Source organism: Pseudomonas helvetica, assembly GCF_039908645.1.
In the GTDB taxonomy this organism is placed as follows: domain Bacteria; phylum Pseudomonadota; class Gammaproteobacteria; order Pseudomonadales; family Pseudomonadaceae; genus Aquipseudomonas; species Aquipseudomonas helvetica.
On sequence record NZ_CP150917.1, the window covers coordinates 2,741,392 to 2,854,892 of the forward strand.

The 113,501-nt window shown below is 58.8% G+C and carries 102 protein-coding genes, 1 tRNA gene and 4 pseudogenes (2 of these 107 only partly in view); 65 read left to right on the plus strand and 42 right to left on the minus strand.

Features of this window, described 5'->3' with window-relative positions:
* The 12 genes from AABM55_RS12625 to nahK all read left to right on the plus strand — a co-directional run.
* Nucleotides 1-97 carry the 3' portion of a hydrolase gene (locus AABM55_RS12625; protein ID WP_054596913.1) on the plus strand. It extends 557 nt beyond the left edge of the window, so only the last 97 of its 654 coding nucleotides appear in the window; its start codon lies beyond the left edge, outside the window; its stop codon occupies nt 95-97.
* A gap of 83 nt (nt 98-180) precedes the next feature.
* Nucleotides 181-594 (plus strand): DoxX family protein, encoded by a 414-nt coding sequence (locus AABM55_RS12630; protein ID WP_054596914.1) that lies wholly within the window; start codon nt 181-183, stop codon nt 592-594.
* Nucleotides 595-982: 388 nt separating this feature from the next.
* Nucleotides 983-2,260 (plus strand): cystathionine gamma-synthase family protein, encoded by a 1,278-nt coding sequence (locus tag AABM55_RS12635; protein ID WP_347929745.1) that lies wholly within the window; start codon nt 983-985, stop codon nt 2,258-2,260.
* A 151-nt stretch (nt 2,261-2,411) separates the two neighbouring features.
* A complete protein-coding gene (locus tag AABM55_RS12640; RefSeq protein WP_103318041.1) occupies nt 2,412-3,842 on the plus strand; it encodes an amino acid permease in 1,431 nt (476 codons plus the stop codon).
* Between the two features lie 60 nt (nt 3,843-3,902).
* Entirely contained in the window at nt 3,903-4,793 is an 891-nt protein-coding gene (locus AABM55_RS12645; RefSeq protein ID WP_103318038.1) for a LysR substrate-binding domain-containing protein, read from the plus strand.
* Between the two features lie 16 nt (nt 4,794-4,809).
* Nucleotides 4,810-6,189, plus strand: coding sequence for a threonine synthase (gene thrC / locus AABM55_RS12650; RefSeq protein WP_347929746.1), 1,380 nt, complete (start codon nt 4,810-4,812; stop codon nt 6,187-6,189).
* Between the two features lie 21 nt (nt 6,190-6,210).
* The gene (locus tag AABM55_RS12655; RefSeq protein WP_347929747.1) at nt 6,211-6,648 is read left to right on the plus strand and encodes an Lrp/AsnC family transcriptional regulator; all 438 of its coding nucleotides are present in this window, start codon (nt 6,211-6,213) and stop codon (nt 6,646-6,648) included.
* Nucleotides 6,649-6,823: 175 nt separating this feature from the next.
* Nucleotides 6,824-7,867: a homoserine dehydrogenase gene (locus tag AABM55_RS12660; protein WP_347929748.1), complete on the plus strand. Its 1,044-nt coding sequence runs from the start codon at nt 6,824-6,826 to the stop codon at nt 7,865-7,867.
* A 10-nt stretch (nt 7,868-7,877) separates the two neighbouring features.
* Nucleotides 7,878-9,290 (plus strand): aldehyde dehydrogenase family protein, encoded by a 1,413-nt coding sequence (locus AABM55_RS12665; RefSeq protein ID WP_347929749.1) that lies wholly within the window; start codon nt 7,878-7,880, stop codon nt 9,288-9,290.
* 393 nt (nt 9,291-9,683) lie between these two features.
* Nucleotides 9,684-10,868, plus strand: a complete 1,185-nt coding sequence (locus AABM55_RS12670; RefSeq protein ID WP_347929750.1) for a porin — start codon at nt 9,684-9,686, stop codon at nt 10,866-10,868.
* Between the two features lie 255 nt (nt 10,869-11,123).
* Complete coding sequence (gene nosP, locus AABM55_RS12675) at nt 11,124-12,287, plus strand: nitric oxide-sensing protein NosP (RefSeq protein WP_347929751.1); 1,164 nt, start codon at nt 11,124-11,126, stop codon at nt 12,285-12,287.
* Nucleotides 12,217-14,850, plus strand: coding sequence for a hybrid sensor histidine kinase/response regulator NahK/ErcS' (gene nahK / locus AABM55_RS12680; RefSeq protein WP_347929753.1), 2,634 nt, complete (start codon nt 12,217-12,219; stop codon nt 14,848-14,850). The genes nosP and nahK overlap by 71 nt, the downstream gene beginning before the upstream one ends.
* Nucleotides 14,851-14,964: 114 nt before the next feature.
* Here the strand turns inward: nahK and AABM55_RS12685 are convergent, their stop codons facing one another.
* The 5 genes from AABM55_RS12685 to AABM55_RS12705 form a co-directional block, all read right to left on the minus strand.
* Entirely contained in the window at nt 14,965-15,630 is a 666-nt protein-coding gene (locus AABM55_RS12685) for a response regulator transcription factor (protein ID WP_054596923.1), read from the minus strand.
* A 196-nt stretch (nt 15,631-15,826) separates the two neighbouring features.
* Nucleotides 15,827-16,618: an ABC transporter permease gene (locus tag AABM55_RS12690; RefSeq protein ID WP_347929754.1), complete on the minus strand. Its 792-nt coding sequence runs from the start codon at nt 16,616-16,618 to the stop codon at nt 15,827-15,829.
* Entirely contained in the window at nt 16,615-17,370 is a 756-nt protein-coding gene (locus AABM55_RS12695; RefSeq protein WP_347929755.1) for an ABC transporter ATP-binding protein, read from the minus strand. Before AABM55_RS12695 ends, AABM55_RS12690 begins: the two co-directional genes overlap by 4 nt.
* Nucleotides 17,367-18,326, minus strand: coding sequence for a YVTN family beta-propeller repeat protein (locus AABM55_RS12700; RefSeq protein ID WP_054596926.1), 960 nt, complete (start codon nt 18,324-18,326; stop codon nt 17,367-17,369). The genes AABM55_RS12695 and AABM55_RS12700 overlap by 4 nt, the downstream gene beginning before the upstream one ends.
* Nucleotides 18,327-18,359: 33 nt before the next feature.
* On the minus strand, nt 18,360-19,544 hold the full coding sequence (locus AABM55_RS12705; protein ID WP_347929756.1) for an ABC transporter substrate-binding protein: 1,185 nt from the start codon (nt 19,542-19,544) through the stop codon (nt 18,360-18,362).
* A gap of 154 nt (nt 19,545-19,698) precedes the next feature.
* On the opposite strand from AABM55_RS12705, the gene AABM55_RS12710 reads away from it, so the two are divergent.
* From AABM55_RS12710 to AABM55_RS12765, 12 genes are all read left to right on the plus strand, one after another.
* Nucleotides 19,699-19,821 carry a hypothetical protein gene (locus AABM55_RS12710; RefSeq protein WP_256583907.1) on the plus strand — a complete coding sequence of 41 codons (123 nt, stop codon included), beginning with the start codon at nt 19,699-19,701 and terminating at the stop codon, nt 19,819-19,821.
* A gap of 160 nt (nt 19,822-19,981) precedes the next feature.
* Nucleotides 19,982-20,443 carry a cytochrome c-550 PedF gene (gene pedF, locus AABM55_RS12715; protein ID WP_054596928.1) on the plus strand — a complete coding sequence of 154 codons (462 nt, stop codon included), beginning with the start codon at nt 19,982-19,984 and terminating at the stop codon, nt 20,441-20,443.
* Nucleotides 20,444-20,446: 3 nt separating this feature from the next.
* A complete protein-coding gene (locus AABM55_RS12720) occupies nt 20,447-21,322 on the plus strand; it encodes a transporter substrate-binding domain-containing protein (protein ID WP_347929757.1) in 876 nt (291 codons plus the stop codon).
* 203 nt (nt 21,323-21,525) lie between these two features.
* The gene (locus AABM55_RS12725) at nt 21,526-23,301 is read left to right on the plus strand and encodes a PQQ-dependent methanol/ethanol family dehydrogenase (protein ID WP_347929758.1); all 1,776 of its coding nucleotides are present in this window, start codon (nt 21,526-21,528) and stop codon (nt 23,299-23,301) included.
* Nucleotides 23,302-23,456: 155 nt separating this feature from the next.
* Entirely contained in the window at nt 23,457-24,977 is a 1,521-nt protein-coding gene (locus AABM55_RS12730; protein WP_103318008.1) for an aldehyde dehydrogenase family protein, read from the plus strand.
* A gap of 276 nt (nt 24,978-25,253) precedes the next feature.
* A complete protein-coding gene (gene pqqA, locus AABM55_RS12735) occupies nt 25,254-25,325 on the plus strand; it encodes a pyrroloquinoline quinone precursor peptide PqqA (protein ID WP_003253598.1) in 72 nt (23 codons plus the stop codon).
* 54 nt (nt 25,326-25,379) lie between these two features.
* On the plus strand, nt 25,380-26,294 hold the full coding sequence (gene pqqB, locus AABM55_RS12740; protein WP_103318005.1) for a pyrroloquinoline quinone biosynthesis protein PqqB: 915 nt from the start codon (nt 25,380-25,382) through the stop codon (nt 26,292-26,294).
* A 35-nt stretch (nt 26,295-26,329) separates the two neighbouring features.
* Nucleotides 26,330-27,082 (plus strand): pyrroloquinoline-quinone synthase PqqC, encoded by a 753-nt coding sequence (gene pqqC / locus AABM55_RS12745; protein WP_347929759.1) that lies wholly within the window; start codon nt 26,330-26,332, stop codon nt 27,080-27,082.
* Entirely contained in the window at nt 27,079-27,351 is a 273-nt protein-coding gene (gene pqqD, locus AABM55_RS12750; RefSeq protein ID WP_054596934.1) for a pyrroloquinoline quinone biosynthesis peptide chaperone PqqD, read from the plus strand. The genes pqqC and pqqD overlap by 4 nt, the downstream gene beginning before the upstream one ends.
* On the plus strand, nt 27,329-28,471 hold the full coding sequence (gene pqqE / locus AABM55_RS12755) for a pyrroloquinoline quinone biosynthesis protein PqqE (RefSeq protein WP_347929760.1): 1,143 nt from the start codon (nt 27,329-27,331) through the stop codon (nt 28,469-28,471). The genes pqqD and pqqE overlap by 23 nt, the downstream gene beginning before the upstream one ends.
* A 90-nt stretch (nt 28,472-28,561) precedes the next feature.
* The gene (ercA, locus tag AABM55_RS12760) at nt 28,562-29,725 is read left to right on the plus strand and encodes an alcohol dehydrogenase-like regulatory protein ErcA (RefSeq protein WP_347929761.1); all 1,164 of its coding nucleotides are present in this window, start codon (nt 28,562-28,564) and stop codon (nt 29,723-29,725) included.
* On the plus strand, nt 29,709-31,436 hold the full coding sequence (locus tag AABM55_RS12765; RefSeq protein ID WP_347929762.1) for a NahK/ErcS family hybrid sensor histidine kinase/response regulator: 1,728 nt from the start codon (nt 29,709-29,711) through the stop codon (nt 31,434-31,436). The genes ercA and AABM55_RS12765 overlap by 17 nt, the downstream gene beginning before the upstream one ends.
* 197 nt (nt 31,437-31,633) lie before the next feature.
* Here AABM55_RS12765 and AABM55_RS12770 read toward each other — a convergent pair.
* Nucleotides 31,634-31,783, minus strand: a pseudogene (locus tag AABM55_RS12770) (HlyD family secretion protein); the annotation flags it as partial.
* A gap of 126 nt (nt 31,784-31,909) precedes the next feature.
* Between AABM55_RS12770 and AABM55_RS12775 the strand changes: the two are divergent.
* The 4 genes from AABM55_RS12775 (at nt 31,910) to AABM55_RS12790 (ending at nt 37,596) form a co-directional block, all read left to right on the plus strand.
* A complete protein-coding gene (locus AABM55_RS12775; RefSeq protein WP_347929763.1) occupies nt 31,910-33,697 on the plus strand; it encodes a type I secretion system permease/ATPase in 1,788 nt (595 codons plus the stop codon).
* On the plus strand, nt 33,666-34,991 hold the full coding sequence (locus tag AABM55_RS12780) for an HlyD family type I secretion periplasmic adaptor subunit (protein WP_347930022.1): 1,326 nt from the start codon (nt 33,666-33,668) through the stop codon (nt 34,989-34,991). Before AABM55_RS12775 ends, AABM55_RS12780 begins: the two co-directional genes overlap by 32 nt.
* Before the next feature lie 38 nt (nt 34,992-35,029).
* The gene (locus tag AABM55_RS12785) at nt 35,030-36,379 is read left to right on the plus strand and encodes a TolC family outer membrane protein (RefSeq protein ID WP_347929764.1); all 1,350 of its coding nucleotides are present in this window, start codon (nt 35,030-35,032) and stop codon (nt 36,377-36,379) included.
* Between the two features lie 500 nt (nt 36,380-36,879).
* Entirely contained in the window at nt 36,880-37,596 is a 717-nt protein-coding gene (locus AABM55_RS12790; RefSeq protein ID WP_347929765.1) for a response regulator transcription factor, read from the plus strand.
* 114 nt (nt 37,597-37,710) lie between these two features.
* On the opposite strand, the gene AABM55_RS12795 is transcribed toward AABM55_RS12790, so the two are convergent.
* Together AABM55_RS12795 and AABM55_RS12800 are read right to left on the minus strand one after the other, a co-directional pair.
* The gene (locus tag AABM55_RS12795; RefSeq protein WP_347929766.1) at nt 37,711-42,243 is read right to left on the minus strand and encodes a DUF5801 repeats-in-toxin domain-containing protein; all 4,533 of its coding nucleotides are present in this window, start codon (nt 42,241-42,243) and stop codon (nt 37,711-37,713) included.
* A 433-nt stretch (nt 42,244-42,676) separates the two neighbouring features.
* The gene (locus tag AABM55_RS12800) at nt 42,677-44,416 is read right to left on the minus strand and encodes a dipeptidase (RefSeq protein ID WP_347929767.1); all 1,740 of its coding nucleotides are present in this window, start codon (nt 44,414-44,416) and stop codon (nt 42,677-42,679) included.
* Nucleotides 44,417-44,805: 389 nt separating this feature from the next.
* On the opposite strand from AABM55_RS12800, the gene AABM55_RS12805 reads away from it, so the two are divergent.
* Nucleotides 44,806-45,681 carry a DNA/RNA non-specific endonuclease gene (locus AABM55_RS12805; RefSeq protein WP_054596941.1) on the plus strand — a complete coding sequence of 292 codons (876 nt, stop codon included), beginning with the start codon at nt 44,806-44,808 and terminating at the stop codon, nt 45,679-45,681.
* Between the two features lie 62 nt (nt 45,682-45,743).
* Here AABM55_RS12805 and AABM55_RS12810 read toward each other — a convergent pair whose 3' ends face one another.
* Together AABM55_RS12810 and AABM55_RS12815 are read right to left on the minus strand one after the other, a co-directional pair.
* Entirely contained in the window at nt 45,744-46,454 is a 711-nt protein-coding gene (locus AABM55_RS12810; protein WP_347929768.1) for a methyltransferase domain-containing protein, read from the minus strand.
* A gap of 143 nt (nt 46,455-46,597) precedes the next feature.
* Nucleotides 46,598-47,362: an ABC transporter substrate-binding protein gene (locus AABM55_RS12815; RefSeq protein WP_347929769.1), complete on the minus strand. Its 765-nt coding sequence runs from the start codon at nt 47,360-47,362 to the stop codon at nt 46,598-46,600.
* A 326-nt stretch (nt 47,363-47,688) separates the two neighbouring features.
* Here AABM55_RS12815 and AABM55_RS12820 point away from each other — a divergent pair, with 326 nt between their 5' ends.
* A complete protein-coding gene (locus AABM55_RS12820; protein WP_054596943.1) occupies nt 47,689-48,573 on the plus strand; it encodes an alpha/beta fold hydrolase in 885 nt (294 codons plus the stop codon).
* Nucleotide 48,574: 1 nt separating this feature from the next.
* On the opposite strand, the gene AABM55_RS12825 is transcribed toward AABM55_RS12820, so the two are convergent.
* Nucleotides 48,575-49,345, minus strand: coding sequence for a DeoR/GlpR family DNA-binding transcription regulator (locus tag AABM55_RS12825; RefSeq protein WP_054596944.1), 771 nt, complete (start codon nt 49,343-49,345; stop codon nt 48,575-48,577).
* A 266-nt stretch (nt 49,346-49,611) separates the two neighbouring features.
* Between AABM55_RS12825 and AABM55_RS12830 the strand changes: the two genes are divergently transcribed.
* The 3 genes from AABM55_RS12830 (at nt 49,612) to AABM55_RS12840 (ending at nt 52,197) form a co-directional block, all read left to right on the plus strand.
* Entirely contained in the window at nt 49,612-50,892 is a 1,281-nt protein-coding gene (locus AABM55_RS12830) for an HAD family hydrolase (protein ID WP_347929770.1), read from the plus strand.
* A gap of 137 nt (nt 50,893-51,029) precedes the next feature.
* Nucleotides 51,030-51,470: an anti-virulence regulator CigR family protein gene (locus tag AABM55_RS12835; RefSeq protein ID WP_347929771.1), complete on the plus strand. Its 441-nt coding sequence runs from the start codon at nt 51,030-51,032 to the stop codon at nt 51,468-51,470.
* Between the two features lie 187 nt (nt 51,471-51,657).
* Nucleotides 51,658-52,197, plus strand: coding sequence for a hypothetical protein (locus AABM55_RS12840; RefSeq protein ID WP_347929772.1), 540 nt, complete (start codon nt 51,658-51,660; stop codon nt 52,195-52,197).
* A gap of 541 nt (nt 52,198-52,738) precedes the next feature.
* Here the strand turns inward: AABM55_RS12840 and AABM55_RS12845 are convergent.
* A complete protein-coding gene (locus AABM55_RS12845; RefSeq protein WP_347929773.1) occupies nt 52,739-54,289 on the minus strand; it encodes a sensor domain-containing diguanylate cyclase in 1,551 nt (516 codons plus the stop codon).
* Between the two features lie 269 nt (nt 54,290-54,558).
* Between AABM55_RS12845 and AABM55_RS12850 the strand changes: the two genes are divergently transcribed.
* A complete protein-coding gene (locus AABM55_RS12850) occupies nt 54,559-54,753 on the plus strand; it encodes a hypothetical protein (protein WP_054596949.1) in 195 nt (64 codons plus the stop codon).
* A gap of 250 nt (nt 54,754-55,003) precedes the next feature.
* Here AABM55_RS12850 and AABM55_RS12855 read toward each other — a convergent pair whose 3' ends face one another.
* The 3 genes from AABM55_RS12855 to AABM55_RS12865 all read right to left on the minus strand — a co-directional run bounded on the left by AABM55_RS12855 (nt 55,004) and on the right by AABM55_RS12865 (nt 57,525).
* Nucleotides 55,004-55,360 (minus strand): hypothetical protein, encoded by a 357-nt coding sequence (locus AABM55_RS12855; RefSeq protein ID WP_347929774.1) that lies wholly within the window; start codon nt 55,358-55,360, stop codon nt 55,004-55,006.
* Between the two features lie 717 nt (nt 55,361-56,077).
* The gene (locus tag AABM55_RS12860) at nt 56,078-57,190 is read right to left on the minus strand and encodes a CapA family protein (RefSeq protein ID WP_054596952.1); all 1,113 of its coding nucleotides are present in this window, start codon (nt 57,188-57,190) and stop codon (nt 56,078-56,080) included.
* A 128-nt stretch (nt 57,191-57,318) separates the two neighbouring features.
* Nucleotides 57,319-57,525, minus strand: a complete 207-nt coding sequence (locus AABM55_RS12865) for a hypothetical protein (RefSeq protein WP_054596953.1) — start codon at nt 57,523-57,525, stop codon at nt 57,319-57,321.
* 277 nt (nt 57,526-57,802) lie between these two features.
* On the opposite strand from AABM55_RS12865, the gene AABM55_RS12870 reads away from it, so the two are divergent.
* On the plus strand, nt 57,803-58,066 hold the full coding sequence (locus AABM55_RS12870) for a hypothetical protein (RefSeq protein ID WP_054596954.1): 264 nt from the start codon (nt 57,803-57,805) through the stop codon (nt 58,064-58,066).
* Nucleotides 58,067-58,157: 91 nt separating this feature from the next.
* Here the strand turns inward: AABM55_RS12870 and AABM55_RS12875 are convergent, their stop codons facing one another.
* A complete protein-coding gene (locus tag AABM55_RS12875; protein WP_081013798.1) occupies nt 58,158-58,658 on the minus strand; it encodes a hypothetical protein in 501 nt (166 codons plus the stop codon).
* Nucleotides 58,659-58,836: 178 nt separating this feature from the next.
* Here AABM55_RS12875 and AABM55_RS12880 point away from each other — a divergent pair, with 178 nt between their 5' ends.
* Entirely contained in the window at nt 58,837-59,439 is a 603-nt protein-coding gene (locus AABM55_RS12880) for a GNAT family N-acetyltransferase (protein WP_054596956.1), read from the plus strand.
* Between the two features lie 170 nt (nt 59,440-59,609).
* Here the strand turns inward: AABM55_RS12880 and AABM55_RS12885 are convergent, their stop codons facing one another.
* The 3 genes from AABM55_RS12885 to AABM55_RS12895 form a co-directional block, all read right to left on the minus strand.
* Nucleotides 59,610-60,284: a DUF3313 domain-containing protein gene (locus AABM55_RS12885; RefSeq protein WP_347929775.1), complete on the minus strand. Its 675-nt coding sequence runs from the start codon at nt 60,282-60,284 to the stop codon at nt 59,610-59,612.
* 283 nt (nt 60,285-60,567) lie between these two features.
* Complete coding sequence (locus tag AABM55_RS12890) at nt 60,568-61,248, minus strand: phytanoyl-CoA dioxygenase family protein (protein WP_347929776.1); 681 nt, start codon at nt 61,246-61,248, stop codon at nt 60,568-60,570.
* Between the two features lie 337 nt (nt 61,249-61,585).
* Nucleotides 61,586-62,485 (minus strand): LysR family transcriptional regulator, encoded by a 900-nt coding sequence (locus tag AABM55_RS12895; protein WP_347929777.1) that lies wholly within the window; start codon nt 62,483-62,485, stop codon nt 61,586-61,588.
* 204 nt (nt 62,486-62,689) lie between these two features.
* Here AABM55_RS12895 and AABM55_RS12900 point away from each other — a divergent pair, with 204 nt between their 5' ends.
* A complete protein-coding gene (locus AABM55_RS12900) occupies nt 62,690-63,931 on the plus strand; it encodes an MFS transporter (RefSeq protein WP_054596960.1) in 1,242 nt (413 codons plus the stop codon).
* A 29-nt stretch (nt 63,932-63,960) separates the two neighbouring features.
* Here the strand turns inward: AABM55_RS12900 and AABM55_RS12905 are convergent, their stop codons facing one another.
* The 4 genes from AABM55_RS12905 to AABM55_RS12920 all read right to left on the minus strand — a co-directional run bounded on the left by AABM55_RS12905 (nt 63,961) and on the right by AABM55_RS12920 (nt 66,203).
* Nucleotides 63,961-64,305 (minus strand): hypothetical protein, encoded by a 345-nt coding sequence (locus AABM55_RS12905; RefSeq protein WP_347929778.1) that lies wholly within the window; start codon nt 64,303-64,305, stop codon nt 63,961-63,963.
* Between the two features lie 216 nt (nt 64,306-64,521).
* Nucleotides 64,522-65,199: an SOS response-associated peptidase family protein gene (locus AABM55_RS12910; RefSeq protein ID WP_347929779.1), complete on the minus strand. Its 678-nt coding sequence runs from the start codon at nt 65,197-65,199 to the stop codon at nt 64,522-64,524.
* Nucleotides 65,200-65,553: 354 nt separating this feature from the next.
* On the minus strand, nt 65,554-65,967 hold the full coding sequence (locus AABM55_RS12915) for a hypothetical protein (RefSeq protein WP_347929780.1): 414 nt from the start codon (nt 65,965-65,967) through the stop codon (nt 65,554-65,556).
* Nucleotides 65,964-66,203, minus strand: coding sequence for a hypothetical protein (locus tag AABM55_RS12920; protein WP_347929781.1), 240 nt, complete (start codon nt 66,201-66,203; stop codon nt 65,964-65,966). The genes AABM55_RS12915 and AABM55_RS12920 overlap by 4 nt, the downstream gene beginning before the upstream one ends.
* Before the next feature lie 10 nt (nt 66,204-66,213).
* Here AABM55_RS12920 and AABM55_RS12925 point away from each other — a divergent pair, with 10 nt between their 5' ends.
* Entirely contained in the window at nt 66,214-66,381 is a 168-nt protein-coding gene (locus tag AABM55_RS12925) for a DUF3088 family protein (protein WP_347929782.1), read from the plus strand.
* 775 nt (nt 66,382-67,156) lie between these two features.
* Nucleotides 67,157-67,477 carry a VOC family protein gene (locus AABM55_RS12930; RefSeq protein WP_306460896.1) on the plus strand — a complete coding sequence of 107 codons (321 nt, stop codon included), beginning with the start codon at nt 67,157-67,159 and terminating at the stop codon, nt 67,475-67,477.
* A gap of 45 nt (nt 67,478-67,522) precedes the next feature.
* Here the strand turns inward: AABM55_RS12930 and AABM55_RS12935 are convergent, their stop codons facing one another.
* Nucleotides 67,523-68,032, minus strand: a complete 510-nt coding sequence (locus AABM55_RS12935; RefSeq protein WP_054596965.1) for a helix-turn-helix domain-containing protein — start codon at nt 68,030-68,032, stop codon at nt 67,523-67,525.
* Nucleotides 68,033-68,145: 113 nt separating this feature from the next.
* Here AABM55_RS12935 and fabF point away from each other — a divergent pair, with 113 nt between their 5' ends.
* Entirely contained in the window at nt 68,146-69,414 is a 1,269-nt protein-coding gene (gene fabF / locus AABM55_RS12940; RefSeq protein WP_054596966.1) for a beta-ketoacyl-ACP synthase II, read from the plus strand.
* 85 nt (nt 69,415-69,499) lie between these two features.
* On the opposite strand, the gene AABM55_RS12945 is transcribed toward fabF, so the two are convergent.
* Complete coding sequence (locus AABM55_RS12945) at nt 69,500-69,631, minus strand: hypothetical protein (protein WP_256583881.1); 132 nt, start codon at nt 69,629-69,631, stop codon at nt 69,500-69,502.
* Between the two features lie 163 nt (nt 69,632-69,794).
* Here AABM55_RS12945 and AABM55_RS12950 point away from each other — a divergent pair, with 163 nt between their 5' ends.
* From AABM55_RS12950 to AABM55_RS12960, 3 genes are all read left to right on the plus strand, one after another.
* Nucleotides 69,795-70,346, plus strand: coding sequence for a papain-like cysteine protease family protein (locus AABM55_RS12950; protein ID WP_347929783.1), 552 nt, complete (start codon nt 69,795-69,797; stop codon nt 70,344-70,346).
* A 222-nt stretch (nt 70,347-70,568) separates the two neighbouring features.
* Nucleotides 70,569-70,802 (plus strand): hypothetical protein, encoded by a 234-nt coding sequence (locus tag AABM55_RS12955; RefSeq protein WP_054596968.1) that lies wholly within the window; start codon nt 70,569-70,571, stop codon nt 70,800-70,802.
* A gap of 59 nt (nt 70,803-70,861) precedes the next feature.
* A complete protein-coding gene (locus AABM55_RS12960) occupies nt 70,862-71,071 on the plus strand; it encodes a hypothetical protein (protein ID WP_054596969.1) in 210 nt (69 codons plus the stop codon).
* Between the two features lie 48 nt (nt 71,072-71,119).
* Here the strand turns inward: AABM55_RS12960 and AABM55_RS12965 are convergent, their stop codons facing one another.
* Nucleotides 71,120-71,581 carry a hypothetical protein gene (locus AABM55_RS12965; protein WP_054596970.1) on the minus strand — a complete coding sequence of 154 codons (462 nt, stop codon included), beginning with the start codon at nt 71,579-71,581 and terminating at the stop codon, nt 71,120-71,122.
* A gap of 382 nt (nt 71,582-71,963) precedes the next feature.
* Here AABM55_RS12965 and AABM55_RS12970 point away from each other — a divergent pair, with 382 nt between their 5' ends.
* The 3 genes and pseudogenes from AABM55_RS12970 (at nt 71,964) to AABM55_RS12980 (ending at nt 73,074) form a co-directional block, all read left to right on the plus strand.
* Nucleotides 71,964-72,203: a hypothetical protein gene (locus AABM55_RS12970; RefSeq protein WP_347930112.1), complete on the plus strand. Its 240-nt coding sequence runs from the start codon at nt 71,964-71,966 to the stop codon at nt 72,201-72,203.
* A gap of 12 nt (nt 72,204-72,215) precedes the next feature.
* Nucleotides 72,216-72,416 (plus strand): annotated as a pseudogene (locus tag AABM55_RS12975) (lysis protein); the annotation flags it as partial.
* A 127-nt stretch (nt 72,417-72,543) separates the two neighbouring features.
* Complete coding sequence (locus AABM55_RS12980) at nt 72,544-73,074, plus strand: GNAT family protein (protein ID WP_347929784.1); 531 nt, start codon at nt 72,544-72,546, stop codon at nt 73,072-73,074.
* Nucleotides 73,075-73,427: 353 nt separating this feature from the next.
* Here AABM55_RS12980 and AABM55_RS12985 read toward each other — a convergent pair whose 3' ends face one another.
* Nucleotides 73,428-74,261, minus strand: a complete 834-nt coding sequence (locus AABM55_RS12985; protein ID WP_347929785.1) for a WG repeat-containing protein — start codon at nt 74,259-74,261, stop codon at nt 73,428-73,430.
* A gap of 257 nt (nt 74,262-74,518) precedes the next feature.
* Nucleotides 74,519-75,254 (minus strand): annotated as a pseudogene (locus tag AABM55_RS12990) (SOS response-associated peptidase family protein).
* 224 nt (nt 75,255-75,478) lie between these two features.
* Between AABM55_RS12990 and AABM55_RS12995 the strand changes: the two are divergent.
* The 3 genes from AABM55_RS12995 to AABM55_RS13005 all read left to right on the plus strand — a co-directional run bounded on the left by AABM55_RS12995 (nt 75,479) and on the right by AABM55_RS13005 (nt 78,280).
* Nucleotides 75,479-76,060 carry a TetR/AcrR family transcriptional regulator gene (locus tag AABM55_RS12995; RefSeq protein ID WP_054596973.1) on the plus strand — a complete coding sequence of 194 codons (582 nt, stop codon included), beginning with the start codon at nt 75,479-75,481 and terminating at the stop codon, nt 76,058-76,060.
* 117 nt (nt 76,061-76,177) lie between these two features.
* Entirely contained in the window at nt 76,178-77,041 is an 864-nt protein-coding gene (locus AABM55_RS13000; RefSeq protein WP_347929786.1) for an NAD(P)-dependent oxidoreductase, read from the plus strand.
* Nucleotides 77,042-77,062: 21 nt separating this feature from the next.
* A complete protein-coding gene (locus AABM55_RS13005) occupies nt 77,063-78,280 on the plus strand; it encodes an MFS transporter (RefSeq protein ID WP_347929787.1) in 1,218 nt (405 codons plus the stop codon).
* A 248-nt stretch (nt 78,281-78,528) separates the two neighbouring features.
* On the opposite strand, the gene AABM55_RS13010 is transcribed toward AABM55_RS13005, so the two are convergent.
* Both AABM55_RS13010 and AABM55_RS13015 read right to left on the minus strand, forming a co-directional pair.
* Nucleotides 78,529-78,738, minus strand: coding sequence for a hypothetical protein (locus tag AABM55_RS13010; RefSeq protein ID WP_347929788.1), 210 nt, complete (start codon nt 78,736-78,738; stop codon nt 78,529-78,531).
* A 217-nt stretch (nt 78,739-78,955) separates the two neighbouring features.
* Nucleotides 78,956-79,043: transfer RNA gene (locus tag AABM55_RS13015), tRNA-Ser, on the minus strand.
* 124 nt (nt 79,044-79,167) lie between these two features.
* Here AABM55_RS13015 and AABM55_RS13020 point away from each other — a divergent pair.
* Complete coding sequence (locus tag AABM55_RS13020; protein ID WP_054596977.1) at nt 79,168-79,839, plus strand: Bax inhibitor-1/YccA family protein; 672 nt, start codon at nt 79,168-79,170, stop codon at nt 79,837-79,839.
* A gap of 64 nt (nt 79,840-79,903) precedes the next feature.
* On the opposite strand, the gene AABM55_RS13025 is transcribed toward AABM55_RS13020, so the two are convergent.
* Together AABM55_RS13025 and AABM55_RS13030 are read right to left on the minus strand one after the other, a co-directional pair.
* Entirely contained in the window at nt 79,904-80,233 is a 330-nt protein-coding gene (locus tag AABM55_RS13025; protein ID WP_347929789.1) for a YceK/YidQ family lipoprotein, read from the minus strand.
* Between the two features lie 57 nt (nt 80,234-80,290).
* Nucleotides 80,291-80,728, minus strand: coding sequence for an Lrp/AsnC family transcriptional regulator (locus tag AABM55_RS13030; protein ID WP_019690796.1), 438 nt, complete (start codon nt 80,726-80,728; stop codon nt 80,291-80,293).
* A 133-nt stretch (nt 80,729-80,861) separates the two neighbouring features.
* Here AABM55_RS13030 and AABM55_RS13035 point away from each other — a divergent pair, with 133 nt between their 5' ends.
* Nucleotides 80,862-81,755 (plus strand): DMT family transporter, encoded by an 894-nt coding sequence (locus AABM55_RS13035; protein WP_347929790.1) that lies wholly within the window; start codon nt 80,862-80,864, stop codon nt 81,753-81,755.
* 7 nt (nt 81,756-81,762) lie between these two features.
* Here the strand turns inward: AABM55_RS13035 and AABM55_RS13040 are convergent, their stop codons facing one another.
* On the minus strand, nt 81,763-82,842 hold the full coding sequence (locus AABM55_RS13040; protein WP_347929791.1) for an FUSC family protein: 1,080 nt from the start codon (nt 82,840-82,842) through the stop codon (nt 81,763-81,765).
* Nucleotides 82,843-82,872: 30 nt separating this feature from the next.
* The gene (locus AABM55_RS13045) at nt 82,873-84,498 is read right to left on the minus strand and encodes an NADP-dependent glyceraldehyde-3-phosphate dehydrogenase (RefSeq protein WP_347929792.1); all 1,626 of its coding nucleotides are present in this window, start codon (nt 84,496-84,498) and stop codon (nt 82,873-82,875) included.
* A gap of 319 nt (nt 84,499-84,817) precedes the next feature.
* Here AABM55_RS13045 and AABM55_RS13050 point away from each other — a divergent pair, with 319 nt between their 5' ends.
* Nucleotides 84,818-85,705, plus strand: coding sequence for a Dyp-type peroxidase (locus AABM55_RS13050; protein WP_054596982.1), 888 nt, complete (start codon nt 84,818-84,820; stop codon nt 85,703-85,705).
* A 122-nt stretch (nt 85,706-85,827) separates the two neighbouring features.
* Here the strand turns inward: AABM55_RS13050 and AABM55_RS13055 are convergent, their stop codons facing one another.
* Nucleotides 85,828-87,573, minus strand: a complete 1,746-nt coding sequence (locus AABM55_RS13055) for an amidohydrolase (RefSeq protein WP_347929793.1) — start codon at nt 87,571-87,573, stop codon at nt 85,828-85,830.
* A gap of 104 nt (nt 87,574-87,677) precedes the next feature.
* Here AABM55_RS13055 and AABM55_RS13060 point away from each other — a divergent pair, with 104 nt between their 5' ends.
* The 9 genes from AABM55_RS13060 to AABM55_RS13100 all read left to right on the plus strand — a co-directional run bounded on the left by AABM55_RS13060 (nt 87,678) and on the right by AABM55_RS13100 (nt 96,758).
* A complete protein-coding gene (locus tag AABM55_RS13060; RefSeq protein WP_347929794.1) occupies nt 87,678-88,595 on the plus strand; it encodes a LysR substrate-binding domain-containing protein in 918 nt (305 codons plus the stop codon).
* 47 nt (nt 88,596-88,642) lie between these two features.
* Nucleotides 88,643-89,260, plus strand: a complete 618-nt coding sequence (gene lexA, locus AABM55_RS13065) for a transcriptional repressor LexA (RefSeq protein WP_347929795.1) — start codon at nt 88,643-88,645, stop codon at nt 89,258-89,260.
* The gene (gene imuA, locus AABM55_RS13070; RefSeq protein ID WP_054596986.1) at nt 89,260-89,877 is read left to right on the plus strand and encodes a translesion DNA synthesis-associated protein ImuA; all 618 of its coding nucleotides are present in this window, start codon (nt 89,260-89,262) and stop codon (nt 89,875-89,877) included. Before lexA ends, imuA begins: the two co-directional genes overlap by 1 nt.
* Before the next feature lie 7 nt (nt 89,878-89,884).
* Nucleotides 89,885-91,300 (plus strand): DNA polymerase Y family protein, encoded by a 1,416-nt coding sequence (locus tag AABM55_RS13075; protein ID WP_347929796.1) that lies wholly within the window; start codon nt 89,885-89,887, stop codon nt 91,298-91,300.
* A complete protein-coding gene (locus AABM55_RS13080; RefSeq protein ID WP_347929797.1) occupies nt 91,276-94,374 on the plus strand; it encodes an error-prone DNA polymerase in 3,099 nt (1,032 codons plus the stop codon). Before AABM55_RS13075 ends, AABM55_RS13080 begins: the two co-directional genes overlap by 25 nt.
* Before the next feature lie 203 nt (nt 94,375-94,577).
* Nucleotides 94,578-95,252 (plus strand): CsgG/HfaB family protein, encoded by a 675-nt coding sequence (locus AABM55_RS13085; RefSeq protein ID WP_347929798.1) that lies wholly within the window; start codon nt 94,578-94,580, stop codon nt 95,250-95,252.
* 45 nt (nt 95,253-95,297) lie between these two features.
* A complete protein-coding gene (locus tag AABM55_RS13090) occupies nt 95,298-95,654 on the plus strand; it encodes a DUF4810 domain-containing protein (RefSeq protein ID WP_347930023.1) in 357 nt (118 codons plus the stop codon).
* Nucleotides 95,651-96,310 (plus strand): DUF799 domain-containing protein, encoded by a 660-nt coding sequence (locus AABM55_RS13095; RefSeq protein ID WP_054596991.1) that lies wholly within the window; start codon nt 95,651-95,653, stop codon nt 96,308-96,310. The genes AABM55_RS13090 and AABM55_RS13095 overlap by 4 nt, the downstream gene beginning before the upstream one ends.
* 208 nt (nt 96,311-96,518) lie before the next feature.
* On the plus strand, nt 96,519-96,758 hold the full coding sequence (locus AABM55_RS13100; protein ID WP_054596992.1) for a YdcH family protein: 240 nt from the start codon (nt 96,519-96,521) through the stop codon (nt 96,756-96,758).
* A gap of 78 nt (nt 96,759-96,836) precedes the next feature.
* On the opposite strand, the gene AABM55_RS13105 is transcribed toward AABM55_RS13100, so the two are convergent.
* A complete protein-coding gene (locus tag AABM55_RS13105) occupies nt 96,837-97,991 on the minus strand; it encodes an SRPBCC family protein (protein ID WP_347929799.1) in 1,155 nt (384 codons plus the stop codon).
* Nucleotides 97,992-98,103: 112 nt separating this feature from the next.
* On the minus strand, nt 98,104-98,967 hold the full coding sequence (locus tag AABM55_RS13110) for a LysR family transcriptional regulator (protein WP_054596993.1): 864 nt from the start codon (nt 98,965-98,967) through the stop codon (nt 98,104-98,106).
* Nucleotides 98,968-99,106: 139 nt separating this feature from the next.
* Between AABM55_RS13110 and AABM55_RS13115 the strand changes: the two genes are divergently transcribed.
* The gene (locus AABM55_RS13115; protein ID WP_347929800.1) at nt 99,107-101,731 is read left to right on the plus strand and encodes a glucosidase; all 2,625 of its coding nucleotides are present in this window, start codon (nt 99,107-99,109) and stop codon (nt 101,729-101,731) included.
* 174 nt (nt 101,732-101,905) lie between these two features.
* Here AABM55_RS13115 and AABM55_RS13120 read toward each other — a convergent pair whose 3' ends face one another.
* Both AABM55_RS13120 and AABM55_RS13125 read right to left on the minus strand, forming a co-directional pair.
* On the minus strand, nt 101,906-103,624 hold the full coding sequence (locus AABM55_RS13120; protein WP_347929801.1) for a hydrogenase maturation protein: 1,719 nt from the start codon (nt 103,622-103,624) through the stop codon (nt 101,906-101,908).
* A 341-nt stretch (nt 103,625-103,965) separates the two neighbouring features.
* The gene (locus tag AABM55_RS13125; protein WP_347929802.1) at nt 103,966-104,340 is read right to left on the minus strand and encodes a DUF6124 family protein; all 375 of its coding nucleotides are present in this window, start codon (nt 104,338-104,340) and stop codon (nt 103,966-103,968) included.
* A gap of 578 nt (nt 104,341-104,918) precedes the next feature.
* Here AABM55_RS13125 and AABM55_RS13130 point away from each other — a divergent pair.
* Nucleotides 104,919-105,128, plus strand: a pseudogene (locus AABM55_RS13130) (addiction module antidote protein); the annotation flags it as partial.
* Nucleotides 105,129-105,368: 240 nt separating this feature from the next.
* Here the strand turns inward: AABM55_RS13130 and AABM55_RS13135 are convergent.
* From AABM55_RS13135 to AABM55_RS13145, 3 genes are all read right to left on the minus strand, one after another.
* The gene (locus AABM55_RS13135; RefSeq protein ID WP_347930024.1) at nt 105,369-107,216 is read right to left on the minus strand and encodes an amidohydrolase; all 1,848 of its coding nucleotides are present in this window, start codon (nt 107,214-107,216) and stop codon (nt 105,369-105,371) included.
* A gap of 307 nt (nt 107,217-107,523) precedes the next feature.
* Nucleotides 107,524-107,838, minus strand: coding sequence for an SCP2 sterol-binding domain-containing protein (locus AABM55_RS13140; protein WP_019690779.1), 315 nt, complete (start codon nt 107,836-107,838; stop codon nt 107,524-107,526).
* A gap of 50 nt (nt 107,839-107,888) precedes the next feature.
* On the minus strand, nt 107,889-108,599 hold the full coding sequence (locus AABM55_RS13145; RefSeq protein ID WP_103319722.1) for a histidine phosphatase family protein: 711 nt from the start codon (nt 108,597-108,599) through the stop codon (nt 107,889-107,891).
* A 205-nt stretch (nt 108,600-108,804) separates the two neighbouring features.
* Between AABM55_RS13145 and sohB the strand changes: the two genes are divergently transcribed.
* Nucleotides 108,805-109,827: a protease SohB gene (sohB, locus tag AABM55_RS13150; RefSeq protein ID WP_103319724.1), complete on the plus strand. Its 1,023-nt coding sequence runs from the start codon at nt 108,805-108,807 to the stop codon at nt 109,825-109,827.
* Nucleotides 109,828-110,032: 205 nt separating this feature from the next.
* Nucleotides 110,033-113,501 carry the 5' portion of a DUF6543 domain-containing protein gene (locus AABM55_RS13155; protein WP_347929803.1) on the plus strand. 365 nt of this gene lie beyond the right edge of the window, so only the first 3,469 of its 3,834 coding nucleotides appear in the window; the start codon lies at nt 110,033-110,035; the stop codon falls past the right edge of the window.

A 113,501-nucleotide genomic window follows, 5' to 3' on the forward strand; every position in this document is an offset into this window, starting at 1 on the left:
TAACGAGACGGTGAAAACCTCTATCGCTCACGGCGGCGCTTATGGTCTTGGTTTGATTTATGCCAAAACCATGTTTAACGCATCGGAAGGTCACTGATCTGAATTGCGCCTCTTCCTTGATAGGGGAAGAGGCGCACTCAGGCGAGCGGTGGGGAGCAATGGAACATGTCCACATCTGATATGAATACGACGACTGCAGCGGATGTAGCGCTGTGTTGGCTACGCATCACCGGTGTACTGATGCTGTTGCTGGTGCACGGATTGCCTAAGCTGTTCAATTTTGAGCACGAACTGACGTTGATTGAAGACCCGTTTGGCATGGGGGCTCGGTTGACCTTGTCGCTGGCAATTTTCGCGGAAGTGTTTTGTCCGATATTCATCGCAGTGGGACTGCTGACGCGCCTTGCGACACTGCCTGTGCTCTTTTTGCTGGTTGTCTCGGTTATCCGGGTTCATCCCGAGTGGAGCCTGGCCGAGGGCCAGTTCGCCTGGCTGCTGCTGATCATCTTCTCGACGATTCTGGTCGGCGGGTCTGGGAAATTGGCAGTGGGTACGAGTCTGTCGCATCGCTGGCCACTCCTGAGCAAACTGTAGGGAGGAAAGTATTAATATTGGGTATCAGAACGCCGGTTTGTTAGATGTGTTTGCTCGCACGAACATCATCTATCAAATCGGCGTTCTGGTTTCTGTGTTTCCTGGTATTCCGTGAAGAGCCAGAAAATATGGTTTCCTTTCGACTGAACGTTAAGACGTAGCCTTCAACTGGTATATGAATGGGAGGTTTGGATAAGTCTCTGGAAAATGAGAGGCGTACGGTACAAGCGTTAGCTATTTCGATTTCCTCGCACATCAACAGCCATTAATAAAAGCGGCCCTTTGGCACTGATTACATCGTTTCTCGGGTGCAATCCTTTTGACTATATTGGCGACCAGACCCGGCGAATGACTCAACAGTCGCCACCCTTCAGTGCGAGTAGTCTCAATGAACAATAAACCTGACAGCGCAGGGCTTGATAACGCCGGAACGGGAACCCGAGCGGTCTGGGGCGGGGAGCAAGTCAGGCACCCCTATAACGCCACGCAAACACCTATCGTGGTCAGTGCCGCCTACGGTTACGACGACATTGACGTCTGGTACGACGTGGCTTTGGGCAAGGCTCCGGGATTTATCTACAGCCGCATGAGCAACCCGACGGTCGAGACCCTCGAAGCGAAAATTTGCGAGTTGGAAAAGGCCGAGTCCGCGGTGGCCTTCAGCAGCGGCATGGCGGCCATCAGCAGTGTGCTTTATACCTTCCTTGCCCACGGCAATCGGGTAGTTTCCACCAAGGACAGCTACGGCGGCACCAACAAGATTTTCGAAGAGTTCCTGCCGCGCATGGGGGTGGACGTGACCTTGTGCGAAACCTTCGATCATGACGAGATCGAGCGTGAAGTCGCCAAAGGCTGCCAGGTGCTCTACCTGGAAACTCCGACCAACCCGACTCTGAAAATACTCGATATCCAACGTCTGGTGAGTGCGGCCAAGCGCGTCGGCGCCGTGGTGGTGGCGGACAATACCTTCGCCACTCCGTTGAATCAGAATCCCCTGGCATTGGGCGTAGACGTAGTCATCCACAGCGCGACCAAGTTCCTCAGCGGCCATGGCGATGTGCTTGGCGGTCTGGTGTGCGGCGTTGAATCCTTGATGGCCAAGGTTCGTCATTACCGGGAAATCAACGGTGCGGCGCTTGATCCCTTCTCGGCCTATTTGATCATCCGGGGCATGAAAACCCTGGCACTGCGGATGCGTCAGCAACAACACAGTGCCCGTGCCCTGGCAGAGTTCCTGAGCAACGAGCCCCTTGTGGAATCGGTGAACTATCCCGGCTTGCCCGGTCATCCGAACCACGCTGTGGCGTGCGCGCAAATGCGCGGGTTCGGCGCCATCGTCAGTTTTGTCCTGGTCGGTGGCATGGACACCGTCAAAGTACTGTTACCACGCCTGCGCTTTGCCCATTGCGCGGGGAATCTGGGCGCGGTGGAAACCATCTACGGCCCGGCCAGGACCACCAGTCATGTGGAGAACACGCTGGAGGAGCGTTTGGCCTTGGGCATTTCCGAAGGGCTGGTGCGGGTTTCGGTCGGCATCGAAGACACCGACGATTTGCTCGACGATCTGAAGCAGGCATTCGCCTATGTCAGGCGCTCACGGCATGAACAGGTACAGGTAAAAACACAACCCTCAATCAATGAATCTTGCACCGAGGTACCCAACTAAAGTTTCAAAGTTAATGCCTCACGACAAGGCAGTCTATGAGGACTTCATGAAGAGGAATAATAATAAAACTTAGTGGCAACCTGTTTTTATTCTGCCCAGTAACTCATCGCAGAAGTGAATGCGTGCCCTAATAACTTTCATGAGAACAATCATGTCCATAAAAGAACAACAGCTCAACGCGCGTGCTGGTTTTAAACAGGAAATGCAGACCCGCCATATTGTCATGTTGGCATTGGGCGGTGTCATTGGTACCGGGCTTTTCCTCACGTCCGGATACACTGTCAACCAAGCCGGCCCCTTGGGGGCGGTTATCGCTTATATCATCGGCGCGCTCATGGTCTACATGGTCATGATGTGCCTGGGCGAGCTGGCAGTGCAGATGCCGGAAACCGGCTCGTTCAGCACCTACGCCACACGCTTTCTCGGCCCGGGGACCGGTTACACGGTGGCCTGGCTTTACTGGTTGACCTGGACCGTGGCTATTGGCTCGGAATTCACTGCCGCCGGTATCCTTATGGCGCGCTGGTTCCCACAGACTCCGGTATGGATCTGGAGTGCGCTGTTCGCTGGAGTGGTGTTTCTGACCAATGTGATTTCGGTGCGCTTGTTCGCCGAGACTGAGTTTTGGTTGTCTCTGGTCAAGGTGGTGACGGTGGTAGTGTTCCTGCTGATCGGCGGCGGGGCGATTCTCGGCCTGTTGCATATCGATCAGGCTCACAGTATTGGCCTGGGCAACTTCACCCGTGAGGGCTTGTTTCCCACTGGGTTCATGTCGATTGCCATGACCTTGCTCGCTGTGTCATTTGCCTTCTCTGGCACCGAGCTGATCGGTATCGCTGCCGGCGAAACCAAGGACCCGCAACGCAACGTGCCGCGAGCGATTCGCACCACGGTGCTGCGCCTGGCGATCTTCTTTGTCGGTACCATCTTCGTCCTGGCGACCTTGCTTCCCCGGGAACAGGCCGGGCTGGTGGAGAGTCCGTTCGTCACGGTGTTCACCTACATCGGTATTCCGTACTCCGCCGACATCATGAACTTCGTGATCATCAGCGCCTTGCTGTCCGCCGCCAACTCCGGACTTTACGCCGCCTCGCGGATGCTCTGGACCTTGAGCGACCAGGGTCACCTGCCCAAGCAGTTCTCGGTCCTGACCCGCATGGGCACGCCGTTGAATGCCATCGTGTTGAGCATGGTCGGTGGCGCGGCGTCGTTGCTCAGTAGTGTGTTTGCCGCCGACACCATCTACCTGGCGTTGGTGTCGATTTCCGGGTTGGCAGTGGTGGTGGTATGGATGAGCATTGCTGCGAGCCAGATCGCTTTCCGTCGACACTATGTGGCCAATGGCGGTGATATCCACGACCTGAAGTTCCGCGTGCGGGGTTACCCATGGGTGCCACTGGGGGCGCTGGCCAGCTGCAGCCTGGCCTGTGTCGGGATCGCCTTCGACCCTGAGCAGCGGGTGGCCCTGTACTTCGGTGTGCCGTTCATCGCCTGGTGCTACTTCGTGTATTACATTACCCGCAAAAGCCGCGAGCGCCGCTTGTCGCTTGCTCCCTTGGCACAACCGTCCGATGCGTTCTAGACATTGTCGACGAGGTGGGCAAACGTGCTCGGTGCGGGGGGCGTCAATGAGGTCCAGGCCATGAAGCAAAAGACGTTACCCCCATTGAACTGGCTGCGAGCATTTGAGGTGTCCGCTCGCTGTCTGAACTTCACCCACGCCGCCGAAGAGCTGTTTTTGACTCAAGGCGCAATCAGCCAGCAGATCCGCCAATTGGAAAGCCACCTTGGGGTGGCGCTGTTCAAGCGCTTGCCTCGTGGTCTGGGTTTGACCGAGGAAGGCCAAGCCTATCTGCCGGTGGTACAGGATGCGATTACCCGGTTGGCGGTGGGGACCAACGAGATTTTTGGTCAGCACAAGCGCCGGCCCATCAAGGTACGCGGCAGCCTGTCGTTTTTCGTGCACTGGCTGGCGCCCAAGCTGGTGGACTTTCGGCAGGCCCATCCGCATGTCGACATCCGTTACATCAGCAACATCTGGGTCAAGGAGCTCGATGGCGAAGACGACATGGAGATACGCTGGGGCCATGGACAATGGCCGGGGCTGGTGTCTCAGCGTCTGACCTGGGACACCTTGTTCCCGGTTTGCTCGCCGGCTCTGATGGCCCGCTCGCCGCTGAAGGTGCCAGAGGATGTGGTGCACCATCCACTGCTGCATGTCCTGGGTTACGAAGAAGGTTGGGGTTACTGGTTGAATATGGTCGGTGCGCACGCCGTCGACTCGTCCACCGGTATGCAGTTCGATACCCTGATTTCCACGTTACGCATGGCCGAGCTAGGGCAGGGCATTGCGCTGGCCCGCTCGTCCATGGTCGACGAAATGCTTGAGGACGGGCGTCTGGTCGAGCCCTTCGCGCAACGTATCGAGGCCAGCGAGTCGTTTTACCTGGTGCGGGGGGCCGAGGCCGATCAGCACCCTGACGCGGTGATGTTTTCCACCTGGCTGGTCGAGCAGGCACATCGTTATAAATGAATGGCCGGAGTCAACCATGCGCTATGTGAGTACACGAAGTTCGGCCGTACAGGCTGATTTCGAGAAGGTTGTGTTATCCGGCGTTGCCGACGACGGCGGGCTGTTCGTGCCTGTTGGCCTGCCGCTATTCGAGCCACAGGAAATCGCCAATTGGTCGACCTTGCCCTATGACGAACTGGCCTATCGGGTCATCAGTCCTTTTGTCGGCGATGCCATTCCCGAGGCGGATTTCAAACGCCTGCTGAAGGAGGCCTACAGTACCTTTAGCCATCGCTCCGTCGCGCCCTTGCACCAGGTCGACCGCAATGAATGGGTGCTGGAACTGTTCCATGGGCCGACCTGTTCCTCGAAAGACTTTGCCGCCCAGCTACAGGCGCGACTGGTGCAATACTTTCTGCGCAAACGCCAGCGCCGCGGAATCGTCCTGGGGGCCACCAACGGCGATACCGGGCTGGCCGCCATCGAGGCGTTCAAGCACTGCGACGATACGATGGTAGTGGTGATCTATCCGGAGTCCGGCATGCCGGAGCAGCAGTTACAGGATCTGCAGGCGGTGGCTCATCCCAGGGTCCACAGATTCGCGGTAAATGGCAGCTTCGACGAGTGCCAGACCATCGTCACCCGATTGTTCCGGCAATGGCCGTGCGCGCAATACGAGGCCATCAGTTTCAACTCGAACAACTGGGTCGGTGTGCTGGCGCAGCTAGTGTTTTATTTCCATGCCGTGCTGCAACTGGGGGGTGGACAGCGCCCCATCGGCTTCAGTGTGCCAGCGGCGAGTTTCGCTGAAGTCTACGCCGGCTATATTGCGCAAAAGATGGGCCTGCCTATTACCCAGATGATTGTCGCAACCAATCAAAACGACGCGCTGCATCAGTTGTTCCTGAAAAACCACTACTCCCGGTTGCGGGCCAACAAGACCTTGTCTCCGGCTATGGACTTGTCGATCTTTTCCAACCTCGAGCGCTTTCTCTGGGAACTCTATGGACACGACTATCAGGCGGTGAGCGCATTGATGGTCGAGTTCGAATCCAGCGGCGAGATGAGCATCGCCAACGAGTTCTGGCTACGGGCGCGGATGATCATCGATTCCTACTCGGTCAGTGATGAGCAGACCCTGAAGGAAATCACCTCGCTGTATCGCGATACCGGTTATGTCATCGACCCTCATGCCGCCACTGGTGTCCTCGCGGCCCGGTTGTACCGCCGAAGTCTTGTGGCGCCCATGGTCACCCTGGGCGAGATCTCACCGGCCAAGTCCGCGCTACTGCTCGGCGAACTGGGGATCACCGCGCCGGCTCGGCGCAGCCCGGTGCCGGGGCAAGGGCCGTCACAGGTTTACCGGATTCAGCCCGATGACCTCGAGATCATCCATCAACTGCTCGGCGCTCTGTGAAGACGCTGTAAAGGAGGCTAAGTGAAGCGAATTCTGGATCCTCTCGATGAGCGCATCATCGCCGAACTGCGGCTCAATGCCCGGGTCGCCCACGCCGAGTTGGCGGCCAGGGTCAACCTGTCGCGTAATGCCGTACGCCAGCGCATCGAACGGCTCGAGCGCGACGGGGCGATACAGGGCTACACGGTGCGTACGGGGGAGGGGCGGCAGACTTCTTCGAATATCAATGCGGTGATTTTCGTCTATCGCTACGATCGTATGCGTGGCGCGGAAGTGCTGCTGGCCCTGCGGCAGATTCCGGAAGTTATCCAGTGCGATGTCATGAGCGGCGAGTTCGATCTGATGCTGCGGGTCGGTGCCGCGAGCCCGGAGCGAGTGCATAAAGTCTGGAATGAAATATCCGCGTTGCCTGGGGTGGAAAACACCGTAACCTCATTCGTGCTTTCGTCTGTTGTCTAGCCGCTTTGCCCCGATAAAAAAGCCAACTCATGTTGGCTTTTTTTATGCCTGACGTTTTGCCCAGCCACTGGTCAAAACGCCCATGAAATAGAGCAAATAGCCATATTTCACTGCCTTGGCTGCCCGCCTAATCTAGTGCCCAGTAACCCATCATTCGGATCAAGGGCAATAAAAAATGACTGAATACAAACTGGCGCTGGTCGGCTTCGGTGGTGTCAACCGGGCATTGGCTCAACTGATTGCCGAGCGTAACGAAAGCTGGAAGAAAGAATTGGGGTTTACCCTGAAAATTGTCGGTGTCACCGACCTGTTCCTCGGCTGCGTGATTGGCTGCGAAGGACTGGATGCCGGTCAGCTGGCTAACTTGCCTGCGGTCAAGGGTGCTCTGGCGCAGTTGCCGGGAGGGGATGCCGAAGCCTTCAATGAAGCTGTGATCAAACACTCCGGTGCGGACATCGTTGTCGAAGCGACTTTCACCAACCCGGTCGACGGTGAGCCGGCCACCTCGTTCTGTCGCTGGGCGCTGGAAGGCAGCAAGCATGTGGTCACCACCAACAAGGGGCCGATTGCCTTGCACGCTGCAGAGCTCAAGGACCTCGCTCGACGCAATAACGTCGCCTTTGAATATGAAGGCTCGGTGATGAGCGGCACTCCGGTGATCCGCCTGGCCAAGCAGTCGTTGGCGGGCAGCTCGATACTCGGCTTCGAGGGGATTCTCAATGGCACCTCCAACTTTGTGTTGAGCAGCATGGAAGACGGGCTGGGGTTCGCCGAGGCGGTAAGCAAGGCTCAGGAACTGGGCTACGCCGAAGCCGACCCGACTGCGGATGTCGAGGGGCATGATGTACGCCTCAAAGTAGTGATCCTGGCCAATGAACTGCTGGACGCCAAACTGAACGTCAGCGATGTCAGCTGCAAGGGTATTTGCGGCCTCAACCTCAGTGATATCGAAAGAGCCCGTCAGGACGGTGCGCGCTGGAAGCTCATCGGCGCCGCCACACGGCATGCCGATGGTTCGGTCAGTGCCCATGTCGAACCCCGGCTGCTGAGCAACGATCACCCGCTGGCCGGTATCTGCGGTGCAACTAACGCGGTGTCATTCACTACCGGTTTGCTCGGCACGGTGACGGTCTCGGGGCCGGGGGCCGGGCGCACGGAAACCGCATTCGCACTGCTCTCGGACATCATCAATATCCATCAGTCCGTTGCACACAACTAGGAGAAGGCCTGTGAACCTATCGCGTCCGGCCCTGGCCATTGTGGAGAATCAAATTGATGTACTGAACCCCTTTGACGGCAGCGTCGTCGGGGCCGTAGCGGACGTCTGTATGACACAGGTTCCGCAGTTGCTGGAGCAAGGCCGCAAGGGAGCTCAGGCCAGCGCCGGGTTACCGCGTTATCTCCGGGCACGGATCCTTGAACAGGCGGCATTGAGTATAGAGCGCGATGCCCGCGCTTTTTCCCGGTTGATCGTCGACGAAGCCGGCAAGACCCTCAAGCAGGCAGAGAAAGAAGTCAAACGGTGTATCAACACCCTCAAGCTTTCCGCGCAAGAGGCCACGCGCAATGCTGGCGAAGTGTTGCCGTTCGACGCCTATGAAGGCTCCGAGTCGCGGCAGGGCTGGTTCTCCCGCGAACCACTGGGCTTGATTGTGGCGATCACCCCGTACAACGATCCGTTGAATCTGGTAGCACATAAGCTCGGCCCGGCGATTGCCGGCGGCAACGCGGTGATTCTCAAACCGTCCGAGCTGGCGCCGTTGTCGGCCATCAGGTTGGTGAGGTATCTGGTCGAGTCCGGGCTGCCGGAGTCAGTGGTCACGGTCGCCACCGGCGGGGCAGAGTTGGGCAGGGCCCTGGTAGCCGCCCGTGAGGTACGGATGATTTCCTTTACCGGTGGATTCGCTACGGGTGAGCAGATTGCCCGTATCGCTGGCCTGAAGAAATTGACCATGGACCTGGGCGGCAATGCGCCGGTGATCGTGATGGGCGACTGCGACCTTGACGCGGCCGTCGAGAGTTGCCTGTCCGGGGCCTTCTGGGCGGCGGGACAGAACTGCATCGGCACTCAGCGCCTGTTGGTCCAGGCCTCGATCTATGAGGCTTTCCGCGAGCGCTTCGTCAATCAGGCTCAGGCTCTGGTGGTTGGCGACCCGGCGCTGGCTGGCACCGACATCGGCCCAATGATTACCCCGCAGGCGGCGAAACAAGCTGAGCAAATGGTGAGCGAAGCCCTGCTGGAGGGCGCCAGGTTACTGTGCGGTAATCAGCGTCAGGGCGCATGCTACACAGCGACCGTGCTGGAAAATGTCGATCACGCCAGCCGGCTGTGGCGCAACGAAGTGTTTGCTCCGGTGGTGATGTTGCAGCCCTTCGAGACCTTCGATGAGGCTATCGCCCTGGCGAACGAACCGGAATACAGCCTGCATGCGGGGATCTTCACCAATAATCTGGCAACGGCCATGAGCGCTGCGCGCAGGATCGAAGCCGGGGGCGTGATGATCAACGACTCCTCCGACTATCGCTTCGATGCGATGCCATTTGGTGGCTTCAAGTACGGCAGCCTGGGGCGGGAAGGGGTGCGCTTCGCCTATGAGGAAATGACGCAACCCAAGGTGGTGTGTCTGAATATCCTTCGTTAGGTGATTCAAGGAAAAAAAGCCACTGCTTGTTTGGCATTGGGACGGTTTGGTCACCGTCCCAGTGCTTTGTTCGCGTTGTAGAACATCTCGATTTAATCGAAAACATCGCAACGGGCATCTTGCCGCGTGGTATGGATTTTTGGCGTGATCCGTTCCTGCTTTAGACGCTGAAAAAGCTCTCGGCTATGGCGTTGTCGTAGCCGTTCTGCAGCTGCTCACAAGGCTTGCACCTTAAGTAGTGCATCGTGGCGTGACCCGGTCAGGGTCCAAATCATCGCGCTATACCCACTGACCCAAAGCATCTGCCAACCCCTTCCAAGGCACCGTATAAGGCTGTTCGCCAGCTTTCGATAATCGCCTCCGACATTTCGTCCCCCGATTCCGGAGCGCGCCATGCACAACAACAATAAGAATTTGCCCCAGCTTCTGCCAGCGGTCATTGTCGGCCTGTCGATGCTTGGCCTGAGCACTATCGCCAAGGCCGATATCATGCTGTACGACAAGGACCAGACCACGTTCTCTACCGACGGCTACATCAATGCCTTTTACGTGAACAGCAAGGTTGATCGCGCCGGCGATCAGTTCGACCGCCGCCAGGCCCGGGTGAAGATGGGGTTTCTGCCCAACTATCTGGGCTTCAACATGGGCAAGCAGGTCGATGACCTGAAACTCGGGGCCCGGGCGTCCTTCTGGGTGACCATCAACGATAGCCAGACCAAGGGCACCGACACCGCCATCGACGTGCGCCAGTTCTATGGCACCGTGGCCAATCCGGAATGGGGCGAGGTGCTGATCGGTAAGGATTTCGGGCTGTTTGCGCGCTCCAACATCCTGCTCGATGAACTGCTCTCCGGGTATGGTCAGGTCAGCGATAGCCTGGGCTTGGTCGATGGCGGCGGGGTGTCGTTCGGCAATATCGGCAGCGGTTATCCGTACCCATTCCCCACCTCGCAGATCACCTACCGCACGCCGGTCATGGACGGCTTGCGAGTCGCGGTGGGCATCATGGATCCGGTGAGCACCAACGACAGCAGCCCGACCGGCAAGGCCTATCAGCAGAACCCTCGCACCGAGAGCGAGATCACTTACCAGTTCGATGTCGCGGGGGCGAAAATTTACAGTTGGGTCAACGGCAGCTACCAGACCTCGGACAACACCGACTCTACCGTCAACTCGGTCACCTCCAAAGGCGTCGGTTACGGTGTGCAGGCGAAGATGGGCGGCCTGTCGCTCACCGGTTCCGGCTTTCAGGCCAAGGGTATCAATCCGTTCTTTACCAACAACGCCGGCCAGCCGACCCTGAGAAATGTCGACAGCGATGGCTACTTGCTGCAGGGCTCCTACACGCTCGGCAAGAATCGCCTGGCGCTGTCTTATGGCAAAACCAAGGACGATGGTAATGGCGTAGTCGGCAGCGGGGCGGATTACCAAACCCGCGGTGTGGCACTGTTCCATGAGGTCAATGACAACCTCAAGCTGGTTGCCGAATACAACCAGTTTGAAATCAAAGGCCATCAAACCATTGCCCAGAACGAGAATACCGATACCTTCGCCGTCGGGGCCGTGCTGACCTGGTAACCCCCCGATCATCCGCCCGGCTGTCTTTGCAGGCGCGATCGCCAGGATCGCCGCCTGTTGCAGTGCCTGTTCAGATGGCTGCACACACACACATCCCATAGGCACCGCCGAAGACTGCGACCCTTCGGCGGCAACGCCTGATCGACTGGCCTTTTCATCCCATGGAAGCGGTTAACCCCTACCCAAGTAGCATTCGTGGCCCCCGGCAGACTTCGTACACTCAGGCCTCGTATTGCGCGCCGGCAGGAGGCGAAGATGCAGCAGGCCCAGAATGAGGGTGTCGTCAGTGCAATGTCCCAGGCGACCGATGCCCGGCTGGTGGCCCAGGAACTGGCGCGACAGCTGTTACACCCGCACTTGGGCTTCGTGCTGTTTTTCTGTTCCGCCGAATACGATTTGCAGGCCCTGGGCATAGCCCTGGAGCAGAGTTTCGGCGGTATCCGCCTGGTGGGTTGCACCAGCGCCGGCGAAATCACGCCCCTTGGCTATGGCCGCAATTGCGTGACAGCGGTCGGTTTCGATCATCGGCACTTTTCCATCGCCACCGAACGGATCGACGAAATGGAACGCTTCAGCCTGATCGACGCCCAGCGGATGGTCGAGAGGCTGGTCAGCGACTGTCGCAGCAACACCCTGGCGCCGATCAAGGGCAACAGCTTCGCCCTGACCCTGCTTGATGGCCTGTCCAGTCGTGAAGAGATGGTCCTGGCTGCCTTGAGCGCGGCACTGGGGGACATTCCGCATTTCGGTGGCTCTGCCGGCGACGACAATTACCTGACTCACACTCACGTCTATTTCGATGGTGAATTCCATTGCGGCGCGGCGGTGGTGGTGCTGGTCAATACCTGGCTGGATTTCGAAGTGTTCACCACCCATCACATCCTGCCCCGCGAAGAGAAGCTGGTGGTGACGGGTGCTGACAGTGCCCAGCGTCGGGTCTTCGAGCTTAACGCCGAGCCCGCCGCCGAAGAGTACGCGCGCCACATCGGTGTGCCGGTGGCCGAGCTCGATCACCGGGTATTCGCCGCCCACCCGCTGGCGGTGCGGATCCACGACCAGTATTACGTCCGGGCGATCCAGCAGGTTCATCCGGACCTGAGCCTGAGTTTTTATTGTGCGGTGGAGAACGGCATCGTGCTGACCGCCATGACCCCCGGGCCCATGCTGCCGAATCTGCAACATTTGTTCGACGGTTTGCAGGCGCGCCTCGGCGAGCTGCTGCTGACCATCGGTTGCGATTGTTTTCTCCGGCGCCTGGAGCTGGAAGACGGAGATGGCCTGGAACAGATCGGCGCGTTTTTGCGCGAGCAGCGGGTGATGGGTTTCAACACCTATGGAGAACAGTTCAATGGCATGCACATCAACCAAACCTTCACCGGAGTTGCCATTGCCCGGAACCGAACCCCTGTCAGTCGTTGAACTGCAACAGCAGGTCGCCCGACTGCAGCATGAGAACCGCAAGTTACAGCGCATCAATGACGCGCTGATCGAGCGGATCGAGTCCGGGGTGACGCGGGGCAACGACCCTTATTCGGCATTTCAGCATTCGGTGGTGCTGGCCGAGCAGGTCCGCGAGCGCACCGATGCATTGAACCAGGCCATGGCCGAACTCAAGGCCGGCAATCACTTGCTCAGCGAAGCCCGGCTACGGGCCGAAACCGCTCACCGGTATCTGATCGACGCGATCGAGAGCATCTCCGATGCCTTCGTGCTGTTCGACGAAGACCAGCGCATTGTGCTGTTCAATAGCCGATTCAAGGCATTCTGGGCCAACAGCCAGGTGCGGATCATTGCCGGTATGCGGCTGGCCGAGGTCAAGCGACTGATGACCGCCACCGGGCTGTTCAACGAAGAACCGCGAGGCCATGCCGACGAGCAACTGCTCTATCGGCTGCAGAGCGGTTGTTGGCTGCAAGTCAGCGAGCGCTCCACCCGGGAAGGTGGGCGGGTGATGCTGTTTACCGACATCACCGAGGTCAAGCTCAGCGAAACCGTGCGCCGCGAACAGGCTGTCGCGCAAAAATCCCGTCTGTTACAGCGAGCGGTGGACAACCTGTCCCAAGGGGTGGCCATGGTCAGCGCCGAGGGCATCCTGGAGTTGTGGAACCGGCGCTTCCTCGAACTCAGCGGCCTGGCGCCGGTGGCCGCTCACCGGCCCTTTGCCGAGGTGATCGGCGACAGTGAGTTGCGCCTGCTGACCCCGGACAGTCGCGACGATAACGGGAGGATCATCCACGAATGCGAGCAGCGCCTCTACGACGGGCGGGTACTGGAAATCCGCACCCATCCGCTGCCCACCGGCGGCTTCGTCAACACCTTCACCGACATCACTGAACGCTATCAGCATGCCGAGGCCCTCAGTGAGAGCGAGCGCTGGATTCGCCTGATCACCGACCATGTGCCGGCGCTGATCGCCTATCTGAATGCCGATCTGGTCTACGAGTTCACCAACAAGGTCTATGAAGAGTGGTATTGCTGGCCACGGGGCGTGATGCTCGGCCAGAGTCTGCGCGAGGTGCACAGCGAACAGCACTATCAGCGGCTGGAGAGCTATGTGGCGCGGGCCTTGGCGGGTGAAAGTGTAACTTTTGAAGTGGCCGAAACCAACATCAATAATCAGGAGCGCTACATGCTGCGCTCCTATGTCCCGAACCGCCTGGCCAGTGGTGAGGTGGTGGGGATTTTTGTGCTGATTCGCGACATCACCGAGCGTCGCAGAACGGCGCAGGCGCTGCACCAGGCCTATCAGAATCTGGAGCTACGGGTGCGCGAGCGCACAGCCGAACTGACCACCCTGAATGACCAGTTGCTGCGCGAGATCGACGAACGCAGCCGGGTCGAATCGCGCTTGCGCGAGGCCAAGCTGGAGGCCGAACAGGCCAACCTGTCGAAAACCAAATTCCTCGCTGCCGTCAGTCACGACCTGCTGCAACCGTTGAACGCGGCGCGGCTGTTTACCAGTGCACTGCTCGAGCGCCGCGAGCCGGTAGCCAATGCGACACTGGTGCGCAATGTCAGCAATTCCCTGGAGGATGTGGAGAATCTGCTGGGCACATTGGTGGATATTTCCAAGCTCGATGCCGGGGTGATCAAGGCCGATATCGCGCCGTTCGCCCTCAGCGAATTGATCGACAACCTGGCCACCGAATATGCCCAGATAGCGCGCAGCGAAGGGCTTGAGTTGCACTTCGTGGCCTGCTCGGCGCTGGTGCGCAGCGACATCCAGCTCTTGGCGCGGATCCTGCGTAACCTGTTGAGCAATGCGATTCGCTACACCCCTGGCGGCCGAGTAGTGCTGGGCTGCCGACGGCATCGTCGGCACCTGTCGATCGAAGTCTGGGACAGCGGCATCGGGATCGCCGAGGAGCGTCTGGAAGAGATTTTCCAGGAATTCAAACGCGGTGATGTGCAGCGCCCGAACCAGGACCGCGGATTGGGCCTCGGGTTGGCTATCGTCGAGAAGATATCCGGCATTCTCGGCCACCGGATTCGGGTGCGTTCGTGGCCGGGCAAGGGCTCGATGTTTGCCGTCGAAGTCCCTCTCAGCGCCACCGCGCCCAAGGCTCAGCCGAGCCCGGTGATCAGCGAGCCGATGCTCGAACGCCTGCGCGGTGCGCGGGTGTGGGTGCTGGACAACGATGCTGCGATTTGTGCCGGTATGCGGACCTTGCTGGAAGGCTGGGGCTGCCTGGTGGTCACTGCATTATCGGAAGAAGACCTGGCGCGTCAGGTGGACAATTACCATGCCGAAGCCGACCTGCTGATCGCCGACTACCACCTGGATAACGACTGCAACGGTGTCGATGCCGTGGCGCGGATCAACGCGCGTCGGGCCCTGCCGATACCGGCGATGATGATCACTGCCAACTACAGCAACGAACTCAAGCAACAGATCCGCGAACGCGGCCACACCCTGATGCACAAACCGGTGCGGCCGATGAAACTCAAGACTGCGATGAGCCATCTGCTCGGACAGCCTTGAGGCGCGATCGAAGAGCAAAAGATCGCAGCCTTCGGCAGCTCCTACAGGGACGGTATAGGTACAGGCGTAGGAGCTGGCGCAGCCTGCGATCTTTTGATCTTGCGCCAGAAGAACCTAGCGCCGCAGATAAGCGCCGAAGTCGATATCCCCGGCACTGAGGATCGCTTGCACCCGGTTGTGCACATTGAGCTTGCGCAGGATCGCCGAGACGTGGGCCTTGACCGTGGTTTCGGCGATGTCCAGGGTGTAGGCGATCTGCTTGTTCGATTCGCCCTTGGTCATGCGTTCGAGCACCAGCAGTTGCTTGCGGGTCAGGGCCTGGAGCAATTCGGGAGGAAAGCTCGGGGTTTCGCTCATGCGTCGAGTGAAGGCGCTTTTTTGCGTGCGAATGATGTCCGGCGGCAGGTAGACGTTGCCGTTGAGGATCTGCTCGATCGCCTCGGTCATTTGCGAGCGTGGCGAAGACTTGGTGATAAAACCCACGGCGCCATAGGTGATGGCTTGCAGCACCACCTGTTTGTCCTGCTCGGCAGAGACGATCACCACCGGAATGGTCGGCGCCTCGTTGCGCAGATTGATCAGGCCATTGAGGCCATGCATGCCGGGCATGTTCAAATCCAGCAGGATCAGGTCCAGGTCGTCGTGCTGCCGGGTCAGCGTCAGGGCGCTCTCGAGGTCGGCGGTCTCCATCACCTCGCTGCCCGGAAAGCCGTCGCTGATAACGTTGTGAATGGCTTCGCGAAACAGTGGGTGATCGTCGGCAATCAGAATTTTATACATGGCCTTTCACCTCGTTATTGTGATTAGGGTGGGGCAAGGGTTCTCAGGCTATGGCGTCAGGGAAAGGGGCTGCCGGCGACGCAAGGCACTCGGCACAGGCTCTCATCCTGTTTGTCATGGACCCATTACATGCCAGGGACGGTGCTTTGTGAATGCGACCATAGATAAGAAAACCAGTACTAAAGTAGGAGACGGGTTATCCGGCCTTGCGTAACGCCGCATGCTGGGGATTGAAGGTCAGCACTGCAAGCGCGCTGAACAGCAGGGTCAGCCCCAGGCACACCGCCAATGCCAACGGATTGAGGCGTTCGTACAGGGCAAAACGCACCAGCTCCACCGCATGGGTGAACGGGTTCAGGGCACAGAGCCAGTATAACCACTGACTGGCCTCGAGCATCTTCCACAACGGGTACAGGGCCGATGACAGGAAAAACAGCGGGAAGATCACGAAATTCATCACCCCGGCAAAGTTCTCCAACTGGCGAATCGCGTTGGACAGCAGCAGCCCCAAGGCACTGAGCATCAGGGCCACCAGCAGCAACACCGGTAACGCCAGCAGCAGTCCCGCCGCCGGTGGTTGCACGCCGTACAGCCAGGCGACGGCGAGGAAAGCATAAACCTGCAACAGGGAAATCAACGAGGTGGCCACTAGTTTGCTGCCCAGCAGAAAGGCTCGCGGCAGAGGGCTGGTCAGCAGCACCCGCATGCTGCCCATCTCCCGGTCGTAGACCATCGACAGCGAGCCCTGCATACCGTTGAACAGCAGGATCATGCAGGCCAGGCCCGGGATGATGTACACCTCATAGGGAATGTAGGTGTCGTAGGGTTCGATAATCGCGATACCCAGGGCGGCGCGAAAACCTGCGGCGAACACCAGCAGCCACAGTAGCGGGCGCACCAGGGCGCTGAGAAAGCGCGTGCGCTGCAACACGAAGCGCAGCCATTCGCGCAACACGATACCGCTGAAACACCGCCAGTATGCGTTCATCGGGTGCTGACTCCGGTAGCGGCCGCGAGGCCAGGTGAAGGGGTGAGGCGGGCGAACGCGGCATCAAGGTCGCCGCCGTGCTCCCGGCTCAGCGCGTCCGCCTGTCCGCTGGCGACCAGCCGGCCCTGATGGAGGATCAGCAGGTCATCGTCGGGATGCACTTCGTCCAGCAGGTGGGTGGTCCAGAGCGCACTGATCTGTTGTTCGTGACACAGCGTGCGAATGTGCCGATTGAGCGCCAGGCGGCTGGCCGGGTCGAGGCCGGCACTGGCTTCATCCAGTAGCAGCAAGCGTGGTTCGTGGAGCAGGGCGCGGGCAATTTCCACCCGCCGGCGATGCCCGCCATTGAGTTCACGAACCCGTTCGTGCCGTCGCTCGCTCAGGCCTTGGCGCGCCAGTTCGGCATCGATCCGCCGCTGGCTCTGGCCGCGCGACAAACCCTGCAACGCGGCGTGATAGCGCAGGTTCTGTTCAATGCTCAGGTCCAGGTCCAGAGTGCTTTGCTGGAACACCACCCCCAATTGACGCAAGGCCGGGCGCGCGGCGTTGCGCAACGAGCAACCGCCGACTCGAATGTCCCCGCGTTGCAGGTCATAGAGCCGGGTGAGCAGGGCGATCAGCGTTGACTTGCCCGCGCCGTTGGGCCCCAGCAATGCCGCGAAACGCCCCGGTGCCAGGCTGAAACTGACCTGTTTCAGTGCTTCGCGCGGGCCGTAGGCGAAGCTCACGTCGCAGACATCAAGGGCGTTCATGGCGTGACCACCACGCCCCATGGGTAGCGTCCGACCTTCACCGATTTGATGACCTTGAGGCTGTTGACATCGATCACTGATACATCGCCGCTGACCCCGTTGGTCGCCAGCAACTGGCTCTGATCCGGGGTGAACGACATTTGCCAGACACGTCGCCCGACCAACAGGTAGTCGAGGATTTCGAAGGTTTTTGCATCGATGACCGCCACATGGTTGGCCGGGCCCAGTGCGACGAAGGCGTACTTGCCGTCGGCGCTGAGCTTGACGCCCACCGGCTGTACTTTGTCCGGGTGCACGCCCTTGATCTGGAACTTCAGGGTCTTGAGGATCTTGCGGGTCGCCACATCGAGAATGGTTACGGTGCCGCCGATTTCGGCGGAAGCCCAGAGTTGCGAGCCATCCCGATTGAACTCGACGAAACGCGGCCGCTGATCCACCAGGGTGCTGTCGGTCAGGGTCTGGGTGCTGGTGTCGATCCAGTGCAGCATGTTCGTGGTTTCACTGGTGTTGACCGCCCACTTGCCGTCGGGGCTGACCGCCATGCCTTCGGGTTCGACGCCGACATTGACCTGGCCCAGGACCTTGGCGGTTTCGGTGTCGATCACCGTCACCAGTGCATCGTCCTCGTTGGAGACATACAGCCAGCGGTTGTTGGGGTGCAGGGCGAACTGCTCCGGGTCCTTGCCGGAGGGCAGCTCCTTGATGATCTTGCGGGTGGCCACATCCATCACCTGGACCCGGTCCGAGTCGCTGGCGCAGATGTACAGCAATTTGTTGTCGTGGGACAGCAACAGCCCGCGCGGACGCTGGCCTACGGGCAGGGTCTCGGTGACTTGCAGGGTCTGCATGTCGATCAGGCTCAGGCTGTTGTCTTTCTCGTTGGAGACCCAGGCGGTGCTCGCCACGGCTTGCCCGGCGGCGAGCAGGAGGGCGCAAGTGAGCAGGGTGCGGCGCATGGCGGATTCCTTATTGTTGTTGTGGTGGTTTGATCAGGGATAGCGGCAACTCACTTCAGGTTTGTCGAAACCCAGGCTGTCCATTTCATTGGTGGGGTGTAAAAAGCCGTCCTCGGGCGCGGTGCTGACCAGTGCTCGCGGCTGGACGATGGGGATCGGCTGGCGCAACTGGCCGTTCCATGGGCGATAGCTGAGTTTGCGGCCCTTGAAACCGTCCAGTGGCAACTGGTCACTGAGTTCCAGTTGGCGAATGGCCACCGGGTCGGTCTGGCGCAGTTTACTGACTGCGCTGGCGATGCTGCGCACGGCGACCCAGGCGGCGAAGTCGCGGTCGTTCATATAGCGTCCGGCCAAGGCTTCGAAGCGCTTCTGCAACTGGGCGGCCCCGTAGGTTTCCACGCTGTGGTGCCAGCCGGTTGGGGTCAGCCCCTGAGTGCCGGCCACGGGGCGCGGGTACCAGGTCTGGTAGGGGACGTATTCGCCGAAGTCGCCGCGCTCATCCGCCACCAGCACCACGTCGTATTCGGCGGTCTGGGTGAACAGGGGCATGTCGGCCTGGGCGCTGCGGCGCTGGTCGTTGTCGAACGTCCAGGGTTTCTCGGCGACGATCTTCAGCCCGAAGCGTTTCATGGCCCGTCGCAGAGCGGCGGCATAGGCCTGGTCTTCCGGCGTCTGACCGACGATCAGCAACGCCCGCTGCCATTTGCGCACCACCATGAACTGCACCAGTGCATCGGCCAGCATGGCCCGGCTGGGCAGACTGTGCAGCACGTTGACCAGGCAGTCGGTGCTGCGCAGGCTGTCATCGGCACTGCCGGCATTGAACAGCAGGCTGTCGGGCAGGGCGGCGCTGAGCTGGCGCAGACTGTCCAGCGGCACATTCACCACGAACAATCGCAGGCCTTGAGCGTGCTGGACTCTGGCGGCTTCGAGCAACGCTTCGGGACTGTCGACGACGGTGCTTTGCAGGTGATAGTCGTGTTTGAGAAAGCGCCCGGTGCTGTTGCTGTCGATGATTGCCAACTCGGCACCTCGCAGCCCCGCATCAGTGGGTTCGGGGATGACAGTGGAGAGCAATGGTCCGGGATCGGGGCGATAACCCAGGTAACCGATGCGCACTTGCAACGGGTCGTCGTCCGCCTGGCTCTGGGTGGCCAGCAACGCGGAGCAGGCAATCGCCAACCAATAGAACAGGGCGTAACCAATAAGCTGGCGCATAGGGCACTCCACTTCGTATGGCGCCAGCATAGGAAGTCCGGGAGGGCAGCGAAATATGCAGAAAGTACCAGTGAGCCAGTACCAAGGTCGTAACTTGCCGCGTGCGGCGCGGTTTTAGCATGGGTAACAGCCACCCATCCAGAGCACAACGATCATGCGAATTCTTAAAGCATTGCTCCTGCCGTTGCTGCTGATCCTGAGCCTGATCGGCGTCGACAAACTGCACGGAGCCCGCCCTGTCTCCGTGCCGGTGGTCCCCGTGACCCCAGGGAATTAGGTGCGCACGCCGCCGATCGCCCAGCGCTTCGCCACAAGCCCTACTACCAAGGGATGAGCGGGCGACCACCAAAGCAGCATTCGGATCGTGCCGCGCTGTTCCTAAGATGAGTCCGTAGCCTCTGTAGAGAGGTATTGCGTGCAATCTTGAGGGCAAAACAATGACAACAAAACGCAACGCCTTGCTGGTTGCCGGGCTGCTGACCGGCCTGTTCGGTGCCGGTGCAACCTGGGCTCATGGCAATGTGGTCCCCCAGGCAGTGGAAACCAAGGGCCTGACCCCGATCAAGGATGCCGGCGTGCAGGTCGATGCCGATGGCTGGGCTGCGGCGAATCCCTATCGGTCCTCCCCTGAACATGACAAGGCTCTGGAAATCGGCTCTTCGGCCTACAACCAGAACTGCGCCGCCTGCCATGGCCTGGAAGCCAAGTCCGGCGGTATTGCCCCTGACCTGCGCCTGCTGGATGTCGGCGAAGCGGGTGATGAATGGTTCGTCCAGCGTGTCCGTAATGGCGCGGTGCGCGACGGTCGGGTCTACATGCCGAAGATGGCCGACTACCTGAGCCAGGAAGCGCTGTGGGCGGTGCGCACCTACCTCGACAGCGTGCATGTCGAGCAATGACCCATGCGCCTGCTCGCGGTGTTCATCAGTGCAGTGTTGTTGTGTTGCCAGGCGGTGCAGGCGCAAGTCCGCACCTTTGACCAAATGATCGCCGAAGGGGAGCTGAAGGTCGCGGTCTACAAGGATTTCGCTCCCTACAGCTTCGAAGATGCGGGCACGCCACGCGGGGTTGATGTTGAACTGGCCCGGGCCCTGGCCAAGGCGCTCGGTGTCCGTCTCACGCTGATCTGGGCGCCGCCGGGAGAAAAGCTCGACGACGATTTGCGCGACTACATCTGGCGCGGCAGCCAACTGCGCAACCAGCAGTTGGCCGACCTGATGATGCGCGTACCTTACGACCGCGACTACTCACAAAAGCGCAACGAGCTCGGTGAACTGGAGAACGGCCACGTAGTGATGTTCGGGCCTTACCAGAACGAGCAATGGCAGGTCGCTTACGACCGTCGTCGACTGGAGTCGGTAGGCAGCGTTGCGGTGTTCGAACATCACCCCATCGGGGTTGAGGTCGACAGTGTGCCGTCGTTCTACCTGACCTCGGTGTTCAACGGCATGCTCAGGGCCAGTACTCACCACTATCCGGGCGTACCCCAGGCCTTTGCTGCCATGAAGGCCGGCGAGGTCGATGCGGTGATGGCGATGCGCGGCGAGATCGACTGGCAGGTGCACGAGGCGGCCGATCCGCAATTGGCGCTGGCAGAAAACGCCTACCCGAACATGGGCAAGCAGCTCTGGGAGATCGGCATGGCGGTGCATGAAAGCAACCGTCAGCTGGCCTATGCGGTAGAGGAAGCGCTGGAAGGCTTGATCCGCGACGGCACGCTCAAGGCGATCTATGCCAGCTATGGCCTGCGCTATGACGTGCCCGACATGTACCAATAACCAATAGGCGTCATTGTGTCGGCTGTTGCGCTGCGGGCGAGCGCTGGCAGTACCGGCACTGATGCTCCCCTCATCCTCGATATGTACTAAGGAACTAGCAATCTCCGCACTGCGGGCAATTGTTGCGTCGGCGGCGGCGCCCAAGAATCTGCGTCAGACCGGAGAAATTTCCGGGTACAACAATAACCGCAGAGGTAGCCGTCATGACCCACCCCGTACGTCGTCAACCCTTCGCCCTCAGTGTGCTGCTCAGTGCCATGTTGCTGTCCGGCTCGGCCCTGGCCGCCGTCACCGATCAGGACATTCTCCAGGATCCGAAAAACCCCGGGCAGGTCGTCACCAACGGCCTCGGCGTCCAGGGCCAGCGTTACAGTCCGCTGGACATCCTCAATGTCAATAACGTGAAGGAACTGCGCCCGGTCTGGGCCTTTTCGTTCGGCGGTGAAAAGCAGCGCGGTCAGCAGGCGCAGCCGATGGTCAAGGATGGCGTGATGTACATGACCGGATCCTACTCGCGGGTGTTTGCGGTGGATGCCCACACCGGCAAGAAACTCTGGCAGTACGATGCACGCCTGCCGGACGATATCCGGCCGTGCTGCGACGTGATCAACCGTGGTGTGGCGCTGTACGACGACCTGGTGATTTTCGGCACCCTGGACGCCAAGCTCGTGGCCTTGAACAAAGACACCGGCAAAGTGGTCTGGAGCAAGAAAGTGGCCGACCACAAGGAAGGCTACTCCATCAGCGCCGCGCCTCTGGTGATCAACGGCAAGCTGATCACCGGCGTGGCCGGCGGCGAGTTCGGGGTGGTGGGCAAGATCGAAGCCTACAACCCGAAAAACGGTGACCTGCTGTGGACCCGGCCAACGGTCGAAGGGCACATGGGGTACGTCTACAAGGACGGCAAGGCCATCGAGAACGGCATCTCTGGAGGAGAGGCCGGCAAGACCTGGCCGGGTGACCTCTGGAAAACCGGCGGTGCCGCGCCCTGGCTCGGCGGCTACTACGATCCGGAAACCAATCTGCTGTTGTTCGGTACCGGCAACCCGGCACCGTGGAACTCCCACCTGCGCCCTGGCGACAACCTCTATTCCTCATCGCGTCTGGCGCTGAACCCGGACGACGGCACCATCAAGTGGCACTTCCAGAGCACTCCGCACGATGGCTGGGACTTTGACGGCGTCAACGAGCTGATCTCGTTCAACTACAAGGACGGCGGCAAAGAGATCAAGGCTGCGGCCACCGCTGACCGCAACGGCTTCTTCTACGTGCTGGACCGCACCAACGGCAAGTTCATCCGTGGCTTCCCGTTTGTCGACAAGATCACCTGGGCCAGCGGCCTCGATAAGGACGGCCGGCCTATTTACAACGAAGCCAGCCGCCCGGGCGCGCCGGGCACTGAAGAAAAAGGCAGTTCGGTGTTTGTCGCACCGGCATTCCTCGGTGCGAAAAACTGGATGCCCATGGCCTACAACCAGGACACCGGACTGTTCTACGTACCGTCCAACGAATGGGGCATGGACATCTGGAACGAAGGCATCGCCTACAAGAAAGGCGCGGCGTTCCTGGGCGCCGGCTTCACCATCAAGCCGTTGAACGAAGACTACATCGGCGTGCTGCGCGCCATTGACCCGAAAACCGGCAAGGAAGTCTGGCGGCACAAGAACTACGCGCCACTCTGGGGCGGGGTGCTGACCACCAAGGGCAATCTGGTGTTTACCGGTACGCCGGAAGGCTTCCTGCAGGCCTTCAACGCCAAGACCGGGGAAAAGGTCTGGGAGTTCCAGACCGGCTCCGGCGTGCTCGGCTCGCCGATTACCTGGGAGATGGATGGCGAGCAGTACGTCTCGGTGCTGTCCGGCTGGGGCGGTGCTGTCCCGTTGTGGGGGGGCGAAGTGGCCAAGCGGGTCAAGGACTTCAACCAGGGCGGCATGCTCTGGACCTTCAAACTGCCCAAGGACCTGGTGGCCAAGCATTGATCTGAGCCTGGAGGGGCCTGAATACCCTCAAGGCAAAACTACGACCAAATGACGAGAGTCCCCCTGCCAACGGCGCATTCGTCCGGGCTGTGGGGCTCTCTACTATCGGTCTATCGCCTGTTGACCGACAGGCCTCGACCCAGCAGAGGTTCATCATGATCTACGCTCAACCCGGAACACCCGGCGCCGTCGTTTCCTTCAAGGCACGCTACGGCAATTTCATCGGCGGTGAGTTTGTCGCCCCGGTCAAAGGCCAGTACTTCACCACGACTTCACCGGTCAACGGCCAGCCGATCGCCGAGTTCCCGCGCTCCACCGCCGAAGACATCGACAAGGCCCTGGACGCCGCCCATGCAGCGGCCGATGCCTGGGGCAAGACCTCGGCTCAGGATCGCTCGCTGGTGCTGCTGAAAATCGCCGACCGCATCGAACAGAACCTCGAAGTGCTTGCGGTGACCGAAACCTGGGACAACGGCAAGGCTGTGCGCGAAACCCTCAACGCCGATGTACCGCTGGCGGCAGACCATTTTCGCTACTTCGCTGGCTGCATTCGTGCCCAGGAAGGTGGTGCTGCCGAGATCAACGAACTGACCACCGCCTACCATTTCCACGAACCGCTGGGCGTGGTCGGGCAGATCATCCCGTGGAACTTCCCGCTGCTGATGGCCGCCTGGAAGCTCGCTCCGGCCCTGGCCGCCGGTAACTGCATCGTCCTCAAACCGGCCGAGCAGACGCCGCTGTCGATCATGGTCTTCGCCGAGTTGATCGCTGACTTGCTGCCGCCGGGCGTGCTGAACATCGTCCAGGGCTTTGGTCGCGAAGCCGGCGAGGCCCTGGCCACCAGTAAGCGTATCGCCAAGATTGCCTTCACCGGTTCCACCCCGGTCGGTTCGCACATCATGAAATGCGCCGCCGAGAACATCATCCCGTCGACCGTGGAGCTGGGCGGCAAGTCGCCGAACATTTTCTTCGCCGACATCATGCAGGCAGAGCCCCAGTTCATCGAAAAAGCCGCTGAAGGCCTGGTGCTGGCGTTCTTCAACCAGGGCGAAGTCTGCACTTGCCCGTCCCGCGCGCTGGTGCAGGAGTCGATCTACGAACCGTTCATGGCCGAGGTCATGAAGAAGATCGTCAAGATCAAACGTGGCAACCCGCTGGACACCGAGACCATGGTCGGCGCCCAGGCGTCCGAGCAGCAATACGACAAGATCCTCTCGTACTTGAAAATCGCTCAGGAGGAGGGCGCCGAGCTGCTCACCGGCGGTGCGGCTGAACGTCTTGAAGGCGACCTGTCGAGCGGCTATTACATCCAACCGACCCTGCTCAAGGGCCACAACAAAATGCGCGTGTTCCAGGAAGAAATCTTTGGTCCGGTGGTGGGTGTCACCACCTTCAAGGACGAAGCCGAAGCCCTGGCGATTGCCAACGACAGCGAGTTCGGCCTCGGTGCCGGTCTGTGGACCCGCGACATCAACCGTGCCTATCGCATGGGCCGGGCGATCAAGGCCGGTCGTGTCTGGACCAACTGCTACCACCTGTACCCGGCGCACGCGGCGTTCGGTGGTTACAAGAAGTCCGGCGTTGGCCGTGAGACCCACAAAATGATGCTCGACCACTACCAGCAAACCAAAAACCTGCTGGTGAGCTACGACATCAACCCGCTGGGTTTCTTCTGACCTGCAACGTTAACCGCTCGTAGACGCTGCCACAGGTTCGGGCCAAAAGATCGCAGCCTTGCGGCAGCTCCTAAGGACTCGGGATGTACTCCCGCGATGTAGGAGCTGGCGCAGCCTGCGATCTTTTGATTTTCGCGTTTAACCGTCTCGGCCCTGCCTCGTGTACCCCCTACCAAGGCACCCCGCCACCTCCTTCGAAAGTAGCATTCGGGCGTCAGTCCTCGCGTGTATTAATGCCTCTACCGGAATGCACCGGCACAAGAAGAGGATTGACCCATGTGGACTAAACCCGCGTTTACCGACCTGCGTATTGGCTTCGAAGTGACGATGTATTTCGCCAATCGTTGATGTTCCGTCCGGCCATCTGCACGGTGGCCGGGCCTCTTGTCGGGAGCACTGTCCATGCATATCCGTATTCTTGGTTCCGCCGCTGGCGGTGGTTTTCCGCAATGGAACTGCAATTGTCGCCAGTGCAGCGGCGTGCGTAATGGCCGCCTGAGGGCGCAGCGTCGTACCCAGTCATCGATTGCCTTGAGTGACAATGGCGTGGACTGGGTCTTGTGCAATGCTTCACCGGACATCCGCACCCAACTCGAGAGCTTCGCCCCCCTGCAACCGGCGCGTCGCTTGCGTGATACGGCGATTGCCGGAGTCGTGCTGCTGGACAGCCAGATCGACCATTGCACCGGTCTGCTCAGTCTGCGCGAAGGCTGCCCGCATCAGGTCTGGTGCACCGAGCGGGTCCATCAGGACCTGAGCAGCGGCTTCCCTTTGTTCAACATGCTCAGCCACTGGAACGGTGGTTTGCAGTGGCAGCCCATCGGGCTGGACAGTCAGCCATTCCCTATCGCGGCTTGCGCGCACCTGCAATGGCGGGCGATCCCGTTGCGCAGCAACGCGCCACCGTATTCACCCAATCGCGGCAACCCGCAACCGGGCGACACCATCGGCCTGTTCATCGAGGACCTGCGCAGCGGCGCGAGCCTGTTCTATGCCCCCGGCCTGGGCGAGGTCGATGCCGAGGTGCTGGGCTGGATGCAGCGCGCCGACTGCCTGCTGCTCGACGGCACGCTGTGGCGCGACGATGAAATGCGCCTGTGCGAAGTCGGCCAGAGTCTGGGCAGCGAGATGGGCCACCTGGCGCAAAGCGGCCCCGGCGGCATGCTCGACGTGCTGGAGGGATTTCCCCGTCAACGCAAGATTCTCATCCACATCAATAACACCAACCCGATCCTCGACGAAGACTCGGCCGAACGCGCCGAACTGGCACGGCGCAACGTTGAAGTGGCCTATGACGGCATGAGCATCGAGCTGTGAACGCGTTGCCCGCAGCGTTCCACCGGAGAACCGAGATGACTGACACACCACTGGCTCCCGCCGAGTTCGAACAGGCACTGCGTGCCAAGGGCGCCTATTACCACATTCACCATCCGTTCCATCAGGCGATGTACGCTGGGCGCGCCACGCGTGAACAGATCCAGGGCTGGGTCGCCAATCGTTTCTATTATCAGCTGAACATCCCGCTCAAGGACGCGGCTATTCTGGCCAACTGCCCGGATCGCGAGGTGCGTCGGGAGTGGCTGCAACGCCTTGTCGATCACGATGGCGTGCCCGGCAGCGAGGGCGGGATCGAGGCCTGGCTGCGGCTGGGGGAGGCGGTGGGCGTTGAGCGTGAGCGGATGCTCTCTCAGGAAATGGTCCTGCCGGGGGTGCGCTTTGCGGTGGATGCCTACGTCAACTTCGCCCGCCGCGCCTGTTGGCAGGAGGCCGCCAGCAGTTCGCTCACTGAACTCTTTGCACCGCAGATCCATCAATCCCGACTCGACGCCTGGCCGCAGCACTACCCGTGGATCGACCCTGCCGGCTACGAGTATTTCCGTACACGCCTGAGTCAGGCGCGGCGTGATGTCGAACATGGCTTGCACATTACCCTGGCGCATTACGTCACGCGCGAGGGGCAGCTGCGGATGCTGGAGATTCTGCAATTCAAGCTCGACGTACTGTGGAGCATGCTTGATGCCATGAGCATGGCCTATGAACTGGAACGTCCGCCGTACCACAGCGTCACCCGCGAGGCAGTCTGGCATCGGGGGATTGTCCTGTGAGCGGCATCGAACGTCACCTGCAACCGGCACTGCGTCGCGGCTTTCGCCTGCAGTGGGAAGCACGTCAGGATTGCCATGTGCTGCTCTACCCGGAAGGCATGATCAAACTCAATCGCAGTGCTGGCGAGATCCTCAGCCTGGTGGACGGTCAGCGCAATGTGGCGTCGATCATCGAGCTGCTGTCGGCGCGTTTCCCCGAGGTGCCGGGGATCGATGAAGATGTGCTGGCGTTCCTGGAGGTGGCCCATGCTCAATACTGGATCGAATGACCCGCGTCCGGGCCCGCCGTTGTGGCTGCTGGCGGAACTGACTTATCGCTGCCCGTTGCAGTGCCCGTATTGCTCCAATCCCCTGGACTTCGCCCTGCACGGTGAGGAATTGAGCACCGCCGAGTGGATCCGCGTGTTCCGCGAGGCACGGGACATGGGCGCTGCGCAACTGGGGTTTTCCGGTGGCGAACCGCTGGTACGCCAGGACCTGGCCGAGCTGATCAAGGCCGCCCGGGACATGGGCTACTACACCAACCTCATCACCTCGGGGATCGGCCTGACCACGCGCAAGGTCCGGCAGTTCAAGGAGGCTGGACTGGACCATATCCAGATCAGCTTCCAGGCCGCCGACGAGGCGGTCAACAACATGCTCGCCGGCTCGCGCAAGGCATTCGCCCAGAAGCTGGCGATGGCCCGGGCGGTGAAGGCCCAGGGCTATCCGATGGTGCTGAACTTCGTCACCCATCGGCACAACATCGACCAGATCGGACAGATCATCGAGCTGTGCCTGGAGCTGGAGGCGGATTTCGTCGAGTTGGCCACCTGCCAGTTCTACGGTTGGGCCGAACTCAACCGCGTCGGCCTGTTGCCGACCCGTGAGCAGTTGCAGCGTGCCGAACGCATTACCAATGAGTATCGCCAGCGTCTGGAGCAGCAGGGTCACCCCTGCAAGCTGATCTTCGTCACCCCGGATTACTATGAAGAACGCCCCAAGACCTGCATGAACGGCTGGGCCAACCTGTTTCTCGATATCACCCCGGACGGCACCGCGTTGCCGTGCCACAGCGCCCGGCAGTTGCCGGTGCAGTTTCCCAATGTGCGTGACCACAGCATCGAGCACATCTGGAACGACTCCTTCGGTTTCAATCGCTTTCGCGGCGATGAGTGGATGACCGAGCCCTGTCGTTCCTGCGATGAAAAACACCAGGACCTGGGTGGCTGCCGTTGCCAGGCGTTCATGCTCACCGGCGATGCCGCCAATGCGGACCCGGTGTGCAGCAAGTCACCGCACCATGGCAAGATCCTCGAGGCCCGCCGGCAAGCCGAAGCGCCGGGGCAGGGGATCGAGCAGCTGACCTTGCGCAACGAGAAGGCGTCGCAGTTGATCTTTCGCGGCTGAAACGCAGGCTACCCTTTGGTCTGATTGCATTCGCAGCGGGATGCTTTAGGCTGGCTATTACCTTCCAAAACAATAAAAACAGGCTTTCCAATGAGCCAGAATCTTAGCCAGCTGCGTAAATTCGTTTCGCCTGAAATCATCTTCGGTGCCGGCTGCCGGCATAACGTCGGCAACTATGCCAAGACCTTCGGCGCGCGCAAGGTGTTGGTGGTCAGCGACCCCGGCGTGATCGCTGCCGGTTGGGTCGCCGATGTCGAGGCCAGCCTGCAGGCCCTCGGCATCGACTATTGCCTGTACAGCGCCGTGTCGCCCAACCCGCGGGTCGAAGAAGTCATGCTGGGGGCCGAAATCTACCGTGAAAACCACTGCGATGTGATCGTCGCCGTAGGCGGCGGCAGCCCCATGGACTGTGGCAAGGGCATCGGCATCGTCGTTGCCCACGGTCGCAGCATTCTCGAGTTCGAGGGCGTGGACATGATCCGCGTACCGAGCCCGCCGCTGATCCTGATCCCCACCACCGCCGGCACCTCGGCGGATGTTTCGCAGTTCGTGATCATCTCCAACCAGCAGGAGCGGATGAAGTTCTCCATCGTCAGCAAGGCGGTGGTGCCGGACGTGTCGCTGATTGACCCGGAAACCACCCTGAGCATGGACCCGTTTCTGTCGGCCTGTACCGGCATCGATGCCCTGGTGCACGCTATCGAGGCATTCGTCTCCACCGGTCACGGCCCGTTGACCGACCCGCATGCGCTTGAGGCCATGCGGCTGATCAACGGCAATCTGGTACAGATGATCGCCAACCCGACAGATATCGCCCTGCGCGAAAAGATCATGCTGGGCAGCATGCAGGCCGGCCTGGCGTTCTCCAACGCGATTCTCGGTGCGGTGCACGCCATGTCGCACAGCCTGGGCGGTTTCCTCGACCTGCCTCATGGCTTGTGCAACGCGGTACTGGTGGAACATGTCGTGGCGTTCAATTTCAGCTCGGCACCGGAGCGTTTCAAAGTGATTGCCGAGACCTTCGGCATCGACTGCCGCGGCCTCAATCATCGACAGATCTGTGGGCGCCTGGTGGAGCACCTGATCGCGCTGAAGCACGCCATTGGCTTCCACGAAACCCTGGGACTGCACGGAGTCGGCACGTCTGACATTCCGTTCCTGTCCCAGCATGCGATGGATGACCCGTGCATTCTCACCAACCCCCGCGAGTCCAGCCAGCGTGATGTCGAGGTCGTCTATGGCGAAGCCCTCTGACGAGCAACAACGGGCGCTGACCGGATTGCTGGGGCTGGGCAATCATTCTGCGCGCAAGAGTCATTACCCGGAGCTGGCGGCCCGTCTCGACGAGCTGGAAGCCGAACGCAACCGCTACAAATGGTTGTTCGAAAACGCTGTCCACGGAATTTTCCAGGCCAGCCTGCAACAGGGCATGCTCGCCGCCAACCCGGCGCTGGCGCACATGCTGGGTTACGAGACGCCTCAGGAAGTGCTGTTCTCCCGAGCCGATCTGGCAAGCCAGTTGTTCGTCGGCGATGCGCAGGAAGTGCAGGACATCGCTGAGACCCTGCAAGCTCAACGCAGCCTGCTGGGTTATGAAACCCAGCTGCGACGCAAGGACGGCAGCCACATCGATGTGTTGATGAACCTGCTGCTCAAGCCGGATCAGGAGGGCCTGGTGGAAGGTTTTGTCGCCGATATCACCGAGCGCAAATTGGCCCAGCAACGCTTGCAGACGCTCAACGATGAGCTGGAACAACGGGTCACTGCGCGCACCGATGAATTGCTCGAAGCCAACCGTAACCTGCAACAGCAGATTGCCCAGCGTGAGCAGGTCGAACAGGCCTTGCGCGATGCCCGGGATGCAGCGCAGGCAGCCAACAACAGCAAGGACAAATATCTCGCCGCCGCCAGCCACGACTTGCTGCAACCGCTGAATGCGGCGCGCTTGCTGATCTCCACTTTACGCGAACGCCCGTTGCCCAGTGTTGAACAGGTGTTGGTCGAACGCACCCACCAGGCGCTGGAAGGTGCCGAAGACCTGCTCACCGATCTGTTGGATATTTCCCGTCTCGATCAGGCCGCGGTCAAGCCGGACATCGCCCTGTATCGCCTCGATGAACTGCTGGGCCCGTTGGTCTCGGAGTTCCAGTCGGTGGCCGGAGCGGCCGGGTTGAACCTGCGGGTACACATGGGCAATTTCGCCATCCACACCGACCTGCGGCTGATGTCGCGGATCATCCGTAACTTGCTCAGCAATGCCTGTCGCTATACCGAGCAGGGCAGCATCCTGCTGGGCGCCCGGCGACGTGGCAAGAACCTGCGCCTGGAAGTCTGGGACACTGGTCGCGGTATTCCGGCCGACCGCCTGGACTCGATCTTCCTGGAGTTCAACCAGTTGGACGTCGGACGTGCCGCCGACCGTAAGGGCGTGGGACTGGGACTGGCTATCGTCGAGCGTATCGCGAGAATTCTCGAGCACAAGGTCGAGGTCCGCTCGTTGCCGGGGCGCGGTTCGATGTTCAGCATTCAGGTGCCGATCGGCGAGCAAGTGCCGCTGCCCATCCATCAGGCGGCGCCGCAGCCGAGTACCGGCAACCCTCTGCCGGGCCGTCGTTTGCTGGTGCTGGATAACGAAGTGAGCATCCTCGAGAGCATGAGCGCATTGCTCGGCCAGTGGGGCTGCGAGGTGGTGACAGCAACCGACGAGAGCGGTGCGCTGCTGGCCTTGCAGGGGCGGGCGCCGGAATTGATTCTGGCGGATTTCCATCTGGACCATGGGGTCATCGGCTGCGACGTGATTCGCCACCTGCGCGAGCATTTCGCCGCCGCCATTCCTGCCGTGATCATCACCGCAGACCGCAGTGACCAATGTCGCCGCGCCTTGCAACGACTCGGCGCGCCGCTGCTGAACAAACCGGTCAAACCCGGAAAGCTGCGAGCGGCGTTGAGTCAGTTGCTTGGGTAGCGCCCGATCCGAGCTCTGCTTTCGATCAAGCGATCAAGCCGGCCCGATAGAAATCTTCAGAGGTCGTTAAGCGCGATCGCCAGCGTCTCTTGGCCATTTGATGACGTCATTGATCGATACGGATTTTCGGTGTGACGGACATACCGACTCGCAGCTTCACCGCAGTGGGCTGATCGGGATCGATGCGAATGCGCACAGGCAAGCGCTGCCCTGGCTTTTTCCAGATCAGCTTTCAGAACGTCCACTTGCTGCCGGGCAGCCTGTTGCTGCGCTTGCACAGTTCCCGACCCGTCAGTAGCCAGATTGCGATAACGCACATGATTGACTCCGGTCAGCTTGTAGCTTGAACTCTTCACCGACGGGGCTTGGCAGGGATAGTTCTGGTTGCCTGAGGCGATATCGCCAATTGCTACGCACAGTCGTTTGGCATGATCTAATCTCCACGAAAGATGACTTTTCTATCAGGAGTTTCAATGCGAAGCCCACCTGAAAATAGTCTGCAAAATGCGTTGAAAGCCTGTAGGAGCAGCTTTGTTTCCGTTGGTTTTTTCAGCTTATTCATTAACGCATTAATGCTTGTTCCTACTTTCTATATGCTTCAGGTGTATGGGCGAGTGATAACCAGCGGAAGTCTGACCACCCTGGCAATGCTGACGCTGATCATGACCGGACTGGTGGTCACGCTCGGCTCCCTGGAGTGGGTTCGTTCGCGCATCATGGTTCGGGTCAGTACACGGCTGGATGTGTTGCTGAGCCGCCAAGTCTATAAGGCCAGTTTCAAACGGGCTCTGGAAAGTGGCGGCATGGATGCTTCGGCCCAGTCGCTCAACGACTTGACGGGCTTGAGACAGTTTCTCACCGGTAATGGATTGTTCGCCTTTTTCGATGCGCCCTGGTTGCCTATCTATATCGCTGTGATGTTCCTGTTTCATCCCTGGTTTGGCTGGGTAGCGATAGGCAGTGCGCTGTTGTTGTTACTGCTTGCGTTTATCAATGAGAAATTGACAGGGCCGGCGCTCGCTCAGGCTAACAAGGAACATATAAGCGCGACGCTCCATACCACTAAAAATCTGCGTAATGCTGAAGTCATCGAGTCCATGGGCATGCTTGAAACCCTTATGGACCGTTGGGCGCGCCGGCAAAGAAACGTCCTTTTTCTGCAGGCCTGGGCGAGCGATCGGGGTGCCATAGTCAGCACACTTTCCAGGTCCTTCCGGATCCTGGTGCAATCATTGATCCTTGGCTTGGGGGCGTACCTGGCCGTGGATCATCAGGTGGGGGCCGGCATGGTGTTTGCCGGGTCCGTACTGCTAGGGCGCGCATTGGCCCCCATCGATTTGATCATCGGCAGCTGGAAGGGCTTTATTGCCGCCCGCTCGCAGTACGGTCGTCTCAACGACATCCTCGGCAAACAACAGGCTCAGCCCGAACGTATGTCGTTGCCTGCGCCTCAGGGGCACGTGCAAGTAGAAAATTTAATCGTCGCGGCACCCGGCTCGAAAACCCCGATCATCAAAAACATGAGTTTCAGCGTACCTGCCGGTTGTGTTGTCGGAATCATCGGTCCAAGTGCCGCGGGCAAGTCCACCCTGGCCAGGGCATTGATGGGGGTCTGGGTGCCGCTGCATGGTGTGGTTCGGCTCGATGGTGCGGACATCAGCGCGTGGGACAAACATGAGCTTGGGCCGTATATAGGCTACTTGCCCCAAGACATTGAATTATTCGAAGGCAGCATCAGCGAGAACATTGCCCGCTTCGCCGAGGTCGATTCCGAGAAGGTCGTTCTGGCTGCCAGGTCGGCTGGCGTTCACGAAATGATTTTGATGTTGCCGGATGGCTATGACACCGTCATTGGCAGCGATGGCGTCATGCTTTCGGCAGGGCAGCGCCAACGCGTAGGCCTGGCCCGTGCCCTGTATGGCAACCCGCGACTGATTATCCTCGATGAGCCCAACTCCAATCTCGACGATGTCGGTGATCGCGCCCTGGCGGCGGCCATCCAGCAGCTCAAGCTGACAGGCGCAACCGTTTTTGTGATTACCCACCGAACCAACATCGTGTCCCAACTTGACCGGCTCATGGTGATGAACGGTGGAGCTATCAGTCTCTATGGGCCACGCAAGAACGTGCTGGACGAACTAAACGCGCAGCAGCAGCAGGCGCAAAAGCATGCCGCGCAAGCAGCCGTCGCAAGTACGGCTTCGGTTGCTACCGGTAAGGGCGATGTCGATGAATCGTACGATTCCCAGTCATCAAATTGATAGCTTCGCTGACCTGGCGGTATCTGACCGGAAAGTACGTCGCCTGGGTTTTGGCATTGTATTGGTCACTTTCGGACTGTTCGGCACCTGGGCGGCGCTCGCACCACTCGATGGCGCTGCCTACGCGCCTGGCGTGGTCACCGTGCAGGCTTACCGAAAAACGGTTCAACACCTCGAAGGTGGCATCGTCAAAGAGGTGTTGGCCCATGACGGTGACATCGTCAAGCGTGATGACCCGCTGATTATTCTCGATGATGCCCAGTTGCGATTCGAATACGAGACGACCCGAAGTCAGCTCGTTGCAGCCAGTGCCATGCAGGCAAGACTCAGAGCTGAGCGGGACAATCTGTCGGTAATCGGCTTTGGCACCATGCCCGATCCCGACAGTCTGCGAGGTGCCGAAGCGCGCCAGAGCGAGACACAGGTATTCAACGCACGACGGGGATCACGGCTGGGCCAGATATCGGTGCTGCAAGAGCGTATTGGTCAGTTGAATCAACATATCAAAGGGATGGAGGCGATGATCGGTGCCAAGGGGCATCTGGATAAATCCTACAGCGGTGAAATAGTTGAATTGAGTGACCTGTTGTCCCAAGGGTTCGTTGACAAACAACGTCTGCTTGAGCAGCAGCGCAAGCTCGAAATGCTCAGGACCGAAATGGTCGATCACCGTTCCACCATTACCAAGACTCGCCTGCAGATCAACGAAACACAGCTGCAGATTCTACAAATCGATAAAGACTTCAATGCCGACGTCACCAAACAATTGGCCGAGGTTCAGACCAGGATTTACGACCTGCAAGAGAAAGCTTCCGCATTGGAGGACCGGCTCAGCCATATCATCATCCGCGCACCCGATCCAGGTATGGTGATTGGCATGACGGTGCATACGATCGGGGGCATCGTGCGCCCGGCGACACCGCTGCTGGATATTGTTCCCTCGGTTTCAGAGCTGGTCATAGAGGCCCAGGTAGCGCCCGTCGATATCGATCGCATCGCCATCGGCAAGCGTGCCGATATCCGTTTCGGCGCGTTCAATAGCTATACGACGCCGGTGATCGAAGGCGTGGTCAGCAGTGTCTCGGCAGACCGGCTGGTCAATGAAAAGACCGGGACTCCCTATTACCTGGCCCGGGTCCGGGTCACCGAAGCCGGTGCGCGCGCCTTGGGTGAGCGCAAATTACTGCCGGGAATGCCAGCGGATGTGTTGATCATCACGGGGCAACGCACGCTGTTGCACTACCTGATGCAGCCGGCCCGTAACGCCTTCTCTCAGTCGATGATCGAGGAATGACCGTGCGAGTGCTTGCAGCTCTGCCAGGCGGTCTGCTCATGCTTGCACTGGGAATCGATATTGCCTTGGCGCAATCCGCTGCGTCGGCGTCGAACGGGGTCAGTGCCTCGGCGTTCTCCACCGATCTGATGCAGCTGTATCGCGAGGCCCGGCTGGAGGACCCGCGGATATTGGCCTCGTATGCACGAGCGCAGGCGGGCAAGGAATACCAGAGGGAAGCGATGGGGACGCTGTTACCGCAAGTCTCGCTCAATGCAGGGGCGAATCGGATTCACCAGGAAAACGACCTGCTGCAGCGCAGTTTTGATAGCGAAAGCTACAGCTTGGTGTTGCGTCAGTACCTCTACAACAAGGCCGCGTGGGAGAACTACCAAAAACTCAAGAGTCTGGCCAGACAATCCGAGTCCGAAGCGCTGGAGGCTCAGGCCGAAGCTACGGTGGAACTGGCCCAGCGTTACTTCACTGCGTTGGCAGCCGAGGACGAACTGGAATTGACCCGGGCCGAACTTCGGACCACGCAAAAGAGTCTGGATCGAGTCAATGCATTGTACGAAAAGCAGTTGGCATTGATTACCGATCAGCTCGACCTCAAAGCGAGGGTCGATGGGCTGACTGCTCAGGAGCTGGATAACCAGAACCAGGTCAGCGTCAGCCGGGAGGCGCTGGCGGAGATCGTTGGTCGTCCCGTCAAGGAGAAACTCAGTCGCGTTCGCGACGATGTTCCATTACGAATATCAGCGCAGAGTCTTGAAACGTGGGTCCGCGAGGGGGTAGCGCAAAACCCGGCACTCAAGGCCAACGAAAGCAGCGTCGAAGCGGCGGGCGCTGCGTTGCGCAGCGGGAAAGGCGGGCACTATCCGACCCTGAGCCTGACTCTGAGCGCGCAGCGGACCAACGAGGGCTACAACAATGCCCTGGTGCCGCGCACCGACAGTTATGTTGCCGGTATTGGCTTGCAAGTGCCGCTTTACAGCGGCGGCTCAACCTCGGCGCGGGTGCGTGGGCTCTACCAGGATCAGATTTCGGCCGAGCAGCAACTGGAATCGGTCCGGCGCCGGGTGGTCAAGGAGATCACCAGCGCTTACCTGACCGCCAACTCGAGCGGAGAAAAGGTCAGCGCGAGCCGGCATGCCCTGGCTTCGGCACAGCTGTCCAGAGTGGCAGTAGAGAAAGCGCTCACTTACGGTATGGTCAATGCCGTCGATGTACTGACCAGCGTACGCAACGAGTTCCGGGCTCGTCGTGATCTGCTCAAGACGCAATACGATTTCGTCAGCAATGTCTTGACGCTCAATCGCTGGGCGGGAAAGCCGCCTGCCGAGAGTGTCGAGAATGTTAATGCCTGGTTGAGCCCCGGCAGCTCCAGCCAAAAACCCACATCTCCCTGATCCTGCAAGGCAAAAAACGCGGCGAGACTCACTTGCATGACTGGTGCGGGCGCCAGTTGCCATTTCGCACCAGCAGGGCGGTGAGGTCCGTGCTATTTGCTGATTTCGCCAAGGTTTGGCTCGTAGAGAAATATTGTCGCCGGGAAATTGACGATTGCGTTGCTGTTGCGCTTGGTTGCACACCACTCGTCGAGTAATTGACGACTCTGATCGAGACCAGACTTTGGTCGCAGGTCGCCCGTGACAATCCTAAGACCTTGATTTTCGAGGAGTGAGGGCAGACATCGGCCGGGCTATCCGCATGAGGCTAACGTTTACGCCTGGCGGATGGACGGCAGGCAGTATATTGGGCTGGCCTAGACTCAGTTGAGCGGCTCGAGGGAGAACTTCATCACCTGTCGGCGCTCGCACCTGTCCTTCAATCGCGTTGGTCAGGTGAGCGAGCTGTTGATCCAGGAAGGTCAGTGGGGGCCATAGTTCATTTTCAAGGGAATCGCGTAATGCCAGCCCACAGAAAACCGATACGCGTGATGCTGATCGATTGTCGTCCCCTCGTTCTCATGGGCCTTCACGACTTGATCAATGCCAAGAAGCCCCAGATGGAAGTGAGCGGCCAGGCCACCACCTATACCCATGCGCTGAATCTTGCTGATCAGTTGCGTCCCGATGTCATTTTTTTCAGTTTTTTTCCGGATGCACTGAACCCGCTGGCGGTCGTCGCGGGACTCGCTCGCAGTGCCGAAATGAAAGTGCTGGTGCTCAAGGGATTGTACGAATCCGTCCCCGTTGCCCAGGCGATAGAGGCGGGCGCACGCGGCATCGTGCTGGCGGAAGACCCGACGGAATCGATCACCCAAGCCATTATCAAGGTCTACCATAACGACATCGGACTGGACAGAGCCTGGGCTGGTGGGCTTTCCGGCTATGCCACAACCAGGTATGTCCCCCGCAGATGTAATCTGGAGCAGGCGAAACAGGCGCGGTTGACGTTGCGCGAGAGGGAACTGATTCGCGCCATCGTGGGGGACCCGTCCGCTAAATACACGTGCATTGCCGAGCGCCTGGGCATCAGCGAGCACACTGTGCACAACCACCTCAGCAACATCTATCAAAAGCTTGATCTCATCAACCGCATCGACTTGCTGATGTACGCGATGAAGCACGGGCTCACCAACAACGAAGAACCGCCCGAGTCTACTTGGGTGGAATTGGATTGAACTCCTCAAGCGTTCGCAGCGGATACGATCGTTCGGATTTCATATTAGAACGGCTGGAAGCAATGCGAGGGTGGCTCCTACGCCACCCTCGCATTTTTTCACGCGCGCGATGTATCAGGCGCCAAAAACAATGTCGCTAGCCTGAAGATCAATCCCGACCAAGGTGATGGTCGTTATTTGTCCGCCAGACTCGGCAACCGTCACGACGCTGTTTGCTCCTGTGTTGTCGATCGATTGGACAGTCGCGTTGTGGTCGCCGTTGAGCACCAGGGTGTCTCTCTGCCCTGGGTTCACATCGAACCCCGTGATCTGGTACTTGTTCTCAGTGGCTGCCAAATCGACGTTGAAGGCATCATTCACACCGGTCGTGCCAACCAGCGTGTAGTCGAAGGTTGCGTTGTGCGGGTCATTGGCGAACAGGTTGGCGTTAAACGTACTCGTCGCCGAGTCCCCATCCTTGTCCGTCAGCTTCGCGTTGAACGACAGTTTGACATCGCTGGCAAGGTTATCGGTTTGCTGAATGAACTGGATCACCGGGATCTTGACTGCGCCCCGGCCCATCGTGAGCTGGACTGCATCGATTAACGACGATCCCTGCTTCTCAACGAGGAAGGACACCTCTCCACCGGCCTCTGGCGTCAGGGTGTTCACCTTGGTGAGGTTCGAAAACGTGCCATCCTCGTAGTAGATCCTGTAGTACAGGTCCTCGGTCGCCGGGTCGTAACCCCCCACGGAGTTGTCGATAAAAACCTTCATTCCCGTCAGCAGGGTCTGGGGATTGATGACGAAACTTTCATCGGCAGCGCCGATAGCCACCAGGTTGTCTCCCTGGAGAAGGTTATTGCCGACGCCGATGCCGGACGTACTGACGTTCATGGCCGCCGGGTCGATGTACGACGGCAGGGGATTGGTCTGTAGCTGGGCCTCGGTGGGGTCGGGAGCTCCGAGCCCGATACCGGTCAGGATGTCCGAAGTCGATGCGAGCGCCTTCGCGGAAAAGAAGACAACATCCTCAGATCCCGAAGGATTCGTCGTCGGAATTACCAATGTGCGCACTGGATCCGGGCCGCCGGCAGAGAGCGAGCCGTCGGCACTGCTGAGCACGATTGTCGAACTGAAGCCTTGCACCAGATCCAGTGCATAGGTGCCATTCGCAAAAGCGGTCAGCGTGTAGTCGACGCTGGTGTTCGGTGTTGCGGCGTTGTTGTCGAAATCACCGGTCAACGTTCCTGCGAAATGGAACGCGCCATTGGCGTCCGGTGAGGACGCCTGCTCGGTGAGCGTGCCGGTCCCGGTCGTGGTCGTGTGGTCTGGCCTGACGAGGGTGAACTGGCCATTCACCAACGAAATATCCAGTCCGGTTGCACCTAGCCCGTCGGCTCCGGTTGAATGATCCCAGAACCCGTATTGCGCAAGGGTGCTACCGGTTCCGACCAGGTTGCCGTACGCCAGTGATGGGCCGTCGTCGTGGAATACCAGGTTCTGCCCGATGTTGAGGGTCGCATGGGCGCTGTCGCCGTCCTTGTCGGTCTTGGTCGCCGTCAACGTCACCAGATTGTCCGAACTCAGAGTTATCGAGTCATCGGGATTGGTGGCGTCGGGATGTATCAACGCCCGGATCTGGTCGAGGGTGACGTCGCCATTGGCAGCCACGCTGACCGTGAACACCAACAGGTTGGTCGTGGCCGTGCGGCCTTCCACCACGGTGCCGTTGAGCGACAGGTTCACCGCTTCACCGGTGGCCGTGTCCGTGAGCCCGGAGCCTCCGGCTACCACGCCCAGCGCATAGGTCAGTGTGCCGGCGCCGTCGGCGCCATACGCCGAACTGAAGTTGGCGGCAAAGTTCTGCGTGGCATTGATGGCCAGGTTTGTCTCGTCCACCGTCAGCGTTGGTTCGGTACCGGTGGTGCTGATGCTTGGTCCATCGTCCTTGAACACCAGGTTCTGTCCGATGTTGAGGGTCGCATGAGCGCTGTCGCCATCCTTGTCGGTCGTTGTCGCCGTCAGCGTGACCAGATTGTCCGAGCTCAGACTCTTCGAATCGTCAGGATTGGTGGTGTCGGGATGTACGATTGCGCGGAGCTGGTCGAGGGTGACGTCGCCATTGGCAGCCACGCTGACCGTGAACACCAGCAGGTTGGTCGTGGCCGTACGACCTTCCACCACGGTGCCGTTGAGCGACAGGTTCACCGCTTCACCGGTGGCCGTGTCCGTGAGCCCGGAGCCTCCGGCTACCACGCCCAGCGCATAGGTCAGTGTGCCGGCGCCGTCAGCGCCATACGCCGAGTTGAAGTTGGCGGCAAAGTTCTGCGTGGCGTTGATGGCCAGGTTTGTCTCGTCCACCGTCAGCGTCGGCTCGGTACCGGTGGTGCTGATGCTTGGCCCATCGTCCTTGAACACCAGGTTCTGTCCGATGTTGAGGGTGGCATGAGCGCTGTCGCCGTCCCCATCGGTCTTGGTCGCCGTCAGCGTGACCAGATTGTCCGAGCTCAGGCTCTTCGAATCGTCAGGATTGGTGGTGTCGGGATGCACGATTGCGCGGAGCTGGTCGAGGGTGACGTCGCCATTGGCGGCCACGCTGACCGTGAACACCAGCAGGTTGGTCGTGGCTGTGCGGCCTTCCACCACGGTGCCGTTGAGCGACAGGTTCACCGCTTCACCGGTGGCCGTGTCCGTGAGCCCGGAGGCCCCGGCTACCACGCCCAGTGCATAGGTCAGTGTGCCGGCGCCGTCAGCGCCATACGCCGAACTGAAGTTGGCGGCAAAGTTCTGCGTGGCATTGATGGCCAGGTTTGACTCGTCCACCGTCAGCGTCGGCTCGGTGCCGGTGGTGCTGATGCTCGGCCCGTCGTCTTCGAAGGCTATCTTGGAGCCGATTTCGGCAGTTGCCGCGCTGCTCTGCAGCACCTGGAAGCCGCCGATGTCGAAGTCGGCGTGCGTCTTGTCACCGTTCTTGTCGGTCAGCAATCCGGCGTTTTCGATCAGTACGCGGTTGTGGTCGGTCGACGTGCCGTAGGTGATCTGCGAGTCGGTCGGAACGCCGGTGACCAGCACTGTGCCGTCGGCGTTGTAGGTGATGACGGCGCTGCTGATGGTGACGCCGGCGAACGTCTTCACGGTGACGCTGCCGTTAGTGATCGCGACCTTTTCGGAGCTGTCGTCGGCGTAGCTGTTGATGAAGTTGACGCCGCTCTGTGACCCGTTGACGTTGTCGGCGTTCTTGAAGGCGGCGAGCAGTATTTTCGCGGTCGTGCCGCCCGTCTCCTGCACGATCTTGAAGGTCGCGGAGCGGGCACCGAAGTACTGGTTGAAGTCGATGTTCGCTTCGACACCTGCTTCGCCCGGGCTCAGGTTGGGGATCGTGAAGTCCGCCTTGGCACCGCTGACGAAGCTGAAGCGCAGGCCTTCCTGTTCGGTGATCGCCTGGTTGTTGGTGCCCAGGGTCGTACTGCCGCCGCCCTGGCTGCTGTTGACCGTGTCAGCACTGGTGATGGCAGCGCTGCTGGCCGACTGATCCAGTGGATCCTTGCCGGTGACGACGATCGATACACCAGGAATCCGGCCGTTCGCATCGGCCGTTGCGCCCGGGGTGGTGAACATCAGGAACAACTGCTGGCCCGACGGCGCCCCATCCAGGCTGAAATTCGAGTCTTGGCTGGCGCCGATGAAGACCTTGTTCAGCAGATTCACCGAATCGTCGGGGTTCGTAATATCCGGATGCTTGAGCGGTTGGAATTCCACGGTCCAGATCTTGCCGCCCGTGACCGGCGATCCGCTTTCTTCAATATAGGCAGCGAACACGATCGCGCCGGTTGGTCCCCCGGCTCGGCCCAAAACGATGTTGTTGTTCGTATCCGTGTAGAGAAGGATGCTGGTGCCATCGAGGGTACTCAGTCCGCTGTCCAGGCCATTAAGCGCCGCGCCAGAACTGTCGACGAAGCTGATGTCGGTAATGATTGCTCCGGGCGCAGCGGTGATGGTGAATGCATTGCTGCCCGTGTCGCCCGCGGCTCCGGTATAGCCACTCAAGGCCGCACCCATTGGGGCGCCTGCCCCAAGTGCGGTCAAACGGGTCGAGAAGGTCGAGGGCAGGGCCGTCACCAGAATGTCATTGTCATTAGCGTCTTCCGCAGGGCTTGGAGTGGCGGTGCTGTTCTGCAACCCGGCCGTTTCGTCCTGCGTAACGTTCACTCCAGTTGCGACAACGCTCAGAGAGCTGTCGGTAAACGACGTTGTCGCCACAGAGTCGTCACTGGTGCCGAACACACCATCGGCGCCCGCAGAGGTCGCGGTGAGCAGAAACGTCGCGCCTGCCGAGTCGTCGGGATTCACGTACCAGGAGGTCGTGATGCTGCCGTTGACTTTACCGTCGAGATCGCCGACGCCGCCGTCGGTCACGTACCAGGGGTCGTGCCCCTCGCCAGTGTCAGTATCGAGCACGTCATCGGGCGTGCCCCACACATTATCGGCGCCGGGGCCGGTGGCGTGCTCCACTTGAAATTCCACTGTGCTGCCGGGGGCGAAGCCGCTAGCCGTGACGGTTGCGGTACTGCCGGGCGCGTAGTCTTTCAGGTCGGAGGTGACGATTGGAGTGTATTGGGGGTCCGTATCGCTCGTTGGCGATGATGGATGCTCGCGATTAGCCATGACTCTCTCCTGAGCAATTGCGGTCATCGAGGCCTGACCGTTGACCTATAACCGCAACTATGGATAAGCGCCGGAGATTGCGCATCGGCCGAAACTCCCACGCGAGATAGGAGTTTCAGGCTACTTGGGAGGGGGAATCGGGATGAATAGGTGAAGGAGCGGCGCCGCATATTCCGTTTGTGAATGAGGGCCGGCCGCCGGTGCTCAAAGTCGCCCGGGATTTAACCGTCAACGCGTCGCGCTGAACCTGAGCGAGCTCAGGCAGCCGGGTGCGGGGGCAGTATTTCTACTGCGTTGCTGGTCGCCGAATAGACCGGAGCAGCGAAAGAGGCCCAGACAGCTGAAAGGCCCTTCTTTCGTTCCATAATCCTCTAAACGGATTCAAGACAATCAAGGAAATGGACCCGCCAGAATAGCGGGTCCGAAAGGCAGATCAGAGCTTCGGCAACTGCCCGACGCGCCCCAGCATCTCGGTCACGATCTGCAGGTCCAGCAGGAACTGGTCGACAGTCTTGAATTCATTGTCGGTGTGGCCGGTGTACTTGACCTCGGGCCTGGCCAGGCCGAACTGCACACCATTGGGCAGTTCATGGACCGAGGTGGCGCCGGCGGAGGTGCCGAACTTGTGTTCCATGCCAAGGTTTTCACTGGCCACGGCCAGCAGGGCCTTGACCCATTCACCCTCGGGGTTGCGGTGCATCGGCTCGGCGATCGAGTAGTTGAAGACCACGGCAATCTGGGTCTGCTTGCTCCAGGCGCCAAGCTTATCGGCGATTTCGGTTTTGAGCGTCTCCGGGGATTTACCGACCGGCACGCGCAGGTTGACCGCGAGTTTGAAGGCTTTGTCATCCATCCCGACATAGGTCAGGGAAGTGGTCAGCGGTCCCATGAAGGCATCGGTAAAACCGACCCCCAATTTGCCACCCAGGTAGTCCAGGCCCCAGTTGTCGGCGGCGTAGCGGGCGGCGTCGGTAATGTGGTTGTGCTTGAGCGCAACCTTACCGTCGAGGTTGTTGATCAAGCCCAGCATCCTTGCCACCGGGTTGACGCCTGACTCGGGCTCGGAGGAGTGGGCGGAAACGCCGGTGACCGTCAGCTTGACGTCCTTGCCGACGACCTTGGCGGTCACCTCGAAGTTGCCGCCATTGCGCTTGGCATAATCAGTGCCGGCCTTCTGCAAGCTGGCGGCCAATTCGGCAGGCTTGTCACCCACAACGGTGGCGACCGAGGTCGACGGAATCTGGTTGGTGGCCAGGCCGCCCGTCATGGACGTGATTTCGGCGCCTTTGCCCTCTGCTGCACGCCGGGCAAAACTGGCCATGACGGTGCCGTAGCCTTTCTCGGCAATCACCACTGGATAGCCGCCATCCAGCGCCAGGTTGTAGTCGGGTGTCGGGTTGTGCTCGAAGTAATAGGGGATGGCGTCGCCGGTGGTTTCCTCGGTGGTATCTACCAGCAGCTTGAAATTCCTCGCCAGCGGCAGCTTTTCTTCCTTGATGATCTTCATGGCATAGAGCGCCACCACGATGCCGTTCTTGTCATCCTCGGTGCCCCGGCCGTACATGCGGTCGCCGACCTGGGTGACCTTGAACGGATCGAGTCGGGTGCCGTCTTTCAGGACCCAGTTCTCTGGAGTCACGGGGACTACGTCGGCATGTGCGTGAATGCCCACGACTTCATCGCCAGCACCTTCGAGGGAGATTTCATAGACGCGGTTGTCGATGTTGCGAAAGTTCAGGTTGAAAGCCTCGGCCAGGCCCTTGAGCTTGTCGGCGATCTTGATGAATTCGGGATTATCGTGCTGGGCAACGCCCTCCACGCGGAAGGTCGGGATTGCCACCAGTTCGCGCAGAGTCTCGGTGGCAGCGTTACCGTATTTCACCCGTGCGTAGATGCCAAGCAGGCGATGGATCTCGTTCTGCTGTTCAGGAGAAAGGGGCTTGTTGCCCTGGAAAGCATTGATTGCCGGGCCGAAGTCGGCGGTTTTGGCGAGGTCGCTGTTGGCCAGGCTGCCCAGGAACTGCCTGAAGTCCGTGACCGATGCGTCACTGAAAGTCTTGAGGATAGTCGCGCTCTGTAGCGGTGTGATGTTGGCGTGAGCTGACGTGGTGAACGCCGAAAGGCTGGCCAGCATCAACGTTGTCGCGGCCAGGTGCTTGAGTGAGAAGTCCATTGCTGGTGGCATTCCTTTGCAGGTGGTTTGTGAGAAATTTCTGATCGATGAGACAGAAACATTTCCAAACTAACACCATGAGGAAGTGGTACGGGAGTCCCTTAAGTGAGATCTGTCGCACAGAAATGCAAAAGCGACGCAGAAACGAAAAAGTCCCGGGAGGGTTTCCCGAGCTTTTAGTGTCGTCGATCACGTCTTTGCGGATCATGCCCACTCTTGTTTTTGGAGTAAAAGAAACTCCTTTGATTTCAATAGGTCAGACGCTAGCTGCGAGTCTGGTTATTATGTTGTCCGCATTAAAAAAGAGGCATTGGCCTCTTTTTTCGTGCCGACGATTTCAGGGCTTTGCCGCCAGTATCCTCCCTTAATCCAATTCAAAGATTCCAAGCATGAACCTACGCAAAATAGCAGTGGGGCTGTCGGCCCTTGTTTTGTTCTCGACCGGTACGGCAGAAGCTCGCAACCTGCTGGATTTCCTCAAGCCGTCCAGCCAGCATGAGGAGCAGGGGCACCGTTCAGGCTCGATCAGCCAGAGCGCGGCGATCGAGCTGTATTCAAGCAAGCAGCAACAGGCATCGTTTGATGGGTGCGCAGACCTGTTCCCGGCAGCCAGGCCGATCAGCATGGCCACTGTGCCTGCAACGATGAAGCCATTGGCCCTGTGTTCCGACAACTTCGCGGTGCTATATTCGCAAACCAGCAAGACGCCATTGGTTGTGGTTGAGCGTCTGAATTCAGCCCAGTTGGCGGATGCCAAGGGAGAGGAGCGAACCAATCAGTTCTATCCTGATCCGCGTATTCCCAAGGACGGGCGGGCAGAGTTGAGCGACTACCGCGGCCAGCATCCGGCCGTGGATCGTGGCCATCAGTCCCCGGCCGCCGATGCCCCGAATCCGCATGCAATGGCCCAGACCTTTGCACTGTCGAACATGGTGCCGCAAGACCCGACCAATAACCGCAAGATCTGGAGCAAGGTCGAGTCTGATGTCAGGAAGTTCGCGAAGCGCGCCGATGGCAATGTCTTTGTCTTCACCGGCCCGCTCTTTGATGCAGGTCATACCACCATTGGCGACAACAAGGTCTGGGTGCCAAACCGCCTGTTCAAACTGGTGTACGACGCTTCGTCCAAACGTGCCTGGGCTTATGTGCTACCTAACGCGGAAACCCGCATTGAGAAGCCGGTGGACTATGAGACTTTTGTGAAGATCACCGGACTCAACCTGCTCGGAAATCTGCCGGTCTCGGGTTCGGTGGGTCGCTCTTGATCTTCAAGGGACCACTTTGCTGAATGCCACGCCGTTGACCAACGCTGACTGTTCAGCTGAGGTCACGGCTTGCGAGCCAGACAAAACACGGTCAGACCGGCCAGACGGTTTACGCGCATGAACGGAAGTTCGAGGGTGCACAGCGTCTTCAGCAGGGTATTGACCAGCGGATGATGGCGCTTGAGTTGCGAGCGTGGCGGCGAAGGTTGTGCGCCTGTTGGCAGCAACCTCAGGGTCGCCGCAATCGGGAACACCAGGCCGAAGTAATAGACCCCTTGCATCACCGTCAAGCCGGCGTCCCTGGCCACCGTTTCCAGTTGCGGCAAGGTGTAGCGACGCTTGTGTTCGAGGAACTCGTCGTGCCCGCTCCAGAGAAACCGGAACGCCGGCACCGTCATCAGGAAACGGCTGCCGGACGGGACTTTATCGACATAGGCCTTGAGCAATCCGACATCGTCATCGACATGCTCCAGCACGTCCATCAACAGCACCAGATCAGTGTCCACCGAATCAATCGAACGACGGTAGTGCAGCGGTTTACCGGCGGTTGTGGTGTCCGAGTCCGCCTCATAGCTGATATCCACGCACCAGGCCTCGGTGGCGGTTGTCCGGGCCAGCAGATGCTGGGTGAAAAAGCCGGAGCCAGCGCCAATGTCGAGAATCCTTTTGACGGGGGTATCACCCAGCAGACAAGTCATCGCCGCAGCTTTTGAACAGTAATACCAATGCTGACCGATGCTTGAACCGAGAATGTCGATTTCCTTGAGATCCATGGTTCAGTCCTGGACGGTATAGACCCGGCGCAACCGACGCCGATCAGTTGCAGACCACCGGCAAAGGTGACGGCGACCATCAGCGAAGCGTAGTCCGGTACCGGAGAGACTCAAGACCGCGCTGCATGTATTTGAAACAGCGCTTATTGCGACAAATAGCCCTTATGTATTCGTGCCAGGGTGCCGTCACGGCGAAGCGTTTCAATCGCTTTGCGCAAGCTTTGTACCTGTTGAGGGGAACATTGTTTCGAGCAGGCCAGATAGAGATCTGTTCTGTTCATGACGGGACTCATCAGCAGCGTGCGTCGAGACACCTTCGGCCAAATGTATTGAGTCTCCGGGACACCGTTGAACCAGGCATCGATGCGTCCTCTCAAGAGCATTTGCGCGGGGTTGTCGCCAATGGTCAGCGGGTAGATCTGTCGGTTGTCGAAGCCCTGCGCGCGCAGGATTTCCTCTTGTGCGCTGCCCAGACCTACACCGATCACGCGGTAGGTTTTCCTGGCTTCAGCGAAGCTGCTCACTGGCCGGTCAAGACTGAAAAAGGCTCGCTCCATGGACATGATGGGAGCGATCCAGCTGAAGTGCTCCTCACGTTCTGGCGTACGTGACAACGGGGCTATCAGGATGTCCTGCTTCTCATTGACGTGTTTTTGCGCTCTGGCCCAAGGCAGCGCCTGTACATCAGCGGCATAGCCGGCGTTGGCAATGGCCATCAGGACCGCGTCTCCGACGATTCCGTGACCTTTGGGATCATCGACAAATGTCAAGGGGGGCGCATCGGGGATAAACAGTTCAACCGGTAATGGTGCACCGCACGCGTTATAGGTCATCAGCAGCGATACCGACAGACACAGCCTGCAAAGGGCCGTGGTCCAGGTGCTCGATACGCGTGTGGTCCGGTTCATGATCGATAGTTCAGGCATTGGAAGTAGAGGGTCGACTCAACTCATCGCCGACTCAAGGCGGCAAGCATCTTCCCATAGGTGCAGGTGTTAAGCGATGGCAGCGAACCCGGGGGAGGCCTCTACATCGGGTTTCAGAGCCCGGGACTGCGAGTCGGATCATCGTGTGCCACGGGGCAACGAAATAACTCGTTCGGGCTCTTGCAGACGGGAAAATCCCTGCTTAACTCTGAACCTCCGGTCAGTCAGTGACTTGTCAGTCACAAAGGCCGTCCGGGAAGTCGCTCACGCTGTGCGCTTAGTTAAATTTGTTCAGGGAAGAAAATGACATGATGCCGAAAACTGCCATCGTCGAGATTTGCAAGAAGTACAAGGTTTATACCGAGCACTATCTCAACGCCGCCGCTGACAAAACCATCATTCTGGTCAACGGCTCGCTGGCAACTACCGCATCCTTTGCTCAAACGGTGCGTTACCTGCAGCCGCGATTCAATGTGGTGCTGTACGACCAGCCTTACGCCGGTCAGTCGAGAGAGCACAACCTTCATGGCCAACCGATCCGAAAGGAAGACGAGGCGCAGATCCTGCTGGAATTGATCGAACACTTTTCCGTGCACCATGTGCTGTCCTTTTCCTGGGGCGGCGCGGCTACCTTGCTGGCGCTGGCCCAGCGGCCGCGTCGAATCGAGAAGGCGGTGATCAATTCATTTGCAGCGCGGATCAATACGCCGATGCGCGATTACCTGGAGAGCGGCCTGAACTTTCTCCAGGCCTGTGATCGGCCCAATGTCGGGCACTTGATCAACAGCACCATCGGCAAGCACCTGCCATCGTTGTTCAAGCGTTTCAATCACCGGCATGTCAGCAGCCTGGCCGAACACGAATACCGGCAGATGCATTTCCACGTCAACGAGATCCTGACCCAGGACATCCACTGCTACTCGGTCTGTGCCGACGCGATCGAAGTCCCGATGTTGTTCGTCAACGGCGAATGGGATGAATACACCTCGGTGGAGGACGCCCGGCTTTTTGCCGCTCATGCCCGTCAGTCCCGGTTCCACACCATCAAGAACGCCGGGCACTTCCTCGATATGGAACACCCGGCGGCCTGGCATGACACACGGCAGGCCTTACTCGGCTTTCTGCAGCCGGCTTGCGGGGCACCGAGCCAGGTCCGTCATCACGCTTACAGTAGAGAAGCCTCACTGATGTGAGCTACGCCAGGATGATGTGTTTCAGCTTGGCGTTCAATGCAGCGAACGCTGCTTCGGTGCTGGCCTTGTGGTTGGTGATGAGCACGTCGATGCGCTCTGGCGGACAAAAGGCTACACGGCTCTCCACGCCGATCTTGCTGTAGTCGGCGAGGATGACCACGCGCTCGGCATGCTCGGTCATGGCGCGGGCCACTTCGGCCTCACGGTGGTCGTAGTTGCTGGCACCGCGCTGGGCGTCGATGCCCACGGGCGACAACAGCGCGAGGTCGGCCCGATAGCGGCCAATCTCCGCCACCGTGGTGCCGCCAACCGTAGCGGGAGCACGGTCGTCGAGCGAACCGCCGAGCACGATCACCTCGTTGTGCTGGTCGCCCGAGGTGGCGGGATTACGCAGTTGCAGCGCCACGTTGAACGAGTTGGTGATCACGGTCAGCCCGCCCAGCTTGGCCAGCTCTTCGGCGAGAATGACAGTGGTGGTGCCCGCGTCGATAAACACGGTCTGTCCGTGCGACAGCAGGCCGACCGCTGCCCGCGCGAGGTCACGCTTGAATTTGACATTGCTGTGCGCCCGCTCGGCGATGGGCGCCTCGTCTTCGACGCGAATGGCGCCGCCGTGTATCCGCTTCAACTCCCCAAGGTCTTCCAGGGCGACCAGATCGCGCCGCACGGTCTCGCGTGAAACATTCAGCTCCGTGACGATGCGGTCGGTGGTGACGCGCTGCAAGGTCGATAGCAGTGCGCGGATTCGCTGGTAACGCTCTTCTTGCCACATGCCTGGTGTCCCTGCTGTTTGAGTCGCTTTCCGAGCATGCATTGTGGAGGGGCGTCGGTCACTGTCAAGTTCGCCCCGGCCTCCTTTAGCCTGGCTCGGGCGCGGTCTGCAAATCATCAAAATGTAATATTGTGGCAATATTGTGTTTTTGTGTATTTGAAGTTAGCCTCGTCGCGGGACGGTTTTTCCCCTCGTCCCTATTTTTCGAAACACGCTTTCGCCATCGCCTCGGTTGTAACCTATCGTCTAGAAGTAGGAGCTATACCATGCAGCGTCGCCAGTTTCTGAACACCCTCGCTACTGTTTCCGTCGTAACCCCGCTGTTGTTGTCCTCCCGTATAACGCAAGCCGCCACGCCCGCGGCCACACCGAGCGCGCTGGATCCGGCACGCTGGTCACCACTGAACACCCAGCGCCTGCAGGCGGTCATTGACCGGCACGGCGTCAAAAGCGCGTCTTACCGTCCTGACCAACGCCCGTACGCGGTGTTCGACTGGGACAACACCTGCATCATGAATGACTGTGAAGAAGCGCTGTTGGTCTATCAGATCAATCATTTGCAGTACAAGCTGACGCCCGATGAGTTCGCCGCCGTGCTGCGCCAGGACGTGCCGAATGGCGCGTTCATGAAGGACTACACCACGGTGGACGGTAAACCGGTCACCATGGAAGACATCTCCAGCGATGTGGAAGCTGACTACCGCTGGTTGCACGCCAACTACAAGGGACTTGCTGGCGACAAAAGCCTGGAAGAGATCCAGGCCAGCGAGCAGTACAAGGACTTTCTCGCCAAGCTCTACTTCATGTACGACGCGATCTGCGACAGCTACCCGGTGGAAATCGGCTACAAGTGGATTCTGTACTTCTACAAGAACATGACCACGGCCGAATTGCAGGCGATGGCCGAGGCCTCCAACAACTACGCCATGGGCGACGCGCTGCGCAAGGTCAAGTACGAGAGTTCACGTACGTTGCCGGGCAAGGTAGGGGTAGTGGCGGACACGCACTTCCATGGCATTCGCATCCATGAGGAAATCCGCGGCCTGATGCACACGTTGCGCGCCAACGGTATCGACGTCTACGTCAGCACCGCCTCGATCGACGACGTGGTGCGGGTGTTCGCCGGCCACCCCAACTACGGCTACGGCGTACCGCCCGAGAACGTGATCGGCCTGCGCATGGCGATGGAAAACGGCAAGTACACCAGTCGCTATCAACCGGACTGGCACTTCAATTACGGGCCGGGCAAGACCGTCGGCATCAAGAATGTACTGGTGAAACAGAAGGGCTACGGCCCGGTGCTGGTGGCCGGTGACAGCGACGGTGATGCATGGATGCTGCGCGACTTCAACGATACGGCGGTGGGCGTGATCGTCAACCGCATGAAGAAAGGCGAGATTGGTGCCGACAGCCAGCAGGCTGCCACCCAATTGGGTAAGCCGGACGCCCGTTTCATCCTGCAAGGACGCGACGAGCATACCGGTCTGATGATTCCGGACGAAAAATCGCTCAAGTACGGTAAAGACGAACGCAAGTTGCTGGCCTGATGGTGCTGGCTCGCGGGTGGTCGACGGCCATCCGCGAGCCGCAATGCACGACTCTGATCAGCTTGGCCAGAGACAGGAACTAAACCCTCCAATACCGTCTACAGTGCAGGGGATAACCCTTATCTGAGAGAACGGACATGTTCAGATCGCGCTCGCTGATTGCAGCTGTTACCTGCCTCGCCCTTGTCACGGGTTCTGCGACAGCTTTTGCCGACCCGGGTAATGGCGGCGGCCAGGGCCATGGAAACCAGGGAGGTCATGGCAAGGGCAAAAAACCGTACGATGACAGAAACTGGGACCAAGGGCCGAGCATCGACCGTGGCGGTGTACTCGGCATCATCGGTGGTTACCGCGACTACTGGAGACCAGGTCCGGCATTGCCTCCCGGTATTCAGAAAAACCTCGCCCGCGGAAAACCCCTGCCTCCCGGTATCGCCAAAAAACTGGATGGCCGGCTGATCGGCAGATTGCCTCACTACGATGGTTATGAATGGCAGCAGGCCGGGACTGATTTGATTCTTGTCGCTATTACTACCGGGATCATTTATGAGGTTTTAAACGGCGCTCTCGATCAGTAGGCAGGGTGCCGTTGAGTCAATGTTCGCATCGTCCTGTTTGTGCGGCTGGCTAACAAGAAGGGATCGGCTGCCAGTGCAGCTGATTCCATCAATGCAGGGGCATGGATCCGTTCGTCGTCTGTTCTGAACTACAAGCAAGTGCTTTTGTCAGACAATTTGTAAAAAACGAACCACTATGGAATCTATCATGCCTTTGAAAAACAAGAAGCTAGCCGCAGTTATGTCGTGTGTATTGATGCTTGCTGCCGCGCCTCTGCTCCCCGCCGGGTTGTCTGTAATGGGTACGGCCTATGCCAAAGAAGGTGGTGGTCACGGCGGCGGTAATGGCGGCGGTAATGGTGGTGGAAATGGTGGTGGTGGCGGAAATGGCGGCAGCGGTGGCGGTGGTGCTCATGCGGGTGAAGGTCACTCTGCGGGCGCCAAGAGCAATGGTCGCGCTGAAGGCCAGGAAACCGATCACGACGGCCGGGCTGTTCGAGACCGTGGATTGAGCGGTAAACACCTTGGACGTGATCGCGATGACCACGTTGGACGTGACCGTGATGACCACCTTGGACGTGATCGCGATAGCCATCGTGGTCATGGGGCAGTGACTTCGGGTATTGCGCACTCGAAAACAACGCGAGGGGTGACGAAAGCGACGGCTATCTCGGCGACAACGCCCGGTGATCACAATGCAAAAGGTTTGAGTAAGGCAGTGACTTCGACCACTGACAAAATCCGATAAGCACAACGCATTCAAAAAGCCGGGAAGCCATTGGTTGCCCGGCTTGATGAGAAGGTCAGTCTGACCGAGAAGCCCTGCAGGTTTGCGCTTGCAGGGCTTTTCTCGTTTTCGGCCGGGGATCGGCTACAGTTGAGAAGTCATCGATAGGGAGATCTCATATGAAGTGCTTAATTTGTCAGGCTGCCGCCAAGACTGTTCACGCGCCGGGAGACTGCTCAGAGGTCAAATGCTCAGCCGGTTGTGGACACTTCAAAGTCTCGGCCAATCTTGTTGCGAAAATGATGTTGAAGCACGAATCCTTTGACCTTGAACGCACAAGGCGATGGCTTGAGATGGCTCGAAATGATGAGCCAGTGCCCTTGATATCGACCTACGATTACAACGTTTCCTTATTGCATCGCGACGCCGAAGAGCGGTCGGCCAGCCGGCCAAATCGTTCCAGAGAATCGGTAGCGTCGGATTAGATGGGGGTTCTTGCTTTGATGTGACGAAGCAGCCAACTACTGCTTGGCTGTTTTTTTACTGCTGTCTGTCATCCTTGCTAATTTGAAATGACGGTCCTGTTTCTCCCGCTGGACTTGGCGATGTATAGCGCTTTGTCGGCGATATCCACCAAGCTCTCTACCGTATCGACTTCCCGTTCGGAGAGTGAACTAATGCCAATACTGATCGTGACCACCCCTAGTGGAGAGTCGCTGTGTTGTATTTTAGCGTGCTCCAAATCGAGTCGGATTTTTTCGGCCAGCAGGAAAGCCCCGACATAATCGGTGTTTGACAGTACAACGGCAAACTCTTCCCCGCCGTACCGGGCGGCGAGATCACCGGTTCGGCTTACATGCTTTCTGATTATTGCGCCCACGGCCTTCAGGCACTCATCACCCTGTACGTGGCCGTAGAGGTCGTTGTAGCTCTTGAAGAGGTCAACGTCGATCATGATCAGTGCAGTGCCGTCCAGTTTCTTGCGTTTTTTCCTGGCAACTTCAGCTTCTATGAAGAAATCAAAGTGGCGTCGGTTGGCCAGCCGTGTCAGTCCATCTTCGAGGGCCATCAAACCAAGAATCTTATTGGCTTCAATGTAGTCTTTCTGAGAGGCTTGCAATTCTCTTTGCGCTTGAATTTGCTGACCCATGAGCTTGATGAGTCGATAACCAATAAAGCTGAGAATTATTAATAATATGGAGGAAATGATCAGGCTGGCGAGGGATTCGCTCCGCCAGTCCGCCAGTACTTCATTTCGATCAAATTCGGCGACGACGACAAGGGGGTACCCATTAATGCGTCTAAAACCTATGACCCGCTCGACACCGTCGATAAACGATTTTATGGTCGCCGTGCCGGAGTTCACGTCAGGCTTTAACAGGGCGAACACTTCGCCTTTTGATATGTTAATGCCGATGTCCTGGTCGCGAAATGGCTTGCGCACCACAATGTTACCGCTGGAGGTCACCAGATTGATGAGGCCATTCGTTCCGGTGTCGACACCTTCGTAAAGGTTGAGGAAGTAGTTTAGGTAAATGGTAGCGAGTGCAACGCCGGCAAAACTCCCGTCTGGATGGTTGATTCGGCGCGATACCGTCATGATCCATTCATTGGTTGAGCGACTGCGTATGGAAGGGCCAAGATAAGGTCCCAGGTCCGTATGGTCGCGATGATAAATGAAATAGTCACGGTCCGAGTTGTTGGCGCCTGCGGGTATGACACCGTTTGAATTGAGTAGCCAGCGTCCCTGTTCATCATAGATAAAAAAGCCATGTATTTGAGGCAGGCGTTTTTGTTGTATTTTAAGTAACTCTTCCAGTTTGTTTAAGTTTTCTGCGTTGCTGCCTTCTGTTTCCAGTCGTTCCTTGACCCCTATAAGTACTGTGTCAGCCTGCGTAAGGGTTGCCTCGATATTGGACGATAAAGTCTTCGAGAGATTTGACATCTCGGTTTCCTTGTCGTGCAAATGGTACTCCAGGGAGTTGAAGATTCCCCATGTACTGATTGCTATCAGCGAGATGCATACGATGGCCACAAAGAGGATGACGTGTCCGACTTTGAGTTTGGCATCGGTCCACTCAGCGGAAAAAAAAGAAGCCTTCCTTGTCAACATGAAATCCTGCCATTCGACGTGGGTATCAATAGTTAGCGTATTCTATTTTTTTTATACCGTTGAGGTATTTTTAGCGTGGGTATTCGTTTTTGCCATATGCCCATCTTGCTTATTGCCAAATGTGCAGGCGGTCAAATAACGACAGCGTGATTGCCCCGCAATCACTCCCTCCCAGGAGCGTCAGAGAGAGGTGAAGGCTTTCGGTATGGAATCTTGGAGATGACAGGAGTAAAAAATACCTTACCTGCCTCAATCCAGAGGATGTGCAAATGGTCATTACCATCAAAGAGCGCGATGAGCATCACATGTCTCATGAATCAAGTAGCGCGGGAATCAGGATGTGGGATGTCTTTCAGGGAGATGTTCTGGTCGGCGTCTATCACAGTGAAGCTGAGGCGTTGAAGTACAAGGATTTGCTGGAGAGCGGTCGATTGGACAGCCACAAAAAACCTCCGAAAAGATAAGCTCAACGGAGTGAAAAAGCCCAGCCCAGTGCTGGGCTTTGTTGGTTTTGGGGCGGATGGATGCTGACAGTCGGCAGAGCGTGTCTGTTCAGTTGTGAATTGTTCAGAATTGGCTTGAGGACGCGGTGTTATGGAGCGCGTAAGGTTTACCTGTTCGCCCTGCCAGATGCTTCAGGAAACGTGCTGAGTGGCCAGCTGCTGGTCAGGGCGAACACTTGCCGCTATAGCGGCTGACTTTGAGGGGAGGGGGTTACTTGAGGGGAGAAGCAGAGATCTTTGAGTAAGTACCTTTATCGGTAGTGGCCAGTAAGCAGCGGCCATCCTTGAATTTTGCATAGAACGTTATTTCCCTTTCTGTATCGCATAGTAACCAGCCCGCCACTAGCCCGATTGGCCCTAGAAGCAATGCTCCCGCCAGACTCCATCGAATGACGCTGCCTTTCTTGTTGACGACTTCTTCGGTTGCTGTTTCCAGCGTTTCCAGATTTGACAGGGGAATCTTTAGTTCGAGAGAAGGTTTCAGTGCGGATTTCAGAGTGAAAGATCCAGATTGAAATTCGGCATCGCCTGCCAGAAAGTCACCGGATATCACCGTTATTTTCGACATGATTTTTTCTTCGTATGATCTGGTCTGGCCCGTTGAGTACTGGGCTCCAAAGGCTCCCCTCAGTCAATCGACTTGCGACAAAAGGCGAGGCCGGCGGTCACTTGATCGATACCCGTCGAGGGTATTCAAAACCGTCTGATCGAGTTCAGGCTGCCGGTTTTTCTCTGGGTAAAAGGAATTTTTTGTCGAGGTAGCGTGACGGTTGGAAATGGTCTATTAATTGACAACCTGCACCGTGAGGGTAGGCGAGAAGTCAGCGCCTGGAAGATGTTCGATGATGCCCGGCGGTGGGGCATGAGTTGGCGGCTAGATTGCTTGGTCGTGGAAACTGACAGGTGCTCGGGAGTGGCTCATGTGGTGTTTGATCTGCTCGCAAGACGCGCGACATATTGAATCCGCAATGGATGGCATTGAACTGATTTGTCCTGAGTGCGGGCATTTCGGCATATCCGGCATCGTTATGAGGGAACGGAACGAGCGAAAATTCGATGTCGAGCGAACCAGGGTCTGGCTTCATCGCGAACGCGAGATCAACCCTGACCGGTGTCCGGTTATCAATAGCTTGAACGTTATCTGGGCGTCAGAGCCCTGACGGTTGAGATCCCGTAGGTTATCCAGTTGAATCCAGCGGGTTGGCTACCATTCGAGTGAGGCAGGGCGTTACTGGGATTCGTACAGGGAAATGCGTTGCTGATAACGTCTCGCCAATCTCAATTCCTACCAACACAACGTGAAGACATTTTTCGCGCCTGGCTGGATGCGGCTGCCCAAGCGTGCGCATTCGCGAGAAAGGGTGTCGTGCAGCCATTGACGGTCATCCCCTTCGGCGCGACAGATGCGAAAGCGATGAAGGTGGATGGGGATCAGGTCCAGCGATTGCAGGCACCCGCTTGGGTCCAGGGCGGCAAAGTACAGAAGCCCCAGGTCGCCACGAAAGTCTGCGTGGTTCTCGATACCTTCGTAATCGTTCAGGAGATCACCGCAGCCATAGAGAATCAGGCGTTCGCGGTACACCTCGATACCCTTGATGTGGTGCGAGGAATGCCCGTGCACCACGTCGACTCCGGCCTCGTCGATCAACGCATGGGCGAACCGGACCTGCTCCCGCGGGATATCGAAGCCCCAGTTACCGCCCCAGTGAATGGAGGCGACCACTCGGTCTCCCGGGTTTTTGCCCGCAAGAATCCGTTTGGCCACAAGGTCCAGGCTTTGCATCGACAGGTCCTCCAGCCGCGCAACGCCTGCGCGCTTGTCCGTGGCGGCCCAGTCCGGTGGGATGCCACAGTCGGGTGCACCGAGGCCAAACACCAGCAAACGCCCTCCGCCTGGCTGCGGCAGCACGGCAGGCGCTTCGGCAGTTTGCCGGTTACGCCCGGCGCCGGCGCTGCGCATACCGTTGCTCGACAGGGTGTCTAGCGTATCGGCCAGACCGGCTTCCCCCCAGTCCAGCACATGATTGTTGGCCAGCATGCAGCAGTCGATGCCGGCTGCTCTGATGACCGGGAAGTTCTCCGGGCTCATGCGGTAATTGATGCCTTTTGGCTCCGGTCGTCCGCGGCGGGACACCGCAGTTTCCAGATTGATGATGCGTGCGTGTGGCTGGTGAAGTTCGAACTCATCCAGCGCGGTGCCCCAGACATAGGCGAAATCGACCGGGCGGGGAATCGGGCCATTGAGCCTTTCTGCCAGACGGACGTAATCGCCGGCATGCTTGACGTAAGCTTCGTAAAGCCGCGGATCGCCAGGATGCGGCAGTACCGAATCGATGCCGCGGGCGGTCATGACGTCGCCCGCGAGAAACAGCTTCAGCGTATCGCTAACAGCGGCCATGACACCCTCCCGGATATCCCGATCAGCTCACCGTACGTTTTGCTCGCACACCGTTCAAAATATCAATTTTTCTGCGTGGCCTGCGACAAGCCGATGACGAACCAACCCGGTATTGAGATCAAACGCTGTCAGAGCAAGTAGCCAGTTGCCTGTTCGAAGTGGTTGTCCTGCACCCCGGCGATCAGGTGCAGTGGAATGTGCTGTTGTGCATCGATGGCGGGGATTTCAAAGCTGCCCACTATTTGAAGGTGTCGCTCACTCAGCCCGGTCGACTCTTCTTCGTTTGCCTTAGCCATTCTCGCGTGGTTCGCTGCGATTTCATTGAGAGTTGACACGTTACATCTCCGGTGACTGACCAGGCGTATCGCTGGAGTCCTTAAGCGTTAATGTTGATTGCTGCCGCGTCAGAATAATGTCGTCCTGGGGCCGCTACGGGCGTACTTAGCAATCCTTGAGCCGTATCCTGCACCACGTTTTAATAGGCGACGAATGGTGTCGTAGAGTTCTCTCTAAAGGACTTTTACCGAGACCGAATCCTTTGGTCAGGAAATGCGAACATCTCTTTGCAGACAGCGTTCTAAACAGGTATGGGAGCTCAACAGGAGAAGCATCATGGTTCAGCGCCGCCGACACCATATCTCACAGATATCTCTTCGATTAGAGGGCTTGCGCGCCAACCTTTCGCAATTCAAGCAAGACGAGCTTGAAATACAGGAGACATTACGTGGATCTCCTGCACTCGAGATCGAAAAAGCTCTGGATGAGGCGTTTGACGAGATACGTGAATCGATAAACCATACCGAAGAACTCTTGAACGCGTTGGTTCAAGAGGCTGAAAGAGGTCGTGAAACGCAGGCGAGCCAAGAGGCTGGTTAAGATGTTCAAGGTCGGCTGAGGTGGAATGAGAAAGCCCGCAACCGGCGGGCTCTCTGCATCATACTGGAGCATGAAGATGTAAAGATCGGGTCTACTGATCCTTATCCTGATCTTGTTTGGTGCTCGAATGTTTGGTGCTCGAAGTAGCAGCGTTACTCAGCCCCTTTTCATTGTGATCGCCAGGTGTGGTGGTCGAGATCGCAGTGGCCTTTGTAAGTCCGTGTGTAGTTTTGGAGTGTGCGATCCCTGAAGTCGCCGAACCATGACCTTTGCTGTCATGGCGAATACTCCCGGTGTGCTTGCCACTGATTCCATGATCCCTGATTGCTTTACCGTCATGATCGCTATCCAGACCTTCGCTACGGCCAGTGCTATCAGCGTCAGCAGTATGGCCTTCGCTACGGCCATTGCTGTCAGCGTCAGCAGAATGACCTACTCCCTGGCCGCCGGCACCGCTACTGCTGCCGTGACCTGCACTGTTTCCGCCGCCACCACTTTTTGCATAGGCGGAGGACATTGGGAGTAAGGGCGCTGCAGCCAGCATCATTACGCATGTCATCAAAGCTACGAAATTCGTCTTCTTTAAATGCATGATGGCGTCCATCGATGTGAGTGGGTTTGCATGAATTAAGACGCACGGCATTCGTTTATAGTTCTCAGGCTTCAGACCGACGGTGTGAGGAGTCTGGAAACACTATGCGCTGGGTGCCTGCGTACCTATGAGGGGCGAGGTTTAGATCAGGCATGTCATTTCAGGAGAAGGGATAACAATGATCCACCGTAAGCCAATAGAGCCTTGGGCTGTTGACGCGATAGCCTACATTCGGGCCTCTTCGGCTTTGAAACGAGAGTTTGCTTTGCTGCAAAACCGTGTCTATCCGGAGACGGGAGAAGATGAAATCAATACGGCGATACCGCTGCACGATCCGGTGTTCGATGCATTCTCGTTCTATACCTGCGCGCACGACAGGGTCGTCAGTTATGCCGCGGTCGTAATGAAAGCGATTGAACATGCGGGTGACACATTTGAAATCGCCGGGCTGAGTTGCGTCATGACCGATCCAGATTGTCAGGGGCGAGGCCTTGGGTTGAATACCGTCGCCGCGGCGACTCGTTGTATGGAGCGCAGTAATCTTGATATCGGCGTCTTCACGTGTGATCCGCCGCTCGCTCGTTTCTATGCGCAGGCTGGCGGCTGGTCTGTAGCGCCCAATATCGTCCTGATCGGCAACCAGGATGAAGAGGCTTTACGCAGCGATACGTTGGGCAAAGTTGTCATGTTGCGGCTGTTTTCGCAGAAGGCAATCGCGAACGCATCGACATTTACGCACGGGGTTATAAATCTCGCCTTGCCGCAAGGGCAGTTTTTATAGTCCGGGTGTCAATGTGCTCTGCCGCTTGCTGCTCCTGTGTAGCGTAGCTGCATAGACGTAGGCGGGCGCCCGAGTGGCTGGCGCCGTCAGATTGGACGGCACCAAGCTTTTCCTGCGGGGGCTGAGATAAGAAGCACAGTCATCCACGGAAGCTGACTGACACTTCATTGCTATTCGATGAATGCTTGTATATCGCCGTCCAGTTTTTTGATTGCCGCTTTGAAATCGTTAGCGGTAACCGGCTGGCTTGCATTTTTCAATTGTTCACCGAAGACCTTGCGCACCACTTTGGCCACAGTCCGGCCATTACTTGCGTCGATTATCTCGGCCTCAATGTACAACTCGGTCTCTTGATTACGGTGGCCGGTGGCCGCCTGAGTCGCGCCTATCGCGGCCGCAACCGGAACCACTTCATACCATTTCATACCTTCATTGGACGTGCTGACCCCGGTAATCGCAGCGCGTACGACCAGGACTCGCGAACCGGCAGGGGCCGACGGAACATTGGGTACCACACGGTACTTCTGGCCCAGTGCGCTCTTGGCATTGTTCGTCATGTAGGTTTGCAACTGGTCCAGCGTCTGGCGGTTGACCCGTTCATTGGGCTGTGGTGTCGGGTACAGTTCCAATCGCTTGAAGGCCACCGTGTCATAAGCGTTCGGGTTCCAGGACGGGGTCACCCAACGCATGGCCTTCTCACCGCTGGGTGTACTGACCTCCTGCAAATTGTTGTAGTCGGGAAGAAACCCTGAGTACTGTTCCTTCTCCGTGACTCTTGAAGTGCATCCGCCGAGCAGCAGACCGCTCAAGGCAACGCCGACAAGCATTTTTCTGGACAGACTCATACTGTTTACTCCATGGATTAAGACGTTCTATACCGCATCGAGTTGACGGCAGTGACAGGCTATAGGGCTAATACCTGCACGCTGGATTCCTTATGACGCGGCCTGCATAGAGTGCCTTGTGTCCTTTGCTGGAGTATGTCCCGCTTATTTCCATGCAGTAGAAATGTTACCCAAATGAAATATATGACTGGCCGATGTTCCAGCTTTTTCTCCTTCGGAAAAATGTTCCCGTTGGGGCGCTTTGGGTGAGCGCGTATCCAACAGTTGACTCAGCCTGCTCAGGCTATGTAACCCCGAAGGCAAAATCCGAGGGATCGAAGCGATCGGTCGTCTTCATCCGAATACTTCGCAGGCCCACCGTTTCCAGGTGCGACGCATAGAGAGGCTCCGAAAAGTAACTTATCAGGATGGAGCGACGGCGTGCGCCGATTAAGTTCAGACTGGCCGCATGCACTAAATCGACATCAAACACCAGGATGTCACCCGCGGAGCCTGAAAGCCGTACGGACCGGGACTCGTCATTGAAGTCGAATGGCGGCTCTCCCTGCTCAGGGCGATGGCTGCCAGGGACGATACGAGTTGCGCCGTTCTCGGGACCATAATCGTCGAAATAAGCCAGGACGTTCACAATGTCGCCTGGCCGTTGGGCCGACAAGTCGCGGTGCAACTGCTGATGACCGCCACCTGCAAGAGGCTCGCGACCTTCTACCTGCGAGAGGAAGAACCGTTCTCCGATCAACTCACCCACCACCGCCAGCACCTCCGGCAGACGACACACAGCCTGAATCTTCGAATCAGCGTCCAGCAGCGAATGGCGCCAATCCATGCCACGCGGCACTGGCCATTGGTCCGCCGGCTTCACGCCCGCATCGAACACGGCACGAAGGTCATCCAGCCACTTGGCCGGGATCGCTCGACGGAGCAGTGCATAGCCATTTCGATGAAGTTGCTCGCGGTCAGTCATGGATTCCTCAATTCCCTCGCCATTTACGCGTCTTGCAAAGCGCCCCCGGGCTGGACAACAGCATTGGGCAATGATCGGCCAATGTTTAAGCGTAGCTTTTACGAGTCTAGTGAGCAGAGCGAGCGGTGTTGAGTATTAGCTGTGGGTGACTGAGCGTTTTTGGTCCACTAGCGACGGGCCGGGGAAGGCCTGTTCAGTGGAAAGTCGGGAACTGGGTAGTGGGCTTTCTGTATCGGAAAAATTGGGGGGATTTATGCGTGCCAACTTTCAAATCGGTTCGATTGCCATACTTGGTGCGCAGATAGAGAGGTGGCGCCGGTTTCAATGAAGGGGAGTGCTACCGGCCCTGCAAAAGTTCATCGACCACGCCCAAGAATGCCTCGACTAGCAGGGTGCGTCCTTGTGTTCGCGTGAGTATCAGCAGTTGCGCGCAGGTTTCGGGGTCTGCCAGCGGGCGGTAGGTCACCCCCTTTTTGGCCAGGGTCTTGGTGCACTGGGGCACCAGAGCGACGCCTTGGCCAGCGGCCACCAAGGCGATGATCGAGGTGATCTGTCGCCCAGACGGACCTGGACGTATTGGCAGACCGTTGTGTCGGTACAGATGCTCTATGGATTCATTGAGCCCGGAGCCATAATCGGCCGGAAACAGAATCAACGGGTGCGCACTGAGCTGGGCCAGGGTGACCTTGTCCTGGCTGGCCAGCGGGTTGTCACTGGAAAGGGCGGCCACCAGTGGTTCTCCCCCGAGAGACAATACCTGTACATCGGTTTGCCCGCTTTCAGGCTGCAGCCGGCTCATGCCGATATCGATGCGGCCATCGACGACTTGCGAATAAAGACTGCCGGAAGCACTTTCCACCAGCGTCAGCTGAACCTCTGGGAAGCGCTGGGCAAAGGCTTGAATGGTTTGGCTGAACAGATCCGACAGCGCAATCGAACTGGCGTAACCCAGCGCCAACTGACCGGCCGATCCGGCGGCAAGCTTGCCGGCGATGACTTCGGTCAGGTTGGCCTGTTCCAGTACGGCCCGCGCGTAAGGCAGGAAATGCCGGCCTTGTGCTGTTAGCGTCACCGTGCGGCTGGTGCGGTCGAACAGGCGAAAGCCCAGCTCGGACTCCAGGGCCGAAATCTGTCGGGTCAAGGGTGGCTGGGCGAGGTGCAGGCGCAACGCTGCGCGACCGAAGTGCAGCTCTTCGGCGACCGTCAAAAAGTAACGTAACTTGCGTAGGTCAAGCATCCTGTTCCTTGGGTATTGATCGGTCCGAATTCGGTATTGGTGTTCGGCAGGCTGCGTATTCTATAAAGACCTCCGAGAATGAATCGAGAGGTCTCATGAGTTCGCGTCTGCATAGCGCTCGGTGATTGTCGTCGCGGCGCTGCTACAGTTCCTGATGCCTTCCTGCTTGAATATCAACGTCCCACTCTCCAGCCTCTCAATACGATGAATGATTTGAAAGACGAAGTATCTTCCCTGCGCGCGCCGCAATCCGCTGATGCTTCAGTCCGTCGCCGATCCCTGGTGGCTGGCTGCGGTGCTCACGCCGTACATGATGGGCTGACCGACGTTATCTATGTGCTGTTGCCGATCTGGCAGTCGCAGTTCGGCATGAGCTACGCCCAGATCGGCCTGTTGCGCGGTGTCTATGCCGGGATGATGGCCGGTTTTCAACTGTTGGCGAGCCGGGCCGCCAAGCGATGGGGACGAGAGCGCATGCTGGTGGGCGGAACGGCACTCGCAGGCCTGGCCTATTTGCTGGCGGGGCAGGCTGGCGGGTTGACGGTGCTGTTGTTGGCGCTGCTGTTGGGAGGATTGGGCGCCAGTACTCAGCACCCGCTGGCATCTTCGTTGATTACCGATACTTACGAGGCGGGCGGAGGTGTCAAACAAGCGTTGTCGCAGTACAACTTCTCCGGCGATATTGGCAAAACGTTGATCCCGGGGTTGATCGGTCTGTTGCTGACAGTCATCAGTTGGCGCGCCAGTGTCACGCTACTGGGTCTGCTCGGGTTGGCGGCAGCGGGCCTGCTGTGGTGGCTGATCCCGGCTCGTGCCGAACCTTTGTCCACGCACGGCAAAGCGACCAAGGCGATCACGGGTAACGGTTCTGCCATCGGGCTGCGCGCGTTGATCCTGACCGGTACGCTGGACAGCGCGGTGCGTATGGGGTTTCTCACTTTCTTGCCATTTCTGTTGAAAGACAAGGGCGCCGGGACGGCAGGCATCGGCCTGGCGTTGACGATGTTGTTCGTGGGGGGCGCGTTCGGCAAGTTGCTGTGTGGCTATCTGGGGGCACGCATCGGTATGGTGAAGACGGTGTGGCTGACCGAGTTCACCACGGCGGTGTTGATCGTCATGGCGGTGTATCTGCCGTTTTTCGGCCTGATGGTGATGTTGCCGCTGCTGGGGCTGGCGCTGAACGGCACGTCGTCGGTGCTGTATGGCGCCGTGCCGGATCTGGCGGGGCCGGGTAAACGCGAGCAGGCGTTCGCGGTGTTTTACACCGGCACCATTGGGGGGGGTGCGCTGGCGCCGGTGTTGTTTGGCACCCTCGGTGATGTCACCGGTGTTCCCGTCGCGGTGATCATGTTGGCTGCCACCTTGTTGCTGACACTGCCGTTGTCCTGGTTTGTGCAGAGGGGGCTGGACGCTGATGCACGATCGCGATACCTGTTTCAGGACTAGACAGGGTCAAGAGTGGTTGCGCAACCTCTCTAATACCTCTCGGGGCACTTGAAGCCCCAGCCATCAACTATCAGATCTTTTACTTCTTCGCCAGTGGTGGTGATGCCTAGACATTCCTTGTTTCTCTTGTAGTTGAACTCGCAATATTGCACCCCTTGGGTGCATCTTTCGATTTCACTAATACCCATGTTTTTAAGTATTACTGCAGTGCCAACCGACTGCATCTCATTCGGTAAACCTGGCTTCCAGCCATGTTTAATCAATGCTTTTCGTGCATTTAAGAATGACATTCCTTTTTTAATCGGAACATCTGTTGCGTTCGCAAAAAAGCTAACGCAACAGAGCAAAATGCAAGCAACAAGGTGTGGTTTCATTTAAGCGATCCGCCAAAGCTCTTGTGTGTGAAACCAGATAGTCCCATTGCTGTAATGCAATGGTCTCTCCATGAGCTTATCGTAATGTTTAAAAAATCTGTCGGCCGCCATGGTGGAGAAAAACGCTAAGGATGACGCCGTTTGCCAATCGTATGGTGCCAAGCCGGGGGAGTGATGCCTACGTGAATTGCAGGGCTCAGCGGGACAAATAGCAATTCAGACCGGTTTGATCAGACTCGCGCCTTGGTTGCGCACATTACCAATGGCTGCGCTGACCTTGAACCATTCGAAGGCCTCGGACGGCTCTCCCTGTTGAATCATCATATGCTCGGCGCGCTCCTTGGGGGTGGTCGGGTCGAGCCATTCTCGTGCCACCTCGGGCGCCAGTGTTACCGGGCGTTGATCGTGGATGTCCACTATGCCGCCTGCCGAATCGGCAGTGATGATCACGAAGCCGTCATACTCGCTGGGCGCGTGGTCGCCGCTCGGAAACTGGCCGATAGCAGCGCACAGGATCGGTGAGCCGTCCCGATGCCGGATCAAATAGGGTTGCTTCTTTGGCCCGCCCTCATCGACCCACTCAAACCAGTTGTTGATGGGGGTGATTGCTCGGTGTGGCCAGATCGCCCGGTAGAATGGGCTATGCGCTACCTTTTCGACTCTGCCGTTCGGTTTCGCTGGCTGATCGGTTGCCCAATGCGGTCGCCAACACCACCTGACCAGGTCGGCGTACAGCGTGTCGCCCTCCTGGTGAAAGAGGGCGACCCTTGTTGTGGGGGCGACGTTGTATTGCTCGAGCGGCTGGTCGCCAACGGTGTTGACCAGAGCATTGGGCATGCTCAGCGCCGCCACGAAGTCGTGGATACCCTTGTATTGCGAAAGTCGTCCGCACATGGCTGAACCCTCAAGTTCAACCCTGAGTTTAGACGATCGTTTTCGGGCGCTCTATGAGGCCGTCCAACATACTGCCGAAGCAGTGCGCGCATTTGGGAGGGTGGGCCAATGTGGGGTTTTGATGGGAGCTTGAGTGGGCTAGAACCTCCTGAGTTACACGCCCCAGCCTGCACAAACACCCGATTGGCTCATGGAAGAGCGCACGCCCGACTTGCCCCGGCGCATGCTCGACGAATTATCGGCATCACCGACGACGGCGACCGAGGACTGATCGCTCTGGCTGCGTGCCAGGCGTCTGTGAGGGGGGGATCACACTGAAGCGCAATGACCGCAATTTTCGGCAATGGTCGGTCGCTAGCCCGCGCCGCGCTTACTTGGTTTTGGAGGTGCGTCAGGACACTCATCGGCCCATCGCGTAACCGTCATGTCATTGAATTGCTCGCCGATAGTGTCTACGCGCAGGCAAACGCCGTTCTTTGTGTAGAACAAGATGCAACGCGAGCTATCAAAAGAGCAGACATCGACCTCATAGTACTTGTGCGCAGCCAGCTCACGCTCCACGCCACTATATTCATAGCCGTCGGCGGTATGTATCCGTGTCGGCGTCCATCCTTGTTTGATGAGCTTGGCCTTGGCCGCGACCAAGGACTCACCGACGGCGATGCCTGCCGGCCCGCGCCTGTCGTTTGTCGCCTGCGAGCCATCCGCAAACGCTGCATTGGCGCCAATGCAATAGAGGGCGATGAACGCGAGGATCGAAAGCTTCATTTAACACTCCCTTCAGTCGATTTGTAGTTCGCCAAAAATTTTGAACATTCGACATACGGTTGCGGCGGGTAATGACTCGCTTTGCCAGGCCCTTCGGGAAGTGCCGCCCACCTCGTTGCCGCCTTCGGCATGGCTCCGGGGATGTCGCCAGCCTTGATCTTGTCGATCACACCAAGGGTGCGTATGTCGACCGCGATGAGGTCTTGGGTGTTAGGCGTAAAGTCGGTAAGTCCCATCTTTTCCTCCATGAAAGAAGGGCATCAGTCTGCGCCGATGATCGTGCTCGGCAAAGGGCGGGAGCCAAAGGACGTGTCCGTTGCGGTTCAGGAGTACAACGGCACGCGCTTCATCAACGCGCCCGACGATATCCGGCGCTACCTGTCGTCACAGTACAGCGTCGTGCAGGCGTCGTAATCGGTAGCGATCAGGTACACGCACCAAAAACGGCCCGCCGCACTTCGTGACGGCAGGCTGCGGGCCGACGGTTCGCTTGCGAGCCGCCGGCCTATTCCTTTGGCGCGACCGCAACGTGGGACAAAGTTGAAGACTCATGGCCTGCTACGGCAGTATTTCCCCCGCGGGCACCGACAGTTCGGCTGACACGCAAGGACAAGGGGGGGCTGTACCAGTAGGCCTAAATCGGCCGAATAGTGACGGTCTTGCATTAACCAGCGCGGTGTATGGTCAGTCAGACCTCCGTTCGCTTCGCTATTTTTAGGAAGAGCACTCAAGCCGAATGCGGACATTCGAAAACTGAACACGCAAAAAAGACTTCCAGAGCATGTCGGCGTGAGAGATGGCGGGCGCTACGAATGCCTCTGAAGTGATTTGTAAAACATAGGGCCTTTCCAGCCTCACCTAATATGTACATCATCCAGTACATCGAAAGCGCTGACGCTAGAAAAATCTCAACGCTTTCAAGGAGAAAGAGCTCGGATTCCAGTCTCGTTTCCCGCTCCAAATACAGAAAAACGCCACTCAATGAGTAGCGTTTTTTTTGCGCTTTTTTTTATTGAAACGTCCGTTAGGGAAACTCTGAAAAAGACTTTCAGATTTGGTGAAATACCCGCCTCACACGAACCGAACGACTGAGCCTCGATGAAACAAATGTTCTTCGCCGATTTTCAATGGCGAATGCAAAGCCGCCTTCAACTTCTATGCCCAATGCCTGCCAGGCCAGATCGAAGTCATGATGAACTTCGGCGAAAGCCCTGCCCTCGATGACGTGCTGGTGGATTACCACGACCGCATCATCTACACCCGCCTGTTGGCCGGCGACCAGACCATCTTCGGCTTGGACACCATTCCGGAACGTCCCGACAACGGCATCAGCGGCTGCTCCGTGTCCCTCAACGTGACCAGCATCGCTGAAACCAAGCAGATCTTCGCCGCGCTGACGGATGGGGGCAACATTCAACTGCCGCTGCAAGCGATCGTCTGGGTCGCGTGCTTCGGTATGCTGGTCGATCGCTTTGGACGTGCCATGAATAGTGAGTTACAAGGCGAATAACCGCTGGCAGTCCTAAAGTGCCGCGCTCATCCGCTGTACTGCTCCTCAATCGACCTGGCAAGGCTCATCCGGGTCAGCCATGGATCCCAGCCGCTGACGCATGCCCGCGCTGGCGGCTGGTCCGGCCTGTACGCTGCACTGGTCCAAGGGCACAAGATGGCCATCGGTGATATCCGCCATCATCGGCAGCACCGGCCGCCCAGTCTTCCGCTCGACAATCTGCACGCTTTCCCCTTCTGGAGCGTAATGGCGATTGCCCCAGGCCACAAAGGCCATGAGCACCACGCGGAAATCTTCGCCCTTGGCAGTCGGCACGTATTGGTAGCGCAACGGGCGCTGACTGTAAGGCTGACGCTCGAGCAGACCCGCCTCCACCAGCGAGTTCAAGCGTCTGGTGAGCATGTTCGGGGCAATATCCAGGCTTCGGGAAAACTCCTCAAAGCGTCTCAGGCCATGCAGGGCATCGCGCATGATCAAAATGCTCCACCACTCGCCAACCCTTTCCAGGCTGCGGGCAATCGGACATTCGGCATGGATGAGGGTCTTGCGCTGCATGGCAGTTCCTTACGGGGGGGTTCAAACATTTGTTGGTCCGGTATGTTACTTTCATAATGATAGTGACGTCCATATGTCGCTACCCCCCAATATGCAGAAGGAGCTAGACCAACATGAACAAACGTATCGTCGTCACAGGCATGGGCGCACTGACCCCACTTGGCTGCGGAGTCGAGCAGATATGGCAACGCCTTCTTGCCGGGCAGTCGGGGATCCGCCAGTTGCCGCCGGAGCTAATCGGCGATCTGTCTATCAGCATCGGCGGCCAGGTTCCCGACCGCACCCAAGACCCTGAGGCCGGCTTCGATCCGGATCTACTGCTGGCACCAAAAGAACAGCGCAAGATGGACCGCTTCATTCTGTTCGCCCTGGCAGCGGCCCATGAAGCGTTGGCACAGGCCGGCTGGGCGCCGCAAACCCCAGCGGCACAGGAGCGCACCGCCACCATCATCGCTTCGGGTGTGGGCGGATTTCCGGCGATTGCCGAAGCTGTGCGGACGACTGACAGCAAGGGGCCGCGACGCTTGTCACCCTTCACCATTCCATCATTTCTAAGCAATATGGCCGCCGGTCATGTCTCAATCAGTCATGGCTTCAAGGGGCCGCTGGGGGCTCCAGTGACGGCGTGTGCGGCGGGCGTCCAGGCCATCGGCGACGCTGCGCGGATGATTCGTGCAGGGGAAATTGACGTAGCGCTCTGTGGCGGGGCGGAAGCGGCCATTCACCGGGTCAGCCTGGCTGGCTTCGCTGCCGCACGCGCCCTGTCGAGCGATTACAACGACACCCCGGAACGCGCCTCGCGCCCCTTCGATCAGGCCCGCGACGGTTTCGTCATGGGCGAGGGCGCCGGCCTACTGGTCATCGAAGAGTTGCAACATGCCCTGGCGCGCGGCGCCAGGCCCATCGCTGAACTGGTGGGTTATGGCACCAGCGCCGACGCGTACCACATGACTGCCGGGCCGGAAGATGGTGACGGCGCCCGCCGGGCCATGCAGCAGGCACTGCGCCAAGCCGGTGTGGAAGCATCCCAGGTTCAGCACCTGAATGCCCACGCCACCTCGACCCCGGTGGGCGATAAAGGTGAGCTGGCGGCAATCAAAGCCCTATTCGGCATAGGCAGCGGCCTTGCGATCAGTTCGACCAAATCCGCCACTGGCCACCTGTTGGGTGCTGCGGGGGGGATCGAGGCGATCTTCACCGTACTTGCGCTGCGCGATCAGGTGGTCCCGGCGACACTCAATCTGGAAGCCCCGGATACCGCTGCCGAAGGCCTAAACCTGATTCGCGGCCGGGCCCAGCACCTGCCCCTGGAATATGCACTGTCCAATGGCTTCGGTTTCGGCGGGGTCAACGCCAGCGTGCTGTTCCGACGCTGGATTTAAAACTGGGTATTCAGTCCGGTTTTCAGTGTCGTTGAGGTTTCAGCACCGGTAGGTCGAGACCTCAACATCCCCCAGGACATTGGTCCTACCAATCAACCGCCCCACTGACCGCCTTCGACTCTGCTATCGGGGTATTTAAGAAATGAAAATCCGAATTCACAAACTCCGCAGGATCGATGCCGACCGGGGCGACAGGCAAAACAGTTTCTTCAGGCATGACTGTTCCTTTACCGCTATAGCGGCTGACTTTGAAGGGGGGGGATTCAGTGGTAGCGCTGCAGTCGAATGATCAACCTGATGATCGGTTACAGCCTCATTCGCACTGTCAACAACGAGCAGGGTCTTGGCAAAAAATGTGCCCATCAACTACAAATGAATAGATGGGTAGCCAGTTCTACGTTTCGGGCTTGTTTGATGGGCTTTCTAATAGAAAGGGAATTTATATGTCATATGAAGGCGTAACTCGAGAAAAATTCTTTACTGTTTTTCCAAAAATTGAAATACAGAAGGTTAGTCATAGTTGTTGGGCTGCGAGTTTTTCGGTATTGATGAGACTAAATGGTGTGCAGGTTTCGGAACAGGCTGTGATTGGTTTCTATCCTGAGTGGGTTTATGATGGTATTACCTTTGATCAGTTGTATAGTCTTGCTGAATATTATAATAAGTTTCATTTTTCAAAGGAGAGCGGACTTGTACATGGCGTGCGCGAGATTAAGGCCTATAAAAAGCTGGAGCCGATTTTGCAGTATGCAGGTCAGTATTCAGGTTTTTTGGTTTTTGTTAAGCAGCACTATGTAGTGGTGCTTGGCTATGATGCTGCTGCTAGTACAATTGATTATTATGATCCTTGGTTCGGAGTTATTGAGACGTGCGATCTACAATATTTTTTGAAATGGGGTACTCAGCACACATTAGTAGTTGCTGGGGATTAATATTTGAGTTGTAGATGTTTACGGGCGTCGTCTGGCTTGTTCGAAAATAAAGGGGCGGACTCATTCGCTGGTGGTACCAGCTGGGTTACGGTCGCGACAACGAATCGGTAAAGATGCTGCGGATATCAAGCTTTCGGTTTCCTGTGGGCATGGGACGTCCTATGCCGGGCCATGCCCCGACAGTGGAGTGCTACGATGCGGTCACCTTAAAGAGATCACCACATGACCAAGCATGATATTTATGACGAGCACGAAGGATTTCGGCTCTGGAACTACATGGAGTGCGAAACACTGGAGAGCGGCCAGGAGGTCTGGCGGATCAATGTCGAGGTGAAGCGCGTTGATGAGGTGGTGATTCCGGTTGTGGCCGGTGACCAGACTTACGCTGACCGCGGGCTGGCGCAGGTAGCGGGCCGGGAGCAGGGGGCGTGGATGGTTGCTGAGCGAGGTCTATAGGTTTTCTGTGGGTACGGGGGAGTCCTACACTCTGCTGACGCACCAATGAAGTGTCGGCCATGAATGTTGATGAGTTTGTGAAAAAGGTTTTCGAAATTGCGGATGAGCTTGAGTATTGCGTTGAGCTGCGCCGCCCGGGCAGAAGCATCTGCTTCAATAAGACCAGCGACAAGTGGCTGAGTGAACATCACATCCGGGCACTGTTTCCGGCGATCCTTGATCCCGAATTGTCTGATCGGGATATTAGGCTCTGTACGAGAACTACCTGATCGCCACTCGGCGACTTTTCGTACAGACCCTGGCAAGCAGAAGGTGGGTCAGTGCACCAATGATGGTTGGGTAGCGACCGAGACGGTGAAGGTCACGACAAACAGCACGACGAGCGCCCAGAACATCACCATAACTGTCAGCATGACGACCTTCAGGCTTTGATAAAGCCAGCGCAACCAATGGCCTTCGGGTTTTGCTTCTGAGCGGGTTCTGAGTACGCCTTTCAAATAGAAGCCGAGGAGGGCCAGCAGTGCGCCATCAATGAACAGCGCAGGCAGGCCGGCTTCGGGGAAAATGCTTCCCCACCGATAGAATGACGACCGGCTCAGGAACACCACATAACAAATCAGGCTGCCGTAGGGGACGGCTCTCCACCATTTACCGGCCAGCGCTCCGACCATCAGGCACATAATCACCATGAACGGGTTGAGGAGAATATTGATCATCCACTCCAGTACATTGGGGAAGTAGTTCGGGGAATGGATGCTGCGCCAGATGTGTTCAAACATTGTTCAGGTTCCTGCCTTCTATGAAGTAAGTGTTGCTTCGGTGCTTCCGTGCCGCTGCATGGTATCGGCGTATTGTCGGGTTACATAAGTCCTGTTGTGTAAATTAGGGTCTGTACGAAAAGTCGCCGAATGTCTCAAGGGAGCCCACCAGGGCTGTCGAGTGAGTTCAGCTCGCCTTGGTGATAAATGGGTGATTGATACAGGGCTTATTGATTTTGATGTGGTGTGACTCTGGCTATGCTGGCTCAACGATCTCGTCACCAGGGTCGCGCTTCAGCTCTGCCAGGCTCTCATTCCGAAACATTCGCGCCACGTTTTCGCTTATCTGCACTTTGTGGCGCGGACTCTCGATTGCCTGGTATGACAGAGTCGGTCCGAGCGCATGGCTGTCGCTGCGGGCTTCGCAATTGCGGCAACTGCTGGAGCGGCTTTCATCGGGAAGGGCGTTGGTGCTGGTTGTGCAGGTGCTGGCTCGATGGGCGTGCAGCCGAACGATGTGATCGATATCAAGAACCCGACGACCCTGCGCGCGGTGATGCTTGGGATCATTGTTCACGAAAACAGCGGGAGTCCATATCCGGATGCCGTGCTCGAGGAAGGGCTGCGCAGGGCGTTGCTGTGAATGCCTCGGTGTGTGTCAGTCCTCATCGACGCAGCGGATTCAGCCAGTGGTTGCGCAGTGCCAACCGCTACCGGCGCCGGCAGTGTGGTTCATGAAGGAGCGCGCGCCCGACTTGCCCCAGCGCATGCTCAACGAATTATCGGCATCACCGATGACGGTGATCCGGGATTGATCGCGCTGGCGACATGTCAGGCGTATGTGAGGGAGGTTAATCAATGGGGGTTGTGTTGGGTCGACAGAACACCAAAAATAGACAGTATTGTAGCGACATGCAGTTTTGTAATCTTGCTCAATAGATAGAGCCTTCTGTCACAAAATTACTCAGCATTTAAGGAGCGGTATGAGCATAGGGATAACGCTGCGCGAGCTTGAGCTTGGCGACATTGACGATCAGTATCTGTCTTGGTTCAACAATGATGACGGGCATTTGAATTACTTTACTGGGTCCGGCCGTGTATTCACGAAACAGATGATCACGGAAGATTACAGAAAAGGAGTCGAGTCAGGCCTGTGGGCTTATTTTCTGATTGAGAGTGATAGTGGAGAAAAGATAGGGAACGTGAAAATAGGTCCAATGGACCTGAAAAATAAGACTTCAGACCTTGTGTGTTTGATCGGGAATCGAAAGTTTATTGGTCAGGGGGTTGCTAAAAAAGCCATCGCCTTAGCTAATGAAATCGCCTTTTCAAGATTCGATATCCGACGTCTTCAGGGAGGGATGCTCTCGGGAAATATTGCGTCGATAAAAGCGTACACCGCAGCCGGCTGGGTTGTTGAGGCCACGTTGAATGGCTACTACTGGGTAAACGGCGAGGCCGTGGATAGAGTATGCGTGTCATGCTTGAATCCAGAGTATTTTCCGAAGGGGTGAGTTGTATTGCGCGATGCCCGGTCGGCAGGACGCCGGGGGTATCGCTTGAGGTGAGGGCGTTGCCATGTCCAGGGGACTGTCAGATATTTTGTGTGCGGGCCGGTAACGGCCTGCCGTCAGGCAGGCCGTGCTTTTACCAGGTCGGCCTGATAAATCGATCTCCGTACAGAATCGCAAATTGATTCATCGCGCTTTTCCAGTCATGTGCCGCTGAGCCCCAGTTTGCGGTGATATTGCGTTGCCCATGGAGTCACTCTTTCTTGAACTTGATGTCACCGGCGCTGGCAACGAAATGGTTGCAAGTGGGCGGGTTGGGTGGTGATACCAAAGGCCTCAACCGCAGGTCGCAGCACTTATGGAGTTGCTTGCTGCCAATCACCAATTAGCTCCTCCGTCCCTTGCTTGTCTACGCGGTAGACCTTCCCGTCTCGAACTAATTCGGCATAACCTTCAAAGAAAAAAGCGCGCTTGTCATAGCGCATAGGGATTATGACCTTGCCAGCTTTATCAATGAACCCCCATTTACCATCGATTGCCACTGTGAAAAGATTATCATTGAGGTATTTTCCGGCCCACACATTATAAGCAATTTGATCATAATTTAACGGCGTTAACTGATTGCCTTTCATGTCGTATATCATGCCGTCGCGTGCGCCTTTAAAGGCAATTATAACCCCTTCGGAAATAGATGGTTTGGTCCTAAGTACTGGCTCAATTATGTTGCGCCCTGCAGTATCAATAACTCCCCAGCCATGTTCTCCCTTTACTATCGCAAGGCCTCCGTGCTCGTCTCTGAAGTAGTCTATCTCTTTATACAGAAGAGAGATAACTATATTTCCCTTTGCGTCTAGATATCCGCACTTGCCTTCAGTGCAAACACCAACAAGTCCATGATTGAAATTCAAACCTTTATCATACTCGAAGGGTATAGCGATTCCCCCGTTCTGATCGATATAGCCTATCTTCTTGTCTATTCTTGCAATGCTTATACCTCCCTTAAATAGCAATACATTTTTGTAGATTGGTGGAATCACAATCACACCATTCTTATCTTTAGCCCCCCAGCTTCGATTCAGCTCAAAGGGAATCGGATACTCGTCAGCATTATTATTTCCAGCAGATGCGTGGCTGGAAAAAATGCAAAAAACAAAAAAATACAAACCCCATATCACTCGTACAGCAACCATAAATTTGATTCCATTCCAAAATTTTCGGGTTAATTCGGGAGACTCTGAAGGGGTTTAAGACACTGCGTTCCGCCTCCGTGAATGCTTGGGTGGGACGGCAAAACCCAACCAGTGCTCCGGATGACCCAACCGAGACAGCAACGTGCCATGGAGCAAGCTTACCGCGCTCCAGCAGGCAGGGCAGCGAAAATCAGGGCGTCGTTCATTGATACGCTGCATGTGAGGCGAGCCACACTTCGAGCAGACCGCCTACTATATCATCCATGCTGAGGAACTTCGGCGGCACCCGACAGGACTCGGGGATGTGGAGTGTCTAGGTGCGGGTGTCTGGTCAGGCTCGCGCCTTGGTTGCGCACATTGCCAATCGCTGCGCTGACCTTGAACCATTCGAAGTCCTCGGGCGGCTCTCCCTGTTGAATCATCATATGCTCGGCGCGTTCCTTGGGTGTGGCCGGGTCGAGCCAATCCCGTGCCAGTTCCGGCGCAAGCACCAACGGTCGCCGGTCATGAATGTCGACCATGCCGCCGGCGCTGTCGGCGGTGATGATCACAAAGCCGTCGTGCTCCCCAGGGCCTTCATCGCTATCGGGAAACTGGCCGATGGAGGCACACAATATCGGTGAACCGTCCCGGTGCCGGATCAAATAGGGTTGCTTCTTCGGTCAGCCTTCGTCGACCCACTCAAACCAGTTGTCGATGGGTGTGATGGCGCGTTTGGCCAGGTCGCCCGAAAGAATGATCCGTGCGCGACTTTCTCAACCCTGACATTGATCGGCGCGGCGCGATCCTTCGCCCAGTGCGGGCCTCACCCCCAGCGCACCCGGTCAGCGTGCAGAGTGTCGCCTTCGAGATGGAACAGGGCGACCTGAGTCGATGGCGCGACGTTGTACCGCTCGAGGCCTGATCGCCTAGGGTGTTGACCAGGGCGTTAGGCATGCTCAGCGCCGCAACGAAGTCGTGGATTCCTCTGTACTGGGAAAGTCTTCCGCACATTGGCAAAGTCCTCCAGTGGAGGTTTCAGCTTAGCTGAGTCTGGAACTGCTCATCTCCGTGAAAAACCGGTACCGGCTCTGAGAGCGTTGATCATGGCGGAGCGCACCGCTGACTTGCGCCGGCCATGTTTCATGGCATATCGATGGACGATCCGATTGTTGTTGACGCTCCAGAAAGCACATCGTAAATTATTGGGAACGATCATTCCAATTGTATGGATTAGCATGCGCACCAAGGAATTTGAACCCGACGAAATCGCCGATGCCGCCATGCGCGTTTTCTGGGAGCGCGGCTATGCTGCGACCTCTGTGCAGGATCTGGTCGAAGGCACGGGGCTGTCGCGCAGCAGTCTCTACAGCACGTTTGAGAGCAAGCAGGGGCTCTATCAACAGGCGCTGCGCCGATACCAGGCAATAACTACGGCCAATGTGGAACTGATGGCCGGCCCCGGTTCGACAAAAGATGTGATCCAGCAACTTCTGATGCGCATTGTGGAGGACGAACTGGGCGATCCACAGCGCCGCGGCTGCCTAGTTGCCAATGCGACGCTGGAGCTGGCGGGTCATGACGAGTCAGTGGCCGAACTGGTGGCCCATAACTTCCAGCGCCTTCTGAAGGCGCTGGAGAAACTGATCATCCGGGGGCAGCAATCAGGCGAGATTGCTGCCGAGAAGAACCCGCGTGCGCTGGCCCGTTTCTTTGTCAACACCATGCAGGGGATGCGTGTACTGGGCAAGGGCAGCCCTGCGCGGCAGCGTCGCCAGTGCCTACTGGATGTGATCGACGTGGCGCTCAATACGCTATAACCACCCACCCGCCATCCTGGTGCATCGGAGTGCACAGGGATGGCGGGTTTTGTTTGATCTAAATTGGAATGATCATTCCAGTTAGGGGGTCTTCATCCGCTATCAAAAGGAGTTCATGTGAGCATTAACCAGAAAACCACCATCGCTATCCTCGGCACTGGCCTGATCGGCGCTCCCGTAGCGCGCAATATGCGCAAGCGGGGGTTCACCGTGCATGCCTGGAATCGCACCGCCGCCAAGGCACAGGCTTTGGTGGATGACGGAATCCTGGCATTCGACAGCCCGGCCGATGCTGTAAGGGGGGCCGACATCATCGTGACTGTACTTAAGGATGGTCGCTGCGTTCAGGAAGCCATACAGGCAGCGGCACCGGCCTTGAACAAGGCCGCCGTCTGGCTGCAATTGAGCACCGTGGGTATCGAGGCCATCGAGACGCTTTCCTCGTTGGCCGAGCAGTATGGATTGGTGTTCTATGACGCTCCGGTGCAAGGCACTCGCCAGCCAGCCGAACTAGCGCAACTGATCATTCTGGCGTCTGGTCCGGTCGAGCAGCGCGAAGTCGTTCAGCCAGTCTTTGATGCTATCGGCAAACGCACCTTGTGGGTGTCCGAGCACGCGAGCGCTAGCAGCCGCTTGAAGCTCGCCCTCAACAACTGGGCCTTTGCGCTGACCCACGGGCTCGCAGAGAGCCTCGCGCTTGCCAAAGGGCTGGGCGTCGATCCGGCGTTGGTGGTGGATGTGGTCACGGGCGGTCCGATGGACAGCAGCTATTTCCAGGCCAAGGCCGCCACCATCCTGGCCGAGGAATACACCGCTAGTTTCTCCATCGTCAATGCAGTGAAGGACGCAAGATTGGTGGTCGAGGCAGCCGCCCAAGTCGGTGTGCGGATGGATGGGGCGCAGGCCGGTCTTTGCCGCTTCGAGCGTGCGCTGGAAGCTGGGCACGGCGCCAAGGACATGGCCGCGTCCTATCTCGCCTGACATACATAAGGAGAACACCGTATGAGCATCCGAAATCAAGAAACTCCCGTAACCGTTCATGAGGCAATCGCTGTAGGGCTACCTGTCTGGAAGCTGCTGGCGTTCACGATGGCGGGTTTCCTTGCCATCATGACCGAGACTATGCCAGCCGGTCTGTTGCCGCAGATTGGCGAGGGCCTGGGTGTCTCCGAAGCCTTGGCGGGCCAGTTAGTGACCCTGTATGCACTGGGGGCGGTACTGGCCGCAATCCCGATCATCGCCGCCACACGCAGTTGGAACCGCAGGCCGTTGCTACTGCTGGCCATTGGCGGTCTGCTGGTCTTCAATTCCGTCACGGCTTTGTCCGCCCACTATGAGCTAATCCTGGCAGCGCGCTTCGTCGCTGGTATGGCGGCCGGCGTGATATGGGGGCTGCTGGCCGGATATGCACGGCGCATGGTGCCCCAGCACCTGCAGGGACGAGCACTGGCAATAGCGGGCGTTGGCCAGCCCATTGCCTTGGCCATCGGCGTGCCGTTGGGAACGTGGCTGGGCACCTTGTTCGATTGGCGAGGCGTGTTTTGGATCATGTCGGCGTTGTCGCTACTGCTATTTGCCTGGGTGCGGTTGGCGGTGCCGGACTTCGCAGGACAGTCCGCCAGACAGCGCGTGCCGATCCGACGCATCTTCCTGATGCCCGGCATCCGTCCGGTACTGCTCGCGCTATTCGCGTGGATATTGGCGCACAACGTTCTCTACACTTACATCGCGCCCTTCCTGGCGTCGGTGGGGCTTGGGCATCGGGTGGACGCCGTGCTGGCGTTGTTCGGTGTGGCCTCCATTATGGGAATCTGGATCACCGGCGTGCTGGTGGATCGCTGGCTGCGCACACTGACCTTGCTGAGTCTGGCCGTGTTCACCGTAGCGGCACTGATGTTGGGTTTCTCGGGCGGCTCGGCGCTGGTGGTGCTACTGGGCGTTGCGACATGGGGTCTGACCTTTGGCGGTGCACCGACGTTGCTACAAACCGCTCTGGCTGATACGGCTGGCGAGGGGGCCGATGTGGCGCAATCCATGCTGGTGACGGTCTTCAACCTGGCTGTGGCCGGTGGCGGCGCGGTGGGCGGTGTCTTGCTAGAGCGTCTCGGGCCTGCGTCTTTTCCGTGGGCATTGGCCGTGTTGGCGTTGCTGGGCCTGTCGGTGGTCTGGTCGGCCGGAGTGCATGGCTTCCGGCCAGGCCATCGCATCGCTGCTTCTTGATCGAAGGCATCCCGTGTAAAGGACCGCGATGAATACTTAGCACAATGTGGTGTGACGGCTCTTGCGCTGATGATTTTTTTGAGGGGGGGCGACGTATCTGGTGGCTTCGGAATGGTTGCCACCGGATCGGCCCATCACGACGTTACTCTTAATCCTACTGCCGGTAAGTGTGCTGCTGTCGCTGCTCACCTGGCATCTGCCCGCACCTAGTGATTGCAGGCGCCTGGGCGCGCTGTTGGCATTGAACGTCACTCTGCTGCCATCAGCATCGCAAGCGCCATTTTGATGAACTCCTCATTCCGGTCGGTCGTGTCCAGGGCGCCGCATAAGTTGTCGACGGCGTTGGCCGAACCACTCCGCTCAACCCGGTTCGATAGCCTCAGGATGGCTGACTCTAGGGCGAGTTGGTTTTCGTTGATCTTGAACAGCAGGGAAGGAAGCAGGTCTGATTTTGGCATCGCGAATCCTCCGTGGAGGCTTTAGCTTCGCAGATGAAATATCGTGTTACACGACGGGGAAATGGAGCGGTCGAGGGAGGGGGCGGAAGGGCTGAAAAACGGGCTTAGTTCTGGAACACTTCCAAAATAGTTCTGGAACACATGCCGAGCGCCGAGATTTTCACCAAACCCCAGAAACGACAAAGCCCTGAATAATCAGGGCTCTAACGTACAAATATGGCGGAGGCGATGGGATTCGAACTCATGGACCTGTTACAGTCGACGGTTTTCAAGACCGTTGCCTTAAACCACTCGGCCACACCTCCGTATTGCGTTGCGGGCGCCATAATACCTGAATGAAACACACTGTCAAACTCTCTGCATAGCTTGTTACAGAGCGTCTGTTATGATCTTTGCGACTGAACGTTTCAAACCAACAGGAGTGTCGCCATGCGCGAACAGGATTACGCAGTTAATAACAGCGTGCAGGCTGAGCAGCTAGAGGTTAGCCGCGTCCTGCGCAACACTTACGGTTTACTCGCCCTTACGCTCGCATTCAGCGGTGTGATGGCGTTCGTTGCTCAGCAGATGCGTGTCGGCTACCCGAACGTGTTCGTGGTGCTGATCGGCTTCTACGGGCTTTTCTTCCTGACCAACAAGCTCCGTGACTCGGCCTGGGGCCTGGTGTCGGCGTTTGCCCTGACCGGCTTCATGGGGTTCCTGCTGGGCCCGATTCTCAACCGTTATCTGGGCATGCAAGGCGGCGCTGAAGTGGTCAGCTCGGCATTCGCGATGACCGCACTGGTATTCGGTGGTCTGTCGGCCTATGTGCTGATCACCCGCAAGGACATGAGCTTCCTCGGTGGTTTCATCACCGCTGGTTTCTTCGTCCTGCTGGGCGCGACGCTGGCGGGCATGTTCTTCAAGATCAGCGGTCTGCAACTGGCGATCAGCGCGGGCTTCGTGCTGTTTTCTTCGGTCTGCATTCTGTTCCAGACCAGCGCCATCATTCATGGCGGCGAGCGCAACTACATCATGGCGACCATCAGCCTGTATGTATCGATCTACAACCTGTTCGTCAGCTTGTTGCAGCTGTTCGGCATCATGGGCCGCGATGACTGATCGCCAGCCTTGAGCAAAAAACCCGCTACGGCGGGTTTTTTGTTGTCTGGCATTCGGGCAGGGCTCACTCGGTGACGATGATGCTGCCATCGGCCTGTTGTCGGTAAATGGTGTAGGGCAGCAACACAGTGTCGAGAGCACCGGAAATAACGGCGTCTATCAAGACGATAATCGTGGCGTTGTCGTATTTTTGCGCGTCGACGCCTGAACGCAGGGGAGCATACAGCGTACAGAAATCGTAGGTCACGCCGCTGTAGATTCGAGGGACGGCGCCGCAATAGCTTTTCTGTTCCTTGAGACTCTTTATGGCCGCATCGTCATGGCGCACCACTGTCTGGATGGTGCCGCACCCCACGAGCATCAGTGCCGCCAATAACATTGCCTGAGCTTTCATACCGCCATTCCTTCGCCGGAAAACCCTCAACCTACACCGCTCGGAACAAATCGGCACTCACGCCATCGGCGGCAACCGCCGTTTCACCGGGGTCTTCTTGACGATTGCGGTATTGGTTTCGGCATAGCTGTTGAGGCGGTCGAGCAGGGTGTCCAGCTGTTCCATCGAGCGCACGTGCAGGCGCGCGATGAAGCAGTCATCGCCGGTGACCTTGTCGCATTCGGTGAACTCGGGAATGGCCTGGATCTGCCGTTCGACATTCTGCAACTGGCCGGGCAACGGGCGAATACGCACGATGGCCTGCAATTGATAACCGAAGCATTTGGGATCGATGTCGACGGTGTAGCCCTTGAGTACGCCACGCTCTTCGAGTCGGCGCAGGCGCTCGGCGACGCTGGGTGAGGACAGGCCGCTGATCTGTGCCAGGGCCTTGAGCGAGCGTCGGGAGTCTTCCATGAGGGCGGCGATCAGCAGTTGGTCAATGTCGTCAGTCATACAACCCCCGATTAGGCAAATACTGGAATCTGCCTTGATAAAAAAGGTGAACTGGCAGTTTAGCCTGCATTTGACGCTGGAGTGGCACGGCGCTGGATTGGCATACTTTGGGCTCATATCGAGGAGCCTGATCATGGATAAAACACTGCGTCGTGGTTCGTTGGAAATGACCGCCGCTATGCTTATTTCCGGGACCATCGGATGGTTCGTGCTGGTATCCGGCCAGCCCGTGCTGGACGTGGTGTTCTGGCGCTGTGTGTTCGGCGCTGCGACCTTGCTGCTGATTTGCGCAGTGTTCGGCTTTCTGCGCCCGGGCATTCTGACCCGCCCCACGTTCCTGCTGGCGGTGCTCAGCGGCGTCGCGATTGTCGGTAACTGGGTGCTGTTGTTTGCCTCCTACTCACGAGCGTCGATTGCCATCGGCACTGCGGTCTATAACGTGCAACCGTTCATGCTGGTGGGTTTGGCTGCGTTGTTTCTCGGCGAGAAGATCACCGCACAAAAGCTGTTCTGGCTCGGGGTTTCTTTTCTCGGGATGCTGGCAATCGTCAGTGCCCATGGCGAGCAGGGCGCGGGAGGCGGTGAGTACCTGCTGGGGATTGCACTGGCCTTGGGCGCCGCGCTGCTTTATGCCTTTGCCGCGCTGATCATCAAACGCCTGACCGGCACACCGCCGCATTTGATCGCGTTGATTCAGGTCTGCACCGGCGTGCTGTTGCTTGCACCCTGGGCGAATTTTTCCGCGTTGCCGCAACAACCCAGCGCCTGGGCCAGTTTGCTGACATTGGGCATCGTGCACACTGGCGTGATGTATGTGCTGCTGTACGGCGCGATACAGAAACTGCCGACGGCACTAACTGGCGCACTGTCGTTTATCTACCCGATTGCGGCGATTTTCGTCGACTGGTTCGCCTTCGGCCATCGCCTCGAACTGTTGCAGTGGATCGGTGTGGTCGCGATTCTGCTGGCCGCTGCCGGTATGCAACAGGGGTGGGGCAACGGCGTTCGTAAAGTCGCGACGCAGTGACCGACGCTCAGATTTTCCAGCGCGGCGCAGTCTTCACCAAGCGCTGGCGCATGTCATTCAGGTTGGCAGTCAGTTGCCGGGTCAGTAATCGGTAACCGTCCAGCGCGCTGTAGACCGGGGTGCCCATGGCGGTCTGCGGTGCGGTTTCATCGGTCGCGCGCTCCAGGCGTTGTGTCGTACCGGATTGCAGTGCCCGGGCCATGCCAATCAGTAACACGCGAACCTGTTGGTGCTCGGCTTTCAGCGCCAGTTGCATTTGTGCCATGGCCTGTTCGTCGCTGGCTTCGGGGCGGGTGTTGGCGAGAATTTCCAGAGTGCTGATGCACATTCGCAAATTGCGCTGGAGGGCATCGAGTTCAGTCATGGACATTCGCACTTCCTTGGACACCGACGGCATCAACGAGCGCAGTTGCACCATCATCCCATTGAGACGACTGAGCATCTTGAGGTAGTGGTCATCGGTGACCGATTGGCCACTGATGATCCGGCTGTAAATGCTCGCGCAGTCGCGCAAGGCACTGGCGAGTTTGTAGCGCCAGGAGTAGACCGCGTACAGCGGCAGTGCGAAGGAAAAGGCCAGTGCCAGGATAATACCGATGAGGATATCGACTGTGCGCCAGAGTCCGTCAGTCACCGGGTTGTCGCCGTGTCCGGCGACGATGAATACGGTGATGGCCGACAACAGCGCGGTGTAACCACCTTTGCCAATCGCGTGGTAAGAAAAAAAGCCGCAGACCACCGACATACCGAAGTAAGTCAGCCACGGCATGCCGAGCCACGCCTGCTGCGCCACCAGCAGCAAACCCACGCCAGCACCGATCAGCGTGCCATACGCGCGCTCGGCAGCTTTTTTGCCGATATTGCCGTGGTGCTGCAAACCACCGATCACCACCAACATGGTTACCGACGCCCATTCACCGTGGGGCAGATGGATGCCGGTGGTCAGCAGAATCGTCGCCAACAGCCCCAGCGACACCCGAACGGCGTGGATCAGTTTGGCGTTGCGATAGCGCCGGTACGGGTCCAGAAGCGGACGCAGCAGCCGGCGCAGCAACGGAGGCAATCGAGATGATCGAAAGGCTGTCATCGGGTTCGCAGGGTGTCCTCGGTGTGCGTGCTAGAAAATATAGTCGGTGGTGAGGAAACTCGACTCCCGTCCGCGGATGATGTCGCTGATCAGTTCCTTGTTGCTCTCCTGGAACTTGGTCGCCACCAGCGTGCGGATCGAGAAAGTCCGCAACGCGTCGTGCACCGACAGCGTGCCTTCAGCCGAATTCTTGCGCCCGTTGAACGGGAAGGTGTCCGGGCCGCGCTGGCACTGGGCGTTGATGTTGATCCGCCCGACCTGATTGGCAAAGATATCCACCAGCCGCCCAACCTCGGCGGGATTGGTGCCGAACAGGCTCAATTGCTGTCCGAAGTCTGACTCGAGGACGTAGTCGATCACAGTGTCCAGGTCACGATAAGGCACGATCGGCACCACCGGGCCGAACTGCTCTTCATGATAGACGCGCATGTCGGTGGTCACCGGGTACAGCACCGCCGGATAGAAGAACGAACCGCGTGCCTGGCCGCCATTCTCGTTCACCACGTTGGCGCCTTTTCTCACGGCATCGTCCATCAGCCCATGCAGGTAATCGACCTTGCCTGACTCCGGCAGCGGCGTCAGAGACACACCGCTTTCCCACGGCATGCCGGGTTTGAGCGAGGCCAGCTTGTGGTTGAATTTCTCGATGAAACGGTCGACCACTTGCTCGTGAACGAAGAGGATTTTCAGCGCAGTGCAGCGCTGACCATTGAACGACAGCGAACCGGTGACGGCTTCGTTGACCGCATTGTCCAGATCCACCTCGGGCAGCACGATGCCGGGGTTTTTCGCGTCCAGCCCTAACGCTGCGCGCAAGCGGTGCGGTTTCGGGTGCAGTTTCTTCAGGTCACTGGCGGCCTTATTGGTGCCGATGAAGGCAAAGATGTCGATCTTGCCGCTGGCCATCAGCGCGCTGACGGTCTCGCGGCCGCTGCCGTAGATCACGTTGATCACCCCGGCCGGGAAGCTGTCGCGGAACGCTTCCAGCAACGGGCGAATCAGCAGGACGCCGAGCTTGGCCGGTTTGAACACCACGGTGTTGCCCATGATCAGCGCCGGAATCAGCGTGGTGAAGGTCTCGTTCAGCGGGTAGTTGTAAGGTCCCATGCACAAGGCGACGCCAAGCGGCACGCGGCGGATCTGGCCGAGCGTGTCCTGTTCCAGTTCAAATCGGCTGGAGCGACGGTCGAGTTCCTTGAGGGCGTTGATGGTGTCGACGATGTAATCGCAGGTACGGTCGAACTCTTTTTCCGAATCCTTGAGGTTCTTGCCGATCTCCCACATCAGCAACTTGACCACCGCCTCACGCTGTTCGCGCATGCGGGAGAGGAATGCTTCGACATGCTGAATCCGTTCGGCCACCCGCATCGTTGGCCAGTTGCCCTGACCACGGTCATAGGCGCGGACGGCAGCATCGAGGGCGGTCAATGCGGTGTCGGCGTCGAGCAGTGGCGTGCTGCCGAGAATGACTTGCTCATCACCGTTTTCGCCGGTCAGGTAGACCGGGCTGCGGACGATTGCCAGAGGGCCGTTCCAGATTTTCAGGACGCCATCGACAAGGTATTCACGTTGCTCGGTTTGCCCGTCGAGACGGTATTGCTCCGGGATGTCGCGGGCGGTCGGGAACAGGTTGCCAAGGATGTTTTCTGTGCTCATGTCGCTACCCCGTCTGGATTGGGTGATGCGGATAAGGTTTTTATCGCCAGACACTGCCATGAGGTCAAGACCTGTCAGCCGTGTCTTTTTCTGGAATGACGGCGATGGCTACACATCATTCTGATGCCGGTTTTGGCTCGGCATAGGATGTGCGCCATGATTAGCATTGCTGAATCGTTTTATCAGATTGCTTCGGCAACTGCTACGGAGGATTTGAGCGACACCAGCACAGTTTCGTGTCTGCACCGCTCTTGCACCTTTCAACACACACAAACTGCCGCGTGCCGGGTAAACTTCATGCCTTTCCAGAGGAGTTCTCATGAGTTACTACCAGCCGGGCATCCTTGCCACCCCCGTTCCGCCTCAGGCGCGTCATTTGTTTTTCGCTCTCGAATCCGCCGAAGCTCTGCCGGCTGCGCTCGACAACCTGATGAAACTGGTGGACGGCAAGTCGGCAGTGGTCGGTTTTGGCAAGTCGCTGGTCAATGCACTGGGCGCGAAAGTAGCGGGGCTGCGACCGTTCCCGGCGATGATCGGCGTTGGCGTCGATAACCCTTCGACCCAACACGCGCTTTGGTGCTGGTTGCACGGTGAGGATCGCGGCGAGTTGCTTAATCGTAGCCGCGCCCTTGAAGTTGCGCTGGCTCCGGCGTTGCGCCTGGTGCAGATGAATGAAGCCTTCCGTCATATGAGTGGCCACGACCTGACAGGCTATGAAGACGGCACCGAAAACCCCCACGACGAAGCCGCCGTTGCCGCAGCGCTGGTGGCCGAGGGTGAGGACAGTCCGGTGGGTGGCAGCTTCGCCGCGATCCAGCAGTGGCAGCATGACCTGAGCGGTTTTAATGCGATGCCGTCCCATGAGCAGGACAACATCATTGGTCGCCGCAAGAGCGACAACGAAGAACTCGACGACGCGCCAATTTCCGCCCACGTCAAACGCACGGCCCAGGAAAGCTTCACCCCCGAAGCCTTCATTGTGCGCCGTTCGATGCCGTGGATCGAAGGTGATCGTGCCGGCCTGATGTTCCTGGCCTTCGGTCATTCCTTCAACGCCTTCGAAGCCCAACTGCGCCGCATGAGTGGCCTGGAAGACGGCGTCGTTGACGGTCTGTACCGCATGAGCCGGCCGATCACCGGTGGTTACTACTGGTGCCCTCCGCTCAAGGACGGCCAGCTGGATCTGCGTGCACTGAACATCGGCTGAAGACCAACGCAGATCCTGTAGGAGCAAAGCTTGCTCGCGATGAACGATATCGCGGTGTATCAGACATACCGCCATCGCGGGCAAGCCTTGCTCCTACGGATCGGGGGGGCGCTAATCGCTTTTTACTGTGCGGCGGGGGCATAGACTTCGCGGCCGGCGAACCAGGTGCTCAGCACCCGAGTGTCGTGCAGGGCTTTTTCGTCGACCTTGAACACATCGCGGTCGACGATAATGAAGTCCGCCTGCTTGCCGGGCTCAAGCGAACCGATCTGCTGTTCCAGGCCAATGGTGCGGGCGGCGTTGACGGTGTAGGCGTAGAACATGCTCTCGCGATCGATGCCCTCGGCGGCGTTCAACACACCTTTGGGCCCGACACGGGTGATGGCCTGGGCCATCGCATTGAACGGGTTCGGCGATGACACCGGCCAGTCACTCGCACCGGCAATCGTTGCGCCTTGCTTGAGCAACGAGTGCGCCGGGTACTGATAGCGGAAGGCGAGCGCGCTGACGTACGGCTTGATCATGTCCAGGGTGTACTCGTCAGCCGAGGCCCAGAGCAACTGCATCGAGGCGATCACATTGAGTGGCTTGAAGCGGGCGAACTCCTTGGGGTTGACCAGTTGCAGGTGGGTGATGGAGTGGGTCACGCCGCTTTGCCGATCCTTGCGCGCCTGCTCGATCCCGTTCAACGACTCGCGCACCGCACGGTCGCCAATGGCGTGGATGTGCACCAGCCAGCCGCGTTGGTCGGCGGCACTGACCAGCTCACCGAAATGCGCCGGATCGATCAACAGCTCACCCTGTTTGTGCGAGTTGTTATAGGGATTGATCAGCGCCGCGCTCTGCGCCGGAAATTCCAGTACGCCGTCGGCGAAAATCTTGATGCCGGGCAGGCTCAGGTTCGGGATGTCCTGGAACTGCTTGCGCACCGTGTCCAGCGTCCCCAGATCGGCCGGGCGGCTTCGCGGGTTGGCCACCAGCAGCGCGGCGATGTGCGCGCTCATGGCCCCGGTTTCAGACAGCGCCTTGTACACCGGCAGGACGCCGACGGTTTTCTCCGTGGGCTTGAGGGCGAACACCGGTTCCCCCGGCGCGGCGTTGGCGGCCGGGTCCATCCAGGCCGTGATACCCAGACTGTTGTTGAACCGCAGCGCAGCCTGGGCGGCTCGCAGCAGGTCCGCCGGACTGGCTTTGGGCATGATCGAAGCGACCCGGTCCCAACCCGCATCCACCAGAAAACCGTTGGGCGCGCCATTCGCCAGGCGGCCGATAGTGTCGCGCTCGGCGGCGGGCAGGGTGTTGATCAGCGCGGCGTCGATCCCGGCACGCGTGAGCATTACGTTGTTGGCCCAGGCGGTGTGGTGGTCGCTGCCGGTGAACACGATCGGCACCTGCGCCCATTCACCCTGGTTGAAACGCTGGGCAAAGGCTTCGGCTTGCGCCCAGTAGGTCGAACTCATGCCGGCCACACTCAGCACATCGCCGTGTTTTGCCTTGCCGTCGTCACGCCAGCCGCGCAGACGTTTTTCCAACTCATCGAGACTGACCTGTTCATCTTCCATGTTGGCCGAGGCCAGTTCGAGGCCGCCGAAGATCGCGTGTGAATGGCTGTCGATCAGGCCGGGCATCAGGGTTTTACCCGCCAGATCGATGACCCGGGTCGAGGGCTCGATCAACGCCTTGATCTGCGCGTCGCTGCCGACCTGCAACACTTTGCCGTCCTCCACTGCCAGGGCCTGGACCTTGGGTTGGGCGTGGTCGGCGGTGAAGATCTTGCCGTTGATCAATACCAGATCGGCGGCGGCCATGGCTTCCATCGAGGCAAAAGCCACGGCGCAGCTCAGGAGTGTCGGGATAACTCTATTCATGCGGGATGCCTTGTTTTTATTCGTCTGGCAGCGAGACTAGTGGCTTGGCACGCTGGGCAGAACACCTGAAACCAGCAAAACCCTTTTGCCTGAATGGAAAAACCATGGACACGCTCAGTGCCTTGAAAATGTTTGTTGCGACCGCGGAGCACGGCAGTTTCAGCCGTGCCGCGCAGCAACTGGGCAAGACCCCGTCGGCGCTGACCAAAGCGGTCAGTCATCTGGAGGATGAGCTGGGTGCGCGCTTGTTCGAGCGCAGCACGCGGCGCACTTTATTGACTGAGGTCGGGCGGCTTTATCTGGAGACCGCGCGCCAGGTGTTGCAACGCCTGCAAGAGGTCAGCGAAGAGATCCTGCAGGTGCAGCATGGTTTGCAGGGCACGCTGAAAATCACTGCGCCGCTGGCCTTTGGTCGGGCCTTTCTCGACGAGGCGTGCGCAGGCTTTCTCGATGAGTACCCGCAAATCAGTTTGCACATCGACCTGTGCGATGAGTTCGTCGATCTGCTCGAAAGCGGCTACGACCTGGCGTTGCGTGAAGGTCATGACGACCTGCCCGGACAGATCGCCCGAGTCATCGGTGAGAATCGCCTGGCCCTGTGTGCCAGCCCGGATTACCTGGCGCGCAACCCGGTTCCGGTGACGCCGCAGACCCTCGATCAGCATCACTGGCTGCTCTATCACCATGCGGCCCTGAGCCGTGAATTCTGGTGGGTCGAGCGCGACGGTCAACGGCTCAGCTTGCCCCAGCCGTCGCGGCCGCGCCTGAAGAGCGACAATTACGACTTGCTGCTGGCCAGTGCGCTGGCGGGACGCGGGCTGCTGCACGCACCGCTGTGGAGTGCCGCGCCGTATCTGGCGGATGGCCGGCTGGTGCGGTTGATGGCCGACTACGAGATTGATCCGGACGCGTTCGGTTCGCACATCCTGGCGGTGTATCCCAGCCACCGTCGCGCCACTGCCAAGGTGGCGGCTTTCATCGATTTCATTTCGGTTTTTCTGCGCCAGCGCGGCTTGGGCTAAGCGTTACGACTGGCGGTTATTGTCAGGAAAACCCGAGAGGAGTACAAATGTACTCCATGACGACTTTGACTCCCCGCCGTACTGCCATCCTGACCTTCATCCGCGACCGTATCGCGCAACAAGGCCAGTCACCGAGCCTCGCTGAAATCAGCGAGGCGTTCGGTTTTGCCTCACGCAGCGTGGCGCGCAAGCATGTGGTGGCGCTGACCGAGGCCGGTTTCATCGAGGTCAATCCGCACCAGGCCCGCGGTATTCGCTTGCTCAATCAGCCGCGTCGCCCCGAGTTGCTGGACATCCCGGTACTCGGGCGGGTGGCCGCCGGTGTGCCGATGGGCGTCGATGCCGAGGTGCACAGCCGCTTGTGGCTGGATCCGGCAATGTTCTCGCGCACACCGGACTACTTGCTGCGGGTTCAGGGCGACTCGATGATCGGCGACGGCATTCTCGACGGTGATCTGGTGGGCGTGCGCCGCAGTGCCGAGGTGCGGAACGGCCAGATCGTCGTTGCGCGGCTTGAGGGCGAAGTCACCATCAAGCGCTTTGAGCGGGTAGGGGACAGCGTGCGGTTGCTGCCGCGCAACCCGGATTACAGCCCCATTGTGGTCGCCGCCGATCAGGACCTGGCGATTGAAGGGGTGTTCTGCGGTCTGGTGAGGCAAGGGTGATGGGCGCCGTCGTTGCGCTGGATACGCTGTTCAATGGCGGCCAGGTCTGGAAAGGCCGGCCCGCGCCGCCGAGCATCAGCCCGCAACCGACCGGGCATGCGGCACTGGACGCGGCGTTGCCCAGCGGCGGCTGGCCGGAAGCGGCACTGAGCGAAATCCTTGTCGCCGGGCAGGGCGTGGGCGAGTTGCAGCTGGTATGGCCAACCTTGGCCCGACTGACGACCGCCGGTGAGCGGGTGGTGCTGGTAGCGCCGCCGTATGTGCCGTATCCCCAAGCCTGGCAGAACGCCGGGGTGGATTTGCGGCAATTGTCGATCATCCAGGCCAGTGACCGCGAGGCACTGTGGGCGGCGGAACAATGCCTGCGCTCAGGCAGTTGCGGGGCGGTGTTGTGCTGGCCGCAACAGGCGGATGACCGCGCCTTGCGCCGTTTGCAGGTGGCGGCGGAAACCGGGCAGACCCTGGCGTTTGCCTATCGCTCGATCAAGGACGCCATCAATCCTTCGCCGGCAGCCCTGCGCATCGCCATCGATTCAAGGCCCGCGCAGTTAAGGGTGCTCAAGTGCCGTGGCGGGCTGGCCCGTTCGGCACCGATTGCCTTCGCCACGGGGCAGTGAGGTTGGCATGCGCTGGGTCTGTATCCTTTTCCCGCAACTGGCGCTGGACGCGGTGTTGCGTCAGCGCAGCGATCCTGACGAACCGTTGGTGTTGCTGAGCGGCCCGGCGCAGCGTCGGGTGTTGCAAGCGGTCAATGCGCCGGCGCGAGCATTGGGGCTGCGTCCGGGCCAGTCGATGACCGCCGCCCAGGCCTTGAGCAAGGCCTTTGTCAGCGCCGACTATGACGTGGCCGAAATCGAGCATTGGCAGCAGTTTCTCGCCGCCTGGGCCTATCGCTTCAGCTCCCAGGTCAGCGTGCATTACCCGCGTGCGGTGCTGTTTGAAATCGAATCGAGCCTGGGGCTGTTCGGGCCTTGGTCGCAGTTCGAGGCGCGGTTGCGCGCAGAGCTCACGGCACTGGGGTTTCGCCATCGACTGGTCGCGGCGCCCAACCCGCTGGCCGCACGGGTCCTGGCCAATGCCTACGACGGTCTGGCGGTGCCGGACAATGATGCGTTACGGCAATTGCTCGGGCAGATGCCGGTCGAGCGGATCGGGCTTGAGCAAACGGTCGCCACCGCACTGTCGCGCATGGGCTTGCGCACCTTGGGCCAGGTTCAGGCGCTGCCGCGTCAAACCCTGGCCCGACGCTTCGAGGCGCAAGTGCTCAAGCACCTCGATACCTTGTTGGGCGAACGGCCGCTGGCCCTGGGGTTTTATCTGCCGCCGGACCGTTTCGATGTGCGGATCGAGCTGAATTTCGATGTGCAATCCCATCAGGCATTGCTGTTCCCCTTGCGCCGGCTGACCGGTGATCTCTCGGCGTTCCTCTGTGGCCGGGACAGCGGCGTGCAGCGCTTTGACCTGCATCTGGAACACGCCGGGTTGCCGGACACGCTGATCAAGGTCGGCCTGCTGAGCGCCGAGCGCGACCCGGCGATGCTCTTCGAACTCGCGCGCGGTCGGCTGGAACAGGTGCAGGTCGAGGCGCCGGTACGCGGTTTTCGGCTGTCGGCGCAGGACTTGCCAAGCTTCGTCCCGCAGCGCCGGGAGCTGTTCGACGAACGCCCGCAACAGTCCTTGCCCTGGGAACAACTGCGCGAACGCTTGCGTGCGCGGCTCGGGGATGAGGCGGTGCAGGGCCTGGGTTTTCAGTCCGATCACCGGCCGGAGTGTGCCTGGCTGCCGAATGCACAACCTCAGGCCTGTCCGGCGCTGCCTGATGTACAGCGTCCCGGCTGGTTGCTGACCGAGCCGTTACCCGTGCACGAAGGCACGGCGCGCATCCTCATGGGGCCGGAGCGCATCGAGTCCGGCTGGTGGGATGGCGCCGACGTGCGCCGCGATTACTACCTGATCGAAACCCGCACAGGCTCCAAGGCCTGGGCCTATCGTACGGTGGGCGAGGCCGGGCCGCTGTGGCTGCAAGGCTGGTTCGCATGAGCGCCGGCTACGCCGAACTGCACTGCCTGTCGAACTTCAGTTTCCAGCGCGGGGCGTCCAGTGCCCACGAGCTGTTCGAGCGGGCCAAACGTCAGGGTTACCAAGCCCTGGCGATCACCGACGAGTGCACCCTGGCCGGTATCGTCCGCGCCTGGCAAGCGGCCAAGGCGCTGGAATTGCCGTTGATCATCGGCAGTGAAATGCGCATCGAGAACGGCCCCAAGCTGGTGTTGCTGGTGGAAAACCTTGAGGGTTATCAGGCCCTGTGTCGGCTGATCACCCATGCCCGACGGCGTACGGAAAAGGGCCAGTACCGGGTGTTGCGCGAAGACTTCAACGGGCCATTGCCCGGACTGTTGGCGTTGTGGGTGCCAGATGCCGTTGACGCACTGGAACACGGCGCCTGGCTGAAAGGTATTTTCGGCGAGCGGCTGTGGCTGGCGGTCGAGCTGCATTGCGGGCAGAACGACGCCCGGCGTCTGGCTGATTGGCAGGCCCTGGCTGCCCGCTTGCAGATTCCGGTGGTGGCCAGCGGCGATGTGCACATGCATGCCCGTGGTCGGCGTGCATTGCAGGACACCATGACGGCGATTCGTCTGCATGTGCGGGTCGCCGACGCCGGGCAGCGCTTGCATCCCAATGGCGAACGGCACTTGCGCAGCCTTGAGGCGTTGCGTGAACTGTACCCAGCGTCGCTGCTTGAAGAAACGCTGATCATTGCCCGACGTTGTACTTTCGACCTCGGCCAGTTGCGCTACCAATACCCGCGTGAGCTGGTGCCTGAAGGGCAGACCCCGACTTCCTGGCTACGTCGGTTGACCGAACAGGGCCTGAGCAGACGTTGGCCTGAAGGGCCGGACAGCACGGTCATGGCGCTGATCGAAAAGGAGCTGAAGCTGATCGCCGAGCTCGGTTACGAGAGTTACTTCCTCACCGTCGAAGACATCGTCAGCTTCGCCCGCAGCCAGCGCATTCTGTGTCAGGGGCGCGGTTCGGCCGCCAACTCGGCGGTGTGTTACGCGCTGGGAATCACTGAAATCGACCCGAGCCGGACGAGCATGCTGTTCGAGCGGTTCCTCTCCAAAGAGCGCAACGAGCCACCGGACATCGACGTCGATTTCGAGCACGAGCGCCGCGAAGAAGTCTTGCAGTACGTGTTCCAGCGTTACGGCAGGACGCGGGCCGCACTGACGGCGGTGGTCAGCACTTACCACGGTGCCGGTGCGATCCGCGACGTGGCCAAGGCCCTCGGTTTGCCGCCGGATCAGGTCAACGCGCTGGCCGATTGCTGTGGCCATTGGAGCGACGATGTACCGCCGCTGGAGCGTCTGCGCGAAGGTGGCTTCGACCCGGACAGCCCGGTGTTGCGCCAGGTGCTGAGCTTGACCCGGCAGTTGATCGGCTTCCCCCGGCACCTGTCCCAGCATCCGGGCGGTTTCGTGATTTCCGAGCAGCCGCTGGACAGCCTGGTGCCGGTGGAAAACGCAGCCATGGCCGAGCGCACGATCATCCAGTGGGACAAGGACGACCTGGATATGGTCGGCCTGCTCAAGGTCGACATTCTTGCCCTCGGCATGCTCAGCGCCATTCGCCGCTGCTTTGACCTGCTGCGCGACCACCGCGGGCGAGACCTGAGCCTGGCCAACATACCGTCCGAGGACCCGCAAACCTACGAGATGATCAGCCGCGCCGACACCATCGGAGTGTTCCAGATCGAGTCTCGGGCGCAGATGTCGATGTTGCCCCGGCTCAAACCCCAAAACTTCTATGATCTGGTGATCGAAGTGGCCATCGTTCGTCCCGGTCCGATCCAGGGCGGGATGGTGCACCCGTACCTGCGGCGACGTAACAAGGAAGAGCCGGAAACCTATCCCTCGGTGCAACTGGAGGCCGTGCTCAAACGCACTCTCGGCGTGCCGTTGTTTCAGGAGCAGGTCATGCAGATCGCGATTGTGGCCGCCGACTACAGTCCCGGCGAGGCCGATCAGTTGCGCCGTTGCATGGCGGCCTGGAAGCGCCATGGCGGTCTTGAGCCGCACCAGAAACGCCTTCGCGAAGGCATGCTGAAAAACGGCTACTCGGAGGAGTTCGCCGCGCAGATCTTCGAGCAGATCAAGGGCTTTGGCAGTTACGGTTTTCCCGAATCCCACGCCGCCAGTTTTGCCTTGCTGACCTACGCCAGCTGCTGGTTGAAATGCCATGAGCCGGCGGCGTTCGCCTGTGCGCTGATCAACAGCTGGCCGATGGGTTTCTACAGTCCGGACCAGATTCTCCAGGATGCGCGCCGGCATCAGTTGCAGATTCGTCCGGTGGACGTGGCCGCCAGCAATTGGGATTGCAGCCTCGAGCCGACTGACGGCGAACAACCGGCGATTCGCTTGGGATTGCGCATGATCAAGGGCTTTCGCGAGGACGATGCGCGCCGCATCGAAGCCGCGCGTTTGCAGGGTGAGTTCATCGACATCGCCGACCTGGGCGAGCGCGCCCGACTCGATGCTCGCGCGCAAGAACAACTGGCCGACGCCGGAGCGTTGCGTCGGCTGGCCGGTGATCGCCATCGCGCGCGCTGGGAAGTGGCGGGGGTGCAGAAACAGCTGGGGTTGTTCGCCGGGTTGCCGAGCCAGAAAGAGCCTTGCGTGGTGTTGCCCAAACCGACCGTGAGCGAAGACCTGCAAGCCGACTACAGCAGCGTCGGCACCACACTCGGCCCGCATCCGCTGGCGTTGTTGCGCGATGAGTTGCGTGCCCGACGTTGCCGCAGCTCACGGGAATTGCTGGAGGTCGAACATGGGCGCAACGTCAGCGTCGCCGGCCTGGTCACCGGCCGCCAACGCCCGGGCACGGCCAGTGGCGTGACCTTCGTGACCCTTGAAGATGAGTTCGGCAACATCAACGTCGTGGTCTGGCGCGACCTCGCCGAGCGTCAACGCAAAGCACTGATCGGCTCGCAATTGCTCAAGATTGACGGCCGCTGGGAGAAGGTCGGCGAAGTCCGGCACCTGATCGCCGGACGCTTGAGCGACCTGAGCCCGTTGCTCAACGGCATCAGCGTGCATAGCCGGGATTTTCACTAGTCGCCATGATTATTCAAGAAACTGACGCCAGAAAATATAATCACTGTCATCAGTAGTGGCGCTTTGGCATAATGGCGCCCGCTGACGTCCTGCACGTCGCTTATCGATTCGAATCCCCATCGCTTTTTCGCCACCACAATCCGCAGTGGCGGGTCGCTGTCATGCCGGGATAAACCGTTTTTCAGAAGGAATGCACAGTGAGAATGATCTCTCGAATGGTGGTATCAGGGGCAGCGATTGCCGTATTGGGTGCGATGGCCGGGTGTGCGACCGAAAGCTCCCGGGCATTGCCGGTAGCCAAAGTCGAAAGCGCCAGCCAGGCCTTTGTCGGTGTTCGAGTGCCGATGGCCGTTGGCAAGTTCGACAACCGTTCGAGCTATATGCGCGGGATCTTCTCCGATGGCGTGGATCGCCTCGGCGGTCAGGCCAAGACCATCCTGATCACTCATTTGCAGCAGACCAACCGCTTCAGCGTGCTGGACCGCGACAACATGGGCGAGATCCAGCAGGAAGCATCGATCAAGGGGCAGGCCCAGCGCCTCAAGGGTGCTGATTTCGTGGTGACCGGCGACGTTACCGAGTTCGGTCGCAAAGAGACCGGCGATCACCAGCTGTTCGGCATTCTTGGCCGTGGCAAGACCCAGGTGGCATACGCCAAGGTCAATTTGAATATCGTCAATATCAGCACCTCGGAAGTCGTTTATTCGACCCAGGGCGCAGGTGAATACGCCTTGTCCAACCGTGAAGTCATCGGCTTCGGCGGTACTGCTGCCTACGATTCGACCCTCAACGGCAAGGTGCTCGACCTGGCCATGCGCGAGGCGATCAATCGCCTGGTGGATGGCATGAACTCGGGTGCATGGAAGCCGGGCAACTGATCAAGGTCGATGACAAGGAGCGGTACAAGCATGTTCAAACGTTATATGTCGTGGGCGTTGATGACGTCGATGTTGCTGGTCAGTGGCTTACTGGCCGGATGCAACAGTCCGAAAACCCTTTATCAGTGGGAAGGCTACCAGCCACAGGTTTATGAGTATTTCAAAGGCGAAGAGCCCAAGGAAGCTCAGGCCGAAGCGCTGGAGCGCGACCTGCAAAAGATCAAGTCCACCGGCAAGACTCCGCCGCCTGGTTACCACGCTCACCTGGGGCTGTTGTACCTGAGCCTGGGCAAGGACGATCAGATGGTGCAGCAGTTCAGAACCGAGAAGACCCTGTTTCCCGAGTCGACACCGTACATGAACTTTCTGCTTAAAAACGCCAAGACCGGAGATGCCCAATGATCGCGCGCTCATTGAAACTGATGGCCGGCTTGCTGGCCCTGGCCGTCCTCGGCGGTTGCGTCAGCCCCAAGACCGTGGACTACTCGGCTTACAAGCAAAGCCGTCCAAAAACCATTCTGGTGCTGCCGCCGCTGAACAACTCGCCGGACGTCAAGGCGTCCTACAGCATGCTCTCGCAGGTTACGTACCCGCTGGCTGAAGCCGGTTACTACGTGCTGCCGATCGCGCTGGTCGACGAGACGTTCCACCAGAACGGCCTGACCACGCCGGCGGACATCCACCAGGCGCCGGCCAACAAACTGCAAGAAATCTTCGGTGCCGATGCCGCGCTTTACATTACCGTGACTGACTACGGCACTCGCTACATGGTGATCTCCAGTGCAACCGTGGTTACCGCCAGCGCGAAACTGGTGGACCTCAAGACGGGCACGACCTTGTGGACCGGCTCGGCCAGCGCGTCGAGCGAAGAGGGCAACAACAACAGTGGAGGCGGTTTGTTGGGTGCGCTGATCACCGCAGCGGTCAAGCAGGTCATCAACAGCTCCACCGACGCCGGTCACCCGATTGCCGGTATCACCAGCGCACGACTGCTGTCGGCGGGACACCCGGCGGGCTTGCTGTACGGGCCGCGGTCGCCGATGTACGGCACCGACTGAAATTCCGGTTGCCGACATGCGGTGCTCAACACAGCGGCGGGCACGAGACTATTCTGGTGGGTGAGGGCGCTGACAATATCGACACGTCCGACCAACGGTCACCGCTGGTCTGATTGATAGTCGACAGCGACCACCGAGCGAGGCCATTCTGATAACTGGCGAGCGCACGCAATGGCGTTCGCCTCCGATCAACAAACGGAGGTGTTCCATGCCGGTTAATCATGACCTGTATCAGGACCTGAGCTGCTCAAAGGAAGTCATTCAGCAAAAGCGCGCCAATGATCCTCACCTGAACGCGCTGCTGGACAAATATTCGGATATCGACAAGCGTGTCCTGGAGGCAGAAGCCCAGGCTCTGGCAGATGACGAATTGAGGAAGCTCAAGGCAAAGCGCCTTTCAATCAAAGACGAAATATCCCGGAGTTTGAACGGTTCTGTCAGAACGTGACCACCGTGGGGGGCGCGGTGTCGCCCCCTTGTTTGGCAGCCCGCTTGCAAGCGTTGATTCAACATTGAGTGTTGCGTATCAGGCGATTGCCCCTGTCTGGGCCGGGATCGTCTGTTGCGCCATGTCGCGCAAGGCCAGCATCGAGGCTGCCGATTCGTGCTCGATACGCCGCTTGAGCAGCAGTCGATTGGCCAGGCGCATCAGTCGTCCGCTGAAGCGGTATTCCAGGGTGCGAACGAAGCGCGTGCTGCCACCCTCGCTGGCGCATTCATAAGTCAGCAGCAGCTCCAGACCATGATCACCCTGAGCGCGAGCGCTCCAGCGTCGCCCCGGCAAATACTCCTCGACCTCCCAGCTCAGATGCCCGGCTCGTCCACCCGCATGAATGTCCTCTTCAAAACGTGCCCCCGCGTGCAGCGGTCCTGGCGGGCCGTCGACTTTCAGCGATGACGGGTGCCACTCAGGCCAACGCGTCGCGGTGCTGGCGTAGGCAAGCACCGAGATCGGGTCGCGCCCGATGTCGATCCGGTGTTGCAGGCGGGTCATGGGCGCTCGTCTCGTTTGAAGGTGCGAATGATCGGGTTCAGCCTCCCAATACAGCGTGCCAAACAGGTAGTCCATTAGCGGGAAAACGATATTGAAATTGCGCTCCTGCATCAGCTCGCGACGGTGATGCAGTGCGTGTAGGCGGCGCATCTGGCGAATCCACGGCAGGCGGGTGACGGGATTGCCCGGCGGCAGATGTTCGCAGGCGTGAAACACCTCGTAGGCCAGATAGCCAAGGATCATGCAGCCTGCGAACAGTCCGGCGATGTTGCCATTGAGATGTTTGAGCAGCCACCAGGCGGGCAGGGTGATCGCCAGGCTGTGCAGCACAATCAGCCACGCCGGAAACAGAATCACCCGCCAGTCGCGCGCAGAATCGTAGGTCATGTAGCCGGGGGCGAAAAAACTGTGGTGATCGCCTGCGTGTCGGGCATAGAACAACCGCGCAAAAGCCTTTTTGTGATGGCCCAGGTGGCGGTGCACCACGTAGACCGCGAAATTGAAAAACAACAGCGTCAGCGGCACCGCCAGCCACTCCAGCGGTTGCACCTGGTGCACGGTGCTCCAGAACAGCGTGATGCCCAGCACACCGAAGGCCAATACAAAACCGCCGTGCAGCCACGGGTTGTAGAGCCGATGAATATCGGCCCGGTAACGGGCACGAAACGCCTGCGTGGTTTGCCTCACCGCGATCACCTGTTGTCGTTGTTATTAACAAAAGACTAGTCGCGGAGAAATTATTCAGCCAATGGATGTCGGGAATGAGTGGGTATTCACGCCGAACGGGTATGGATTTTGCTCAGATCAACGGATCCCAGCGCTGCGACCAGTCGCTGTCGGTCTTGACCAGTTCGCGCAACAACTCGAAGGCCTGTTGCAGCACCGCCGAGTCGCGATCCCGCGAATACACCAGATAGGTCGGGTAACTGAATTCCGGGGCTTTGGGCACCCGTTCCAGCACGCCGCTGTCGAGGTAGGTCTGAACCACCCGAGTGCGGAAATAACCGGTGCCACCGTTCTGCAGGATGTATTGCAGCGCCAGCGGGCCGAGATTGAAGCTCACCGCGGCTTTGGCCTTGTCCGGCAGCGCCGCGTCGTGCTGGCGCCGGAACTCCTTGCCCCAGTCGATATAGACGTAGGGTTCGGGTCTGGACGGCAGGCGCACCAGAATGAGTTTCTCCTCAAGCAGTTGCTCCACTTGCAGCTGTGGCCAGTACTCGGGTTGAAACACCAGCGCGGCATCCAGCACGCCCAATTCCAGCTGGCGCAGCAGGTTTTCGCCGTCGCGGATTTCTGTGCGCAAGGCGTGGCTGGGGATCTTCTCACGCAGTTCGCGGGCCCAACTGAGCATCAATGGGTTGCACAAACTGACCTCGCCGCCGATGTGCAGCACATTGCGGTAGCCTTCCGGCAACGGCAAATCCCGGCGCGCGGCTTCCCACGTCTGTACCAGCTGATTGGCGTACACCACGAAGGCTTCACCGTCTGCGGTCAGGCGAGCGCCAGCGCGGTTGCGCACGAACAAGGTGCTGGCGAGCTGGCTTTCGAGCTTCTGTACCCGAGCGGTGATCGCGGTCTGGGTGACGTGCAGCTTATCGGCGGCGGCCGCAAGACTGCCGCAGCGAACGATTTCCAGAAAGGTACGGGCGAGATCGATGTCCATAAGCAGTCGCTGAGGTGAAGAGCCCCGCAGTGTAGAGCAAGCGCGCCTGAACTCGAACTGAATGAGCAGGAAGCGGCATGCACGGGGGCGAATCCTCGCTCTACACTGCAAACCATCCCGGACAACAACGGACGTTCCCATGACAGCGCAGTCGGCCACGAACATTCTCGACACCGTCGAAGGCCAACGTCTGGTTGGTGATGAGGCGGAGTGCTGGCGTGAGTGGGGCCCGTATTTGAGTGAACGGCAATGGGGCACCGTGCGCGAGGACTACAGCGCCGATGGCGATGCCTGGACCTATTTCCCGCATGAGCACGCCCGCAGCCGGGCCTATCGTTGGGGCGAGGACGGATTGGCCGGGTTCTGCGACCGGGCCCAGCACTGGTGCATCGGGTTGGGGCTATGGAACGAGCGCGACCCGATTCTCAAGGAGCGCCTGTTTGGTCTGAACAATGCCGAAGGCAATCACGGCGAGGACGTCAAAGAGCTGTATTTTTATGTCGATGGCGTGCCGAGCCATGCCTACATGCGCATGCTCTACAAATACCCGCAAGCTATGTTTCCCTATGCCGATCTGGTGGCTGAAAACGCTCGTCGCGGCCTTTGCGATACCGAGTATGAAATCCTCGATACCGGGGTGTTCGAGGACGACCGCTACTTCGACGTAACGGTGGAATACGCCAAGAACAGCCCGGACGATCTGTTGATGCGGGTCACCGTGCACAACCGTTCGGATCTGCCGGCGCGCCTGCGAGTCTTGCCCCAGGTGTGGGCGCGCAATACCTGGAGTTGGGGCGGTGACCGACACATGCCCAGTCTGACGCTGACCGGTGATTCGGTCCTGGCGCAGCACCCGATGCTCGCGGACCGGCAACTCAGTGCCTGGGGCGAGGAGGGCTGTGAGTGGCTGTTCTGCGACAACCATACCAATCATCCGAAACTCGACGGTGTGCCCGCCAACGGCCCGTTCAAGGATGGCATCAACGATTATCTGGTCGACGGTGTGGCGGGGGCGATTCGGCGTGACGCCGGTACTCGGGTCGCGGCGCATTTTGTTCTCGAACTGGACGGGCTGGCGCGCAAATGCATCTACCTGCGCTTTGCGCCGACCGTCGCGCCCAAGATCAACGCCAAGGTGCTGTTCGAACGCCGCCGCTTGGAGGCCGATGACTATTACGCGGTGCTGCAAGCACAGATGACGGACCCGGACGCACGTAACGTTCAGCGTCAGGCGCTGGCCGGGTTGCTCTGGTCCAAGCAGCTGTATTACTTCGACGTCAATCGCTGGCTCGACGGCGACCCCGGACAGCCCTCGCCACCGCCCGGACGGCTGAACATCCGCAACACCCATTGGCGGCATTTGTCGAACTCCGACATCGTTTCCATGCCCGATACCTGGGAATATCCGTGGTACGCCTCGTGGGACCTGGGCTTTCAGGCCGTTGCTTACGCGTTGATCGATCCGGGTTTTGCCAAGCATCAACTGCTGCTGTTGGTCAAAGACCGCTTCATGCACCCCAACGGCCAACTGCCGGCCTACGAATGGCGTTTCGACGATGCCAACCCGCCGGTGCATGCCTGGGCCAGTTGGCGGGTGTATCAGCGTGACAAGGCCTTGACCGGCGTCGGCGATATGGATTTTCTCGAGCGGATTTTCCACAAGCTGCTGCTGAATTTTTCCTGGTGGGTCAACCGCAAGGATGCCGAAGGTCGAAACCTGTTCCAGGGCGGGTTTCTCGGGCTGGACAACATTGCGCTGTTTGACCGTTCGGCCGCGTTACCACCCGGTTTTCACCTGGATCAGGCCGACGGCACGGCATGGGTGGCGGCGTATGCGCTGGACTTGATGCGGATTGCCCTGGAACTGGCCAAGCGCAATCCGGTGTACGTCGACATCGCGGTGAAGTTCTTCGAGCACTTCCTCTATATCGCTGGCGCCATCAACCGCGTGGACGATGCCGCGGAAGGGTTGTGGGATGAGCAGGATCAGTTTTTCTACGATGTGCTGCACCGCCCGGATGGCGTCAGCGAACCGCTGCGCCTGCGCTCCATCGTTGGCTTGATGCCACTGTTTGCGGTGCAGGTGCTGGAACAGCATGAGCACGAGGGGTTGCCGGGCTTGCGTGAACGTTTATTGGGCTTCCTGCATCATCGGCCGGACCTGGCAAGTCTGATTTCACGCTGGACCGAGCCTGGAAAAGGCAATCGGATCCTGCTCGCGCTGTTGCGTGGCGAGCGCACCAAAAACCTGCTCAAGCGCATGCTCGATGAGGCCGAGTTCCTCTCCGAATTCGGCGTTCGCTCCTTGTCCAAAGCCTTCGCCGAGCATCCGTTTCGCATGCAGATCAATGGCAATAAACTGTGTGCCGACTATGAACCGGCGGAATCCGGTTCGCGGCTGTACGGCGGCAATTCCAACTGGCGCGGGCCGTTGTGGATGCCGATCAACTACCTGCTGATCGAGTCGTTGCGTGAGTTTCATCGCTACTACGGCGAAAATTTTTCGGTCGAATACCCCAGCGGCTCAGGCTATCTGGCATCGCTTGCCCAGGTAGCCGACAGTTTGAGCCAGCGTCTGACCCGACTGTTCTTGCGGGATGAAAACGGTAGCCGACCGTCGATGGTCGGCTACGCGCAGCTCCAGGCCGACCCGTTGAGCTGCGACCTGGTGCTATTTCACGAGTATTTCCACGGCGAAACCGGCCGCGGCTTGGGTGCCAGCCATCAAACCGGCTGGAGCGCGCTGGTCGCGTTGTTGCTCTGAACGCCAGGCAATTTCCGTAGCAGCTGGCGTAGCCTGCGTCCGGCTGCGAAGCAGCCGTAAACCCTATGTGCAAGGTTTAGCTGAAAAGCCGCAGTGCCTGATTTCACGACGGCTACGTCCGAACGCGGCCCGCACCGAACGCAGCCTTCGGCAGCTGCTACAAAGCCCTGTCGATCAAGCGATCAGCGTCACTTCGCGCTCCAATGCCCACGGCGCGATCAAGCGCTGCGGGGTCTGGCAGGTTTTGCGCTTGAACACGAAGTTGCGGCACTTCTCGGCGAACTGCTGGCGGTTGTGCACCATGTCCAGTTGCATCTGGGCCAGCTCGGCCTCGCGACAGTGTTCGATCTGCTGAACGTCCATGCTGGTTCTTTGCGCGCGAAACGCCGCGTACTTTTCATCGGTCAAAGCGCCCTTGGCCTGTTGCAACAGCCATTGGCTGAACTCGCGGGGGCAGCGCGGACCAATCTCCTGAATCATCCCCAACTGCCAGGACTGAAACGCGCTGACCGGCAGGCAGTCTTCGGTCAGCTTGTGCGCGATTTCGCTGCCCACTGCTCGGGGCAGGCTGTAGGTCCAGTATTCGGAGCCATACAGGCCCATGGTTTTGTAATGCGGATTGAGTACGACACCCGCTCGGGCAAACACGATGTCGGCGGCCAGCGCCAGCATCACACCGCCGGCTCCGGCACTGCCGGTCAGGCCGCTGACCACCAGTTGCCGGGCCGTCAACATTTCCTTGCAGACATCGTCGATCGCCTGAATATTGGCCCAGGCTTCCAGCCCCGGCACCTTGGCAGCCTGAATGACATTGAGGTGCACACCGTTGGAAAAGCTTCCACGACCGCCCTTGATCAGCAGCACCTGGGTGTCCCGAGCCTTGGCCCACTGCAGCGCTGCAACTAGCCGCTGGCATTGTTCGGTGCTCATGGCGCCGTTATAGAACTCGAAGGTCAGTTCACCGACGTGCCCCGACTCCCGATAACGAATCGGTTGATAGGTCGCCTCGTTGAACGGTTGGTTGGCGATCGATCCGTCCAGTACCGGTATTGCATCGAGTTGCCCGGCCAGCACATGCCGCGCCGGCAATTTGAAGGTTTCTTCTCCTGGCTGAGCCTTGCGCTTGAGCGAGCCGATCCACAGGCTGTGATCGCCGGTCGCGACCAGTACGGCATCGTCTTGCACGGCAAGGATTTCCCCCGGCGTGCCGGTACGTGAATCCAGGTGGGCGTCGTACAGGTAATACTGCCCGCCGGCCAGGCTCGCCAGCACTCCGGGTTGACCGTCGGCGGCATCGAGGGTGCGTTTGATGAACTGCGCGCAATCGTGCCAGCTGAAGGTTCGGTCGGCCTGTTTCATGTTTGGCTTCAGGCGCCCGATGACGTTCGGTTGCGTGTAATCGAGGGGTGTCGGGACGAAGTCGCTGGCGAATTTTTCCACCACGTCACGGATGCAATAGATCGCGGCGTCGCTCACCGGGCCGTTGTACAGCTCGGATTTGCGCACGTCGGCGGGCATATTGAATTCATAGGTCGACCAGATCGGCCCGGCGTCCATTTCTTCGACCGCCTGCAAGGCCGTGACGCCCCAGCGGCTGACCTGCTGGGTGATGGCCCAGTCGAGCGCGCTGGCACCGCGGTCGCCGACGATGCCTGGATGAATGATCACCACCGGCCGGTCCGGGTTGCTCCAGAGCTGTTGCGGAACACGATCCTTGAGAAACGGGCAGATCACCAGATCGGCCGCCGATTCTTCGATCTGCCGGCACACCGAGGCTTCGTCGGTGAACAGCACCACGCTGGGCTCGTGACCTGACTGGCGCAAGTCCAGCCAGGCCCGTTGGGTCAAACCGTTGAACGCCGATGACAACAAAATGATCTTCAATGATCGCATGAGTGACTCTTCCCTGAGGATGCGCGGCCGGAGGCTCCCATTGAGCCGTCCCTGGCCTTTGATGGAGGCGCAAGGGTAGAGAGTGTGTGGCGAGGGTTAGCTGATCGAGATCAATCTGAAACGACAAAACCCGCAGCCTTGTGAAAAGGCGGCGGGTTTTCGTTATTCGCAGACACGACCGAGAACCTGTGGCGAGGGGGCTTGCCCCCGTTGGGGCGCGAAGCGACCCTAAAACCGGTGTCCGCGGTGTATCTGGAAGTTTCCGTTGGCCGGGGTGACGACTGCTGCGCAGCCGAACGGGGGCAAGCCCCCTCGCCACAAGTGCCCCACGGTGTTGCTTTCTACTCCAGTGAATCCGGCGGATCAAGGTGATCCAAGGCGCGATTCACCGCCAATTCGGTCAGCGAAATCATCTGCTGAATCGCCAGCGCGGTATTGCGTTTGGGGCCTTCGAGGTCGAATGCCAGATCGCTGGCCATGACATTCACTGAGGCGAGGGTTTCGCAGGCGTGGGCCAGCAGGGTTTCGCTGTCAACGTCGGGGGCAATGACGAAAATGCAGCCGGGGCGTCGGTCGGCTAACAATGCCTTGGTTTCGGGCAGCACCAGGTAGTGATCGAGCGCACGGTGTGCAGCGGCGTGGAGCTCTTTTGAATCGAGGGAGGCGTAGGGAGAGACGGGATCGGTTTCGGGAGGGTTGGGCGTTGGTTTGAACATGGTGATGCTCCTGATTGTTTCAAAGGAGCTGCCAATATCACTTGCAGATGATGGGTGGCAGCTAAGCGCGGGTCTGCAAGACCGGGAAACCAGGAACCCGGCAGACCCTAAGGTCTCCCGCGCAAAGCCGCCATAAAGCGGACACAAAAAATCGTCCTTTGCTTATGGTGTTGCTGTGCGACTGGTTATTTCCGGCGGGCTTGCAGACCCGATCACTGATGAGCAGTGACACGGAAACAATAAGAGCAAGGCCAAAAGCGCACAAGCCGGCGGATTCTGGCGTAGGTGTAGGCCGTGACGCAAGACGTTGTAGCCTCTGATGAGCACTGCGTAGGCAAGCTTAAACGCCCGTCGTAGCAGCTGCCGAGCCCGCGAGGCTGCGTTCGGCCGCGAAGCGGTCGTAAAATCAAGCAACACCTTCTTTCAGGTAAATCGCGTACGCAGGGTTGGCGAGGACTCTGTCCTCGAACGCAGCCTCGCGGGCTCGGCAGCTTGCTACGGGTGCAGGCTCTACACCTTGGTTATCTATGTAGGGTTTCACGTGGAGGACCAAGGCATAAAGTGACCCTCGATTGGAAGTGGCCGAGGGCGACACTGACGAGTTCATCCGTGCGGTTGGATACGTCGCCAAAGCGCGCGGTATGGCCCAGATTGCGAATGACTCAGGCCTTGGTCGGGCAAGCTTGTACAAAGCATTTGCGCCAGGCGCCAAGCCACGCTTCGACACGGTGATTAAAGTGATGCGTGCGATGGGCATTGAGCTCCACGCCACCGTAGGGCGTGCTTGAAATCCTTGAACAACAAGCCCGCCAATGGCGCAATGCTGTTCACTTAAGCCGATGTTTCAGGCACAACCGCAGTTGTGGCGAGGGAGCTTGCTCCCGCTGGGGCGCGAAGCGGCCCTGAATTGGGCCTGCTACGCAGTCCAGCGGGAGCAAGCTCCCTCGCCACAGATACTTCTCAGGCCTCCAGACTTCCTTAAGTGAACAGCATTGCGCCATTGGCGGGCTTACTGTCAAAGGCATTTGTCAAAACGCAAAACACGAACAGCCAAACGCGCCCCAGAATCCCTGGAAGTCGCTGACGGGTGCGTTCGACAAGCGCGCCCGCTCATGGCTGTGGGCATGCACTGCGCAGGCACCTGCGCATTGATGCATCTGGGCAGTGAGCGGTGCCAAGGGTTTCCAGTGCCCCGGCACGTTCACCACCGGTGACCAGTCGGGCATGACCGGCAAATGCGGTGGGCCGAGTTTTTCGAATTCGAGGCTGCCGTACACCACCTTGCCATCGACCACGGTCAGCACCGATTCAATCCATTTGATCGCTTCGTCGTCGACGCTGAAGTAGTCGGCAGACAACGCCACCAGATCGGCCAGTTGCCCGACCTTGATCTGGCCCTTTGTGCCTTGCTCGGAGGAGAACCAGGCGCTGCCATGGGTGTAGAGTTCCAGCGCTGTGTCACGGCTCAGGCCTTGCGGGTAAAGCTCCAGGCCGCCGACGGTGCGGCCGCTGACCAGCCAGTAGAGTGATGTCCATGGGTTGTAGCTGGAAACCCGTGTGGCGTCGGTGCCGGCACCGACCGGAATACCTTCGGCGAGCATGCGCTGGATCGGAGGGGTGTGCTCGGCAGCCTTGGCGCCGTAACGGTCGACAAAGTATTCGCCCTGAAAAGCCATGCGGTCCTGAATCGCAATGCCGCCGCCCAGTGCACGAACCCGCTCGATGTTCTGCGGGGTGATGGTTTCGGCGTGATCGAAGAACCACGGCAGCCCGTCGAACGGGATATCGCGGTTGACCTTTTCGAACACATCGAGCATCCGGCTGATCGATTCGTTGTAGGTGGCGTGCAGGCGAAATGGCCAGCGCTGCTCGACCAGATGCCGCACCACGGGCTCCAGTTCCTGCTCCATGGTTTGCGGCAGATCGGGGCGTGGTTCGAGGAAGTCTTCAAAGTCGGCGGCGGAGAACACCAGCATTTCGCCAGCGCCGTTGTGCCGCAGGAAATCGTCACCCTGGCCGTAGTGCGAGGTACTGGTCCAGTTCTTGAAGTCGGTCAGTTCTTCCTTGGGTTTTTGGGTGAACAGGTTGTAAGCGATGCGCACGCTCAGTTGCCGGTCCTTCGCCAATTGCTGGATGACCTGATAGTCGTCCGGGTAATTCTGAAAGCCGCCACCGGCATCGATGGCGCTGGTGACACCGAGGCGATTGAGTTCGCGCATGAACTGCCAGGTCGAGTTGAGCTGATACTCCAGTGGCAGCTTCGGCCCCTTGGCCAGCGTCGAGTAGAGAATCATCGCATTCGGGCGGGCGATCAGCATGCCTGTAGGGTCGCCATTGGCATCGCGCTGGATTTCGCCACCCGGCGGGTTCGGGGTATTGCGGTCGTAGCCCACCACTTTGAGTGCTGAGCGGTTGAGCAGGGCGCGGTCATACAGGTGCAGGACGAACACCGGTGTGTCAGGCGCAGCCTTGTTCAGCTCTTCAATCGTCGGCAGGCGCTTTTCGGCGAACTGGAACTCGGTCCAGCCACCGACCACGCGCACCCATTGCGGTGCCGGTGTGCGATCAGCCTGGTCCTTGAGCATGCGCAAGGCGTCGACCAATGACGGCACACCTTCCCAGCGCAGTTCGAGGTTGTAGTTCAGGCCGCCACGGATCAGGTGCAGGTGCGAGTCGTTGAGGCCAGGGATCACCGTACGTTTTTGCAGGTCGATGACTTGCGTGCTGGCGCCGCGCAGGGGCATGACGTCCGTATCATTGCCGACGGTAATAAACCGCCCGTCCTTGATGGCGACCGCGCTCGCAAGGGGTTTATCCCGGTCGACCGTGTGCATGCGACCGTTGAACAGGATGAGATCGGCTGGGGAGTTGGTCATGCTGGTGCTCTGCGCAAATAGAGGACTGGTCCAGGCGCTGACGGTGCCTGCCGAAAGGCCTTGCAGTACGCGGCGGTGGTTGAAATCGTCGTGTTCATCAGGTGGGCTCATGGCGCCGTTCTCCGCAGGTGTTCGGTCGAGCGAGCAGCCGAATGTGCGAGCCATACGGCCAGCAAAGAATATAGACGGCAAATCCGCAGTCGATGTGTCGGGCGGGCACATTTACGACCGGCAGAAACGACGAATCCCGCCATAAGGGCGGGATTCGTAGGCAGCCAGAGGGCTCCCGAGGCTGGGAGCCGTCGTCTTAGCTTGGGAACAGCTCGGACAGTTTCATGGCCAGCATCATGTCGCCTTCAGCGCGCAGTTTGCCGCCCATGAATGCCTGCATGCCGTCGGTCGAGCCGTCGACGATGCCTTCCAGGGTTTCGCCGTCCATGACCAGAGTCACTTGAGCGTCCGGGTTCTCGCCTTCTTTCAGCTCGCACGTGCTGTCTTTAACGATCAGCGAGAAGTTCTTGGTGTCGTCGATGCGGAAACCGAAAACCAGGTCCAGACCGGCAGCAGCGGCTGGGTTGAACTTGGCTTTCATGGCTTGTACGGCGTCAGCTACGGAGGTCATGGTTCGATCCTTTTATGAAGTGTTACAGCAAGGGTCACAGTGATCCGGACTCAACGGAAAGTGATGAGTTCCGGGGCCTTCAGCAGTTGCAAATGTGCATGACTGTTGAAGGAAGCCAGTGTCACCTCGCGACCACGGAACTTCAGTTGGTTGAGCGAGGTGTTAACGATTTGCCAATTCAGCTCAAAGGCCTGCCTGGCCGGCATTTGAGTAATCAGGTGGAGCAGGGCAGTGATGGTCCCGCCGGAGGTGAACACGGCGATTTTCTGGGTGTTGTCGGCCTGTTCGAGAATACGCTGCAAACCGGCCTGGACCCGCTCGACGAAGCCTGGCCAGCTTTCCAGCCCCGGTGGGTCGTAAGTACCGGCCAACCAACGCTCGATGATCAAGGCAAAGATTCGCTGAAACTCGCCGCGATTCTGCGCGGCATTGCGCAGAATATTCAGGGCTTCGGGTTCTTCGGGCAGCAGGTCCGGAATCAGCGCGCGAATCACCGCGTCGGCGTCGAACTCGTTGAAGGCTGAATCGATTTCCAGCGGCGGCACTGGCAGGCCGACAGCGCCGAATTGTGCCAGGGCACTGCTGGCGGTGTGTTGCTGGCGACGCAGGTCGCCCGACAGGCAGCGATCGAAACTCAATCCCAGTTCAGCCAGGTGACTGCCGAGTATTTCTGCCTGGCGAATACCAGTCGGCGACAGCACGTCGTAGTCGTCTGCACCGAAAGAGGCCTGGCCATGTCGAATCAAATAGATGCTGCCCACGTCCGCGTCATCCGGGTACGTTGAAGGTTTTGCGAGGTTATGAGGATGGCGATGAGCTGTCAATGAAAAAACATACGCTTGTTTGAAATGCTCGTTGGGGGCCTGTTGCAGAAGGTTTCACGACTGGTCGCAACGCGGCTGCATGGGTATGCTGAAGGTATACGCGCCTGCGTGTTCTGCGGCGCACTGTCGTTAAGGAGTCAATGTGGAGTTTTTCGCCGAGTACGCAAGTTTTCTGGCTAAAACCGTTACCCTGGTGATCGCCATTCTGGTGGTCCTGGCCAGCTTTGCGGCGTTGCGCAGCAAAGGCCGGCGCAAGTTCACGGGCCAGTTGCAGGTCAGTAAACTCAATGATTTCTACAAGGAACTGCGTGAGCGCCTGGAGCAGACACTGCTCGACAAGGACCAGCTCAAGGCCTTGCGTAAATCCGAAGCCAAGTCCGAGAAAAAACAGAAGAAAAAGCCGGAAGCCAAACCGCGGGTGTTCGTGCTGGATTTCGATGGTGACATCAGGGCTTCAGCGACTGAAAGCCTGCGCCATGAAATTACCGCGTTGTTGTCCCTGGCCACGCCGAAGGACGAAGTCGTGCTGCGCCTGGAAAGCGGCGGTGGCATGGTTCACAGCTACGGTCTGGCGTCCTCGCAACTGGCGCGCATTCGTCAGGCCGGTGTGCCATTGACCGTGTGTATCGACAAGGTCGCGGCCAGCGGTGGTTACATGATGGCGTGCATCGGCGAGAAGATCATCAGTGCGCCGTTTGCCATTCTGGGTTCGATCGGGGTGGTGGCGCAGTTGCCTAACGTCAATCGCCTGCTGAAAAAGCACGACATCGACTTTGAAGTCCTGACGGCGGGTGAGTACAAACGCACGCTGACAGTGTTTGGCGAAAACACCGAGAAGGGCCGGGAGAAGTTCCAGGAAGACCTGGATGTGACTCACGAACTGTTCAAGAACTTCGTCTCACGCTACCGGCCGCAACTGGCCATCAATGAAGTGGCCACCGGTGAAGTCTGGCTGGGTGTTGCCGCACTGGAAAAACGACTGGTCGATGAGCTGAAAACCAGCGATGAATACCTTGCCGAACGGGCCAAGGGCGCAGAGCTGTTTCACTTGCATTATGCCGAACGCAAGAGCCTGCAAGAACGCGTCGGCCTGGCGGCCAGCGGTTCGATTGATCGGGTCTTGCTGACGTGGTGGAGCCGTCTCACCCAGCAGCGTTTTTGGTAGGGAGCACGGGGCTCGCCAATGCGGGCCCGTTTTTACGGCGTCGAGTGCAATGCTCGACGCTGCTCAGTTTCGAGTTTTTACCCGCCGTATTTCAGGTCTTTTGAGACCGTCGCGTTTTCCCACCGGATTGAGGACATTTCCTGCTTTTTTTGCGGCAGGCGATGCATAAGCTCATAGCTCCCGAATCAACTGCAAAGGATTGCAAATGATGGCGCTAGAGAGTCAACACCAGCCTGTCCCCCGCCGGTTATCTGCTCGGAACAAACAGCCACTGTCGAGCCTTGCACTGGACGCCGTATTGCCCTCGACCCCGACCCAATATGCCGCGAAGCTGATCGAGGAACGTTGGGGGGCAGAGTTATTGGCTGCTCGCCTGGTTGACCTCAATTACCATTTTTATGGTTACCCTGCACAACAGGACGTGCAGCAAGGCCGGGTCAGAAAATCACAAAGCCTGGTACAGGCCCTGTTGTCCAACCATCAGACCGTGGGCGCGGGTCGTTTCGGGGAAACGGGATTCGGCCTGTACACGCCTCCTGTCGTGGGCCCGGAAATCCAAATCGTCGAGATCGATGAGTCTATCAATCCAGACGGCGGGTTCCTGGACTATGAGGGCATCTACCGCCAGACCAACCCTCAGCTCTACGGTCCGAGCACTCAGCTAAAGCTGCAGCCGGCAGCGTTCAAAAAGTGGGTGTGGGAGCTGGAGTTCAAGGACAAATACACCGCTTATGTGCACGCTGCGTGGCCTTCCGACGAGGTTTGTCTTGCCCCCCAAGGTTATCCGCTGCGCACTTCGGTCAAGACGGCCTTTGTCATGGCGGCTTATTTGCAACACCGGGAAAACAGCCTGACCCAGGACGGACTCAAACTGGCACTGCGGGCTGCAGGGTTTGATCCGCAGCAAACGTGGGAGCAACTGACGGTTGAGCAATTGCAGGCCTGGGCGACGACGGAGTCCTCCATAGAGGCTGCGCGTCTGGTCATTTACCGTTATGTATCGAGCGATATCTGGAGCTTTCGAGAGAAAACCAGTGAGCGGATTTTGCTTTATATCCCGAGTAACTCTTCTCCGTTCCACGAGTTCGCCGATCAAAAGGCGTTACACAAATGGGTGGTCGATGTGGGCCGGGACGTTGCCCGGCGGGATGCTCTGGCAGCGCATTTTTCCGAAGATGACCGGCAGGACGGCACATTCCACGCGGGCGTGTCGACCGCGTTGGAGGGCATGGCGCTTTACCCCAAACAGCATCATTTGAAGAAAGGCCATGGTTTTTTCAACGATGATGGTTACTGGGATCCTGCCGATTACATTCACTTTGAGGTCGCGATGTCTCCAGCCGATCCCTTCGCGCAGTGGGTGTTGCTGATGAAGCAAGCGGCCCAGTCCAGTATTGAAACGATCCGTGACGATGCCCAGGCCAATCGGGATGATTTGAGTGCGGTGGTCGAGCCCATTGTGCAATGGATCAACAAATTTGGTCCCTTGGCGTTGTTCATTCCGGGTGGCGAAGGTTTGTTGGCGCTGTCCGGGCTGATCGATGCCGGTTATGGGCTGGCTCAGGCGGTTGATGGCAAGACCGCTGAAGAGCGCTCGGCAGGTGTCACACGCACCGTATTCGGTTTGCTCAATGCCTTGCCACTGGCCGCGGAAGGGGCAGCCATCAAGGCCGAAGAGCATGCCGTCGGCATCGGGTCTGAATCCGGTCCTGCCCCCGCGTTTATGGACGAACCCTTGTCCGGCGAGTCCTCGCTGGTGGCCGGAAATGTTGCACCTTCCGCCGTTGGCGCTGAACGGGCGCAGCTGATGCGAGGTATTGGGCCGAGTGTCCAGGCATTCAGTGATGAGGTTCTGGTCCAGATAGCTCATGTCAGCCCCGTGGATGATGATGTATTACGCCTGATGCACACCGGGCAGCGGTCACCGGCTCCGGTGCTGGCGGATACCATCAGTCGTTTCACGCTCGATCAGGATCTGCAGCGTGCCGTTGACGCGTTCCCCGAAGGCTCGGCGCAGGCCGAACAGCTAAAAAGCACGCGAGTCGAACAGTTCAGGCAGCGCTACGACGCGCTACAGCATTCGGATAATGACTGGATCAGGTTATTTCGGGATCAATACCCGGGTTTACCAAAAAGTGCGGTGGAGCAAATGCTCGACAGGTCGGGAGTGGACATTGCTGCGCCCCACACGCTGGCTGACGCCAAGCGAGTGCTCGGGCAGTTGGGCGGCAAGGCGCAGCAGTACACGCAGCATGTACGTCTGTGCCGCGCCTATGAGGGGCTTTATCTGAAGTCGGTCGAAAACGCCGACAGTGATGTGCTTGTATTGCAGACGCTGGAACGGCTGCCGGGCTGGTCGCGTGCGACTCGAATCGAGGCGCTCTACGGGCGGGTCGGTACGGCTGACTTTGATCAAGCGCTGTTCGGGCTTCTGCCGCAAGAACAACGCGCGGCCCTCGGTTTGCGTCCAGGCCGCGAATGGCAGGACTTGCAGTCCAAAATTCGGGAACACGTCCTGCCGCGCTCCGAATTGATGCTGGGGCTACACAGGATCGACTCCGGATTGCCCTTTCAGCGTTTCGGGTTGCACGGCGGTGGATTCCCTGGCACCGCGCAGTTCGGCGAGCTGTCCACAGAAATCATGAGGCTTCAGGTTAAAGAGATTTATCCTGCTTTTACGACTGAACAAGCGGATGAGTTTCTATTGAATGCAGGCGCCCAGGCTCAGGCTGATCTTTATCGGCTGAGGTTGCAGTCAGAGCAACTACGTTTCGATATCACCGGTTGGATCGAAAACATCACCGATGATATCGAAGAGATGGATATAGATATTCTGCTCGCGGGTGATGAGGGCACGGAGGGAATGAGCGACGCCGAGATTAAGGCGGAGAACGACGCGCGCATAGACGAATGGATGGATATTGAACGTGATACCCGATATGAGCTGGCCGAAGACCTGATCGCCATTTGGCAAAAGCGTAGCGGGCCAGAAAGCCGGGTTTATCGGGACGGACAGTTCATCGGCTTTCACCTGGATATGGACTTCGAGCAGATGCACTACCTCCCGCAGCTCAACGTAAAGTTGAATGACGTAGTCTCTCTCACCATGCCGAATTTCAAGTTAACGCAGCGCGGCAGCCTTAACGGATTCCTTGAGTGTTTCCCCAACCTTCGCACATTGAATATGCAGGGCGTTGATCTACGACTCTTTGACCAGAATGGCATAGCGGTTGGTCGATTGCCGCCTGCCATCGGCCAGTTGTCTCGGCTTGAGGTCTTGAACCTGAAAGCGACCCGGCTGGTCCTGACGGAGGGAACCGTAGGCCAACTCGCCGAGCTCACCCGACTTCAGGAGCTCGATCTAAGCGAAAATCCGTTGGGTCTCCCACCGCCAGTGTTTGAGATGTCCGAATTGCGTCAACTCAAGTTGAGGCGTGCGGAGCTTGAGTCTTGCCCGACTTTTGCTCTGGATTTTCCTGGCCTGGGGCGCTTGGATCTACGTGATAACCAGCTTGTCCGAGTGCCTGAATCGGTTCGTAAGCAGTCGGTGGCCGTGGGCAACGTCTTGCTTTCAGGCAATCCGTTAACCGACGCAGACAGTTTGAAATGGATCATGGAACACCGTAAGCAGACCCGGATCAACCTGTGGATGGGGGCTGCGGCACGCGATTTTG

What these genes read in the sequence shown, in the direction of transcription:
- AABM55_RS12630 (WP_054596914.1), top strand. Translation starts at nt 181, where the DNA reads ATGAATACGACGACTGCAGCGGATGTAGCGCTGTGTTGGCTACGCATC.
- AABM55_RS12635 (WP_347929745.1), top strand. Translation starts at nt 983, where the DNA reads ATGAACAATAAACCTGACAGCGCAGGGCTTGATAACGCCGGAACGGGA.
- AABM55_RS12640 (WP_103318041.1), top strand. Translation starts at nt 2,412, where the DNA reads ATGTCCATAAAAGAACAACAGCTCAACGCGCGTGCTGGTTTTAAACAG.
- AABM55_RS12645 (WP_103318038.1), top strand. Translation starts at nt 3,903, where the DNA reads ATGAAGCAAAAGACGTTACCCCCATTGAACTGGCTGCGAGCATTTGAG.
- thrC (WP_347929746.1), top strand. Translation starts at nt 4,810, where the DNA reads ATGCGCTATGTGAGTACACGAAGTTCGGCCGTACAGGCTGATTTCGAG.
- AABM55_RS12660 (WP_347929748.1), top strand. Translation starts at nt 6,824, where the DNA reads ATGACTGAATACAAACTGGCGCTGGTCGGCTTCGGTGGTGTCAACCGG.
- AABM55_RS12670 (WP_347929750.1), top strand. Translation starts at nt 9,684, where the DNA reads ATGCACAACAACAATAAGAATTTGCCCCAGCTTCTGCCAGCGGTCATT.
- nosP (WP_347929751.1), top strand. Translation starts at nt 11,124, where the DNA reads ATGCAGCAGGCCCAGAATGAGGGTGTCGTCAGTGCAATGTCCCAGGCG.
- nahK (WP_347929753.1), top strand. Translation starts at nt 12,217, where the DNA reads ATGGCATGCACATCAACCAAACCTTCACCGGAGTTGCCATTGCCCGGA.
- AABM55_RS12685 (WP_054596923.1), bottom strand. Translation starts at nt 15,630, where the DNA reads ATGTATAAAATTCTGATTGCCGACGATCACCCACTGTTTCGCGAAGCC.
- AABM55_RS12690 (WP_347929754.1), bottom strand. Translation starts at nt 16,618, where the DNA reads ATGAACGCATACTGGCGGTGTTTCAGCGGTATCGTGTTGCGCGAATGG.
- AABM55_RS12695 (WP_347929755.1), bottom strand. Translation starts at nt 17,370, where the DNA reads ATGAACGCCCTTGATGTCTGCGACGTGAGCTTCGCCTACGGCCCGCGC.
- AABM55_RS12700 (WP_054596926.1), bottom strand. Translation starts at nt 18,326, where the DNA reads ATGCGCCGCACCCTGCTCACTTGCGCCCTCCTGCTCGCCGCCGGGCAA.
- AABM55_RS12705 (WP_347929756.1), bottom strand. Translation starts at nt 19,544, where the DNA reads ATGCGCCAGCTTATTGGTTACGCCCTGTTCTATTGGTTGGCGATTGCC.
- AABM55_RS12710 (WP_256583907.1), top strand. Translation starts at nt 19,699, where the DNA reads ATGCGAATTCTTAAAGCATTGCTCCTGCCGTTGCTGCTGATCCTGAGC.
- pedF (WP_054596928.1), top strand. Translation starts at nt 19,982, where the DNA reads ATGACAACAAAACGCAACGCCTTGCTGGTTGCCGGGCTGCTGACCGGC.
- AABM55_RS12720 (WP_347929757.1), top strand. Translation starts at nt 20,447, where the DNA reads ATGCGCCTGCTCGCGGTGTTCATCAGTGCAGTGTTGTTGTGTTGCCAG.
- AABM55_RS12725 (WP_347929758.1), top strand. Translation starts at nt 21,526, where the DNA reads ATGACCCACCCCGTACGTCGTCAACCCTTCGCCCTCAGTGTGCTGCTC.
- AABM55_RS12730 (WP_103318008.1), top strand. Translation starts at nt 23,457, where the DNA reads ATGATCTACGCTCAACCCGGAACACCCGGCGCCGTCGTTTCCTTCAAG.
- pqqB (WP_103318005.1), top strand. Translation starts at nt 25,380, where the DNA reads ATGCATATCCGTATTCTTGGTTCCGCCGCTGGCGGTGGTTTTCCGCAA.
- pqqC (WP_347929759.1), top strand. Translation starts at nt 26,330, where the DNA reads ATGACTGACACACCACTGGCTCCCGCCGAGTTCGAACAGGCACTGCGT.
- pqqE (WP_347929760.1), top strand. Translation starts at nt 27,329, where the DNA reads ATGCTCAATACTGGATCGAATGACCCGCGTCCGGGCCCGCCGTTGTGG.
- ercA (WP_347929761.1), top strand. Translation starts at nt 28,562, where the DNA reads ATGAGCCAGAATCTTAGCCAGCTGCGTAAATTCGTTTCGCCTGAAATC.
- AABM55_RS12765 (WP_347929762.1), top strand. Translation starts at nt 29,709, where the DNA reads ATGGCGAAGCCCTCTGACGAGCAACAACGGGCGCTGACCGGATTGCTG.
- AABM55_RS12775 (WP_347929763.1), top strand. Translation starts at nt 31,910, where the DNA reads ATGCGAAGCCCACCTGAAAATAGTCTGCAAAATGCGTTGAAAGCCTGT.
- AABM55_RS12780 (WP_347930022.1), top strand. Translation starts at nt 33,666, where the DNA reads ATGAATCGTACGATTCCCAGTCATCAAATTGATAGCTTCGCTGACCTG.
- AABM55_RS12785 (WP_347929764.1), top strand. Translation starts at nt 35,030, where the DNA reads ATGCTTGCACTGGGAATCGATATTGCCTTGGCGCAATCCGCTGCGTCG.
- AABM55_RS12790 (WP_347929765.1), top strand. Translation starts at nt 36,880, where the DNA reads ATGCCAGCCCACAGAAAACCGATACGCGTGATGCTGATCGATTGTCGT.
- AABM55_RS12795 (WP_347929766.1), bottom strand. Translation starts at nt 42,243, where the DNA reads ATGGCTAATCGCGAGCATCCATCATCGCCAACGAGCGATACGGACCCC.
- AABM55_RS12800 (WP_347929767.1), bottom strand. Translation starts at nt 44,416, where the DNA reads ATGGACTTCTCACTCAAGCACCTGGCCGCGACAACGTTGATGCTGGCC.
- AABM55_RS12805 (WP_054596941.1), top strand. Translation starts at nt 44,806, where the DNA reads ATGAACCTACGCAAAATAGCAGTGGGGCTGTCGGCCCTTGTTTTGTTC.
- AABM55_RS12810 (WP_347929768.1), bottom strand. Translation starts at nt 46,454, where the DNA reads ATGGATCTCAAGGAAATCGACATTCTCGGTTCAAGCATCGGTCAGCAT.
- AABM55_RS12815 (WP_347929769.1), bottom strand. Translation starts at nt 47,362, where the DNA reads ATGAACCGGACCACACGCGTATCGAGCACCTGGACCACGGCCCTTTGC.
- AABM55_RS12820 (WP_054596943.1), top strand. Translation starts at nt 47,689, where the DNA reads ATGATGCCGAAAACTGCCATCGTCGAGATTTGCAAGAAGTACAAGGTT.
- AABM55_RS12825 (WP_054596944.1), bottom strand. Translation starts at nt 49,345, where the DNA reads ATGTGGCAAGAAGAGCGTTACCAGCGAATCCGCGCACTGCTATCGACC.
- AABM55_RS12830 (WP_347929770.1), top strand. Translation starts at nt 49,612, where the DNA reads ATGCAGCGTCGCCAGTTTCTGAACACCCTCGCTACTGTTTCCGTCGTA.
- AABM55_RS12835 (WP_347929771.1), top strand. Translation starts at nt 51,030, where the DNA reads ATGTTCAGATCGCGCTCGCTGATTGCAGCTGTTACCTGCCTCGCCCTT.
- AABM55_RS12840 (WP_347929772.1), top strand. Translation starts at nt 51,658, where the DNA reads ATGCCTTTGAAAAACAAGAAGCTAGCCGCAGTTATGTCGTGTGTATTG.
- AABM55_RS12845 (WP_347929773.1), bottom strand. Translation starts at nt 54,289, where the DNA reads ATGTTGACAAGGAAGGCTTCTTTTTTTTCCGCTGAGTGGACCGATGCC.
- AABM55_RS12850 (WP_054596949.1), top strand. Translation starts at nt 54,559, where the DNA reads ATGGTCATTACCATCAAAGAGCGCGATGAGCATCACATGTCTCATGAA.
- AABM55_RS12855 (WP_347929774.1), bottom strand. Translation starts at nt 55,360, where the DNA reads ATGTCGAAAATAACGGTGATATCCGGTGACTTTCTGGCAGGCGATGCC.
- AABM55_RS12860 (WP_054596952.1), bottom strand. Translation starts at nt 57,190, where the DNA reads ATGGCCGCTGTTAGCGATACGCTGAAGCTGTTTCTCGCGGGCGACGTC.
- AABM55_RS12870 (WP_054596954.1), top strand. Translation starts at nt 57,803, where the DNA reads ATGGTTCAGCGCCGCCGACACCATATCTCACAGATATCTCTTCGATTA.
- AABM55_RS12875 (WP_081013798.1), bottom strand. Translation starts at nt 58,658, where the DNA reads ATGCATTTAAAGAAGACGAATTTCGTAGCTTTGATGACATGCGTAATG.
- AABM55_RS12880 (WP_054596956.1), top strand. Translation starts at nt 58,837, where the DNA reads ATGATCCACCGTAAGCCAATAGAGCCTTGGGCTGTTGACGCGATAGCC.
- AABM55_RS12885 (WP_347929775.1), bottom strand. Translation starts at nt 60,284, where the DNA reads ATGAGTCTGTCCAGAAAAATGCTTGTCGGCGTTGCCTTGAGCGGTCTG.
- AABM55_RS12890 (WP_347929776.1), bottom strand. Translation starts at nt 61,248, where the DNA reads ATGACTGACCGCGAGCAACTTCATCGAAATGGCTATGCACTGCTCCGT.
- AABM55_RS12895 (WP_347929777.1), bottom strand. Translation starts at nt 62,485, where the DNA reads ATGCTTGACCTACGCAAGTTACGTTACTTTTTGACGGTCGCCGAAGAG.
- AABM55_RS12900 (WP_054596960.1), top strand. Translation starts at nt 62,690, where the DNA reads ATGAATGATTTGAAAGACGAAGTATCTTCCCTGCGCGCGCCGCAATCC.
- AABM55_RS12905 (WP_347929778.1), bottom strand. Translation starts at nt 64,305, where the DNA reads ATGAAACCACACCTTGTTGCTTGCATTTTGCTCTGTTGCGTTAGCTTT.
- AABM55_RS12910 (WP_347929779.1), bottom strand. Translation starts at nt 65,199, where the DNA reads ATGTGCGGACGACTTTCGCAATACAAGGGTATCCACGACTTCGTGGCG.
- AABM55_RS12915 (WP_347929780.1), bottom strand. Translation starts at nt 65,967, where the DNA reads ATGAAGCTTTCGATCCTCGCGTTCATCGCCCTCTATTGCATTGGCGCC.
- AABM55_RS12920 (WP_347929781.1), bottom strand. Translation starts at nt 66,203, where the DNA reads ATGGGACTTACCGACTTTACGCCTAACACCCAAGACCTCATCGCGGTC.
- AABM55_RS12925 (WP_347929782.1), top strand. Translation starts at nt 66,214, where the DNA reads ATGAAAGAAGGGCATCAGTCTGCGCCGATGATCGTGCTCGGCAAAGGG.
- AABM55_RS12930 (WP_306460896.1), top strand. Translation starts at nt 67,157, where the DNA reads ATGATGAACTTCGGCGAAAGCCCTGCCCTCGATGACGTGCTGGTGGAT.
- AABM55_RS12935 (WP_054596965.1), bottom strand. Translation starts at nt 68,032, where the DNA reads ATGCAGCGCAAGACCCTCATCCATGCCGAATGTCCGATTGCCCGCAGC.
- fabF (WP_054596966.1), top strand. Translation starts at nt 68,146, where the DNA reads ATGAACAAACGTATCGTCGTCACAGGCATGGGCGCACTGACCCCACTT.
- AABM55_RS12945 (WP_256583881.1), bottom strand. Translation starts at nt 69,631, where the DNA reads ATGCCTGAAGAAACTGTTTTGCCTGTCGCCCCGGTCGGCATCGATCCT.
- AABM55_RS12950 (WP_347929783.1), top strand. Translation starts at nt 69,795, where the DNA reads ATGGGTAGCCAGTTCTACGTTTCGGGCTTGTTTGATGGGCTTTCTAAT.
- AABM55_RS12955 (WP_054596968.1), top strand. Translation starts at nt 70,569, where the DNA reads ATGACCAAGCATGATATTTATGACGAGCACGAAGGATTTCGGCTCTGG.
- AABM55_RS12960 (WP_054596969.1), top strand. Translation starts at nt 70,862, where the DNA reads ATGAATGTTGATGAGTTTGTGAAAAAGGTTTTCGAAATTGCGGATGAG.
- AABM55_RS12965 (WP_054596970.1), bottom strand. Translation starts at nt 71,581, where the DNA reads ATGTTTGAACACATCTGGCGCAGCATCCATTCCCCGAACTACTTCCCC.
- AABM55_RS12970 (WP_347930112.1), top strand. Translation starts at nt 71,964, where the DNA reads ATGGCTGTCGCTGCGGGCTTCGCAATTGCGGCAACTGCTGGAGCGGCT.
- AABM55_RS12980 (WP_347929784.1), top strand. Translation starts at nt 72,544, where the DNA reads ATGAGCATAGGGATAACGCTGCGCGAGCTTGAGCTTGGCGACATTGAC.
- AABM55_RS12985 (WP_347929785.1), bottom strand. Translation starts at nt 74,261, where the DNA reads ATGGTTGCTGTACGAGTGATATGGGGTTTGTATTTTTTTGTTTTTTGC.
- AABM55_RS12995 (WP_054596973.1), top strand. Translation starts at nt 75,479, where the DNA reads ATGCGCACCAAGGAATTTGAACCCGACGAAATCGCCGATGCCGCCATG.
- AABM55_RS13005 (WP_347929787.1), top strand. Translation starts at nt 77,063, where the DNA reads ATGAGCATCCGAAATCAAGAAACTCCCGTAACCGTTCATGAGGCAATC.
- AABM55_RS13010 (WP_347929788.1), bottom strand. Translation starts at nt 78,738, where the DNA reads ATGCCAAAATCAGACCTGCTTCCTTCCCTGCTGTTCAAGATCAACGAA.
- AABM55_RS13020 (WP_054596977.1), top strand. Translation starts at nt 79,168, where the DNA reads ATGCGCGAACAGGATTACGCAGTTAATAACAGCGTGCAGGCTGAGCAG.
- AABM55_RS13025 (WP_347929789.1), bottom strand. Translation starts at nt 80,233, where the DNA reads ATGAAAGCTCAGGCAATGTTATTGGCGGCACTGATGCTCGTGGGGTGC.
- AABM55_RS13030 (WP_019690796.1), bottom strand. Translation starts at nt 80,728, where the DNA reads ATGACTGACGACATTGACCAACTGCTGATCGCCGCCCTCATGGAAGAC.
- AABM55_RS13035 (WP_347929790.1), top strand. Translation starts at nt 80,862, where the DNA reads ATGGATAAAACACTGCGTCGTGGTTCGTTGGAAATGACCGCCGCTATG.
- AABM55_RS13040 (WP_347929791.1), bottom strand. Translation starts at nt 82,842, where the DNA reads ATGACAGCCTTTCGATCATCTCGATTGCCTCCGTTGCTGCGCCGGCTG.
- AABM55_RS13045 (WP_347929792.1), bottom strand. Translation starts at nt 84,498, where the DNA reads ATGAGCACAGAAAACATCCTTGGCAACCTGTTCCCGACCGCCCGCGAC.
- AABM55_RS13050 (WP_054596982.1), top strand. Translation starts at nt 84,818, where the DNA reads ATGAGTTACTACCAGCCGGGCATCCTTGCCACCCCCGTTCCGCCTCAG.
- AABM55_RS13055 (WP_347929793.1), bottom strand. Translation starts at nt 87,573, where the DNA reads ATGAATAGAGTTATCCCGACACTCCTGAGCTGCGCCGTGGCTTTTGCC.
- AABM55_RS13060 (WP_347929794.1), top strand. Translation starts at nt 87,678, where the DNA reads ATGGACACGCTCAGTGCCTTGAAAATGTTTGTTGCGACCGCGGAGCAC.
- lexA (WP_347929795.1), top strand. Translation starts at nt 88,643, where the DNA reads ATGTACTCCATGACGACTTTGACTCCCCGCCGTACTGCCATCCTGACC.
- imuA (WP_054596986.1), top strand. Translation starts at nt 89,260, where the DNA reads ATGGGCGCCGTCGTTGCGCTGGATACGCTGTTCAATGGCGGCCAGGTC.
- AABM55_RS13075 (WP_347929796.1), top strand. Translation starts at nt 89,885, where the DNA reads ATGCGCTGGGTCTGTATCCTTTTCCCGCAACTGGCGCTGGACGCGGTG.
- AABM55_RS13085 (WP_347929798.1), top strand. Translation starts at nt 94,578, where the DNA reads ATGATCTCTCGAATGGTGGTATCAGGGGCAGCGATTGCCGTATTGGGT.
- AABM55_RS13090 (WP_347930023.1), top strand. Translation starts at nt 95,298, where the DNA reads ATGTCGTGGGCGTTGATGACGTCGATGTTGCTGGTCAGTGGCTTACTG.
- AABM55_RS13095 (WP_054596991.1), top strand. Translation starts at nt 95,651, where the DNA reads ATGATCGCGCGCTCATTGAAACTGATGGCCGGCTTGCTGGCCCTGGCC.
- AABM55_RS13100 (WP_054596992.1), top strand. Translation starts at nt 96,519, where the DNA reads ATGCCGGTTAATCATGACCTGTATCAGGACCTGAGCTGCTCAAAGGAA.
- AABM55_RS13110 (WP_054596993.1), bottom strand. Translation starts at nt 98,967, where the DNA reads ATGGACATCGATCTCGCCCGTACCTTTCTGGAAATCGTTCGCTGCGGC.
- AABM55_RS13115 (WP_347929800.1), top strand. Translation starts at nt 99,107, where the DNA reads ATGACAGCGCAGTCGGCCACGAACATTCTCGACACCGTCGAAGGCCAA.
- AABM55_RS13120 (WP_347929801.1), bottom strand. Translation starts at nt 103,624, where the DNA reads ATGCGATCATTGAAGATCATTTTGTTGTCATCGGCGTTCAACGGTTTG.
- AABM55_RS13125 (WP_347929802.1), bottom strand. Translation starts at nt 104,340, where the DNA reads ATGTTCAAACCAACGCCCAACCCTCCCGAAACCGATCCCGTCTCTCCC.
- AABM55_RS13135 (WP_347930024.1), bottom strand. Translation starts at nt 107,216, where the DNA reads ATGACCAACTCCCCAGCCGATCTCATCCTGTTCAACGGTCGCATGCAC.
- AABM55_RS13140 (WP_019690779.1), bottom strand. Translation starts at nt 107,838, where the DNA reads ATGACCTCCGTAGCTGACGCCGTACAAGCCATGAAAGCCAAGTTCAAC.